Annotated in this window: 105 protein-coding genes and 1 riboswitch; of the genes, 11 read left to right on the top strand and 94 right to left on the bottom strand. The window is 50.7% G+C overall.

The window, feature by feature from the left end:
* Both DEALDRAFT_RS12085 and DEALDRAFT_RS12080 read right to left on the bottom strand, forming a co-directional pair.
* The coding region (locus DEALDRAFT_RS12085) for a Na/Pi cotransporter family protein (RefSeq protein WP_008517831.1) at positions 1-902 on the bottom strand (902 nt) is incomplete at its 3' end.
* 93 nt (positions 903-995) lie between these two features.
* Entirely contained in the window at positions 996-1,928 is a 933-nt protein-coding gene (locus tag DEALDRAFT_RS12080; protein ID WP_008517829.1) for a hypothetical protein, read from the bottom strand.
* Positions 1,929-2,140: 212 nt separating this feature from the next.
* Here DEALDRAFT_RS12080 and queF point away from each other — a divergent pair, with 212 nt between their 5' ends.
* A complete protein-coding gene (gene queF / locus DEALDRAFT_RS12075; RefSeq protein ID WP_008517827.1) occupies positions 2,141-2,533 on the top strand; it encodes a preQ(1) synthase in 393 nt (130 codons plus the stop codon).
* Entirely contained in the window at positions 2,526-3,215 is a 690-nt protein-coding gene (locus DEALDRAFT_RS12070; protein ID WP_008517826.1) for a queuosine precursor transporter, read from the top strand. Before queF ends, DEALDRAFT_RS12070 begins: the two co-directional genes overlap by 8 nt.
* Positions 3,216-3,249: 34 nt before the next feature.
* Here the strand turns inward: DEALDRAFT_RS12070 and DEALDRAFT_RS12065 are convergent, their stop codons facing one another.
* The 18 genes from DEALDRAFT_RS12065 to DEALDRAFT_RS11985 form a co-directional block, all read right to left on the bottom strand.
* The gene (locus DEALDRAFT_RS12065) at positions 3,250-3,468 is read right to left on the bottom strand and encodes a YlzJ-like family protein (RefSeq protein WP_008517824.1); all 219 of its coding nucleotides are present in this window, start codon (positions 3,466-3,468) and stop codon (positions 3,250-3,252) included.
* Positions 3,469-4,236, bottom strand: a complete 768-nt coding sequence (locus DEALDRAFT_RS12060; protein WP_008517822.1) for a ClpP family protease — start codon at positions 4,234-4,236, stop codon at positions 3,469-3,471.
* Positions 4,237-4,303: 67 nt separating this feature from the next.
* On the bottom strand, positions 4,304-6,013 hold the full coding sequence (locus DEALDRAFT_RS12055) for a ribonuclease J (RefSeq protein ID WP_008517820.1): 1,710 nt from the start codon (positions 6,011-6,013) through the stop codon (positions 4,304-4,306).
* Between the two features lie 131 nt (positions 6,014-6,144).
* Positions 6,145-7,041 (bottom strand): 4-hydroxy-tetrahydrodipicolinate synthase, encoded by an 897-nt coding sequence (dapA, locus tag DEALDRAFT_RS12050; protein ID WP_276324453.1) that lies wholly within the window; start codon positions 7,039-7,041, stop codon positions 6,145-6,147.
* A 58-nt stretch (positions 7,042-7,099) separates the two neighbouring features.
* Positions 7,100-8,317 carry an aspartate kinase gene (dapG, locus tag DEALDRAFT_RS12045; RefSeq protein ID WP_008517817.1) on the bottom strand — a complete coding sequence of 406 codons (1,218 nt, stop codon included), beginning with the start codon at positions 8,315-8,317 and terminating at the stop codon, positions 7,100-7,102.
* Positions 8,318-8,328: 11 nt separating this feature from the next.
* Positions 8,329-8,940, bottom strand: a complete 612-nt coding sequence (locus DEALDRAFT_RS12040) for a dipicolinate synthase subunit B (RefSeq protein WP_008517814.1) — start codon at positions 8,938-8,940, stop codon at positions 8,329-8,331.
* Positions 8,930-9,829, bottom strand: a complete 900-nt coding sequence (gene dpsA, locus DEALDRAFT_RS12035) for a dipicolinate synthase subunit DpsA (RefSeq protein ID WP_008517812.1) — start codon at positions 9,827-9,829, stop codon at positions 8,930-8,932. The genes DEALDRAFT_RS12040 and dpsA overlap by 11 nt, the downstream gene beginning before the upstream one ends.
* 215 nt (positions 9,830-10,044) lie before the next feature.
* On the bottom strand, positions 10,045-10,533 hold the full coding sequence (locus DEALDRAFT_RS12030; RefSeq protein WP_008517810.1) for a general stress protein: 489 nt from the start codon (positions 10,531-10,533) through the stop codon (positions 10,045-10,047).
* Between the two features lie 72 nt (positions 10,534-10,605).
* Positions 10,606-10,860, bottom strand: a complete 255-nt coding sequence (locus DEALDRAFT_RS12025; protein WP_008517808.1) for a YlmC/YmxH family sporulation protein — start codon at positions 10,858-10,860, stop codon at positions 10,606-10,608.
* A 1-nt stretch (position 10,861) separates the two neighbouring features.
* A complete protein-coding gene (locus DEALDRAFT_RS12020; RefSeq protein WP_040378991.1) occupies positions 10,862-11,191 on the bottom strand; it encodes a hypothetical protein in 330 nt (109 codons plus the stop codon).
* Positions 11,184-11,342 (bottom strand): Spo0E family sporulation regulatory protein-aspartic acid phosphatase, encoded by a 159-nt coding sequence (locus DEALDRAFT_RS16550; protein ID WP_008517804.1) that lies wholly within the window; start codon positions 11,340-11,342, stop codon positions 11,184-11,186. The genes DEALDRAFT_RS12020 and DEALDRAFT_RS16550 overlap by 8 nt, the downstream gene beginning before the upstream one ends.
* Before the next feature lie 11 nt (positions 11,343-11,353).
* Complete coding sequence (gene dut / locus DEALDRAFT_RS12015; protein WP_008517802.1) at positions 11,354-11,803, bottom strand: dUTP diphosphatase; 450 nt, start codon at positions 11,801-11,803, stop codon at positions 11,354-11,356.
* Between the two features lie 61 nt (positions 11,804-11,864).
* A complete protein-coding gene (locus tag DEALDRAFT_RS12010; protein ID WP_008517801.1) occupies positions 11,865-12,698 on the bottom strand; it encodes a VanW family protein in 834 nt (277 codons plus the stop codon).
* Entirely contained in the window at positions 12,695-13,711 is a 1,017-nt protein-coding gene (locus DEALDRAFT_RS12005) for a polysaccharide deacetylase family protein (RefSeq protein ID WP_008517799.1), read from the bottom strand. Before DEALDRAFT_RS12005 ends, DEALDRAFT_RS12010 begins: the two co-directional genes overlap by 4 nt.
* A gap of 10 nt (positions 13,712-13,721) precedes the next feature.
* A complete protein-coding gene (locus DEALDRAFT_RS12000; protein ID WP_008517798.1) occupies positions 13,722-14,474 on the bottom strand; it encodes a polysaccharide deacetylase family protein in 753 nt (250 codons plus the stop codon).
* 103 nt (positions 14,475-14,577) lie between these two features.
* Positions 14,578-15,393: an ABC transporter permease gene (locus tag DEALDRAFT_RS11995; RefSeq protein WP_008517796.1), complete on the bottom strand. Its 816-nt coding sequence runs from the start codon at positions 15,391-15,393 to the stop codon at positions 14,578-14,580.
* Positions 15,386-16,159, bottom strand: coding sequence for an ABC transporter ATP-binding protein (locus DEALDRAFT_RS11990; protein WP_008517795.1), 774 nt, complete (start codon positions 16,157-16,159; stop codon positions 15,386-15,388). The genes DEALDRAFT_RS11995 and DEALDRAFT_RS11990 overlap by 8 nt, the downstream gene beginning before the upstream one ends.
* Before the next feature lie 17 nt (positions 16,160-16,176).
* A complete protein-coding gene (locus tag DEALDRAFT_RS11985) occupies positions 16,177-17,172 on the bottom strand; it encodes an ABC transporter substrate-binding protein (protein WP_008517792.1) in 996 nt (331 codons plus the stop codon).
* Positions 17,173-17,321: 149 nt separating this feature from the next.
* On the opposite strand from DEALDRAFT_RS11985, the gene DEALDRAFT_RS11980 reads away from it, so the two are divergent.
* The gene (locus tag DEALDRAFT_RS11980) at positions 17,322-17,621 is read left to right on the top strand and encodes an MG2 domain-containing protein (protein ID WP_008517790.1); all 300 of its coding nucleotides are present in this window, start codon (positions 17,322-17,324) and stop codon (positions 17,619-17,621) included.
* A 194-nt stretch (positions 17,622-17,815) separates the two neighbouring features.
* On the opposite strand, the gene DEALDRAFT_RS11975 is transcribed toward DEALDRAFT_RS11980, so the two are convergent.
* From DEALDRAFT_RS11975 to eam, 33 genes are all read right to left on the bottom strand, one after another.
* Positions 17,816-19,981 carry a polyribonucleotide nucleotidyltransferase gene (locus DEALDRAFT_RS11975; protein WP_008517788.1) on the bottom strand — a complete coding sequence of 722 codons (2,166 nt, stop codon included), beginning with the start codon at positions 19,979-19,981 and terminating at the stop codon, positions 17,816-17,818.
* Between the two features lie 109 nt (positions 19,982-20,090).
* Entirely contained in the window at positions 20,091-20,354 is a 264-nt protein-coding gene (gene rpsO / locus DEALDRAFT_RS11970) for a 30S ribosomal protein S15 (RefSeq protein WP_040379001.1), read from the bottom strand.
* 146 nt (positions 20,355-20,500) lie between these two features.
* The gene (locus tag DEALDRAFT_RS11965) at positions 20,501-21,433 is read right to left on the bottom strand and encodes a bifunctional riboflavin kinase/FAD synthetase (RefSeq protein ID WP_008517785.1); all 933 of its coding nucleotides are present in this window, start codon (positions 21,431-21,433) and stop codon (positions 20,501-20,503) included.
* A gap of 11 nt (positions 21,434-21,444) precedes the next feature.
* Positions 21,445-22,329 (bottom strand): tRNA pseudouridine(55) synthase TruB, encoded by an 885-nt coding sequence (truB, locus tag DEALDRAFT_RS11960; RefSeq protein WP_008517783.1) that lies wholly within the window; start codon positions 22,327-22,329, stop codon positions 21,445-21,447.
* Positions 22,326-23,285 carry a DHH family phosphoesterase gene (locus DEALDRAFT_RS11955; RefSeq protein WP_008517780.1) on the bottom strand — a complete coding sequence of 320 codons (960 nt, stop codon included), beginning with the start codon at positions 23,283-23,285 and terminating at the stop codon, positions 22,326-22,328. Before DEALDRAFT_RS11955 ends, truB begins: the two co-directional genes overlap by 4 nt.
* Positions 23,278-23,646, bottom strand: a complete 369-nt coding sequence (rbfA, locus tag DEALDRAFT_RS11950) for a 30S ribosome-binding factor RbfA (protein WP_008517779.1) — start codon at positions 23,644-23,646, stop codon at positions 23,278-23,280. Before rbfA ends, DEALDRAFT_RS11955 begins: the two co-directional genes overlap by 8 nt.
* Positions 23,647-23,673: 27 nt before the next feature.
* Entirely contained in the window at positions 23,674-23,955 is a 282-nt protein-coding gene (locus DEALDRAFT_RS11945) for a DUF503 domain-containing protein (RefSeq protein WP_008517777.1), read from the bottom strand.
* Positions 23,956-23,957: 2 nt separating this feature from the next.
* The gene (infB, locus tag DEALDRAFT_RS11940) at positions 23,958-26,210 is read right to left on the bottom strand and encodes a translation initiation factor IF-2 (RefSeq protein WP_008517775.1); all 2,253 of its coding nucleotides are present in this window, start codon (positions 26,208-26,210) and stop codon (positions 23,958-23,960) included.
* A gap of 49 nt (positions 26,211-26,259) precedes the next feature.
* Positions 26,260-26,562 (bottom strand): L7Ae/L30e/S12e/Gadd45 family ribosomal protein, encoded by a 303-nt coding sequence (locus DEALDRAFT_RS11935; RefSeq protein WP_008517773.1) that lies wholly within the window; start codon positions 26,560-26,562, stop codon positions 26,260-26,262.
* Positions 26,555-26,836 carry an RNase P modulator RnpM gene (gene rnpM / locus DEALDRAFT_RS11930; protein ID WP_040378989.1) on the bottom strand — a complete coding sequence of 94 codons (282 nt, stop codon included), beginning with the start codon at positions 26,834-26,836 and terminating at the stop codon, positions 26,555-26,557. The genes DEALDRAFT_RS11935 and rnpM overlap by 8 nt, the downstream gene beginning before the upstream one ends.
* Positions 26,820-28,010, bottom strand: a complete 1,191-nt coding sequence (nusA, locus tag DEALDRAFT_RS11925) for a transcription termination factor NusA (protein WP_008517769.1) — start codon at positions 28,008-28,010, stop codon at positions 26,820-26,822. The genes rnpM and nusA overlap by 17 nt, the downstream gene beginning before the upstream one ends.
* Positions 28,011-28,034: 24 nt before the next feature.
* Positions 28,035-28,490, bottom strand: coding sequence for a ribosome maturation factor RimP (gene rimP / locus DEALDRAFT_RS11920; RefSeq protein ID WP_008517767.1), 456 nt, complete (start codon positions 28,488-28,490; stop codon positions 28,035-28,037).
* Between the two features lie 171 nt (positions 28,491-28,661).
* The gene (locus tag DEALDRAFT_RS11915; protein WP_008517765.1) at positions 28,662-29,306 is read right to left on the bottom strand and encodes a glycosyltransferase family 2 protein; all 645 of its coding nucleotides are present in this window, start codon (positions 29,304-29,306) and stop codon (positions 28,662-28,664) included.
* A 5-nt stretch (positions 29,307-29,311) separates the two neighbouring features.
* On the bottom strand, positions 29,312-30,385 hold the full coding sequence (gene ispG / locus DEALDRAFT_RS11910) for a flavodoxin-dependent (E)-4-hydroxy-3-methylbut-2-enyl-diphosphate synthase (RefSeq protein ID WP_174258573.1): 1,074 nt from the start codon (positions 30,383-30,385) through the stop codon (positions 29,312-29,314).
* 23 nt (positions 30,386-30,408) lie between these two features.
* Positions 30,409-31,422 (bottom strand): RIP metalloprotease RseP, encoded by a 1,014-nt coding sequence (gene rseP / locus DEALDRAFT_RS11905; RefSeq protein ID WP_008517762.1) that lies wholly within the window; start codon positions 31,420-31,422, stop codon positions 30,409-30,411.
* A gap of 4 nt (positions 31,423-31,426) precedes the next feature.
* Positions 31,427-32,584, bottom strand: a complete 1,158-nt coding sequence (locus tag DEALDRAFT_RS11900) for a 1-deoxy-D-xylulose-5-phosphate reductoisomerase (RefSeq protein ID WP_008517759.1) — start codon at positions 32,582-32,584, stop codon at positions 31,427-31,429.
* Positions 32,585-32,608: 24 nt separating this feature from the next.
* On the bottom strand, positions 32,609-33,373 hold the full coding sequence (locus DEALDRAFT_RS11895) for a phosphatidate cytidylyltransferase (RefSeq protein ID WP_008517757.1): 765 nt from the start codon (positions 33,371-33,373) through the stop codon (positions 32,609-32,611).
* Positions 33,374-33,383: 10 nt separating this feature from the next.
* Complete coding sequence (locus DEALDRAFT_RS11890; RefSeq protein WP_008517755.1) at positions 33,384-34,148, bottom strand: isoprenyl transferase; 765 nt, start codon at positions 34,146-34,148, stop codon at positions 33,384-33,386.
* 69 nt (positions 34,149-34,217) lie between these two features.
* Positions 34,218-34,382 carry an indolepyruvate ferredoxin oxidoreductase subunit alpha gene (locus DEALDRAFT_RS11885; protein ID WP_008517753.1) on the bottom strand — a complete coding sequence of 55 codons (165 nt, stop codon included), beginning with the start codon at positions 34,380-34,382 and terminating at the stop codon, positions 34,218-34,220.
* A 5-nt stretch (positions 34,383-34,387) separates the two neighbouring features.
* Positions 34,388-34,606, bottom strand: coding sequence for a hypothetical protein (locus DEALDRAFT_RS11880; RefSeq protein ID WP_008517751.1), 219 nt, complete (start codon positions 34,604-34,606; stop codon positions 34,388-34,390).
* 1 nt (position 34,607) lies between these two features.
* On the bottom strand, positions 34,608-35,165 hold the full coding sequence (gene frr, locus DEALDRAFT_RS11875) for a ribosome recycling factor (protein WP_008517748.1): 558 nt from the start codon (positions 35,163-35,165) through the stop codon (positions 34,608-34,610).
* 14 nt (positions 35,166-35,179) lie between these two features.
* The gene (pyrH, locus tag DEALDRAFT_RS11870) at positions 35,180-35,899 is read right to left on the bottom strand and encodes a UMP kinase (protein WP_008517747.1); all 720 of its coding nucleotides are present in this window, start codon (positions 35,897-35,899) and stop codon (positions 35,180-35,182) included.
* A gap of 103 nt (positions 35,900-36,002) precedes the next feature.
* Complete coding sequence (gene tsf, locus DEALDRAFT_RS11865) at positions 36,003-36,653, bottom strand: translation elongation factor Ts (RefSeq protein ID WP_008517745.1); 651 nt, start codon at positions 36,651-36,653, stop codon at positions 36,003-36,005.
* Positions 36,654-36,788: 135 nt separating this feature from the next.
* On the bottom strand, positions 36,789-37,544 hold the full coding sequence (rpsB, locus tag DEALDRAFT_RS11860; protein WP_008517743.1) for a 30S ribosomal protein S2: 756 nt from the start codon (positions 37,542-37,544) through the stop codon (positions 36,789-36,791).
* 159 nt (positions 37,545-37,703) lie between these two features.
* A complete protein-coding gene (locus DEALDRAFT_RS11855) occupies positions 37,704-38,237 on the bottom strand; it encodes a hypothetical protein (protein WP_008517741.1) in 534 nt (177 codons plus the stop codon).
* A gap of 186 nt (positions 38,238-38,423) precedes the next feature.
* Entirely contained in the window at positions 38,424-39,215 is a 792-nt protein-coding gene (gene codY / locus DEALDRAFT_RS11850) for a GTP-sensing pleiotropic transcriptional regulator CodY (protein WP_040378999.1), read from the bottom strand.
* 46 nt (positions 39,216-39,261) lie between these two features.
* A complete protein-coding gene (gene hslU, locus DEALDRAFT_RS11845) occupies positions 39,262-40,668 on the bottom strand; it encodes an ATP-dependent protease ATPase subunit HslU (protein WP_008517736.1) in 1,407 nt (468 codons plus the stop codon).
* Positions 40,669-40,685: 17 nt separating this feature from the next.
* The gene (gene hslV, locus DEALDRAFT_RS11840) at positions 40,686-41,216 is read right to left on the bottom strand and encodes an ATP-dependent protease subunit HslV (protein ID WP_008517735.1); all 531 of its coding nucleotides are present in this window, start codon (positions 41,214-41,216) and stop codon (positions 40,686-40,688) included.
* A 12-nt stretch (positions 41,217-41,228) separates the two neighbouring features.
* Positions 41,229-42,128: a tyrosine recombinase XerC gene (locus DEALDRAFT_RS11835; RefSeq protein ID WP_008517733.1), complete on the bottom strand. Its 900-nt coding sequence runs from the start codon at positions 42,126-42,128 to the stop codon at positions 41,229-41,231.
* A gap of 56 nt (positions 42,129-42,184) precedes the next feature.
* Entirely contained in the window at positions 42,185-43,501 is a 1,317-nt protein-coding gene (gene trmFO, locus DEALDRAFT_RS11830; RefSeq protein ID WP_008517731.1) for a methylenetetrahydrofolate--tRNA-(uracil(54)-C(5))-methyltransferase (FADH(2)-oxidizing) TrmFO, read from the bottom strand.
* Positions 43,494-45,638: a type I DNA topoisomerase gene (gene topA / locus DEALDRAFT_RS11825; protein WP_008517729.1), complete on the bottom strand. Its 2,145-nt coding sequence runs from the start codon at positions 45,636-45,638 to the stop codon at positions 43,494-43,496. The genes trmFO and topA overlap by 8 nt, the downstream gene beginning before the upstream one ends.
* 71 nt (positions 45,639-45,709) lie before the next feature.
* Complete coding sequence (gene dprA / locus DEALDRAFT_RS11820) at positions 45,710-46,783, bottom strand: DNA-processing protein DprA (RefSeq protein ID WP_008517727.1); 1,074 nt, start codon at positions 46,781-46,783, stop codon at positions 45,710-45,712.
* 213 nt (positions 46,784-46,996) lie between these two features.
* Positions 46,997-48,247, bottom strand: coding sequence for a glutamate 2,3-aminomutase (eam, locus tag DEALDRAFT_RS11815; RefSeq protein WP_008517726.1), 1,251 nt, complete (start codon positions 48,245-48,247; stop codon positions 46,997-46,999).
* Between the two features lie 169 nt (positions 48,248-48,416).
* Between eam and DEALDRAFT_RS11810 the strand changes: the two genes are divergently transcribed.
* Complete coding sequence (locus DEALDRAFT_RS11810; RefSeq protein ID WP_008517724.1) at positions 48,417-49,472, top strand: polysaccharide deacetylase family protein; 1,056 nt, start codon at positions 48,417-48,419, stop codon at positions 49,470-49,472.
* Between the two features lie 36 nt (positions 49,473-49,508).
* Here DEALDRAFT_RS11810 and DEALDRAFT_RS11805 read toward each other — a convergent pair whose 3' ends face one another.
* Both DEALDRAFT_RS11805 and DEALDRAFT_RS11800 read right to left on the bottom strand, forming a co-directional pair.
* The gene (locus DEALDRAFT_RS11805) at positions 49,509-49,808 is read right to left on the bottom strand and encodes a hypothetical protein (protein ID WP_008517722.1); all 300 of its coding nucleotides are present in this window, start codon (positions 49,806-49,808) and stop codon (positions 49,509-49,511) included.
* A gap of 172 nt (positions 49,809-49,980) precedes the next feature.
* Entirely contained in the window at positions 49,981-50,307 is a 327-nt protein-coding gene (locus DEALDRAFT_RS11800; protein ID WP_008517720.1) for a hypothetical protein, read from the bottom strand.
* A gap of 140 nt (positions 50,308-50,447) precedes the next feature.
* On the opposite strand from DEALDRAFT_RS11800, the gene DEALDRAFT_RS11795 reads away from it, so the two are divergent.
* Positions 50,448-50,762 carry an alpha/beta-type small acid-soluble spore protein gene (locus DEALDRAFT_RS11795; RefSeq protein ID WP_008517719.1) on the top strand — a complete coding sequence of 105 codons (315 nt, stop codon included), beginning with the start codon at positions 50,448-50,450 and terminating at the stop codon, positions 50,760-50,762.
* Between the two features lies 1 nt (position 50,763).
* Here the strand turns inward: DEALDRAFT_RS11795 and DEALDRAFT_RS11790 are convergent, their stop codons facing one another.
* From DEALDRAFT_RS11790 to DEALDRAFT_RS11760, 7 genes are all read right to left on the bottom strand, one after another.
* On the bottom strand, positions 50,764-51,762 hold the full coding sequence (locus tag DEALDRAFT_RS11790) for an isocitrate/isopropylmalate dehydrogenase family protein (RefSeq protein WP_008517717.1): 999 nt from the start codon (positions 51,760-51,762) through the stop codon (positions 50,764-50,766).
* 88 nt (positions 51,763-51,850) lie between these two features.
* Positions 51,851-52,774, bottom strand: coding sequence for an oligopeptide/dipeptide ABC transporter ATP-binding protein (locus tag DEALDRAFT_RS11785; protein WP_008517715.1), 924 nt, complete (start codon positions 52,772-52,774; stop codon positions 51,851-51,853).
* Positions 52,767-53,723: an ABC transporter ATP-binding protein gene (locus DEALDRAFT_RS11780; protein ID WP_008517714.1), complete on the bottom strand. Its 957-nt coding sequence runs from the start codon at positions 53,721-53,723 to the stop codon at positions 52,767-52,769. The genes DEALDRAFT_RS11785 and DEALDRAFT_RS11780 overlap by 8 nt, the downstream gene beginning before the upstream one ends.
* The gene (locus tag DEALDRAFT_RS11775) at positions 53,716-54,558 is read right to left on the bottom strand and encodes an ABC transporter permease (protein ID WP_008517712.1); all 843 of its coding nucleotides are present in this window, start codon (positions 54,556-54,558) and stop codon (positions 53,716-53,718) included. Before DEALDRAFT_RS11775 ends, DEALDRAFT_RS11780 begins: the two co-directional genes overlap by 8 nt.
* Positions 54,559-54,575: 17 nt before the next feature.
* Positions 54,576-55,526 (bottom strand): ABC transporter permease, encoded by a 951-nt coding sequence (locus tag DEALDRAFT_RS11770; protein WP_008517710.1) that lies wholly within the window; start codon positions 55,524-55,526, stop codon positions 54,576-54,578.
* A complete protein-coding gene (locus DEALDRAFT_RS11765; RefSeq protein ID WP_008517709.1) occupies positions 55,526-57,130 on the bottom strand; it encodes a peptide-binding protein in 1,605 nt (534 codons plus the stop codon). The genes DEALDRAFT_RS11770 and DEALDRAFT_RS11765 overlap by 1 nt, the downstream gene beginning before the upstream one ends.
* Before the next feature lie 134 nt (positions 57,131-57,264).
* Complete coding sequence (locus tag DEALDRAFT_RS11760) at positions 57,265-59,217, bottom strand: acetoacetate--CoA ligase (RefSeq protein ID WP_008517707.1); 1,953 nt, start codon at positions 59,215-59,217, stop codon at positions 57,265-57,267.
* Positions 59,218-59,752: 535 nt separating this feature from the next.
* Here DEALDRAFT_RS11760 and DEALDRAFT_RS11755 point away from each other — a divergent pair.
* The 3 genes from DEALDRAFT_RS11755 to DEALDRAFT_RS11745 are packed head-to-tail and all read left to right on the top strand — an operon-like array spanning position 59,753 to position 62,642.
* Positions 59,753-60,952, top strand: coding sequence for a quaternary amine ABC transporter ATP-binding protein (locus tag DEALDRAFT_RS11755; RefSeq protein ID WP_008517705.1), 1,200 nt, complete (start codon positions 59,753-59,755; stop codon positions 60,950-60,952).
* Positions 60,942-61,784 (top strand): ABC transporter permease, encoded by an 843-nt coding sequence (locus DEALDRAFT_RS11750; protein ID WP_008517703.1) that lies wholly within the window; start codon positions 60,942-60,944, stop codon positions 61,782-61,784. Before DEALDRAFT_RS11755 ends, DEALDRAFT_RS11750 begins: the two co-directional genes overlap by 11 nt.
* A gap of 6 nt (positions 61,785-61,790) precedes the next feature.
* Positions 61,791-62,642 carry a glycine betaine ABC transporter substrate-binding protein gene (locus DEALDRAFT_RS11745; RefSeq protein ID WP_008517702.1) on the top strand — a complete coding sequence of 284 codons (852 nt, stop codon included), beginning with the start codon at positions 61,791-61,793 and terminating at the stop codon, positions 62,640-62,642.
* Positions 62,643-62,675: 33 nt separating this feature from the next.
* Here the strand turns inward: DEALDRAFT_RS11745 and ytaF are convergent, their stop codons facing one another.
* The 20 genes from ytaF to priA form a co-directional block, all read right to left on the bottom strand.
* The gene (gene ytaF / locus DEALDRAFT_RS11740; protein WP_008517700.1) at positions 62,676-63,305 is read right to left on the bottom strand and encodes a sporulation membrane protein YtaF; all 630 of its coding nucleotides are present in this window, start codon (positions 63,303-63,305) and stop codon (positions 62,676-62,678) included.
* Positions 63,306-63,411: 106 nt separating this feature from the next.
* On the bottom strand, positions 63,412-64,236 hold the full coding sequence (gene mutM, locus DEALDRAFT_RS11735) for a bifunctional DNA-formamidopyrimidine glycosylase/DNA-(apurinic or apyrimidinic site) lyase (RefSeq protein ID WP_008517697.1): 825 nt from the start codon (positions 64,234-64,236) through the stop codon (positions 63,412-63,414).
* Between the two features lie 14 nt (positions 64,237-64,250).
* Positions 64,251-66,887: a DNA polymerase I gene (gene polA / locus DEALDRAFT_RS11730; RefSeq protein ID WP_008517695.1), complete on the bottom strand. Its 2,637-nt coding sequence runs from the start codon at positions 66,885-66,887 to the stop codon at positions 64,251-64,253.
* Positions 66,884-67,492 carry an anti-sigma factor family protein gene (locus tag DEALDRAFT_RS11725; RefSeq protein ID WP_008517693.1) on the bottom strand — a complete coding sequence of 203 codons (609 nt, stop codon included), beginning with the start codon at positions 67,490-67,492 and terminating at the stop codon, positions 66,884-66,886. Before DEALDRAFT_RS11725 ends, polA begins: the two co-directional genes overlap by 4 nt.
* Entirely contained in the window at positions 67,482-68,111 is a 630-nt protein-coding gene (locus DEALDRAFT_RS11720; RefSeq protein WP_008517691.1) for an RNA polymerase sigma factor, read from the bottom strand. Before DEALDRAFT_RS11720 ends, DEALDRAFT_RS11725 begins: the two co-directional genes overlap by 11 nt.
* A gap of 29 nt (positions 68,112-68,140) precedes the next feature.
* Entirely contained in the window at positions 68,141-68,608 is a 468-nt protein-coding gene (ribH, locus tag DEALDRAFT_RS11715; protein WP_008517689.1) for a 6,7-dimethyl-8-ribityllumazine synthase, read from the bottom strand.
* A 31-nt stretch (positions 68,609-68,639) separates the two neighbouring features.
* Positions 68,640-69,845, bottom strand: coding sequence for a bifunctional 3,4-dihydroxy-2-butanone-4-phosphate synthase/GTP cyclohydrolase II (locus DEALDRAFT_RS11710; RefSeq protein ID WP_008517688.1), 1,206 nt, complete (start codon positions 69,843-69,845; stop codon positions 68,640-68,642).
* 16 nt (positions 69,846-69,861) lie between these two features.
* Positions 69,862-70,515, bottom strand: a complete 654-nt coding sequence (locus DEALDRAFT_RS11705) for a riboflavin synthase (protein WP_008517686.1) — start codon at positions 70,513-70,515, stop codon at positions 69,862-69,864.
* 18 nt (positions 70,516-70,533) lie between these two features.
* Positions 70,534-71,637, bottom strand: coding sequence for a bifunctional diaminohydroxyphosphoribosylaminopyrimidine deaminase/5-amino-6-(5-phosphoribosylamino)uracil reductase RibD (gene ribD / locus DEALDRAFT_RS11700; RefSeq protein ID WP_008517685.1), 1,104 nt, complete (start codon positions 71,635-71,637; stop codon positions 70,534-70,536).
* A gap of 122 nt (positions 71,638-71,759) precedes the next feature.
* Positions 71,760-71,888, bottom strand: a riboswitch (FMN riboswitch).
* 29 nt (positions 71,889-71,917) lie between these two features.
* On the bottom strand, positions 71,918-72,571 hold the full coding sequence (gene rpe / locus DEALDRAFT_RS11695; RefSeq protein WP_008517683.1) for a ribulose-phosphate 3-epimerase: 654 nt from the start codon (positions 72,569-72,571) through the stop codon (positions 71,918-71,920).
* A gap of 1 nt (position 72,572) precedes the next feature.
* Positions 72,573-73,430, bottom strand: coding sequence for a ribosome small subunit-dependent GTPase A (rsgA, locus tag DEALDRAFT_RS11690; RefSeq protein WP_318026062.1), 858 nt, complete (start codon positions 73,428-73,430; stop codon positions 72,573-72,575).
* Positions 73,431-73,470: 40 nt separating this feature from the next.
* A complete protein-coding gene (pknB, locus tag DEALDRAFT_RS11685; RefSeq protein WP_008517680.1) occupies positions 73,471-75,288 on the bottom strand; it encodes a Stk1 family PASTA domain-containing Ser/Thr kinase in 1,818 nt (605 codons plus the stop codon).
* A 31-nt stretch (positions 75,289-75,319) separates the two neighbouring features.
* On the bottom strand, positions 75,320-76,060 hold the full coding sequence (locus DEALDRAFT_RS11680; RefSeq protein WP_008517679.1) for a Stp1/IreP family PP2C-type Ser/Thr phosphatase: 741 nt from the start codon (positions 76,058-76,060) through the stop codon (positions 75,320-75,322).
* A gap of 20 nt (positions 76,061-76,080) precedes the next feature.
* Entirely contained in the window at positions 76,081-77,124 is a 1,044-nt protein-coding gene (rlmN, locus tag DEALDRAFT_RS11675) for a 23S rRNA (adenine(2503)-C(2))-methyltransferase RlmN (protein ID WP_008517677.1), read from the bottom strand.
* A 111-nt stretch (positions 77,125-77,235) separates the two neighbouring features.
* Positions 77,236-78,591 carry a 16S rRNA (cytosine(967)-C(5))-methyltransferase RsmB gene (gene rsmB / locus DEALDRAFT_RS11670; RefSeq protein WP_008517675.1) on the bottom strand — a complete coding sequence of 452 codons (1,356 nt, stop codon included), beginning with the start codon at positions 78,589-78,591 and terminating at the stop codon, positions 77,236-77,238.
* 1 nt (position 78,592) lies between these two features.
* Complete coding sequence (locus DEALDRAFT_RS11665; RefSeq protein ID WP_008517674.1) at positions 78,593-79,303, bottom strand: zinc metallopeptidase; 711 nt, start codon at positions 79,301-79,303, stop codon at positions 78,593-78,595.
* Positions 79,278-80,057 carry a DUF116 domain-containing protein gene (locus tag DEALDRAFT_RS11660; RefSeq protein ID WP_243441161.1) on the bottom strand — a complete coding sequence of 260 codons (780 nt, stop codon included), beginning with the start codon at positions 80,055-80,057 and terminating at the stop codon, positions 79,278-79,280. Before DEALDRAFT_RS11660 ends, DEALDRAFT_RS11665 begins: the two co-directional genes overlap by 26 nt.
* Before the next feature lie 40 nt (positions 80,058-80,097).
* Complete coding sequence (gene fmt, locus DEALDRAFT_RS11655; RefSeq protein ID WP_008517671.1) at positions 80,098-81,033, bottom strand: methionyl-tRNA formyltransferase; 936 nt, start codon at positions 81,031-81,033, stop codon at positions 80,098-80,100.
* A 12-nt stretch (positions 81,034-81,045) separates the two neighbouring features.
* A complete protein-coding gene (def, locus tag DEALDRAFT_RS11650) occupies positions 81,046-81,510 on the bottom strand; it encodes a peptide deformylase (protein ID WP_008517669.1) in 465 nt (154 codons plus the stop codon).
* A 36-nt stretch (positions 81,511-81,546) separates the two neighbouring features.
* Positions 81,547-83,925: a primosomal protein N' gene (gene priA / locus DEALDRAFT_RS11645; RefSeq protein ID WP_008517666.1), complete on the bottom strand. Its 2,379-nt coding sequence runs from the start codon at positions 83,923-83,925 to the stop codon at positions 81,547-81,549.
* Positions 83,926-84,031: 106 nt separating this feature from the next.
* On the opposite strand from priA, the gene DEALDRAFT_RS11640 reads away from it, so the two are divergent.
* On the top strand, positions 84,032-84,640 hold the full coding sequence (locus DEALDRAFT_RS11640; protein ID WP_008517665.1) for a stage II sporulation protein M: 609 nt from the start codon (positions 84,032-84,034) through the stop codon (positions 84,638-84,640).
* Between the two features lie 214 nt (positions 84,641-84,854).
* On the opposite strand, the gene DEALDRAFT_RS11635 is transcribed toward DEALDRAFT_RS11640, so the two are convergent.
* From DEALDRAFT_RS11635 to DEALDRAFT_RS11605, 7 genes are all read right to left on the bottom strand, one after another.
* Positions 84,855-85,103 carry a hypothetical protein gene (locus DEALDRAFT_RS11635; protein ID WP_008517663.1) on the bottom strand — a complete coding sequence of 83 codons (249 nt, stop codon included), beginning with the start codon at positions 85,101-85,103 and terminating at the stop codon, positions 84,855-84,857.
* 257 nt (positions 85,104-85,360) lie between these two features.
* The gene (gene coaBC / locus DEALDRAFT_RS11630; protein WP_008517661.1) at positions 85,361-86,557 is read right to left on the bottom strand and encodes a bifunctional phosphopantothenoylcysteine decarboxylase/phosphopantothenate--cysteine ligase CoaBC; all 1,197 of its coding nucleotides are present in this window, start codon (positions 86,555-86,557) and stop codon (positions 85,361-85,363) included.
* A 1-nt stretch (position 86,558) separates the two neighbouring features.
* Positions 86,559-86,765, bottom strand: coding sequence for a DNA-directed RNA polymerase subunit omega (gene rpoZ / locus DEALDRAFT_RS11625; protein ID WP_008517660.1), 207 nt, complete (start codon positions 86,763-86,765; stop codon positions 86,559-86,561).
* On the bottom strand, positions 86,762-87,379 hold the full coding sequence (gene gmk, locus DEALDRAFT_RS11620; RefSeq protein WP_008517658.1) for a guanylate kinase: 618 nt from the start codon (positions 87,377-87,379) through the stop codon (positions 86,762-86,764). Before gmk ends, rpoZ begins: the two co-directional genes overlap by 4 nt.
* Before the next feature lie 17 nt (positions 87,380-87,396).
* Positions 87,397-87,666, bottom strand: coding sequence for an extracellular matrix/biofilm regulator RemA (gene remA / locus DEALDRAFT_RS11615; RefSeq protein WP_008517657.1), 270 nt, complete (start codon positions 87,664-87,666; stop codon positions 87,397-87,399).
* Between the two features lie 121 nt (positions 87,667-87,787).
* A complete protein-coding gene (locus DEALDRAFT_RS11610; protein WP_008517655.1) occupies positions 87,788-88,669 on the bottom strand; it encodes a YicC/YloC family endoribonuclease in 882 nt (293 codons plus the stop codon).
* Positions 88,670-88,750: 81 nt separating this feature from the next.
* Positions 88,751-91,495, bottom strand: a complete 2,745-nt coding sequence (locus DEALDRAFT_RS11605) for a calcium-translocating P-type ATPase, SERCA-type (RefSeq protein ID WP_008517653.1) — start codon at positions 91,493-91,495, stop codon at positions 88,751-88,753.
* Positions 91,496-91,644: 149 nt separating this feature from the next.
* Between DEALDRAFT_RS11605 and DEALDRAFT_RS11600 the strand changes: the two genes are divergently transcribed.
* On the top strand, positions 91,645-93,360 hold the full coding sequence (locus DEALDRAFT_RS11600; RefSeq protein ID WP_008517650.1) for an Rqc2 family fibronectin-binding protein: 1,716 nt from the start codon (positions 91,645-91,647) through the stop codon (positions 93,358-93,360).
* Positions 93,361-93,559: 199 nt separating this feature from the next.
* Entirely contained in the window at positions 93,560-94,015 is a 456-nt protein-coding gene (locus DEALDRAFT_RS11595) for a helix-turn-helix domain-containing protein (protein ID WP_008517648.1), read from the top strand.
* Positions 94,016-94,060: 45 nt separating this feature from the next.
* Here DEALDRAFT_RS11595 and DEALDRAFT_RS11590 read toward each other — a convergent pair whose 3' ends face one another.
* The 5 genes from DEALDRAFT_RS11590 to DEALDRAFT_RS11575 form a co-directional block, all read right to left on the bottom strand.
* Positions 94,061-94,369, bottom strand: coding sequence for a hypothetical protein (locus DEALDRAFT_RS11590; RefSeq protein WP_008517647.1), 309 nt, complete (start codon positions 94,367-94,369; stop codon positions 94,061-94,063).
* A gap of 54 nt (positions 94,370-94,423) precedes the next feature.
* Complete coding sequence (locus DEALDRAFT_RS11585; protein ID WP_008517645.1) at positions 94,424-94,636, bottom strand: hypothetical protein; 213 nt, start codon at positions 94,634-94,636, stop codon at positions 94,424-94,426.
* A complete protein-coding gene (locus tag DEALDRAFT_RS11580) occupies positions 94,612-95,634 on the bottom strand; it encodes an MFS transporter (RefSeq protein WP_243441160.1) in 1,023 nt (340 codons plus the stop codon). The genes DEALDRAFT_RS11585 and DEALDRAFT_RS11580 overlap by 25 nt, the downstream gene beginning before the upstream one ends.
* Positions 95,568-95,876 (bottom strand): hypothetical protein, encoded by a 309-nt coding sequence (locus DEALDRAFT_RS16755; protein WP_008517643.1) that lies wholly within the window; start codon positions 95,874-95,876, stop codon positions 95,568-95,570. Before DEALDRAFT_RS16755 ends, DEALDRAFT_RS11580 begins: the two co-directional genes overlap by 67 nt.
* Before the next feature lie 110 nt (positions 95,877-95,986).
* Positions 95,987-96,502 (bottom strand): DUF3179 domain-containing (seleno)protein (locus tag DEALDRAFT_RS11575; protein WP_008517641.1); only part of this gene is annotated, 516 nt, incomplete at its 5' end.

Here is a 96,502-nt window from a genome sequence, read left to right as displayed (position 1 = left end):
CTCTCCACCAATGCCTGAAACGGACCCAAAAAAAGCAATAGTAAAATGGCTCCTCCCAGATTATACAGGGTATGGGCGTTGGCCAGCTGACGGGGCAGCGCATCGGAGCTGGCTGCCGCCAGGCGGATAAACAATGAAAAGAACGGCAAGACCAATAAAACACTGCACAGGTTAAAAAACAAGTGGGCAAAAGCAGTCCGCCGGGCTGCAATGCCGGTACCCAAACCGGCCAGCAGCGTGGTAACACAAGTCCCCACATCCGCACCCACAATAACCGCGGCACCGGCAGCCAGGGATAATACCCCTTCCTTGGCCAGCGAAATGGCCATGGCCACAACGGCACTGGAGCTTTGAATCAAAGCGGTGAGGGCAGCTCCGGCAAAAATGCCGGTAAGGGGGTACACAGCAGCGGAACTTAGCAAATTCTGTGCAAACTTGCTTTCCGCCAGGGGTGCAAGGGCCCCGCCCATATTTTCCAAGCCAAACAACAGCACGCCAAGCCCCAATAGAGCCCGGCCCACCTGCCGGTGCCGCTGCCGGCCGGCCACAATTAATATCGCCCCTGCCACAGCAAAGTACAGAGCATATTCATACAGGTCAAATGATATCATCTGACCGGTCACCGTGGTCCCCACGTTGGCTCCAATCATCACGGCAATGGCCGGGCGCAGGCCGATTATTCCCGCATTAACCACTCCTACCAGTACAACGGTGACCAGGGAACTGCTTTGTGTCAGGCCAGAAAATATCAGACCGCACAGAAAAGCACTGAAGCGATTGCCGGTGAAGTGTTGTACACCGGCAGCAAAGGAAGATCCGCACAGATTTTCCAGGCCGGAAGACATAAGCCGCAGACCACCCAGGAACAAAAACAGACCCACTGCCAATAGCAGAATTAACATGATATCACCTACGTGAAATCCTATGCTCCTGTAAAGAAATTAATTGCTGGAAAAAAGAGGCGGAAAACAAAAAGACGAACAACATTGTCCGTCTTAATCCCCTGACTGTAAATCAGCTATAATTTCCGCCAGTTTCTCAGAATCCAGAGCGAAAGCGTTTATCTGCTCCTTATCCCGATATATGACGGTGACCGTTTCATCCTCTGCTACCTGCAGAATCACTTCGCTTTTATCACTTAAGTATACGGTAACGGCCTGTGCAGATACGGTCACAGCTTCCTTCTTTTCCAATTGGCTAAAATGTTCATTAAAGGTTTCTGCCAAATCCTTAAAATCGGCGGTGTCATCCAGGATCAAAACCTCGGCCATGCCAGGGGATTCTACCTGTACTTCCTTAATATTTGCAATCTCCAGGGGGACGGGTTTGGGAATATCCTCCACAGCAGTAAACTCTGTATTGTAAATCATGTTTTCGGCCATACCGTCCAGACCCACAAGTATTGTCCCTTCAGCGTCAAGCAGGCTGAATTTTTGAGCACTGGCTCTGTTTCTTAAAACAATAATAAAACCCTGTTCATTAACCACATCTATCTCTTCTTCGATAATTTTCCAGTTCTTCAGGGTCATGACCACCTGCACCGGCAGAGCCGGGTCCTCATCTCCCTGCAGAACAGAATCTATCTGGCCAAAGACAATGGTGTCATTTTCATGCCGCACCTGGCTGACGGCTATATTATCCGGCTCAGCTGCCTTTCCACCGGCAATCAGCAAAACTCCCTCTTTATCCACCAGAAAAAGGTGGAGATTTCTGCTGTCGGCCGCCGTTTCGTGCTGAGCCAATACCAGCATTCCGCCGCGGTAAGCTTCAGTATAGAGTACCCTTACCTTCCCTTCTCCGGGAAAAAGGCTGTTATAGGCGGCAGAGACCTGCTCTATGGCGCCTATGGTGTTGAAGGAAAACAGATCATTGCAACCTGTCAGAAAAAGCAGTACTAACAATATGGTTATCATTTGTTTTAACTTCATGTCTTCCCCCATCTCAGTCTCTTTCTAGCAGAATATTATTGCACATCACTACTATGATTTCCTTTTTTTTCTTGTATTATCTGCCGCCGCAAATTAATACAGATTTTGCACCGGCGCTATTGCGTCTGTGGGCGTTCCCTGATAAACTGATACATTAGAGGAAGATGGCGGTCGCGGCTACCCGCCTTACCAAAACAAAGGAGGTTAATGCTTTGCATAATGAATTTGAGGTTCTCGGCAAGAATGTGCCCGAACCGCGCCGTAAGCTGGAGGTCTTTGAAAAACCGGCCGGCGTGGACCGGGTGGTGCTGGAAAGTGATGAGGTTACCAGTCTGTGCCCTGTCACAGGCCAACCAGACTGGGAGACGGTTATCATCGAGTATGAACCGGACCGATACTGTATTGAAAGCAAAAGCCTGAAACTATATTTTTGGAGTTTCCGGCAGGAAGGGGTTTTCTGTGAAGGGCTGGCGGCGCAAATTGCCAATGATGTCCATGCAGCCTGTAAACCTTTCTTCTGTAAAGTGACGGTAATCCAAAAACCCCGTGGCGGCATTACCATTACCGCCAGTGCCACCGCAGGCGGTGAGAAAAACAATGAATAGCACACCGCAAATGCAGGGCAACCATAGCGGGTTTTCATCTGATGACAAACTTTTCCTCTTGATTAGTTGCTGCTTTGTAACCCTGCTGGTTATCAGCAACATAATCGCCGCAAAAATTATTATGGTGGGCAATATCGTAGCCCCCGCCGCAGTGCTTGGCTATTCCCTTACATTCTTGGCCACCGACACCATGTCTGAAGTTTGGGGAAAAGAGCGGACCCGTTTTGTGGTCAATGTGGGTTTTTTCGTTTCCGTGTTGGCGGCACTTTTAGTCCGGGGCGCCATCGCCATGCCCGCCGCTCCCTTCTGGGAAGGTCAGGCGGAGTTCGTGACGGTCCTGGGAGGGAACCTGCGCATCACCGTGGCCAGCCTGGCCGCCTACCTGATCAGCCAGCACCATGACGTGTGGGCCTTTCAGTTCTGGAAAAGAAAAACAGGCGGGCGACACCTCTGGCTGCGCAATAATCTTTCCACCGGTGTTTCTCAGCTGTTGGACACTGCCCTGTTTATTACCCTGGCTTTTGCCGGCACCGCCACTCCGTTGTTGCCCATGATTTTAGGCCAATACATTCTAAAAGTGGCCATCGCTCTCTTAGACACACCCCTTGTCTACCTGGCGGTTCATTTGATCCGCAAAAAAAATACACCGACTGCTACCGGGGCCAATATGACAACAAGATGATACTGCAAAGAACCAGGCAATTTGCCTGGTTCTTTTATATTGGTTTGTATTCAATTATACAGCCTGGTTGGACAGCAGGATCCAGGTAGTCGGCAGGGTTTGAGGATATCAGGCGCACAACTTTAGCCTGATTTTGACCTGTTTCCTCCACCATCAGGGTTCCCCCGTTTTTCCAGGGGATTTCTGAGTACTTGGGCTGATATGAATCGCTGCCCTCCATTACCACTTCCAGGGGCATTATGGTGTAGAGCATTTAGTGCACCACCCCGCCTCCGCGCGCATCAATAAGCTCCTGGAGCTTCTGCACCGCCTGAGCCAAACCACCCACTTCATCTATAAGGCCGTCTTTTACTGCATCGGGGCCTACCATGACCGTACCGATGTCGCGGGCCAGCTGGTCGGTGCAAAACATCAGATGCCGGAACTTATCTTCCGTCACGCGGGAATGCTTTGTGACAAACTTTATTACTCTGTCCTGCATCTTGTCCAGATATTCGTAGGTTTGGGGCACACCGATGACCAGGCCGCTTAACCGGATGGGGTGCACAGTCATGGTGGCGGTTTCGGTGATAAACGAATAATCCGCACTGACTGCAATGGGCACACCGATACTATGGCCGCCTCCCAATACCAGTGATACAGTGGGCTTGGAAAGTGTATCCACCATCTCGGCAATGGCCAAACCCGCCTCCACATCACCGCCCACAGTATTGAGGATGATGAGCAACCCTTCAATTTTGGGGTTCTGCTCGATGGCCACCAGTTGGGGTATTACATGCTCGTACTTGGTGGTTTTGTTTTGGGGAGCCAGGGTAATATGGCCTTCTATCTGACCGATGATGGGGATGCTGTGAATACTGCTTTCCTGCTGCTGGGGAACATTTGTCTGGCCCAATTGCTGAATATTTTGCAATGTGCCTTGCTGCTGTTCTTTTTCTTTGACCGGTTCCTGCGTTTCCGGGGCCGGTCGCGACCGTTTGGTCTGAGGTGTACGTTGTCTGCGATGGGAATACTCCGTCAAGATATCACTTCCTCAAAAGTCATTTCTCTGTATCTAGTATCCCATCCAGACCGCAGGTTATACTTCGTTATATTTCCATGACAACCGGTAAAATCATGGGGCGGCGATGCATTTTTTCCCAGACAAACCGGGACAGGGAATCTTTGACCTGATTTTTCACCACCGACCAGTCGGTCTTTTTGCCGTTAACGGCCTTGTTCAGGGTTTTTGTCACGTGTTCCCGTGCTTCTTCCATCAAAGTCTCCGATTCACGCACATAAACAAATCCGCGGGAATATATTTCCGGTCCGGAAACGACCTGGGATGTTTCTTTGTTTACTGTAAGCGCCACAATAAGAATACCGTCTTCGGAAAGCAGTTTCCTGTCTCTGAGGACGATACTGCCCACATCACCCACGCCAAGTCCGTCTACCAGTATCCGGCCCGATGTAACCGAACCTGCCACTCTGCCGGACTTTTGGGTAAACTCCAGAATCTGGCCGTTTTCGGCGATAAATACATTGTCCGGTTTGATACCGACTTTTTCAGCAACTTTGGCATGATGAATAAGGTGGCGGTGTTCACCGTGAACAGGAATCAGGTATTTAGGACGCAGCATATTCAGCATCAGCTTCAACTCTTCCTGTGAAGCATGACCGGATACATGAACACCTGAAACTCGCTCATAAATTACATTGGCACCACGTGCAAACAGATTGTCGATGGTGCGGGAAACCAATTTTTCATTACCGGGAATGGGCGTGGCCGCAATCACCACTGTATCGCCAGGAATAATTTCCACTTTACGGTGCTCAGCCTTGGCTATTCTGGTCAGAGCAGACATGGGCTCACCCTGGCTGCCGGTGGTGATAATCACCGCTTTATTTGGCGGCATAGAACGCAGCTCGTCCACCTCCACCAAGGTTCCGTTACAAACCTTCAGATAACCCAACTCCTGAGCTACCTGGACAACATTGACCATTGATCTTCCCACCACCGCTACTTTACGGTTATAGTGGCATGCCGCATCAATTACCTGTTGAATGCGATGAATATTTGATGCGAAAGTGGCCAGAATAATCCGCTGCTTGGCGGTGCGGAAAATTTCCATTATGGAAGCGCCAACCTCTTTTTCCGACAAGGTATAGCCGGGTCTTTCCGCATTGGTGCTGTCGGACATGGCCAGCACACCCTTTTCCCCCAGCTTGGACAGGCGGTGGTAATCGGTGGGTTTATCATTAACCGGTGTCTGGTCAAACTTAAAGTCACCGGTATGAACAATGGTGCCCACCGGGGTTTTTACCGCAATGCCCACCGAGTCGGGGATACTGTGATTGGTGCGGAAAAATTCCACCTTAAAGACACCCAGCTGCAGCTTATCCTCGGGACGAACCACATTCAGGGTACAGTCACCAAGAATATGATGCTCGCGCAGCTTTCGCTCCACCAGACCCAGGGTCAGCTTGGTCCCGTATACGGGCACATCCAGCTGCGGCAGGGTGTAGGGCAGTCCGCCGATATGATCCTCATGACCATGGGTCAGCACAATACCCTTAATTTTATCTTTGTTCTCCACCAGATAGGTAATATCCGGTATTACCACATCGATGCCCAGCATTTCATCCCCGGGGAAAGCGAGTCCGGAGTCTATAACCAGGATTTCATTTTCGTAGCGGATGGCATACATGTTTTTGCCAATCTCGCCGATGCCGCCAATGGGAATAATCTGCACTTTTCCCGTGCTTGGAGCCTGTTTTACTCTGGCTCTTCTTTTAGCGTAAGTATTAGTATTTGCCACTAAGCTCACCTCCTTTTTCTGTGTATGCGTCCAAATATCACTAAAAGTCATTATACTAAAAATATGGGTTCAGTTGCAAGTTTGCGCATTATTAGCAATAAAAAACCGTGCAGCGCACGGTTTTAGATAAATTAAAGATATCCAAGTCCCGTCAGGACGTTATCAATTTCCTTACGCTCACTGTCGGTCAGCTCCACCAAAGGCAAACGCACCGGGCCAAGGTTATGACCAAGCAGGTTAAGGGCGCCTTTCACCGGGCAGGGATTTGGACTGATAAACATCACATTAAAAAGCGGCAATAAACGTAAATGTAATTGCAGCGCAGTGGCAGTGTCTCCTGCATGATAGGCTGAAATCATTTTCTTCATGTCTTTGCCGGCCACATGGGCTGCCACCGAGACAACACCAGAGCCGCCCACCGCCAAAACCGGCAGCGTCATACAGTCGTCACCGGAATAAACGGCAAAATCCTGCGGGGCTTTTTTGCGGATGAGAGCCATTTGTTCCAAGTCTCCGCTGGCTTCCTTGATGGCTACCACATTGGGTAATTCAGCCAGTCGTAAAGTAGTTTCTGCCGACATATTAACTACCGTTCTGCCCGGAACATTATAGAGCATTACCGGCAGTTCGGTCTCTGCTATAATGGTGGCAAAATGCTGATAAATACCTTCCTGGGAAGGTTTATTATAATAAGGGACCACCAACATGACGCCATCCACACCGCATTCAGCAGCCAACCGTGTCAGCTTTACCGCCTGTGCGGTATTGTTGGAACCGGTCCCGGCCACAACTTTTGCTTTACCTTTAACAGCCGATACCACAGTACGGTAGAGCTCCAGTTTTTCCTCCTGTGTAAGGGTGGGGGATTCACCGGTTGTTCCTGCCACTACCAGGGCATCAGAGCCGTTTTCAACCAGATGTCTTGCCAATTCTGCTGCTTTTTCATAATTTACTTCTCCGTTTTCCTTAAACGGAGTAACCATAGCTGTAACCAGTTCTCCAAAGGGCGCGGTTAAAATAAGGTTCACCTCCCGTAAAATGCCATAAAGATATTATAGCAAACGGAGTCTATTTTTTCAATCAAAGTTATTCGTTTAAATTAAATTCCAAATGGAGCGCCTTAACGGCGGCAGCCACCCGGTTCTCCGGAATCAGGCAGGAAATATTAAGGTGCGAGTCGGCAGTCTGCAAAATATCGGTCTGTGCCTTGTTCATAGCGCTTACTACCCGGGCCATAACCCCGGGAATCCCCCTCATGCCGGCGCCCACCACAGATACTTTAGCGTATCCGGCATTAACGATGGCTTCATACCCCAAAGAAGCTATAATACTTTTGGTTTGCTCCGCAGCGGCGGCGGGCACGGTAAACGCCTTCTCCTGCGGAGAAAGGTTAATCAGATCAATACTGATTCCCGCATCTGACAGCTCTTGCAGCATGGTTTCTATTTCTTCACCGGAGGCTTGGGGGGCCAGAACTCTTGCCTGGGCCAGACCGGTGACATGGGTAATACCATTTACCACCTTTTCACGGGAAATAAAAGACTTATCCAACTGAGGCTTTTTGTGGGTCACCAGTGTTCCGCTGTCATATGAACCGGTTTTTTTCAGCCTAAGAGGCAGGTTATACTGCAAGGCAATATCTACCGCCCGGGGATGGATAACCTTAGCGCCTTCCCGGGCCATCTGCAGCACTTCCTGATAGCCGATGTTACCAATGGGTTTTGCCTCGGGAACTATCCGGGGATCGGCGGTCATGATGCAGTCCACATCTGAGTAGATTTCCACCACTTCTGCTTCCATGGCGGCTCCCAGGGCAACCGCTGTGGTGTCAGAGCCCCCGCGTCCCAGGGTGTTAATTTCCCCTTCTTCACTACTTCCCTGGAAACCGGCCACGATAGGAACATGACCGTCTTGTGCCAGGCGCAGGATTTTTTCTTTTTTAATGCGGATAATTTCCGCCTGGCCAAAAACTCCGTCGGTGACGATTCCCGCCTGAGCACCGCTTAGGGCCAACGCCTTTACTCCGTGGGCCCCCACCTGTGCTGCCAGCACCGCCGCCGAGATCAACTCCCCGCAGGAGAGAACAAGATCCGTCTCGCGGAGAGGAAAAGAGGGTGCAATCTCCCTGATAAATTCCAGTAAAGTATCGGTGGCATAGGGGTCCCCTTTTCGGCCCATGGCGGAGACCACCACCACCGGAGTGTACCCCTCTGCTTTGGCAGCTAAAATATGTTCAATGGCTTTTTCCCGTAATTCCTTGCTACTCAGTGAGGAGCCGCCGAATTTTTGTATTATTAAGCGCATATATCCACCTACTATCGTTTTAACTCAAATTCTTCCTCTGCCAGGTTAATCAGCATGGGTTGCAGCTGCCTGCCTTCCAATGCTGCCAAAATAGTGGGCAGCAACAGATCCATTTTTGCCACCAGCGAATTGGGTTTGCTAAACGGACTGTCCTGGCCAAACGGAACCATGTAAACATTCTTGAAGCCCAGGAGGATGCCAATATTTTTGGCATTTAAACCCAGTCCGTCATTGGTGGAAATGGCCACAATCACCGGTTTCTGGTTACGCAGCTGGGCTTTGGCACCCATCAGTACCGCAGTATCGGTTATACCGTTGGCCAGTTTGGCCATAGAATTACCGGTACACGGCGCAATAACATAAGCATCCAATTCACTCTTGGGGCCCAATGGCTCCGCTCCGGAAATGGTGTTGATAATTTTATGTCCCGTTGTTTTTACCAGCCTTGTTTTCCATTCGGTGGCATCTCCAAACCGGGTATCGGTTTGATCTACAGAGGGCGAAATAATGGGGTAAATTTCGGCACCCTCTGCCAATAACTTTTCCAGTTGTGGAAACATCTTCTCCAGGGTACAGTGAGAACCGGTCATGGCAAAACCAATTTTCTTGTTCTTAAGCCTCATTATGCTCTCCTCCTTTCCCCATTTCAGTAATAATGTGCGGGTAAACCCTGGCCAAAATATTACCGGCACTTTTGGGAGCCACTTTGCCGGGCAGGCCCAGGGCTAAAAAGGTCTTCAGCCCCAAACGTTTGGCTGCGGCAAAATCTGTCCCTCCGGGCTTTGATGCGATGTCGATAACCAGAGCTTCTTTGTTTACACCGCCTAAAACTTTATCTGTTAATACCATGGCCGGCACAGTATTAAAGATAAAGTCAAAATCACCTATCCGCTCTGAGATTTTAGCCAAATCCAGCTGTGCAAATCCTAAGGTTTCGGCCTGTGCCAGCACTTCCCGCCGGCGGGCTCCCACCGTCACCCGGGCCCCTAAAGCAGCTAAAGTTTTGGCCAGCGGCATACCGCAGCGACCAAAGCCGATTACAAGCGCCTTGCTGCCGTGGATGGTAACATCGCTTTCCCGCATAGCCAGCTCAATTGTTCCTTCAGCGGTGGGCACCGCATTATAAACGGCTAATTCATCCATTTCAGCGGTAAGGACAACACGAATTTTTCTTTCTTCCAAAAAAGCCAGTGTTTCCGTGGGCATTCTGCCGCAGATAAGTAACAATCCTGGTCTGAATAACGGGCTTAAATTATCCAGAAACAGTTTTTCTTCAGCGTAGGTAGCATAGATGGTGCCGTCGCTGTTTACCCCGGGCAGAGGCAAAATCACCACATCGGCAAATTCCGGTTTCCCTTTTTGTAAAGTTGCATCCTTTGGTAATGCACACTTTTCAAAACCACACAACCATACATCGGCCCCGGCTTTTTTCAGTTGTTCTGCCAGGATGACATCCCGGGCGTCACCACCGGCAATCACTATCCGCCAGCCGGCCAGGCTGATGTTCTGCACGCACTTCCCTCCTTTGACACTAGTAATTTAATATATGAATAAAGACACAAAAAGCGTGACAAACTTGGCAGCGTAAAAAAGCACGCTTAAGTTCCTTTAACGCGTGCTTTTAATACTGGTTACCTTAGCAGCTTCGCTAACTGCGAAGCGTTATAGTTTCCTGCCGGCAAAAAAAAAAATCCGGCTTAAATAGCCGGATTTTTTGGGAATTTTTTTTAGTCATGTGAATTGACTTCAAAGGCACCGTTTTCGCGGAAGATTGAGCTTACCTCTTCGGACATCTCTTCATCTTCCGATTCGGCTGCCACCAGGATACTACCTTTGTGAACTTCCTTCTCATAGCGCTCCCCTTCTTCCTCAGGGATGCCATAATCAATCAGCCCGCCTGCGATACCGCCGGTAACAATTCCGGTCAGCGCGCCGGCCAGAGGACCGGCGGCAATGATGGGGCCGATTCCCGGTATCAGCAGAGCGCCTGCCCCGGCCAAAAGCCCGGTAAGGCCTCCAATGGCGCCGCCGGTGGCGGTGCCGTCGGCCAGGTTCTGATTTTCATAGCTGACGCCCTCTTCGCCGCCACCTTCTGCTTCCTCATTTTTGGCTACCAATGATATATCCTGATCATCAAAATCACGTGCTCGCAGCTCACGTATAGCTTCTTCCGCCTGTTCCTTGGAGCGGAATAAACCAACAACGGTTTGCGACATGTTGTAACCTCCTTTTTTATCGATACTGTTTTTCTTCCTTAGTATCGGCTGTAAAAAAGGTCATTATTCATGTCACGTATGTTTACGGCTGCTTCGTTCCGGCGAAATATCCACTATCATCACTTCATCGCCGATTTTTTTTATAGATGTCCAGGGAATTACCAGTTCCCGGCCCGAACGGGGCTTCATTCCTTTGGGGGAAATAATTATGGATTTAATACTGCCGGTCTCATCGTCAATAATTAAATCAGAATCGCCCACAAAGCCAAGCCGGGCACCATCATGCAAATTTATAATTTCCTTCCGGGATAAACGGGATAATTCCAAATCAAGAGCCCCCTTTTATTTTGTCCATAACCTGCAGCAAAAGCGGCTGTACCACAGAGAATAAAAGTGCCAAAAAAGCCAGGGGTTCCATTTTTATACCATAAATATTCCATTTATCGGCAACGTCCATCTGCAAAAAAGATACTAACAAAACAAGGGAAAGATAAATACCGCCCGCTGTGGCAATTAAGTCCTGCAGCGCCTGGGAGAACGGTGACGGCTTGGCATGCTCCGGGACCTCCTGCGTTAAGCGCTTCTTATTCTGAACCCGCAACAGCAGGGACAACGCCAGCAAAAACAGAATGAACATCAGCGCTGTCAAGTTATACATGCCTCCTACGCATAATTTTTAAAACCAACTCATCCAGTTCTTCACTTTTGCAAAGCACTTCCGGATTACAAAGCTCCCCCTGGTTTTTGTAGAAAGTATGTAACAACTCCTGTTGCAGTTTTTCCAGCAAGGCCTGTTCACAGATGTCCATCAGCAGACCTCCTATACGCCGGTATGGCCAAAACCTCCTTTGCCACGGGCCGTATCCGGCAGTTTTTCGCATTCGGCCAAATCCGCCCGGGTGAGTTTTGCCAAAACCATCTGGGCGATTCGGTCTCCCCGGGTAATAACAAACGGTTCGCGGCCCAGATTGGCTATAATCACTTTCACCTCTCCACGGTAGTCGGCATCCACGGTGCCCGGGCTGTTTAAAACAGCAATGCCCTGTTTCAGGGCCAGGCCGCTGCGGGGGCGTATCTGCACTTCACAGCCGCGGGGAACCGCCATCTGCAACCCGGTGGGAATCAGTGTGCGGTTGCCCGGCAAGAGCACTACAGGCTCATCAAGGGCGGCCAGGATATCCATACCTGCCGCATCGTCGGACATATACCGGGGCAGCGGCAGGTCTGCTGCATGGGGAAGTTTGTGAACAAAGAGCTTTGCCGTATCCATAAGTTTATTGCTCCTTTACCGTTTTTCCCCAAGGTTACCCTCTTTAAGAAAAGTTGTCAAGCTACTGACTCCAAAGCTGCACCCATACATGGCCGCCGCCGGCACCGGAGTGAATTTGGATAAACTTATCCGTGGAGTTGCGAAATTTAAAATCAAGGTAATCGGTCACCGTGGCATCCCGCCCCGGCCTCACATACCCCACTTGAATACTGTGTGGATACCTCTCTATTATTTCCAAATCGGCAGCCAGAGCAGCATTGTACACTGTGGTAGCCACCTGACAGACTCCACCGCCGATTCCCGTTCCTCCCACAATTGGTGCCATGCTGTAGCCGCGCTCAAAGGTACGGGGGCCGGTTACCTTGTTAAAGGAAAATACATCTCCCGGTGCCAGAATTGTGCGGTTCATATATTTGGCAGCCACATACAGGTTATCTGAGCGCCCCGCACTGCCGCCGCCGCTGGTGCTAAAAGAAGCAATTTTCTGGTCTATGGACTTAAATATCTCGGAAGTGATTTCCGGCTCCAGGTTTATTACCGCCAGCTCTACCCTTTCTCCTTTTTCTGCCTCCATTACCCGCCGCACAGTGGTGTACACATCCACCTGACGTCCCCTGACTTCAGGGATAATGCGGTCATTATTCGGGTCGTAGCGGGCGTTTTGAGGAGCCCGGTCCATGGCATCGGCCATCTTCTGCACCCGCTTTAGCACTTCTTTTTCCAGCATCCCCTCCATGGGAATGGCCTCCAGCATTACGCCGGAATTTACGCCGGCCTGGTAGCGCTCCACAGCCAGCTTAACGGTAAACACCACCGTAACCACAATAAGTAATATAAGAACACTAACGGTGATATTGGCTATGCTAAACTTACCGGTATGATTTCTGTTTATCAAGGCTCAGCCACATCCTTTTCCGGCCTGGAAGGGCTTAACAGCTCTGCCAGCGTTACCGGCTCCAGACCCCTGCTGCGCAGCTGGGGAATAACCTCCCGCAAAAAGTCCGCCGTTTGTTCTGTGGGGTGCATCAGAATCAGACTGCCGTTTTGTGATTTGCTGAGTATTTTATCTACCATAACATCCACGCCGGGAAGCATCCAGTCCACCGTATCCACCGTCCACAGAATGAGCCGGCAATTTTCCTCTGCCGCAGCTTTGAGGACATTGGCGTTTAATTCTCCTTTATGCGGGCTAAAATAGGCCGGCCGTTTACCGGTGAGCTCTTCGATGGCGTCATTTGCCGCTTTGATATCTTCTTTGGCCTGGTCATACGTAGCATTGGCCATGCTGATGGCATCTGAATAGCCATGATTGGCCACAGCAAAACCTGCGTCCACAATACTTTTAGCCTCCTCCTCATTGGCCCGGGCCCAGCGCCCCACCAAGAAGAAAGTGGCCTGTGCTTTTTCCTGTTCCAACACATCCAGCATTTCCTGCAAATATTCATTACCCCAGGCCACATTTACCAGGAAGGCCACCTGAGGTTTTGCGGGATTTCCCTGATACAGCGGCCTTTCCGGAAAGTCAGCCAAAGTAACCGCTGCGGGAATCTCCCTGTACACCGGCTGCACTTTTGAATTCTCTTCTGCTTCCACAATCTGCTGCAAAGTAGCAGCCACATCCACTTCCAGGCCGCTTAACTCCGGGATGACGCCGTTTGTTTCCGGATCAAGCACCGCCTCAACGGGAGGGATGGCCTTTTCTTCAGCCAACCGGTTAATCACCGTTTCTGCTTCCTGTGGTGTAAGCCCCCCCAGGTTACTGCCGGCAAAAAATACGTTCTGCCGAATGTTTTTTGGGTAATGGTTTATCCGGCGGTATCCCTGGAAAACCAAAAGCAGCATCCCCAACAAAATTATAATGACTATTAACTGCCTGCCGTTTAGGACGTTAAAATAACGGTAGCGCATCTTTTTCACCTCATTTTTCCTTCTCCAACAGTTGGGTAACCGGGAGAATCTCATATTCCTGCATCTTCAGGCTCTGGATTATTACCGGAAGTGCATCTACCGCCTGGGTGGCATTGGTGTGAAAAAGAATTATGGCACCGTTATGAACCCGTTTAATAACCCGGGTAATAATCTTATCCACGCCGGGGTCAAGCCAGTCATGGGGGTCCACGCTCCAGAGCACCGTAGTGTATCCCCGGTCGGAAATGTAGTCGTAGACCTCCTGATTAATCTCGCCGTACGGAGGACGGAACAGCTGTGTCTGGACATTTAATTCTTCCTGCAGCGCCTCTTCCATCAGAGCAAATTCCTTGCTTAGTTCCTCTTCATTTAACTCCGTCAGACGCTTGTGCGCATAACCGTGGTGTCCGATTTCATGTCCCCGCAACAGTATTTCCCGGGCCAAATCCGCATTATTACGCAGCCAGGTACCTGGTAAAAAGAATGTGGCCTGAACTTCATAGCGGTCCAGAATATCAAGGATTCTTGGCAGCTCACCGGGCTGCCAGACAGCATCAAAGGTTAATGAAACCGCCTTTTCGTCGGTGGCGACATGATAGTAGGCTCCCGAAATGGTGGGGGAAAATACGCCCTGTGTTATTTGTCTGTGCAGCACAAAGGAAAGCACGATCAATACTGCCACCACCGCCAATAAAACCCGCTGTTTACGTTTTTTAATTCTCTTGTCTCTTATCATCTCACACCTTCTTCCGGTGGCTTTCATTGAATAAACCTGCTGCTCATCTTTATAATTGTTATGCCCTGCTGTGCGTAAAGATGCACAGCAAAAAGCCCGGCTATGCCGGGCCACAAGTATTTATTAAATATTAACGCCATTTCATAGCAAACTTTTCCAATAACACCACTCCCTGATACATAACGGCAGCAGCTACCGAAAGAATGATAACTCCTGTCATGACCAAATCCAGCCTGAAAACCTGGCCGCCATAGACTATCAGATAGCCCAAACCGGCTCGTGACACCAGAAACTCGCCCACAATGACGCCCACCCAGGACAGGCCCACATTAATTTTCAGAGCGGAAATAATGGTGGGAACGCTGGCCGGCAGAATCACTTTCTTCAAGATCTGCCAGCGGCTGGCACCAAAGGATTGCAGCAGTTTGATCTTATTGGCATCTACCTGGGAAAAACCGCTGTATACTCCTAAAATTGTTACCACCACCGAGATGAGCAGGGCCATGGCAATAATAGCCGTCATTCCCTGTCCTGCCCAGACGATAATTATTGGTCCCAGAGCAATTTTAGGCAGGCTGTTTAAGACCACCAGGTAGGGGTCCAGCACCGCTGAAATGAATTTAGACCACCATAGGATGACAGCGATTACAGTGCCTATCACCGTTCCCAGGGTAAATCCCACCACTGTTTCAAAAACAGTTATCCCGGTATGCATATACAGGTTTCCTTCATTATGAAGAGATACCAGGGTACGCATTACCCGGCTGGGCTGACTGGTGATAAACGGGTCGATCCAGCGCTGGGTTGCCGCCACCTCCCAGAGGGCGATAAATCCCAACAGCAGCAGAATTTGCACCGCGAAGATCTGCAGGCGGTAAATCCTTTGGCGGCGTAAATACTCTTTATGCTCGGGGGACACGAAGGAGTCAGAGCTGCGCTCAGACATGAATATCCAACTCCTTCCAGATGGTATTGAAGTAATCTTTAAATTCCACCGCATCACGGCATTTAATAGGTGTATTCACTTCACAGGTGAGAACAACATCATGAATGTTCTTGATGGTTCCCGGCCGCTTGGTGAACACAACCACACGGTTAGCCATGCTGATGGCCTCGGCGATATCATGGGTTACCAAAACCGTCGTTTTCTTTTCCTGCACAATAATTTCTTTAACCTCATCGGCCACCACAAGGCGGGTCTGATAATCCAGTGCAGAAAAAGCTTCATCCAAGAGAAGAATTTTGGGATTAATGGCCAGCGTACGTATTAAGGCAGCACGCTGGCGCATTCCCCCCGAAAGTTGACTGGGGTAAGCATTGCGAAACTCATAGAGTCCATAGCGCTGCAAAAGCCTTGTGACAAACTCCAGAGTTTCAGGGTTGATTTTGTTTTGCACTTCCAGTCCCAAAAGTACATTTTTCCAAATGGTTCGCCACTCAAACAACTGATCACTTTGCGGCATATATCCCACCATAGGTGTGGGCCCCAAAACTTTTTTGCCGTTTACCACCACTTCTCCTTCTGTGGGTCGAATGAGGCCCGCCACAATATTTAACAGAGTGGATTTCCCACAGCCGCTGGGGCCTACAATGCTGATAAACTCTCCGGGATAGATGTCCAGAGAGAAATCCTTAAGGGCAGCGGTCTCCCCCTCAGGGCTGTGGAATCTCATGCCGATATTTTTGATTTTCACCAGTGGTTCTGCCCCCATGGCTCTCTCCTTCCAAATTATTTAATGGCCTCCAGAGCAAAATCATTTGTCACCAGATCTTCATAGGGAGCTCTCTTTTCCAACTCTCCTGCCATCTCCATCACATCCTGCATACGGTTATAGGCTTCTTCGCTAAATACCGGGGTATCTGCCCAGGCGTCAATTTCTTTATAACGTCGGGCAACGTTGGTCAGCACCTCTTCATCGGCGTCAGGAAACGATGAACGAATAACCCGGGCTATTTCCTCCGGCTCGTTCTCCATTACCCAAACCTGGCCGCGATAAATGGCATCGGTAAACTGCTGCACCAACTCGCTGTTGTTCTCCAGAAAGCTTTTGCGGGCAGAGAAAACAGTATACGGTATCTCACCGCTGTCTTTACCCACCGAAGCCACCACAAAGCCCACGCCTTCCAGCTCCAGATTGGTGGCCACCGGCTCAAACAAGGTGACAAAATCACCTTCACCGCCGGTAAAGGCGCCACCCATCAGGGCAAACTGTATGTTGGTAATTAACTCCACGTCTTCACCCGGTGTAATCCCCTGATTTTTCAGCACATACTCCAGCGTCATCAGCGGCATCCCCCCGGGACGGCCACCGATAATGCTTTTGCCCCGGACGTTATCCCAGACAAAATCCGGGTCCGGTTCCCGGGCCATCAGAAATGAGCCATCCCGCTTGGTTAGCTGCGCAAAATTTACAGCGTAATCATCCTGCCCCTGATTGTAAACGTAGATTGTGGCCTCCGGCCCCATAAAGCCGATGTCGGCCTGCCCCGATAACAGAGCGGTCATAACATTATCTGCGCCCTGTCCGGTGGTTAATTCCAGTTCAATGCCTGCTTCCTCGAAAAAACCCAGGTTAATTGCAGCATACATGGGCGCATAGAAAACCGAGCGAGTCACTTCATTTAACCGCACTTTGGTCAGATCGTCCTGCCCGCCGCAACCGGTAAACACCACCGCCACCATCACCAAAATCATAAAAACAACCAAAAACCTACCGCTTTTCATGTAACAGCTCCCCTCCAAATGATTAAACTTCATATTATAATATTACAGGTGCAAAAAACTGTGAGCTGCTTAATTTAGACACCATTTTTGCAATAAATTCATATATATAACTGTAAACTTTCTTTTCATTACGTAAGGGAGGAGCACGTATGCAACAGCCTATTAAATTATCAGCCAATACTAACCAATCCAGCTATGCAGCCATGGAAGCGGTAACAGTCACCATTTATGCCCGCCGAAACGGAGACCCTGCTCCCAGTGAACAAATCAGCCTGGCGGTTTTTCGCCCCACAGGAACCAGGACTTACCGGACTAAAGTCCATACCGACAAAAACGGTATTTGCCACACTGTATTTCATCTGGACGCCCGGGACATCACCGGCAGTTACTCCGTGGAAGCACGGGCGTCCGACGGTTCACTGGCCCTCACATCTTTTCTGGTCATTTAAAAAAGGCGCTCGCTTATCAGTACCGGTTTTTGCTGCAGATTTGCTAACTGAAATGTTCAATTTTCCGACCGATAGAACACAAAAACAGCCATAAAAAGTACACCTCCAAATGTCAGATATGTGTCTAACATTTGGGGTGCACTTCAAAGAGATGGCTGTTTTTCTACTCCCAAAAAAAAGAACATAAACATAGTTTATGTTCTTCTTGGACGCCTGTCTCTGTCGTTGGAGCGTCTTCTGTCGTCACGGCGCTGCGGCGGTTCTTCTTCCACCATTTCACCCTGTGCGTTGGGTATAGCGGCACGACGGGAAAGGTCAATCCGTCCCCGATCATCGATACCGATAACCTTAACAGGGATTTCATCGCCAATGTTGACCACGTCTTCTGTCTTTTCCACCCGCTCATGAGCCAGGCGGGAGATATGGACAAGCCCGTCTTTGCCGGGGAGAATTTCCACAAAAGCGCCGTATTTCTCAACGCGGGTAACCTTACCGGTGTACACTTCGCCGGGCTGCACTTCTTTGGTGAGAGACTCAATCATCTCCAGTGCTTTTTTACCACTTTCGGGGCTGACCGCGGCAATGTAGATGGTGCCGTCCGGTTCAATATCGATATCCGCATCGGTTTCAGCTACGATCTTATTGATCATTTTACCGCCGGGCCCGATAACATCGCGAATTTTATCCGGATTAATATTAATGGTCATAATCCTTGGAGCATGAGGTGACAGCTCTTTGCGGGGCTCAGGAATCACCTCTGTCATTTTATTCATGATGTGCATATAGCCGTCCTTGGCCTGTTGTAAAGCCTTGGTGAGAATTTCACGGGAGAGGCCTTTAATTTTGATATCCATCTGCAGCGCAGTAATTCCTTCAGGTGTACCGGCCACTTTAAAGTCCATATCTCCCAGGAAATCTTCCATCCCCTGAATATCGGAGAGAATAGCCACATCGTCGCCTTCCACAATCAGGCCCATGGCCACACCGGAAACGGGCTTTTTCAGCGGCACACCGGCGTCCATCATGGACAGGGTGGAACCGCAAACACTACCCATGGAAGAAGAACCGTTGGACTCCACAACCTCTGATACCAGACGTATAGTATAAGGGAAATCTTCTTCAGAGGGCAGCACCGGGACCAAGGCCTTCTCAGCCAGAGCACCGTGCCCGATGTCGCGACGGCTGGCGCCGCGCATAAAGCCTGCCTCACCCACACTGTAGGGCGGGAAATTATAATGGTGCATGTAGCGCTTTGATTCTTCCAGTCCCAGACCGTCCAGGCGCTGCACTTCACCGGGAGCACCTAAGGTACAGACATTGAGCACCTGGGTTTGTCCGCGGGTAAAGAGGCCGGAACCATGAGTGCGGGGCAGAATACCCACCTCACTGGTAACGGGACGAATTTCATCGGACTTGCGGCCGTCGGGCCGCAGGTTTTCCTTTAGGATCATGGTGCGCATGGTTTCCTTGACCAAATTCTCGAAAGCCACCTTGACGTCCTTTTCATTTTCAGGGAAAATTTCGGCAAAATGCTCTATGGTTTCTTTCTTTGCTTCTGAGATAGCAGTCTCACGGGCGTGCTTCTCAATGGTGCGTACAGCCTGAGCCACTTTATCGCTGCAGAACTGCCGCACCTGCTCTGCTACCTCTGCATCGGGCTGAAATACATTAACTTGCATTTTTTCCTGGCCAACTTCAGCCACCATTTGCTCCTGCAGAGCCACAATCTCCTTGTTGGCATCGTCACCGGCCATAATTGCCTCCAGAACCTCATCTTCTGTCAGTTCATGGGCTCCCGCTTCCACCATCATAATACCGTCTTTAGTGCTGGCTACCACCAGATGCAGCTTCGATTGCTCAGCCTGTTCCTGGTTCGGGTTAATCACCGGCTTACCGTCTATCCAACCCACCACCACCGCACTGAGCGGTCCGGCAAAGGGAATATTGGAAATAGACAGGGCCGCCGAGGCACCCACAATGGAAAGCACTTCAGGAGGGTTGTCCTGGTCCACCGATAAAACCGTGGTAACAATATGTACGGCGTTACGGAAACCCTTGGGGAATAACGGACGGCACGGACGGTCTGTAAGGCGGGCGGACAGAATGGCCTTTTCCGTGGGACGGCCTTCACGTTTAATGAAACCGCCGGGTATCTTGCCCACTGCATATAATCGTTCTTCATAGTCCACCGTCATGGGGAAAAAGTCCACCCCTTCACGGGGCTCGGCCGAAGCAGTGGCGGTGGACAAAACAACGGTGTCACCGTAACGGAGCACCACGGAGCCGCTGGCCTGCTTGGCAATGCGGCCGGTTTCAATGCTTAATTCTCTGCCGGCCAACTGCATTTTGTAAACCTTCATACCATACATCCTCTCTCATTTTCGCCACAGTTGTGTGGCATCATAATTTTCTGTGTAAAAAAAGCGGGGTTTCCCCCGCTTTTTTATCACAGATATACGCACCGGGAAACTATTTACGCAATTTAAGCTTGGCCAAAATAGTGCGGTAACGCTCGGCATCAATTTTCTTCAGATAATTGAGCAAACCACGACGCTGACCAACCATTTTCAACAGGCCGCGACGGGAATGATGGTCTTTCTTATGCTCTTTTAAATGCTCTGTCAGATAGTTGATCCTTTCTGTCAGCAGAGCAATCTGGACTTCCGGAGAACCGGTGTCGTTGTCATGAAGACGATGTGTATTAATCACATCCTGTTTGCGGGTTGTATCCATGCTCATGCTTTCACCTCCTTTATTTTTCTACCCCCTTAAGCCAAGACAAACGTCGGAGAAACTCGATTACCCGAGCTTAAGGTTAACAAGACAAATTGTATCATAATAATACTGCCGGCGCAAGAAAATACAGTAATTGTAGCATTTCAGGCCTTGGCAATAATGGTTCGCGCCAAATCGATATCATTTCTGATTTGTGCCCTGAGAGCTTCAGGTCCGGAAAAGGCCTTCTCTTCTCTGATTTTTTGTATAAATTCCACCATTAATTCGTGGCCGTAAAGATTTTTTTGCGTGTCCAGCAAATGTACTTCCACCGAAGGCTCTGTCTTGCAGAATGTGGGACGTTTCCCCACATTGGTCACTGCCCAGAATCGTTCTTCACCCAGCAGGGCTTTGGTAAGATAAACGCCGTGTGCAGGCCTGATGATTTCACAGGGCACCTGCAGATTTGCGGTGGGGAAACCAAGAGTACGTCCACGGCCGTCACCGTGGACCACTTCTCCCCGTAAATAAAAGGGGTAGCCCAACATATCGGCGGCGGCCTCTACCCTGCCTTCCAATAAGAGCTTTCTCACTGCGGTACTGCCCACAGGTTCACCATGGACCGATACCGGATTCACCACTTCCACAGTAAACCCCAGTCTCTCTCCCAGAAGCTTTAATTCCGCGGGGTTACCCAAACCACGCCGGCCAAAGGAATAATCAAACCCCACCACTACACCGGAGACACCCAGCTTGCCGTGCAGGACTTCTGTGGCAAAAGATTCCGGCGGCATACCGGCAAATTCGCGGTTAAAGGGATGTACAATGACATAGTCAACACCCACCTGGCCCAGCATATGAATTCTGTCCTCCATGGTCATTAACAGCGCAGGAGCTTTATCCGGTGCCAAAACTGAAAGAGGATGGGGCGAGAAAATAAGCACTGCGCTTTTGGCACCATGCTTTTTTGCTGTCTTCACCGTGGTGTTTATAATCTCACGGTGGCCAAGGTGGACTCCGTCAAAATTTCCCAGCGCCACCACTGCACATCCGTCACATTTTTTTCTAAATGATTGAATCCCCTGAATAATTTCCATAACTTCACCGTTTAATCCTTATTAAAAACTTTTTCCGGTTTCAGCCGGCCCTCTTTGATGCGACCTACGGCAAGAAACTGTTGCTTCTCAGCGTAAATCCGCACCAGGCTTCCCTCAGACAAATCAACTGTATCCAAAGAAATGGTATTGCCGTTTGCCACACGCCCGGCCTGTTGGTGCGATAAACTTATGGCGGGCAAATGGCCCAAAGCTGTATCGGCACTTAAAAGCACAGCGGACAATGATTCTTTCTGGCCCAGCGCAGACAACTCTTCCAAAGTAAAGCTGTCCTGAAGCAGAAACGGCCCTACCCCGGTACGCAACAGAAAAGACATGTGCCCCACTGTGCCTAGTTTTTCAGCAATTTCCCGGCATAGTGTCCGCACATAGGTGCCCCGTGAGCAGGCCACATCAAAAGTGATTTTTTGCTTGTCCACCTGCAACAGTTTCATACTGTAGACGTGAATTTCCCTGGCTTTGCGGTCCACTTCCCCACCCTGTCGGGCCAGTTCATATAATTTTTTTCCTCCCACTTTAACTGCTGAATACATGGGAGGTATCTGGGTTTGCTGCCCCACAAAGCTGCTTAAAACCTTGGTAATTTCCTGCTTATTTAAAACAGGGACGGCCTGCTCTGCCACCATCGTGCCCGAAGCATCTTCGGTATCTGTTGACTTTCCCAGAGTAAGTTCGGCACGATATACCTTATCCATGTGCAGCACATATTCGGAAACCCGGGTAGCCTGTCCCAGACAAACAGGCAAAACTCCGGCAGCGCCGGGATCCAGGGTTCCGGTGTGGCCGATACGGCGCATACTGCTCAAACGCCGCAAGAAGCTGACTACATTGTGGGAGGTCATTCCCGGTGGTTTGAGAATGTTAATAATTCCGTTCATTGATACACTTCCTGCTCCACTGCCGCCAATACGGTTTTGCGTGCATCGGCAAGCTTCATGTCCAAAGAGCACCCGGCTGCCCGGGCATGTCCACCGCCGCCCAGTGCCTGGGCCACTTTACCCACGTCGGCATTGTGAGAGCGAAGGCCCACCTTCACGGTTTTATCTGCCTTTTCCCGGAAAAAAAGGCCGACGTCCACACCTTGAATATTTTTTGCGTAATTTACAATACCGTCCAAATCCTCATCCCCGGCGCCGCAGAGCTTTATTTCCTTTTCGGTTAAAGCCATCCAGGCCACTTTGCCGTCGGCGTTAAACTCCAGTGAATTTAGCGCTTCCCGCAGAACACACACCGCAGTGCGTGAGCGGAGATCAAAGACACGGGGTGTAATCTCCCTGGGGGAGGCCCCGGCCTCCAGCAAATGAGCGATGACACGGTGTGTCCGGGCCGTGGTATTTTCATATTTGAAAGAGCCGGTATCGGTGCTGATGGCCACATAAAGGGCGGCTGCCACCGCCGGATCCAGCGGTGCTTCCAGGACTGAAAGCAGCTCATAAACAATTTCACCGGTGGCAGAAGCTTTTTCATCAACATAATTTATCCGGCCAAAAAGATTGTTGGTGGGATGATGGTCAATGTTAATGATTATCCGCTCTTTTATCTGTTCCCAGACCGGTGCGACCCGGTCCTGATCACTGCAATCAAGGGTTACCACGCAATCAAAGTCGGCCCCGGGCAGTTCCCCGGAGACAATCAGCTCTGCTCCTGTCAAAAAACAGAATCGCTTTGGCACAGGATCAGCTGAAAATAAAGTGACATTCCGGCCCAACTGCCGCAAAGCATATCCAAGGCCCAACAGAGAGCCGATGGCATCTCCGTCGGGTTGAATATGTGTGGTCAAAAGAATATTGTTTGCAGACTTTAACCGGGCGGCAATCTCCTGCAGGCTACTCACCGGATTGACCTTCCCCGCCGGGATTTAAATCCGCCAGAATTTTGTTGATATGGGCACCGTATGCTATTGATTTATCCAGGTGAAAAGAGATTTCCGGAGTATGGCGCAGGCGGATGCGTTTGCCGATTTCACTGCGAATAAAGCCCACAGCACGGGAAAGCGCAGACAATGTTTCCTGCTGCTCTTCTTCGCTGCCCAGCATACTGATAAAAAGTTTTGCGTGTCGAAGGTCCCGGGTTACCGCCACATCTGTCACACTGATTAGGCCTGTCACCCGCGGATCTTTGATTTCAGTTCGCAGGATACTGCTAACTTCCCGCTTTATCTCTTCGCCCACCCGGTGGGCACGTTGATCCGTCATCTAAATCCCTCCAATGTTTCCGGCTTTTTAGAGGATTTCCATATCTGTTTTGGTTACCAGAACGTCCGGATTTTGCTCAATATAGTTTAGCACCTGTTCCAACGAACGATGCATCAGCGCGCTGCTGCCGGAAATTCCGGCAATCCCCAGCACCGCAGACTGCCACTTATCCTGATCTCCCACCTCGGCAACAGAAATATTAAACTTCTGCCGCAGACGGGCTATCAGTGATTTCAATACCGCTCGTTTCTCTTTGAGAGAATGAATGCCGGGAAGGCGCAAAGTTACCGTAAGAATACCTATGGCCATGACTACGCCGGCTGAACCTGCTCCATGGTATAGGCTTCGACAATGTCGCCTTCTTTATAATCATTGAACTTTTCCAAAAGAATTCCGCAGTCATAACCTGTCTGCACTTCCCGTACGTCATCCTTAAAGCGTTTCAAGGTATCCATTTTACCTTCATGAATAACAATGCCGTCGCGGATTACGCGGACATCGGCATTTCTGGTTATCTTGCCTTCCAGCACATGGCAGCCGGCAATGGTACCCAACCGGGAAACCTTAAACAGATGGCGAACCTCCGCCTGGCCAAGAACCACTTCCTTAAACTCAGGTGCCAGCATGCCGGTCATGGCCGCCTTTACGTCCTCCAGCGCTTCATAAATTACCCGATACAGACGCAGTTCCACGTCTTCGCGCTCCGCCATCTTGCGGGCGCTGGGTTCGGGACGCACATTAAAGCCGATAATAATGGCATCAGAAGCAGAAGCCAACATCACATCTGATTCGGTTACAGCACCCACTCCACCGTGAATCACCTGCACCCGTACTTCATCATTGGACAGTTTGAGAAGCGATTCTCGCAGCGCTTCCACCGAACCCTGCACATCGGCTTTGGCAATAATATTTAAGTCTTTGCGTTCCCCTTCCTGAATCTGACTGAATAAATCATCCAGGGAAACCTTGGCAGACTTTTTCAACTCCACTTCGCGACGCTTGTCGGAGCGTTTTTCGGAAATCTGTCGAGCCATTTTATCGTCGGTGACCACCTGCAGCATATCGCCGGCTTCCGCCACGTCGTTTAAACCTAAGATTTCCACCGGTGTGGCCGGACCCGCCTTTTCAATGCGATTGCCGCGGTCATCCACCATGGCCCGCACCTTGCCGTAGATGGTTCCGCAGATGATGGAATCTCCCACTTCAATGGTGCCGTCCTGAATCAATACGGTGGCCACCGGGCCCCGTCCTTTATCCAGCTTGGCTTCCACCACTGTACCCAGAGCCGGTTTATCGGGGTTGGCTTTCAACTCCGCCATTTCGGAAACCAGAAGAATCATCTCCATTAGAGTATCCAGGCCTGTGTGCTTTAAGGCAGATACGTCCACAAAGACGGTGTCGCCGCCCCAATCTTCGGGAATCAGCTCATATTCGGCGAGCTGCTGCTTAACCCGGTCCGGATTGGCGTTAGGTTTATCAATCTTATTCACCGCGATAATAATGGGTACATCGGCGGCTTTAACGTGGTTAATGGCTTCCACCGTCTGCGGCATGACGCCATCATCGGCGGCCACCACCACAATGGCAATATCTGTTACCTGAGCTCCGCGGGCACGCATGGCTGTAAATGCTTCGTGTCCGGGGGTATCAAGAAAAACTATCTTCTTGTCGTTATACTCAGCCTGGTAAGCGCCGATATGCTGAGTAATACCGCCGGCTTCCTGTGAAGTCACATTAGCCTCACGGATGGCATCAAGCAGCGAGGTTTTACCATGGTCAACGTGGCCCAGAATGGTAACCACCGGCGGGCGGGGACGAAGATCTTCTTCTTTGTCCTCCTCTGTTTCCACCAGCTTCTCCTCCAGGGTATCCACCTTAACTTCAACCTCAAAACCCTGTTCTTCCGCCAGCATTTTGGCAATATCGGTATCCACAGCCTGGTTAATGGTTGCCATTACTCCCAGGCCAATCAGTTTACTGATAACGTCCGAAGCACTAACTCCCATTTTATCAGCCAGCTCACCTACGGTGATGCGGCCTTCTAAAACCACAGTCCGTTCCTGTCTTTCCTGTTCGGACAGAAGACGGGCTTCACGCCTTGCCTTGCGCTCCCTTTTATCAACCCGTTTTTTCCCCCGGCGTTGCTGTTTCTGTTTCTTATCGCGGGGGCCTTGGCCGGGCGCTGCGCTTTTGGGTCCGCGTTGTTGCTGCGGCTTGGCCTGCGGCTTGGCCTGTGGTTTGTTTTCCGTTTTTTTTCTGGGTTGATCCTTTTGCGCCCCAGCGCCCTGGGCCTTTTTTGCTTCGGCAGCCTTAGGGGCTTTACCGCCGTCTTTTTTGGGCGGCTGAGGTTTGTTTTCCTTTTGTTTCTGTGCCTGAGCAGGCGGTTGTGTGGCGGGAGCCTCACCTTTACCGGTAAGCTGATAGGTAATCCGCTTCACAGCCTCTTCATCCACCACACTCATGTGGTTTTTAACTTCAAAGCCAATATCGGCTAATAAGTCAATAATTCTTTTACTTGGAACATCCAACCTTTTTGCCAGTTCATACACTCGGGTTTTTCCCATATACTACACCTCCATTAGTTTTGCCTCCTTAAAACAGTTGGTCAATGAATTACGATAGAAAAAGTTCTTTTAACCTGTTCGCAAAGCCATCATCCAGTACTGCTACAGCGGAACGGGGCGATGTACCTAAAGCCATGCCCAGCTCCGTCTTGTCCTCTACACGGACATAAGGCACACGGTAATACGTGCATTTATCAATATATTTTTTTGCAGTGGCTGCACCGGCATCTTCTGCCAGAATCAAAAGCTTGGCACGGCCACTGCGAATGGCAGAGAGATTTGCTTCTTCCTGCATGGATAATTTGCCGGCACGGCGGGCCATGCCCAGAAGTGAAAGTGCTTTCTCAGACATCACCATCATCCTCCGGTAGTTTAGCAGCTATCTCCTGCACCACGGCGGGAGAAACAGGGTGTTTCAGACTGCGCTCAATCCGCTTTCCTTTGGCCGCCGCCTCCAGACAGCTTCGTTTTTGGCAGATGTAGGTGCCGCGGCCCGCTTTTTTGCCGGAAGGGTCCATCTCCACTTTCCCCTCCGGAGTACGAACAATCCGCACCAGTTCCCGCTTATTTTTTTGTTCCTGACAACCAATACAGGTCCGCAGTGGTACTTTACGGGGTTTCATCATCCTCATCTCCCTTTTCGGGACGGTATACCGCTTCAACAAGTTCATCCGGTACTCCGGGAACGGTGTTTTCCGGATCAATAACATCTTCATCATTGCCGAAAAGCTCGCTTCGTTCCTCCACCGGCAGCCCTTGCCGCTCAGCAGCCTGGCTCTCACTGGTGATATCGATTTTCCAACCTGTAAGCTTTGCCGCCAGCCTGGCGTTTTGCCCCTCTTTGCCAATGGCCAGAGAAAGCTGATAATCGGGAACTACCACGCTGGCCACTTTTTGTTCCTGATGCAGAGATACCGACATCACTTTAGCCGGTGAAAGGGAGTTGGCCACAAAAATCACCGGATCCTCATCCCACTTTACAATATCTATTTTTTCACCGCGCAATTCGGTAACAATTGCCTGTACCCTTGCTCCTTTGGGGCCCACGCAGGCGCCCACCGGGTCCACATCCTTATTTTTGGAGTAAACAGCCAGTTTAGAGCGGTACCCGGCTTCACGAGCCACAGACTTAATCTCCACGGTACCGTCAAAAATTTCCGGAACTTCCAGCTCAAACAGTCTCTTTAACAGGCCCGGGTGTGTCCTGGAAACAAAAATCTGCGGTCCCTTGGAGGTTTTCTTCACTTCTGTGATATAGGCTTTTACCCGTTCACTCTGCCTGTAATCATCGCCGGGCATCTGCTCGGTGGGCAACAGTACCGCTTCAGTCTTGCCCAAATCCATAATCACATTTTTCTGCTCCATGCGCTGAACAATACCGGTGATGATATCCTCTTCACGATCGATATATTCGTCGAAAACAATTTCCCGTTCAGCTTCGCGAATCCGCTGAATCACAACCTGCTTTGCAGTCTGGGCGGCGATCCGGCCGAAATTTTTCGGAGTAACCTCTTTTTCCACAATCTCTCCGGGCTCATAGCGGGAATCTATCTTCTGGGCATCCTGCAAAGATATTTCCAGTTGTGGATCGTTTGACTCCTCTTCCACCACTTCCAGCCGGGTATAAACTTTTATCTCCCCGGATTCCCGGTTCAGCTGCACACGAACATTGGCGGCAGCATTAAAGTTGCGCTTATAAGCAGATACCAGTGCCGCCTCAATTGCTTCAAACAGCACCTCTTTTTTTACACCTTTTTCTTTCTCAATGGCATCCATGGCCGCCAAGAATTCTTCATTCATAATCGTACCTCCCTCCATTGCCCCTTATATGAAAGCCAGGTTTGCTTTGGCAACCTGGGTTCGGGGAATTCTCACTAAGTTATTGTTCTCAACTTCCAGAAGAATTTCTCCTTCTTCCAATCCACGCAGTATGCCGCCATACTTTTTTTTGCCCTCCAGCGGCGCAAAAAGCTTAATGGACACCGGCTTCCCGGCAAACCGCACAAAATCCTCATCCTTTTTTAGCGGACGTTCTATGCCCGGTGAGGAAACCTCTAAATGATAACTCTGTTCGATGGGGTCCACCCGGTCCAGTTCATCACTTAAGGCATGGCTCATCTCCTGGCAGTGGTCCAGGGTGATGCCCCCTTCCCTGTCGATAAACACTCGCAGAATCATTTGGCTGCCTTCCTTGACGTATTCCACATCCACCAGTTCAAAACCCAGCTTCTCCGCCAAAGGATCGGCAATAGCCGTGACCCTCTCTGCAATATTTGACACCACAGTCCCTCCATCATTAAAAGATATGTACTTCTTTTAGTTTGTGTAATTTGTGCAGAAATTAGCAATGGTGCGTAACAAAACGGAAGAGTGGGCGGGCCCACTCTTCACGAAGTGATTAGTTATATTTCACAAGTATTTTACCACAACTGGAAACAAACCGCAAGTAACTCACTTAGGACTGTCGATCCGGGCATAATAACGGACAATTTCCCAATACATCTTCATTCTGGCCGCAAAGCCCTTAAAAACTCCCAGCTTCTCTTCTTTGGTCACATGGGTAAGATCGTCCAGAAAGACCTCCCGTACCGGCAGGTTCCGGGCCTCAACCAATCTGGTTATGGCCACCTCCACACCAAAGCGGGAAATGTCTAAATCATCAACGGCTTCCAGCACATCACGGCGCACCGCCCGCTGCCCTGAAAGATAAGGTGCTACCTTCTGTGCCAAATCGGTGGCCACCCGGCCGTTTTCAAATAGCCCGATACTCATCACCGTATCATTGTTGGTTACCGGGTCCAAAAGCTGCTCCACATGATCTGTGCGCAAACCAATAAGATCCGCATCCAAAAAAAGCACCACATCGGCACGGCTGCGGTCCAGGCCGGCCTGAATGGCGCCACCTTTACCGCGGTTTTCATCCAGGTTCACCAATGTAACCGCCGAGTACTGTGCCACCACCTGGGCAGTTTGATCCGTGGATCCGTCGTTTACCACAATCACTTCTTCTATGCGCGGGACCTGTCCCAGAACTTCCAAAACGCCGCCTATGGTTTTTTCCTCGTTATAAGCGGGAATGATGGCGATTATTCTCATTGAAACTACCCACTTCCCTTTTGCCTGCCCGCCAGAAAATCGTGCAGATATGTCATAAATTCATCAAGCAGCTGCTCCTGCGGGACTTTGCGGATAATTTTTCCTTCACGAAAGATTAAGCCCTGATTTTTTCCGCCGGCGATGCCCAAATCCGCTTCCCGGGCTTCGCCGGGGCCGTTAACCGCACATCCCATCACCGCCAGGGTAAGGGGTTCTTTGATATGGGCGATGCGCTCCTCCACTTCTTTGGCCAGCTCCATTAAACCAATCTGGCAGCGCCCGCAGGTGGGACATGACACAATCCGGGGGCCAAAACGGCGCAGTTCGCAAGCCGTAAGGATTTCTTTGGCTACCGGAATTTCTTTTGCCGGGGGAGCTGTGAGGGAAACACGCAGAGTATCGCCAAGCCCGTCCAAAAGCAGGGCACCGATACCCACCGCAGAAAACACGGTTCCGCCAAACTGGGAACCGGCTTCGGTAACACCTATATGCAGCGGGTAATTTACTTCTTTTGCCAATAATCTGTAGGCCGCCACCGTCAGTGGAACCGACGAAGCTTTAAGGGATACCACCACATCGGTAAAACCCAGTTTCTCCACCAACCCGATATGATCCAGCGCAGACTCCACCATGGCTTCCGGTGTAGCTTTGCCGTATTTGGCTAAAAGCCGCTTCTCCAGAGAACCGGCGTTTACACCGATGCGGATGGGTACCCGCTTTTCCCCGGCCAAATCAACCACCTGGGCCAGCCGCTTCTCTCCGCCGATATTGCCCGGGTTTATCCGCAGCTTTGCCACCCCGGCGTGCAGTGCCGCCAGAGCCAGGCGATGATTAAAATGGATATCGGCCACCACCGGCAAAGGGGATTGAGCCACTATTTCCGGCAATGCGTCCGCTGCTGTTTCATCGGGCACAGCAACGCGGACCAACTCACACCCGGCTGCAGCCAGTTCATTAATTTGCTCTAAAGTTGCTGAAACATCAGCTGTGGCTGTGTTTGTCATGGACTGAATCACAACAGGCGCACCGCCACCAATGGTTAGCGGCCCCACCTGCACCGCTTTGGTATCCTTCCGCAAAAACATCGGTGCGCTCCTTTTTGTTAGAAAATATTTAATCTGACCAAGTCATTAAATGTAACGACCAACATTAACAGAATCAGCATGGTAAAGCCGATAAAATGCACAAATGATTCTTTCTGCGGATCGATGGGTTTGCCCCGGACTCCCTCCAGCAGCAAAAACATCAGCCTGCTACCATCCAGTGCAGGAATGGGCAGCAAATTGATAACGCCCAGATTCAGGCTGATAAGTGCCGCCAGGGAGAGCACTTCGGTCATACCGGTTCGGGCCACCTCACCTACCATGCCAATAATACCAACCGGACCCATAACATCGGGGGCGATGGCACCGGTGATCATTTGCGCTATACTGGTTACAAAAAACACCAAGACACTGAAGGTGTACGTCACACCTTGGCTAAGAGAGGCAAAAAGAGCATACTTGCGATATTCAGGCCCGATGCCAATTAACCCCACTCCGGCATCCGGATCTTCTTTGGGGGTAACGCGGACCGACTGACTTTCCCCTTCACGGATGAACTCGATGGTGATCTCCTGCTCCGGGTGGGCATGAATTCGGGAAGTTATCTCGAACCAATCATCCACCGGTTCACCGGCAACGGAAACTATCCGGTCTCCTTCCTGCAGTCCCACCTGCTCTGCGGGAGCTCCTGGTTCAACTGTCCTGATAACGTTGGTGGGTACCCCCCAAAACGCAAAAAATATCAATGAAAACAACAGTACGGCCAGAATCAGGTTCATAATGGGGCCGGCGGCAATAACGGCAAAACGACTCAGAACGGATTTCTGCTGAAAGCTGCCTTCTTCATTGCTTTCTTCCGGATCTTCTCCCACCAGTCGCACAAAACCTCCCAGCGGAAACGCCCGCAGGGAGTAGTCTGTCTCTTCTGAACGCCAGCTAAAAAGCTTAGGGCCAAAACCGATGGCAAATTCATACACGCCGATGCCCACTTTTTTAGCCACTGCGTAATGTCCCAGTTCATGAAAGAAAATCAGAACGCCAAAAATCAGAATCGAAGCAACAAATGTCAGCATTGTTTCACCCTTTCATTCCTGCACTCTCCCGGGCCAGGCGCCGCGCCTCCCGGTCGGTCTCTGCCAATGTGTCGAAATCAGGTGTGGTAATTACTTTATGTTTATTCATCACCGTTTCAATTATACGAGGGATGGTTAAAAAGCCGATTTCCCCCTTTAAAAACAGGGCCACCGCCTCCTCATTTGCCGCATTTAAGACACAGGGCATACTTCCGCCTTCTCTGCCGGCGGCGTAGGCCAGATCCAAACAGGGAAAAACCTCTCTGTCCGGCGCGGCAAAGTGCATACTGCCCAACTGCTCCCAGGAAATGCGGGGCGCATCGCCGGGCAGACGCTCCGGCCAGGTCAGGGCGTACTGAATCGGCACCCTCATATCAGGAGCACCAAGCTGTGCCAGTACTGCTCCGTCACAAAACTCAACCAAAGAATGAATGATACTTTCACGGTGGACCACCACATGGATTTGTTCATAGGCCGTGTCAAAAAGCCAGCGGGCCTCCATCACTTCCAAGCCTTTATTCATCAGGGTAGCTGAATCGATGGTGATTTTAGCACCCATATCCCAGTTGGGATGTTTAAGAGCATGGGCGGCAGTTATATGGGCCAGCTCATCCTGGGTTTTCCCAAAGAAGGGGCCGCCGGAAGCGGTCAGGACAATTCTTTCCACCGCACTGATTTTTTGCCCCTGCAAACACTGAAAGATGGCGGAATGTTCACTGTCCACCGGCAAAATATCTACCCCACCGGCGGCAGCCAGCTCCATGGCCAGGTGGCCCCCGGCCACCAGGGATTCCTTATTGGCCAGCGCCAGGGTGTTTCCCGCAGAGAGAGCCGCCAGTGTGGGGCCCAGGCCGGCAAAGCCAACTAATGAGTTTAAAACCATATCTGTATCGGCATCCGCCGCCAGCCGCGAAACTTCGTCGGCGCCGGCTAACACCTGGATATCTACGTCTGCCAGAGCAGACTTAAGCTCATTGTAACAGGAAACGTCGGAAATTGCTACCATGTCCGGCATAAAGCGGCGGGCCTGATGAGCCAGTTGCTCTACACTGGTGTTTGCCGCCAGGGAGCGAACGCGAAAGCGCTCCGGATAAGCGCCGATAACCTGCAGAGCCTGAGTACCAATGGACCCGGTTGAACCTAATAGTGTAATATTCTTCATCTAAACGACTCCCTCAGGTGAGAATTAAAAAAACAGGTATGCCAGAGGAGCGGCAAAAAGCAGACTGTCTATGCGGTCCAATACGCCGCCGTGTCCGGGAAGAAACGATCCTGAATCCTTGATATTTGCCCAGCGCTTCAGGGCTGATTCAGCCAAATCACCCAGCTGGCCCGCCACCGAAAGGGTAAGACCCAAAATAAGGGCAGGCAAGCGCACCAAGCCCAGTTGCGGGGCTAAAAGGGCCAGGATCAGGCCGGTGGCCAGCATTCCTCCCAGAGCTCCTTCCACCGACTTTTTGGGGCTGACAGCGGGAATCAGTTTATGGCGACCCACACTCATTCCCACCAGATAAGCGCCGGTGTCGGAGGCCCATACCGCCACAAACACGGTCAAAACCGCGGAAAAACCGGTGTTAAGCTCCCTCAGCAGCACAAAAAAGCCCATTAAGCCGGTAACATAGACAAAGCCCCAGAGCAGAAAGGATAAAATCCTGAAATCGCGGGGATATGTAAGCACCCAAAAAATATTTATAAATACAAAAATAGCAAAAAAGCCGGCGCTAAATGCTGTGAATCCCTGCAACCAAAGTAATGCGGTGAGCAAAACGTGACCGCCAAAACCCAGAATCATAGAGCCCTTGTCATCTATTGCCGTTAAGGTGTAATACTCCCGCAGAGCCAAAAGCCCAACTAAGGTAATCAGCGCCACATATAGCAGACCACCTAAATATGACACGGCAATAACAACAGGAATTCCCACCAGAGCACTGGCCAACCGCTGCCTGAACATGCGACCCCTCCTACAGTTTAATGCCGCCGAAACGGCGATCGCGATTTTGATACGCTTCTATGGCTTCCAATAAATGTCCGCGGTCAAAATCCGGCCAGTACACATCGGTAAACCACAGCTCGGCATACGCAAGCTGCCAGAGCAGGAAATTACTTAGGCGGATTTCCCCGCTGGGACGGATTAACAAATCCGGATCGGGCAAATCTGCCGTATATAAATGATTATCCACCGTTTCTTCATCAATATCCCCGGGGGATATGAGGCCCGAGGCGGACTTTTCGGCAATGTCGCGCACGGCATGAATAATCTCGGCCCGACTGCCGTAGTTTAGGGCAAAGTTTAGGATCATGCCTGTATTTTGTGCCGTGGCGGCCATGGCTTCATCCACCGCTTCCCTGGTATGCCGGGGAAGGCCATCGGCGGAACCAACCATCACCACTTTAACATTCTTCTCTATAAGCTCCGGCAGATCAGTGCGCAGAAACTCCTTTGGCAGACGCATCAAAAAGTCTACTTCCCGCTTGGGCCGGCTCCAGTTTTCTGTAGAAAAGGCATATACGGTGAGTACTTTAATGCCCAGTTCATCGGCGGACCTGATGGTGCGGCGCAGTGCCACCATACCTGCGTGATGTCCAGCCGTTCGCGGCAGGCCGCGATGGGATGCCCAGCGGCCGTTACCGTCCATAATAATGGCTACATGCTGAGGGATAGCACCGTCCACAGGCTCATTGCTGCTTTCTTTATTTTTAAAAAACCGGCGTAAAAACCAGACCAAATGGCTCACCTCAGATCTATCTGAAAAACGGCCCCCTCTGACTGAGGGGGCCACGAGTATTAAACTTCTTTATTCCTCGATAATTGCATCGCTTGGGCACTCATCAACACACAGACCGCACTCTGCACAGTCGTCATTGATTGTGTAGACGTCCCCCTCAACAATGGCATCGCTTGGACAAGAGTCCAGGCATGCACCACAGGCAACACATTCGTCCGTAATCTTATAAGTCATATCTTCTACACCTCCTTTCCCCAATCCTCTGCCGCCACCGTCAACTCCAGAACATCACGTTCTTTATCAAAACGCTGCCGGATAACCCGCAAAGGACCGGGATCCCGGTGTTTCGGCGGTGCCGTTGTGCTGATCTGCACCGTAAGCCCGTTTTGTTCTGCCACATCAACAGCATCGGCAATATGTTTTGTGAGGACATCAGGGATGTCTCTCCTCCGGTCCATACTAGACCTCCATAATCTCTTTTTCTTTAGCATCGAGAACACTGTCTGCTTCGGCAATAAATTTATCTGTGAGCTTTTGTATATCGTCTTGTGCCTTATGTAGCTCATCTTCAGTAATTTCGTTGTCCTTTTCCAGGCGCTTCAGATCTTCGTTGGCATCACGGCGGATGTTGCGGATGGACACCCGGCCATCTTCAGCCTTTTTCTTGCTTACTTTGACCAGTTCTTTGCGCCTCTCCTCGGTAAGCTGCGGAATTGCCAACCTGATTATACTGCCGTCACTAACAGGGGTGAGCCCCAAATCGGACTTCAAAATGGCACGCTCGACTTCAGCCACCGCATTTTTATCCCAGGGCTGAATTACCAAAAGCCGCGGTTCCGGTGTGGAAACGTTGGCCAACTGGTTGATGGGCATGCTGGAACCATAATAATCCACCACAATTTTGTCAAGCAAGGAAGGTGTGGCACGACCGGCGCGCAGTGTGGCCAGATCCCTTTTCAAAGCTGACACTGCTTTCTCCATTCTTTCCTGGGCGTCGCTGTAAACTGACTGTACCATTGTTTATTCCCCCTTTATTCAAGAACGTACGTACCTATTTTTTCGCCAAGCAAGACCCTCTTGATATTGCCAGACGTGTTGAGGCCAAATACTATTAACGGAATCTTATTGTCCATACAAAGGGATGCAGCGGTGGAGTCCATCACGCCGAGACCCCTGTTAATCAGGTCAATATAGGTTAGCTCGGTAAACTTTTTAGCGTCGGGGTTCACCAGCGGATCATCATCATAAACTGCATCCACTTTACCCTTGGCCAGCAAAATCACTTCTGCTTCAATCTCCGCCGCCCGCAGAGCTGCGGTGGTATCGGTGGAAAAATAAGGATTACCGGTTCCGCCGGCAAAAATCACGATACGCCCCTTTTCCAAATGCCGGATGGCACGACGGCGGATGTAGGGCTCCGCCACCTGCTGCATTTCAATGGCTGTCTGTACCCGGGTATCCACGCCCCGGGACTCCAAGGCATCCTGCAGCGCCATGGCGTTTAGTACCGTAGCCAACATTCCCATATAGTCAGCAGTGGCCCGGTCCATACCACGTTCACCGGCCGGAGCACCACGCCAGATGTTTCCCCCGCCAACAATGATGGCGATTTCCACACCCAAATTACGGACCTCTTCTACCTGTGCGGCAATATCGCGCAAAACATCGGGGTCAATGCCAAAACCTTTGTCCCCGGCCAGCGCCTCACCACTTAACTTCAGAATAATTCGTTTATAAACCGCTTTTTCCATTGGGGCGCAAAAACCTCCAGTCAATTTATTCTACATCTGCTGCCAATTTCCTGTAAAAAAAGAACACCGAAGTGCTCTTTTTTATAGTTGTCACATAACAAAGTTATTCCGGCTTAGTCATCTGTGCCACTTCTTCGGCCAGATTACAGCCTTTCTTTTCCAGCCCTTCGCCCATTTCATAGCGTGTGAAACGGCGGATGCTTATGTTTTCACCGATTTTTGCAATTTTATCCTTCAAAAGATCGGTAATGGACTTATCGGTGTCACGAATAAACGCCTGCTCAAGCAAGCAGTTTTCGGCATAGTACTTTTCAATGCGGCCGGCAATGATTTTTTCCACCACTTTTTCAGGCTTGCCTTCATTTAAAGCCTGGGCACGCAAAATCTCTCTTTCTTTTTCCAACATCTCTTCCGGGACTTCTTCCCGGGAAAGGTATTGGGGGTTTGTGGCCGCAATCTGCATTGCAACGTCCCGGACAAAGTCCTGGAAGTCATCGGTGCGAGCCACAAAATCTGTTTCACAGTTTACTTCTACCAAAACGCCTATTTTACCGCCCATATGTATATAGGCATGCACAATACCTTCAGCAGCAATGCGGCCGGCTTTTTTGGCAGCGGCTGCAAGGCCCTTTTCACGTAAGTACTCAACGGCTTTTTCCACATCACCATTGGTTTCATTCAAGGCCTTCTTGCAATCCATCATTCCTGCCCCGGTTTTATCACGGAGTTCTTTTACAACAGATGCGGGAATCATCGCTTACCCTCCAATACGTCTTGTTTGTAAGTTTCAGCACTGCTTGCCTTAGCAGCTTCGCTAACTGCGAAGCGTTATAATTCTCTAGCAGTTTAAAAAAGGCCGGGCATTGCCGCCCGGCCGCATCTTTTGGATCTACGATTCCACGACAGGTGCGACATCGGCCTGTTGTTGGTTGGCTTCATCTTCTACAACCACATGGTCTTGACGGCCTTCCAGGCCTTCCAGAACCGCGTCTGCCATGCGTCCGGAAATCAACTTGACTGCACGGATCGCGTCATCGTTACCTGGGATAATATAATCGATTTCATCGGGGTCACAGTTGGTATCAACAATGGCCACAATGGGGATTCCCAGCTTGCGTGCTTCAGCCACCGCGATTTTTTCCTTGCGGGGATCCACAATAAACAGGGCATCGGGAAGACTCTTCATGTTCCGTACCCCGGAAAGGAACTTGTTCAGCTTGTCATATTCATGACGAAGCTTAATCACTTCCTTTTTGGGCAGGACTTCAAACACGCCGTCTTCTTCCATCTTCTCCAGTTCAATCAGACGATTAACCCGGTTACGAATGGTTTTGAAGTTGGTGAGCATACCACCAAGCCAGCGCTGGTTCACATAGAACATGCCACAACGCTCCGCCTCTGTCTGGATGGACTCCTGAGCCTGCTTTTTGGTACCGACAAACATAATCTTTCCACCATCGGCGGCCAGATTCTTAACGAAGTTATAGCAATCGTCAATCATGCGAACGGTCTTTTGCAGGTCAATGATGTAAATCCCGTTTCTTTCAGTGAAGATATAAGTTTTCATTTTGGGATTCCAGCGGCGGGTCTGATGTCCGAAATGGACACCGGCTTCCAGCAACTGTTTCATAGATACTACCGGCATTCCTGCACCTCCTCTCTGTTTTTACCTCCGCCCCCGTCATCATTTTACGGCACCGCTTGTCCCGGCACACCCGCAAAAATCAGGGAACGTGTGTTATTTTGACACCATTTTGTAGTATAGCACAGATTGTCAGTTTTGGCAATGTAATTACACGATTTTTTATTCTATGAGAATTCTCACTCTCATTGGTATCAGATCAAAAAGCATCACCTGAAAACTCTGACCGCTGATTTCTTCCTCCATGGTGGACAGCACCATGGCGTAAGCATCTTCACCAAATTTGTGCGCCAACTCCTCGGTCTCTATACCGTCGAGAATTTTGCCGGTGGCTCGCTCAACATTTCTGCGCATGTTGCTTCTAAGTTGTTGCATCAGTTCCTCGGGCATCTGGAAAACAAAACCGGCGATTTCCATCCTGTCGGATTTAAACTCGTTTTCCATCTCCTGTTCCACAATAGCAGGAATCTCAGCCTTGGCACTGTTGATTATGGCAGGCATCTCTGCTTTGGCCTGAGCCACAATACGGTCACGCACCATTGCTGCCAGATCTTCACTGTCAAGACGGACGGTTACCCCACGAGCCGAAGCCATGGCAGTAAGCCCAGCCAGTATAACAATAAAAATAATTGCCGAACTTACAAATCCCAAAATGAATGACTTACGATCCATAAAAGGTTTTGCAGTTTTTCTCACATGTCACCTCAGGCAGGCTTAGTCTGGGCACTGGTGCCATACCTGCAACAATATAGTATAACCCATTCGCCGCCATTTTATGATAAGAAAAGCACACTTATTCAACTTCCTCTATTCAGTTTCCTCTGTTCAGTTTCCTCTATTCAGGGCCACAAAGGCGGCAGGTTTTCCTGCCGCCCGGTTGTTTTACATTCTTACGCCTTTGCGCTTAGCAAGCTGATCCAACAGGTATGGGTTCTTAACCTTAATGTAAGTCCCCTTCATACCCAAGGAACGGGATTCAATTACCCCGGCGCTTTCAAACTTCCGCAGGGCGTTAACAATGACGGAACGGGTAATGCCCAGTTGATCGGCAATTTTACTGGCCACCAGAAGACCTTCATCACCGTTTAGTTCTTCAAAGATATGCTCCACGGCCTCCATCTCTGAATAGGAAAGGGTGCCGATGGCCAGCTGGACCACAGCTTTGTTGCGGGCCTCTTCTTCAATTTTCTCCGCCTTGGAACGCAGAATTTCCATACCTACAACGGTGGCGCCGTACTCAGCCAAAATCAAATCTTCCGGGTCAAACTCCTTGGCAAAACGAGCTAAGAGCAGGGTGCCCAGCCTTTTACCTCCACCGATAATGGGTACGATGGTGGTAATTTTGTTGGTAAACAGGCATTCGGTATCATCAATAAAAACACAATCGTTTACTTTTTGGCGAAGGTTTACCCGCGATTCATCCACGCCTAAGAGCTGCTGATTGTAGTCGTCGGGGAAAACGCCGTCCTTTAGAACCTCCGTTACCATTAGTTCACATTCAAATTCATCCACCAGGGAATAACCTAAAATCTTGCCGCCACGGTCAGCAATATAGATATTGGCATGAATCACATTTTTCAACACATCCGCCACTTCTTTAAAATCAACGTGCTGCCCGGCGGTTTTTTGCAGAATCTTATTAATTCTGCGGGATTTCTCAAGTAAGTTTGTCATGGTCATGACGATCATCCTCTCTTTTCTAACTGGTCAACTGAGTAAATTACAAAATATAACGGCTTAAATCTTTATTTTGAACAATATCTTTTAATTTATCCTGAACATAACGCGAGGTGATCGGTATGACCTGCGTACCCAGTTCAGGGGCACTGAATGATAGTTCTTCCAATACTTTTTCCAAAATGGTATGCAGCCGTCGGGCACCGATGTTTTCCATTTCATCGTTTAATTTTCGAGCCATTTTGGCAATTTCAGCTATGGCTTCCGGAGCAAATTCCACCTGTATTCCTTCTGTCTCCAACAGCGCGGTATACTGCTTAATCAGGGCGTTGGCAGGTTCGGTGAGAATCTGCTGGAAATCTGCCTCGCTGAGATTATCCAACTCCACCCTGATTGGAAAGCGGCCCTGCAGTTCAGGAATCAAGTCCGACGGTTTGGCCACATGGAAGGCTCCGGCGGCAATAAAAAGAATGAAATCGGTTTTTACCGCCCCGTACTTAGTCATAATGGTTGACCCTTCCACAATGGGCAGGATGTCACGCTGCACTCCCTCCCGGGAAACATCTGGACCTGAGCCGTAATCTTTGCCGGCAATCTTATCTATTTCATCAAGGAAGATAATTCCGGACTGTTCTGCCCGGGTTACCGCTTCCCCCACAACCTCATCCATATCGATAAGTTTCTGCGCTTCCTCCTGCTGCAGGATTTTGCGCGCCTGACTCACCGGCATTTTACGCATCTTTTTCTTTTTGGGAAAAAACTGCCCCATCAGATCCTGGAAGTTAATGCCCATATCCTCCATACCGGAGCCGGAGAAGACCTCCACCATCGGGGGCCTTTCATCTACTTCCAATTCCACCGTTTCATCTTCCAGCAAGCCGGCGGCCAGTTTTTCCCGCAGCCGCTGCTTATTTTCCTGATGTTCCTGCCGGCGGTTGTTATAATCGTCTTCCTCATCTTTGCTATCCTCTTCGTCGGTGGCGGGAAACAACATGCTAAGGGGGTTGTTGGTCTGCTGCTGCCGTTTTGGCGCAGGAGCCAGAAGGTCAAGCAGGCTTTCTTCAGCCATCACCCGGGCCTTTTCCTTGACCCCTTCCATTTTTTCCGTTTGCACAATGCGGATAGCCGTTTCCACCAAATCGCGGACCATGGTTTCCACATCACGGCCCACATAACCCACTTCGGTAAATTTTGTTGCCTCGATTTTCACAAACGGGGCATTCACCAGTTTGGCTAACCGCCGGGCTATTTCTGTTTTGCCTACGCCGGTGGGGCCAATCATAATAATATTCTTAGGGAACACTTCATCACGGATCTCGTCGGGGAGCCTTTTGCGGCGATAGCGGTTGCGCAGAGCCACCGCTACACATTTTTTGGCATCCCTCTGACCCACAATATACTTGTCCAGTTCACCCACTATCTGCCTGGGTGTCCATTCCTCTCTGTTCATATGACCCTCCCAGCCGTTTATAGTGTCTCCAAAACAATGCTGTCATTGGTGTAAACACATATTTCGCCGGCAATCAACAGTGCCTGCCGGGCAACCTCTCCCGCATCCAGATCGGTATGCCGGTGCAGTGCACGGGCAGCAGCCAATGCATAGGGACCTCCGGAACCGATGGCGGTGACGCCGTCGTCGGGCTCAATCAGTTCTCCGTTGCCGGAAATAACCAACAGGCTTTCCGTGTCTGCCACCAAAAGCAGCGCTTCCAGCCTGCGCAGCACCCGGTCCATGCGCCATTCCTTTGCCAATTCCACCGCTGCTCTGCGCAAGTTTCCCTGGTATTTTTCCAATTGCTCTTCGTATTTCTCAAACAGTGTAACAGCATCGGCCACCGAACCGGCAAAACCGGCCAGCACTTTACCCTGATAGATAGGTCGGACTTTAATGGCCTGATGCTTCATAACGGTATTCCCGCCAAAAGTAACCTGGCCGTCTCCGGCCAATGCACAACGGCCGTTTTTTAGTACGGCCACAATAGTTGTTCCGTGAAACATATCATTTTCTCCTTATGCGCGGGGATGAGCCCCGTTATACACTTCTTTGAGCTGGTCCCGGGTAATATGTGTGTAAATTTGCGTTGTGGAGATATTCACATGGCCCAATAGTTCCTGAACAACGCGCAGGTCGGCACCGGCATTGAGCAGGTGGGTGGCAAAACTATGACGGATACTGTGCGGGCTGATGCCCTTGGCCAGGCTTACCTGGCGCACATATTTCTCCACAATGCGCCTCACTCCTCTGTCTGAAAGGCGGGTACCGTACTTATTGAGCCACAGTGCGCCTTCCCGGTCACCATCAGCGTTTTTACGCAGAATTTCAGGACGGCCCTGCTCCAGATAAGCCAACAGGGACCTGCGGGCAAACCGTCCCAGGTGGACCAACCGTTCACAGCCACCTTTGCCCATTACAATGGCCTGCCCCCGGTTCAAATCCAGTGACTGAAGTTCCAACGCCACAAGCTCACTGACCCGAACACCGGAAGAATACAAAAACTCCAAAATAGCAACATCCCGTAGTCCCGCCGGCGTCTGTGAGTCCGGCGCTGCCAAAAGACGAAACACTTCATCAACATAAAGAAACTTTGGAAGTTTTTTACCTATTCGTGGTGTGGATATGGTGGTCCATGAAGTATCTGCCAGATAACCTTCCCGGTTAAGATGGCGTAAAAAGGAACGAATGGCTGCTAACTTACGGGCAATGGTTCTACGCTCATACCCATGCGCTTGCATAAGCGCCAGAAAATGCCGGATTGCCAAATAATCCAGATCTTGGGGAAAGCTTGCACCTTCCTTCTCAAGAAACTGAAAAAACTGGCCTAAGTCTTCGGCATAATTTCGAATCGTATGGGGTGAGGCATTTTTTTCCACCTGCAGAAAAGTAAGGAAACTGCCCAGAAAGTCCACCATTCTTTAATTCTTCTCCTTTTTCAAAATCTTAACACATCAAATATCCTTTTTGCAAGTTAATTTTGCCAATTAAGACGCCATTGTTCGACTTTTGCCAATGCCCGTTCCGCCATGGCCTTTTTTCGCTCTTTTTTGGGCACACGGGTAGCCAAGGGCGGGAAAATGCCAAAATTTACATTCATGGGTTGAAAGTTCCCGGGATCCGCGGTGGTGATATAACGGGTCAGGGCACCATGAGCAGTCTCGTTTGGCCAGACCAACGGGTCTTGGCCATCTGCCACCCTGGCGGCATTAATGCCTGCCACCAGGCCCATGGCCGCCGATTCCACATACCCTTCCACTCCGGTAACCTGTCCGGCAAAAAACAGTTTATCATTTTCCTTGAACTGCAGGGTGGGCTGCAGAGTTTTTGGTGAGTTAATATAAGTGTTGCGGTGCATTACTCCGTAGCGGGCAAACTCTGCGTTTTCCAGACCGGGAATCATACGAAAAACCCGTTTTTGTTCGGGCCAACGCAGTCTGGTCTGAAACCCCACCATATTGTACAGGGTGGCTGCCGCATTATCCTGGCGCAGCTGCACCACCGCAAAGGCTTGCTGTCCCGTATTGGGATCGGTTAGCCCCACCGGTTTTAAAGGGCCAAACTTAAGAGTTTCATACCCGCGGGAAGCCATAACCTCCACCGGCATGCACCCTTCAAAATATTTTTTTTCATCGGTATCACAGTGGCCCTCATATACCTCAGCTGTGGTCAGAGCGGTATAGAACTGTTGGTATTCTTCCTCATTCATGGGGCAGTTGAGATAATCGGCTGTACCTTTTCCGTAACGGGAAGCGCAGAAAACTTTCTTCATGTCTATAGACTCGGCGGTGACAATGGGTGCGGCGGCGTCATAAAAATACAGGGAATCTTCACCGGTGAGGCGGCCAATCTCATCTGCCAAATCCTCAGCTGTGAGGGGCCCGGTGGCTAAAATCACCGGGCCTGCTGTGGTGGCGGGGATTTCCCGCACCTCCTCTTCCACTCGAACTACATTGGGTAAATTATCTATGGCCTCCGTTACTCCCCGGGCAAAACCTTCCCGGTCAACTGCCAGGGCGCCTCCTGCCGGCACGGCATGCTTGTCCGCCTGGGCGATAATCAGCGAGTCAAACTTGCGCATTTCTTCTTTTAAAAGGCCCACGGCGTTTTCCAGGGACGCAGCCCGCAGGGAATTACTGCAGACCAACTCCGCCAGATGCGGCCCGTGGTGGGCCGGAGTCATTTTGTGCGGACGCATTTCATAAAGGCGGACACTGAGGCCGGTTTTGGCTACCTGCCAGGCGGCTTCCGCGCCGGCCAGACCGCCCCCTATAATGGTGATCTCAGCCACGTTTTCCACTCCTGACTTTTTCTTTTTTAGTCGTTTTGGCTGTACCTTTTTTGCCTTGTTTCTTTTCTTTAGGCGGGGGGCCGCTTAAGATTTCGCCACATTCCTTATCGGCGCACTGCAGTGTTTTTCCTTTAAGCACCGTGAGGTAGCCACAGCGGGGACACTTATCTTTTTGCGGCACATCCCAGGTGGTAAACTCACATTCAGGATAGCCGCTGCAACCATAGAAGATGCGCCCCCGTTTGGTTTTACGCTCCACCAGCGGTTTGTTGCAGGTTGGACAGGGAACATCCAACTCTTTAATAATGGGTTTGGCAAAACGGCAATCGGGAAAACCTGGGCAGGCCAGAAACTTACCGTACCGTCCCATTTTATAAACCAGGGTACGGCCGCATTTCGGGCATTCTTCATCGCTTTCTTCCGGGGTGATAACCACCGTTTCCATATGTTCTTCCGCAACTTTCAGGCTTTTAGCAAAGTCTTGGTAGAAATCCCGAATCACATCAACCCAGTCCAGTTTACCCTCGGCAATAATATCCAGTTTTTCTTCCATCTGAGCTGTAAATTGTGCATCCAGGATGTCGGGGAAAAACTCCAGCAACTGCTCCAAAACCACGCGACCCAATTCGGTGGCATAAAAAACTTTCTTTTCCCGGGTCACATATCCACGGGTTTGCAGCGTGCCGATAATAGGCGCATACGTGCTGGGACGGCCAATACCCTTTTCCTCCAGCGTTTTAACCAACATGGCCTCGCTGAAACGGGGAGGCGGCTGGGTAAAGTGCTGCTCGGGCTCAAGCTCTAACAGGGTTAGCTCTTCTCCCTTGGCCAATTCCGGCAAAAGGCCACCTTCTTCTTTTTCTTCTTCATCTTTGCCTTCAATATATAGTTTCATAAAACCGTCGAATTTTATTTGTGAACCGTTGGCTCGAAAATTATAGGGGCCGGCAGCAATGTCCACCGCCACCGTATCATATACGGCGGGGCTCATCTGGCTGGCCACAAACCGATCCCAGATAAGGCGATAAAGGCGCAACTGGTCCCGGGACAGGGATTCCTTGATCTTTTCCGGGCTATGCTCCACAGCGGTGGGGCGAATTGCTTCATGGGCTTCCTGAGCACCTTTTTTTGAAGTATATACCGGGGGCTTGGACGGCAAATATGGCTTGCCATACTTCTCGGTAATATACTGACGCGCTTCATCCTGGGCAGACGGGGCTACCCGGGTGGCATCGGTCCGGATATAGGTAATAAGACCCACCACTTCTTTGCCCAGCTTAAGGCCTTCATAAAGCTGCTGAGCCAACATCATGGTCTTGCGGGTGGTAAAGCCCAGTTTTCTGGAAGCTTCCTGCTGCAGGCTGCTGGTGGTAAAAGGGGGTGAAGGACGGCGACGCCGTTCTTTTTTACGCACATCTTCCACGGTAAAAGCCCGGTCTTTTAAGCCGGAGAGCAATTCATCCACTTCTTCCTTAGTGGAAGGGACATGCTTCTTTCCCTCTTTGCCGGTATAACGAGCCTTAAAGGGAGACTTATCCTTATTCTGCAGATCGGCCTCCAAGGACCAGTACTCTTCCGGCACAAAGCGCTCTATCTCATCTTCCCTCTCCACAATCAGGCGGAGCGCCACCGACTGCACACGGCCGGCGGAAAGGCCTTTTTTAACCTTTTTCCACAACAGCGGGGAAATTTTATACCCCACCAAACGGTCCAAGACCCGGCGCGCCTGCTGGGCATCCACCCGGTATTTGTCAACGAGGCGCGGTTTTTTAAACGCCTCTTTAACTGCTTTTTCCGTAATCTCATTAAACTCCACACGACAGGGCGCATCTTCCTCAATCTTTAGAGCATGGGACAGATGCCAACAAATGGCCTCCCCTTCGCGGTCGGGGTCAGCGGCGAGAAAAACCTTTTTTGCCGACTTGGCAGCACTTTTTAATTCTTTAAGCACATCTCCCTTGCCACGAATAGTAATATATTTAGGTGTGAAGTCATTTTCAATGTCAATGGCAAACTGACTCTTGGGCAAATCAATGACATGGCCCATGGAAGCCACCACTTTATACCTCTTACCCAAGTATTTTTTAATGGTTTTAGCTTTGGTCGGTGACTCCACCACCACCAGGTAATCTGACATACGGCACCCCCAGTTTATCTCTGTACAACAATAGATTATTACTAATACTACTTACACCAAAAGTTGGCAGACTATACACGCAAAAAAAAGTTTCCCGGCAATTTCCGCAAAAGACCGGCCAGTTCCAGCTCAACCAATGTGGCGGCTAACTGCGGTGCAGGCAGGCCGCACCGGTCTGCTATTTCATCAAAATGCGCCGGTTCATACTGCAGCGTCTCCAATACGGAGGCCTGGGTATCAGACAGTTGCACCGCTTTTGTTGCGGCAGTTTCCTGCTCTGACATACCAAGTGCCGCCAGTATATCGGCAGCCTTTTCGGCCATGGCTGCTCCTTCTTTTAGCAAACGGTGGCACCCCCGGCTATAAGGGCTGTTTACGTTGCCGGGCACCGCAAAAACCTCCCGGCCGTGCTCCAGGGCACAATCGGCAGTAATTAACGCACCGCTTTTTTCCGCGGCCTCCACCACCACCGTGGCCCGGGACAGGCCGCTGATAATACGGTTTCGCAAAGGAAAATGGCCCGGTTTAGGCTGAGTTCCCGGCGGAAATTCGCTAAGTATTATACCACCGGAGACTATTTTCTCCCTTAGCTTAAGGTTTTCCGGTGGATAGCAGACATCGGGGCCGCATCCCAGAACTGCAATGGTGGGGCCGCCTGCACCCAGGGCACCGGCGTGTGCCCAGGTATCTATACCGCGGGCCATACCGCTGACCACCGTAATCCCGGCGGCGGCAAGCTGCCCCGCCAGCTTCAGCGCAGCATTCTTTCCGTACTCAGTGGCTTTTCTGGAACCCACCATGGCCACACAGGGGGTGGACAACACGTCAATGTCTCCCCGGTAATATAAAACGGCAGGCGGATCATAAATCTCCGCCAACAGCAGCGGGTATCCGGCACAGGCCAATGTCAAAACGCCAAACCCGGACCCATGCACCTCTTCTGCCACCCGGTGCGGATCCAGCCCTTCACGTTCATCACAAAGAGCCCGAGCCGCCTTCACCGGCAAGCCCGCAGCCAGTAAATCATCCATTGATGCCAAAAAAGCTTTCTCAGCAGTACCAAAATATGCGATGAGCCGCAGAATTCGTCTTGCCCCCAGTGTCGACACCTTGCTCAGCGCAACCCAGAAAGGTAAATCCCGCATAACCCTCACCTCCGGCACTTTCCATATCATTCTACGAATGGCGGATGATTCCTTCTTATGCAGATATTGCGACAACAAAAAATAGCATGCTTATTCAGTTCCCTCTACGCGTGTATATTAAAACGGGTTACCTAAGCAGCTTCGCAAACTGCGAAGCGTTATAATTTCCGGTAGTACAAAAAACTACCGGATTAGCTCCGGCAGTTTTTAATCTTATTCTCTGTTGTCATACTCAAATACACGGTTTTCCCAGGTACGGATAAAGATTTTGTCACGGCCGGAAGAAATAAGGTATTCCGGCAGCATCGGTGTTTTACCGTAACCTTCCGGAGCATTAACAATAAAGGTGGGAATGGCCATGCCGGAAGTCTGTCCGCGCAAATGTTCCATAATTTCAATACCCACTTCAACCCGGGTGCGGAAATGAGCGGTTCCGGTAACGGCTTTGGCATGGAAAATGTAGTAGGGGCGAATCATTACCTGCAGCAGCATATGATTCAGCTTTTTCATAACATGGGGGTCATCATTGACACCGGCCAGAAGTACTGCCTGATTGCCCAGGGAAACACCGGCCCTGGTCAGTTTGCGTGTGGCTTCTGCCACCGCAGGAGTCACTTCGGCAGGATTATTAAAATGGGTATTAATATACACCGGTGAATGTTTTTCCAAGACAGCACACAATTCATCGGTGACCCGCATGGGCATGGTCACCAGTGTACGGGAACCCAGTCTCTTGATTTCCACGTGGGGAATATTATCCAATTCGGTCAAAAGCCAGTCAATAATCTCTTCATTAAGCATTAAAGCGTCTCCGCCGGTAAGCAGCACATCCCGGATTTCAGGATGATTGCGCACATAATCCAGAGCAGCCTGCAAATCTTCCCGCGCCGTCATGCGGTCCACTTCACCAATATTGCGGCGGCGCTGACAATGACGGCAGTACATGCCGCACTGGTTGGTTACGTTAATAATCAGTCGGTCCGGATAGCGCCGGGTAATGGCAGGAGCCGGCGAAGTATACTGTTCACCCATGGGGTCGTCTTTGCCCACCGGATTTAATAATTCTTCGGTGGCAGGAATAGCCTGGCGGCGCACCGGACAGTTGGGATCATCGGGGTTCATCAGGCTGAGGTAATACGGGGTGGTGGCCCAACGGTTTTTTTCACCGACTTTTCTTACCTCCGCCGCTTCCTCTTCATTTAACTCCAACAGTTCAATCAGATCCTCCACCTTGTTAATACGGCTTCTGACCTGCCAGTGCCAGTCATTCCAGTCATCGTCGCTGGCGTTGAGGTGTGCTTTTATCTTTTTCTGACGCTTTTGGATTTCCTCCCACTGCGTCATACCATCAGAGATTTGAGGTCTGGCTTCCAAATAGGCATCAATGCGTCCTTTAAGCTCCGCAGCCCGCTCATTGGCCATGGCCCGTTTTTGTTCATCTTGCAGACAATCTTTATCAGACATATTCTCACTCCTCCATTTTAATCAAGGATACTTATGTAAAAGACTATCTTTTTCAGTATAACACAACGATATTAAATCTTCAAAATATACTGCTATATATTCCCACACATCAATTTCAGATTGACCTCTGCATGACTTATGCGGTACTGTTAAAGTGAGGTGAAAAACATTGAAGAAACTTATCCTGATTCTTGGCCTGATATTTCTTGTGGGCTGCCAGCAAACTACCGGCCTGCCGGAGCAGGGGGAAAACCAAGAATTGCCAGACGATCCCCAGGAGAATTATCAGCAAGATGCTAAACCGGAAGAGCCGGAAGAGCCGCAGGAAGAACTGGATTTTCAGGCCGTCCGCCCCAATGAGGCAGGCCAGGTAATGGTCTTAATGTACCATGAAATCGGCGGCACCGAATCAACCTGGCGCCGCACCACAGAAAACTTTCGTCAGGACCTAAAAACCCTGTATGACAAAGGATACCGCCCCGTAAACTTAAATGACTATCTGGCCGGCCATATCGACATCCCTGCGGGAACCACCCCGTTTATACTAACCTTTGACGACGGCACGGCGGGGCAGTTCAGGTTCCTGGAAGACGGAGACCAACCCACCCTGGATCCAGACAGTGCCGTGGCCATAATTCTGGAAATGGCTGAGAAATATGATGATTTTAACCCGGCGGGTACCTTTTACATTTATTATCCGGTGCCGTTTCGACAGCAGGCTCATATTCAAACTAAACTTGAGATGCTGGTGGAATGGGGGTTTGAAATAGGCAACCACACTTATGGGCATGAAAACCTGCGCAATATTTCCCCGCAGGAAGTGACCGAAGCGCTGGCCCGTCATGTCCGCGCCACCCAAAGCTATCTGCCCGGCTATGAAGTAAACACACTGGCCCTGCCCTACGGCGCACTGCCGGAAGATGACAGCCTGCTGACCGAAGGGACCTGGGAGGATATCACATATAAAAACGACGCCATTTTGCTGGTTGGTGCCAACCCCGCACCTTCCCCGTTCTCGGAAAAGTTTAATCCCCTGCGTCTGCCCCGGGTGCGGGCCGACGGTACCGAGCTGCCCCGCTGGCTTGAATACTTTGAGAACAACACTCAGGCCCGCTACATCAGCGACGGCAACCCGGACAAAGTCACCGTACCCCGCCATTTAGAAGAAAATATCAACGAGAAAAGCCTGGGTGACCGTGCCATACGCACTTATCAACCAGACTGATCCCTGGGAAGTAAAAAAAGGCTCTGTTGAGCCTTTTTATTTTTGTTTCAGCACTTCACCCTCAAACTCTTCAATAATCTTCTGTGCCTGGGACTGATCATGCTGCTTGTCCACACCAACAAGCAAATAGGCGCCGGGGCCGGGCCTGGTTTCAAACAGAGCGCTGGACAAGTCCGGCAGAAAACCCACCATCAATGAGGATACACTCAGATCCCGGTCCGGCAGGTCATTATCTACCTTTTGCACCGAAGCAACGTAACCTTTATCCCGTAGTTGGTGCATTGCCTTATCTGCCTTATCTTCCTTGTCAAAAAATGCAAATACAGCTTTGTCCACTATTTTCTCCTCTCCCTTCTGCAGTTTTTTTAAGTCTAACATATTCGCCGGCAAATAATATTAAGCCCATCTTAAAAATCAAAAAATGAGAACCTGAAACGGTTCTCATTTTCTCATTGCACCACAATATCTAGTTTGTTTTGAGACTTTGAGAACCGTCCCCGGAGTCTCATCATGGATTTTTAGGGGGTTCATTTTGCTCCAGGAGTTCGCCGTCAAATTGCTCAATTACATCATAAACTTCCACCTCGCCCTGGTGTTCATTTAGGCCCACAAACAGATATACTCCTTCCCTGTCTGTGTAGCGGGACTGAAACAGGGCACGGGTCATGTTAGGTAAAAAACCAACCATTAATGAAGAGACACTCATATCAGGATTGGGTGAGCCCTGATCCGCTTTTTGGATGGAGGAAATATACCCCCGGTTACGCAACTCGTGCATGGCTTGCCTGGCATCTTCATCGTCATTAAAAAACGCGTATATTGATTTGGCTACCACTTTAATCACTCCACATTTTTTATTAGTTTGCCAAGCACAGTTATAAATTATGTTGCAAGCATTTCTCAGCTCTAGCCAATTTTGTCTTGGATATACGTTGTTCTACGGTAAAAACTAGATTTAAAGGAGGTGTAAAAAAAATGCCAAGGAAGAAAAACAGAAAGCGCCTGGTTCCAGGTGCGGAACAGGCGCTTGAAAAGTTCAAAATGGAGATTGCCGGCGAGCTGGGCATCCTGGACGGAAGCCCGGGAATGACGCTGGAATCTGCCTTGGAAAAGTATAAACATGAGATTGCCGGCGAACTGGGCATCGACTCCTACATCAAGAATCAGGGCTGGCAGGATGTATCCTCCGGCAAATGTGGAGCCGTGGGCGGACGCATGGGCGGACGCATCGGCGGCAATATGGTGAAACGGATGATAGAAATGGCTGAAAAACAAATGTCAGGCCAATAGCCTAACCCATTTTTGCCACAACGGCCTCAGCCATCTCCATACCTTTGGCACTGCCGCCCAGGTCATAGGTGACGGTTTTCCCTTCCTTAATAACGGCGGCCAGAGCTTTTTCCACCCGGTCTGCAGCTTCCTCTTCGTTGATATAGCGAAGCATTAGAACCGCAGATAAAATGAGGGCGGTGGGATTTACTTTATCCTGTCCCGCATACTTAGGCGCACTGCCGTGTACCGGTTCAAACAGGGCATAATCTTTGCCGATGTTGGCACCGGGGGCCAGTCCCAGCCCGCCTACCAGCCCGGCACACAAATCGGAAACAATGTCGCCGTAGAGGTTGGGCATTACCATGACGTCGTAGAGCTCAGGCTTTTGCACAAGCTGCATGCACATATTGTCTACGATGCGGTCTTCAGGCTCAATGTCGGGATAGTCTTTGGCAACTTCGTTGAAAACGGACAAAAACAGCCCATCGGTACATTTCATGATATTTGCTTTATGGACCGCCGTAACTTTACGGCGGTTGTTTTTCTGGGCATACTCAAAGGCAAAATGGCAAATACGCTCGCAACCTTTGCGGGTAATAATCTTAATACTTTCCGCCGCATCTTCACCCACCATGTGTTCGACGCCGGCATACAAATCCTCGGTGTTTTCCCGGACCACTACCAGATCAATATCTTCATAGCGGGAGCGAATCCCCGGATATGTACGGGCCGGGCGCAGGTTGGCAAACAGGTCCAGCTCTTTGCGCAGCGCTACGTTAATACTGCGAAAACCAGAACCCACCGGAGTGGTGAGCGGGCCCTTAAGAGCGATTTTATTACGCCGGATAGATTCCAGGACAGTTTCCGGCAGCGGAGTACCAAACTCCGGGATAGCACTTTCACCGGCCAGGTGTTCTTCCCATTCAATGGCCACACCGGTGGCGGCAAGAATTTTTTTGGTGGCCGCCGTAATATCGGGACCAATCCCGTCTCCGGGGAGTAAAGTAATTTTGTGCATTGGTTTATCCTCCTTGTTTCATATATGCTTGTCCAAATATAACTTATATTATAACAAAAACCATTGTTACCTGTAAATGCTAGTTTTTTTATCCGGCCAGATGACAGGCTGCCAGATGTCCGGGAGAGATCTCCGCAAACCCCGGCGGAATACGTTTGCACTTTGCCACCGCAGCCCTGCAGCGCGGATGAAAGCGGCATCCCGAAGGAGGTTTAACAGAATCAGGCGGGTCACCGTAGCCGGTAAAATCTTTGCGCAGCCGGGGATCGGGCAGTGGATGTGCCTCTAAAAGCATTTCCGTATAGTAGTGCCCGGGTTTGGCAAAAACATCAGCTACCGGCCCCTTCTCCACAATTTTTCCCATATACATTACCATTACCCGCGAGCAGACATGACGAACAACCGCCAGATTATGGGAAATCATCACATAAGCCAGGCCGTATTTTTTCTGCAGGTCACCAATCATCTGCAATAATTGCGCTCCCGTGGTCACATCCAAAGCCGACACCGGCTCATCCAGCACCACCATTTTAGGTTGCATAATCAACGCCCGTGCCAAAGCAACCCGCTGTCGCTCTCCGCCGCTCATCTGATGGGGAAACCTGTTAACATATTCGGCAGTCAAACCAACCGCAGTTAACGCATCCATGACGGCTTGCAGTCTTTCTTTTTTGTTTCTCTCTCCGTGTATAACCAGGCCTTCCTCCACCAGCTTCCCCACCGTCAGACGGGGGTTTAGCGCCGCTGAACTGTCCTGGAAAACCATTTGTATTTCACCCACAGGACGCCCGGTGGCCGGTTTTTGGCCAATATATAACCGGCCCTGCCGGTGCGGGAGAAGCCCGGCCAGGACTTTACCTAGAGTGGTCTTGCCTGACCCGGATTCACCCACCAGGGCCACCGCCTCACCGCTTTGCACATTCAGGGAGACCCCTTCCACCGCCTTGACCCACTTATGGCCTGCAGGGTAACCGGCAAACAGGTTCTTTCCTTCAATTATATATTCACTCATTAGCGTCTCCTTCTGCTGCAAAATGACAGCAAACCGCCCGGGTAGGAGATATTTTTTTTCGTCCCGGCCATTCCTGCAGGCACTTGTGCTGCCGCCTCCCACACCGGGAGGCATAAGAACATCCCTGGCCCCACAACCCCTCCATCACAGGCTTCCGTTGAGTATAAAGGGGTCTATCCAGCCTGGGAACCGAGGCCAACAGTGTCTGTGTGTAGGGATGAAGGGGATGGTCGAACAACTCCCCCACTGCAGCTTCCTCCACAATTTCACCGGCGCACATCACCAATACCCGGTCTGCCAGTTGGGCTATAACGCCCAAATCATGGGAAATAATCAGCAGTGAAGCCTGCTGTTGATTGACTATACGGCGCAAAAGGCCCAGTATCTGGGCCTGTACCGTAACATCCAAAGCGGTGGTGGGTTCATCGGCAATTAAGAGAGAGGGATTACAACAGATTGCGGCAGCTAACATTACCCGCTGTTTCATCCCGCCGCTTAACTGGTGCGGGTATTGCCGCACCCGCAGCTTTGCCGGGCCAATCCCCAAAGACTTGAAAACCTCAATCACCTCAGCTTCCGCTTCCCTCTCGGTCAGCCCTATGTGGATCCGGAGAACTTCTCCCACCTGAGAACCAACCGGCAGCAAGGGATTAAGGCTTGAGGCCGGGTCCTGAAAAACAATGCCCATTTCCCTGCCGCGCACGTTCTGCCAGTCTTCTTCCCGGCCAGGCCGAAGTCTCCGCCGGCCAAAGAAAATCTCACCGCCCGCCAGAACATCCGGGGGCAGCAGGCCTGCTATGGCCATGGCCGTCAGGCTTTTTCCACTGCCGCTTTCTCCCACAATGCCCACCACTTCCTGCTTCTGCAGGGAAAAAGTTACGTTTTTTACAACCCGGCCATCTTCATTGCCCGAGGAAAAACCGATATTCAGGCCTTCTACCTTAAGCACGGGCATCCCTCCGTTTAGCGGCACGGGGATTATATCGTTTACGCAACCCTTCCCCCGTCAACTGAAAGGCAAAGACTGTGATAAAGATAAACAATCCTGGAAAAGTGGCATACCACCAGGCATGGCGCAGATAAAGCTGGGCATCCCGCATCATGTTTCCCCAGGTGGGAACAGGTGGTTGGATGCCCAACCCGAAATAACCCAGTCCGGCCTCGGTCATGATGGCGGCCGGCACACACAAAGTGGCAGCCACCAGTATGGGGCCAAAGGCATTGGGTAGCAGATGGACAAATAAAATACGCAGATGCGTTGCTCCCAGAAGCCTGGCTGAAGCGGTAAAATCTGCTTCCAGCAGTCGCATTATTTCACCCCTGACCAGGCGGGCCACACCGGGCCACCCGGTGCCGCCGATTACCAGAATCACCAGCCACAGCGCCGGTTCAAAGATGGCTACCAGGGTAAGAATCAGAAGCAGTGTGGGAAAAACCAGCACGATATCGGTAAAACGCATTATCAACCGATCCACAATCCCCCCCAGGTAACCGGCTGCTCCTCCCAGAATGGTACCCACAGTAACAGACAAAAAGGTTGCCAAAATCCCCACCGCCAAAGAAACGCGGGCCCCATATAGCACACGGCTGAATACATCCCTGCCCAGCCGGTCGGTACCAAAAATGTGCACCTCATCGGGAGAGCGCAGCCAGTTGTCCGCATCGGTAACATACGGGTCATGGGCGGTAATTACCGGAGCAAAGACAGCCAACAGGCAAAGAAGGGCCACAATGGTCAGTCCCATAACCAACTCCACTATTCCACTTTTTTTGTGTGGGCGCATAAAAGAACCCTCCTGCCTCAATGATTAAGTCTTAGCCGGGGATCAATTACCATGTACAGCACATCGGCCAGAAAATTGGCCAAGGCCACCAGCATGGCGGTATACATGTTCACCGTCATAATAACGGGGTAATCGCGGGCCAGGGTAGATGTAATGATCCAGCGGCCCAGACCGGGCCAGGAGAATACATTTTCCGCCACCAAAGCACCGGTAAACAACATGGGGATTGATAAGGCGGCCACGGTAACAATGGGCACAGCGGCGTTGGGCAGGATATGACGGAAAAGAATCTGTTTTTGCGTTAATCCTCTGGCCCGGGCGGCTCGGACAAAATCCTGCTCTAAAATTTCCAGCACAGCTCCCCGTACATAGCGGACATAATGCGCAAAGCCGGCCACAGCCAATACTGTCACCGGCATAATCATATGAGCAACCAAATCCAAAAACCCTTCACCTCCGGGAGTGCGCATTCCCACCCCCGGCAGCCAGGCCAGGCGATAAGAAAACACCATGATAAAAAGCATCCCCAGCCAAAAACCCGGCATGGAGATTCCCAAAAGTGAGACTGCCCCCACCAGCCGGTCCAAGAGCGACCCCTGGCGGATGGCGGCATAAATGCCGCACACCACAGCGGTCGCCAATGCCAAAAGGAACGAACTTACCGTCAGGAGCAAAGTGGCAGGCAGTCTTTCTGCTATCAACTCCACCACCGGTCTGTTATAGATCAGCGAGTTGCCAAAATCGCCCCGCAGCATGCGGCTGACCCAGGAGACATATTGTGCCGGCAGAGGCTGATCCAAATCCCGTAATTCCAACCAGCGTTCCACCGCCGTGGGATCCAGGCGAAGCTCAGGATTGGCCTGTAGGGGATGGCCGGGAGCGCTATGCATAATAAAAAATGTTGCCACCGTCACCCCCAAAAGCACAATAACGGTCTGGGCCAGTCTGCGTAACACCAAAAGGGTCATCAGTCATCCTCCCGCATTGGCCAGTGCCACTCATGCACATTGTAAAACAGCATTTCCGGATGCGGTGTAAAAGAGGTTAAATCCTTGCTGACGGCATGAACGGCCTGTCGCGAATACAGCCAGATGATGGGTGCATCCTCCACTATAATCTGCTGAGCACGACGGTAAATTTCACTGCGACTTTCTTTGTCAACGGCGGCTGCCCCTTCCTCCAGAAGCTGATCCACCTTTTCATTTTTATAACCCAGAGTGTTTCCCGCACTTTCGGAGTGCCAGTGGAAGGTAAGGTCCGGATCGGCATCGGCACCGCGGCCCAGAGCCACTAAATCATAATCACCTTCCCGGTATGCAGCCAGAAAAGCCTCCCATTCCAAAAGCTTAACTGTAACGTCCACGCCAATTTTTGCTGCCTGTTCCTTAAATATGAGGGCGGCATTTTCCCGCACCACATTCCCCGCATTGACAATCAGAGTTAAATCCAGGGAGCCGTTGCCCGACTCCACCAGGAGATTGCGCGCTGCCGGCAGATTCTCCTCAAAGACGGTAAACTCTTCGTCATAGGCAAAATGCAAAGGCAATAATGGCCCGTGCAGAGGCTCTCCGTAGCCCAGCAACAGATTTTCCACCAGGCCCTCTTTATCCAAAAGCATAGATAGGGCAGTACGCACTTTTTTATCGGAGAGCACCGAATCTTCATCACTGATATTCATGCCGATATAATCATAGACCAAACGGGGATTTTGCTGAATGCGAATCTCCTGATCGGTGGCCAGGGTGTGAATATCCTCCACTTTCACCGCGGTGGGAATCATGTCCAGTTTTCCTGCCAGCAGTTCAATGAGCTGTGCCTCCGGATTGGTAATCACCCGGTAATAAATGTTTTTGATTTGCGGCTCTCCCAGAAAATAATCCGGATTTGCCCGCACATGCAGGTATTCATCCTGACGCCACTTTTCCAGCAGATAAGGCCCCACCCCCGGCTCCGCCGTGCGCGAATAAGGATGCTCTTCCAGTTCACTTACCCTGGTCTTTGCCAACACATGGGAAGGCAGCGGCGCAAAGGTCAGATACGTTAAAAACGGGGCATGAGCCTGCTTCAGTTCTATCTTTAGGGTCAAATCATCCACAACGGTTATGCCCTCAATTTCCCCGTCGGCATACTCTCCCTCATGTTCCTGGCGATACTCTTCTGCTCCCGCGATGTACTGCATAAGCGGAAACATCCAACCGGTATAATCGGGATGGGAAATCGCCCGCAGGGTAAAGGCCACATCCTTTGCAGTAAGAGGAGTCCCGTCGGACCAGAAAACATCTTCATGCAAAGTAAACTCATAGACCAGGTTGTCCCCTTTTTTCTCCCAGGAAGCAAACAAACGGGGTTTGGGTTCCAATGTTTCCGGATCTGTGGTCACCAGAGGCGCGTGCAACAGCGTTGCCGCCTCAGCTGATACCGCATCTCTGAGAAACAAAGGGTTCAGGTTAATTGGGTTTGCCAGTGCCGCCACATGTAAATCTCTGGGCTCGGCCTCCGGCGTGCTATTGACACATCCTGCTGCTATCAACAAAAAAAGTACCGCCGTTATGTATAAAATTGTCCGGCGCATTGGACCACCCCCTCTTCAAAACCATACGCTGCAGATTATAAAAAAATGACAAAAAAAAACCAGACAAGAGACGGTTCCCTTGCCTGGGGGTGATGCATTTATGCATTTGGCGTTGATGTGTGATTACATCAGCATTAAGCCGATAGCTCGGGGATGTCTTTATAAAGATCCAACGCCTCCGGATTGGCCAGGGCATCCTTGTTGGGGACATCTTCTCCATGGATAACCCGCTTTACGGCAATCTCCACTTTCTTACCGTTAATGGTGTAGGGGATATCGGTAATCTGGATTATGCGCTCCGGCACATGGCGCGGGGTGGCGTTTTTGCGGATATTGGTCTTGATTTCTTTAATCAAATCCTCGCTAAGTTCGGTGCCATCCTCCAGTTTTACAAACAAAACAACACGAACGTCATTATCCCATTCCTGGCCCACAACCAGACTGTCGGCCACCTGGGGCATGGCCTCCACCTGACGGTAAATCTCCGCAGTACCAATCCTTACACCGCCGGGATTTAAAGTGGCATCTGAGCGGCCGTAGAAAATCATGCCGCCGTTTTCCGTTACTTCCACGTAATCGCCGTGATGCCAGATGCCGGGATACGTTTCAAAGTAGGCGCCCAGGTATTTTTTATCGTCTTCATCATTCCAGAAATAGATGGGCATGGAGGGAAAAGCTGCGGTGCAAACCAACTCACCCTTTTCCCCCACCACCGGCTTTCCTTCCAGATCATAGGCTTCCACCTTCATACCCAAACCCCTGCACTGCAGTTCACCGGAGTAAACCGGGCCATTGGGGTTACCCAGGGCAAAGCAGGAAATGATGTCTGTTCCGCCGGAGATGGACGAGAGGCACAGATCTTCCTTAATATCGCGGTAAACATAATGGAAACTGTCCACTGACAGAGGTGAGCCGGTGGACAAAATGGCTTTTAACGGCTCCAGGTCATAGTTTTCCCTGGGCTTTACGCCAAATTGCTCCGCTGCGGAGATGTACTTGGCACTGGTGCCAAAAACGGTAATCTCCTCATCCATGGCCAGCTTAAACAGGGCGCCAGGCTCGGGATAGAACGGCGAGCCGTCAAAGAGCACCACCGTAGCCCCCACCGCCAGCGAAGAGACCAACCAGTTCCACATCATCCAACCGCAGGTGGTGAAATAAAAGATGGTGTCTTCACGGGACAGATCGGTATGGAGAATCAGCTCTTTTAAATGCTGAATCAGCGTGCCGCCGGCACCGTGCACAATACACTTGGGAACTCCGGTGGTCCCCGATGAATACATGATATAGAGGGGATGCTCAAAGGGCAGCTGGGTAAATTCTATTTCCAGCCCCTGCTCTTTGGCAAGAAAATCATCCAGCATCACCGCTCCCCGAATTCCGCCTAAATCCGGATTAGATTCGGTATAAGGGACAATCACCACTTTTTCCACTTCCGGAATGGACTTGGTTATTTCGCTCACCTTTTCCAGGGAGTCAAATTTTTTGCCGTTGTACGAATAACCGTTGGCGGCAAACAGCACCTTGGGTTGAATTTGCCCGAAGCGGTCCATTACGCCCTGGAAGCCAAAATCCGGTGAACAGGATGACCAGATAGCCCCGATACTGCTGGCAGCCAGCATTGCCGCCACAGTTTCTATCATATTGGGCATAAAACCGGCCACCCGGTCTCCAATGCCTACCCCATGCTCCCGTAGCGATTTGGCAAGCCGCGCAACCATGTCATAAAGTTCACGGTACGATATACGCCGCTGTTCATCAGCTTCCCCTTTAAAAACCATGGCAGTACGGTCATCTCGAAAACGCAGCAGGTTCTCGGCAAAATTCAACCGGGCTCCGGGGAACCATTCACTGTTAAACATATCATCCAAATTATCAACCACACGGTCATACGGTTTGGAAGCCACAATCCCTCCGTACTCCCACATCAATGCCCAGAAGTCTTCAATATTTTCAACAGACCAGGCATACAGCTCATCATATTCGCTGAAATTTTTGCCAAACCGGTCATTAACCAACCTCATAAAGTCCGTCATGTTGGTTTGTTCTTTGCGCTCAGGACTGGGTTTCCATAGCGGTTGTTTCATAAGTATCCTCCTCCTTCTCTTTATTAACCCGGACGGGCCTCTCCTACAGTAATTTTGCAATAATCATGCCAAGCAAAAAAGGCCTAATTTACGGTGTTTATCCTTTATCTCAGTTAATATATATGTATAAATGCATCATCATTTCCATTCTCTTTTGAGAGCCATGCTTACGTCACTCTTTGACAAAAAGTTTGATGTTTGATAAAATTTATTATTGGAAATACTAAATAGTTTTAGCTTGTGGTGAAGTACCTTTAGGCAGTAGGCGCTTTGCGAGCCGGCAAATGCTTTCATGACTCAGGCAGACAAAGCAGTTGCAGGTAAGCAAAGATTACGGGCCAAAACCTAAACGGGAAAAACGACATGAGAACTGGGGTCTGCCAAAGTTCGTGAATCACGGGCTTGGATATGCTATGTCAGTGATGTGGCATAAGGCGAGTCAGCAATGGCGAAGTCTAGGCACTCTAACTCTCTTTAGAGAGTGGAGTACCGGGCTTTTTTTATTTCCGAAATCCACTGGAAAGGATTGATACTTTTGAGCCAAATTGTTATCAAGGATTTATATAAAGTCTTTGGCCGAAATACCAAAAAGGCTATAGAACTTTCCAAATCAGGAATGTCAAAAGATGAAATTATGAGAAAAACCGGCATGGCCATCGGCTTAAACAACATTAACCTGGAAATCAAACAGGGTGAGTGTTTTGTTATTGTGGGCCTCTCAGGAAGCGGAAAATCAACTCTTATTCGTTGTATTAATCGCCTGATAGCCCCTTCTGCCGGCGAAGTCCTCATTGACGGTACGGATTTAACCAAATTAAGTGATGCGGAACTTCGTGAATTCCGCAGAAAAAAATTCGGCATGGTTTTTCAGCGTTTTGCCCTTTTTCCCCATAAAACAATTGCTGAAAATGTTGAGTTCGGATTGGAAATTCAGGACATGGCAAAGGAAGAACGCCACCGTATTGCCTTAGAAACACTGGAAACGGTTGGCCTGAAAGGTTGGGAAGAAAAATACCCCAATCATCTCAGCGGCGGCATGCAGCAGCGCGTCGGCCTGGCACGGGCTCTGGCCCTTGATCCGGAAATCCTTTTGATGGATGAAGCTTTTAGTGCCCTGGACCCCCTGATTAAACGGGAGATGCAGGACGAATTGCTGGAACTGCAGGAACAAATGCAAAAAACCATATTATTTATCACCCATGATTTAGATGAAGCTCTCAAACTGGGAGACAGAATTGCTGTAATGAAAGACGGCTACATTGTACAAGTAGGAACGCCGGAGGAAATTCTGGAATCACCTGCCGATGATTACGTGCAGGAGTTTGTCCAGGGTGTGGATCGTACCAAGGTCCTCACTGCTGAAGGGGTAATGAAAAAGGTGGATGTCTTTGTTACCCCAAAAGACGGACCCAATACTGCCTTGAAGAAAATGCGCGACTACGGCATCTCCACTATTTTTGTTTTGAGTAAGGACAAAACCCTTAAAGGCCTGATTACCGCCGATGCCGCCGCAACCGCCATCAAAGAAAATCAACAGAACCTGGAATCTATTTTAATAACGGAACTGCCTGTGGTAAATCTAGAAACACCGTTGTCTGATATTGTCCCGATTTCTGCTACTGCCAGCTATCCCATCAGTGTGGTAAATGAAAAAGAGCAATTAAAAGGTATTATTGTTCGTGGAGCTTTGCTTTCCGGCATTGCAGGAAAGGAGGTATCAGACCATGTTTCCTAAAATTCCGTTAGGCGATGCTGTAGAATGGCTTATTGCTATGATTCGGACAAACTTCCGTCCAGTTTTGCGCGGCATGTCGGATATTTTATCATCCATTGTTTCCGGGCTTATCAACCTCTTAGGATCTGTACATCCATTAATATTAATTTTACTGCTTTCCTTGTTGGTATGGAAACTTACAAACCGGAAAACAGCTCTGTTAACTCTTTTTGGTTTTCTGCTCATTGAAAATCTCGGGCTCTGGCCTGACTTGCTCATAACATTTGTGCTGGTGCTGGTTGCTACTTTCATCTCACTGGTGATCGGTATACCTCTGGGCATTGCCTGCGCCCGAAGCAACAGAATTAACAGTTATGTAACTCCAGTCCTTGATTTAATGCAGACAATGCCGGCATTTGTTTATTTAATCCCTGCCGTGATGTTTTTCAGAGTAGGCTCGGTCCCCGCAATTGTGGCCACATTCATCTTTTCTGTGCCTCCCACCATTCGCCTAACTAATCTTGGCATCCGCCAGGTACCTACGGAACTGATTGAAGCTGCAGATTCCTTTGGTGCTACACCCAGGCAAAAGCTAATAAAAGTACAGCTGCCGTTGGCATTGCCCACCATTATGGCCGGTGTCAACCAGTGTATTATGTTAGCTCTTTCCATGGCTGTTATCGCTGCCATGGTGGGAGCCGGTGGACTTGGCCGGGTGGTTTGGAGCGGCATTCAGACACTGGATGTGGGCCTGGGCTTTGAAGGCGGCCTGGCGGTGGTTATCCTCGCCATTATTCTGGATCGCATCTCGCATGGATTAATTAATAGAAGTAAAAAAATACAGGAGGGATAACAAACGATGAGAAGTTCTTGGAAAGTATTGTTAGGGGTAGTTTTGGTGGCGGCAATGTTGTTTGCTGTTACCGGCTGCGGAACTGATGACCAAAGTGTGACCCTGGGTTACGTGGAGTGGGACTCCGAGATTGCCAGCACCAACGTGGTAGCAACTGTGTTGGAAGATTTAGGCTATGATGTAGAGTTGATGTCTCTTTCCCCGGCAGTGATGTATACATCACTGGGCGAGGGAGACTATGATGGTATGGTGGCCGCCTGGTTACCCACCACTCATGGCGACTATTTTGCCGAGATTGAAGACAGCGTTGTGGATTTGGGAGCTAACCTGGTGGGTACCCGTATTGGGCTTGTGGTTCCTGAATACGTTGATATCGACAGCATTGAAGAGCTAAACGAAAATGCAGACATGTTTGACGGTCAAATCGTTGGTATCGAGCCGGGTGCAGGACTGCAGCAGGCAACCGAAGTGGTAGTAGAAGAATATGGACTGGATAATATTGAACTGCTCCAGGGTTCCGGTGCCACCATGGCCGCCAGCCTGGCCGAAGCGGTAGAGCACAATGAGCCCATTGTTGTTACCGGCTGGACTCCCCACTGGAAGTTTGCCCGCTGGGACCTGAAGTACCTGGAAGATCCCCTGAACATCTATGGTGGTGACGAATATGTCCACACCCTTGTGCGCCAGAACCTGGAAGAAGATATGCCTGAAGTTTATTCCGTGTTAGATAACTTCAACTGGACTCCCGATGATATGTCGGAAGTAATGGTACTGATTGAAGACGGCATGAATCCAGCAGAAGCCGCAAGGCAGTGGGTTGATGAAAACCAGGATAAAGTAAGCGAGTGGACTCAGTAATCTGAAAAAGCCCCGTTATAACGGGGCTTTTTTCTATAGTCCAAGCAGAGCGGCAACTCCCAGTACCATAAGCGCCAGGCCGGCAAATACAGCAGCCCGCTCTCCGGAAACACTTTGGGAGTAGCGCCGCCCCAGACACAGGCCGGCGGATACCAGAACCAGTTTTGTTACTCCCACCACTACGGATGTGGCCAGCGGGGCAAAACCCATCATGGCTGCTCCGAAACCGGCGGCAAAGGCATCCATGGCCAGGGCTACACCAAGCACCACCGCTTCCTTACCGGTGATTACACCGGAGCAATCAAAGTCGGCCCGGGTTGGTTCACGCAGTACGCCGGAGAAATAATTATATCCTCTGCCTTCATTGCTTTTGACAGGCCGGCTCTTTTCTGCCTCGGACTCCGCCAGGGACTGCCTGATGATGATAAATCCCACTGCCATCAGCATTATTCCCCCAATTATTGAAGCTATCTGGGGACTAAATAATTTGGCAATCATGCTTCCGGCCTGCATGGAGACAAAAACCGACAGCGCAGAAGACAAACAGATAATTAACAGTGACCAGGGGGGGATATGTACCCGGCGCAGCCCGTAAGCAAAGCCGACGCCAAAGCCGTCGAAGGAGACGGCCATTCCCAGCATAATAACAGAGACAAACGGCACTCTTGCTACCTCCTTTACTACAAGTACTATATATTATGGAAGTAGCTAAAAAGAGTGCAAAAGCGCCGGGTTGACCGGCGCTTAAATTAATCTCTTTTAGATTCTGTTAATGTTGACAGCTTGTACAGTAATGAGTGCCACGGCCCGCCACTTTGCTGCGGCTGATTTTTTTTTGGCAGCGGGGACAATCCTGATCACGGCGTCCATAGACCTGCAGACGATTTTGAAACTCGCCCAAAGCGCCCGCCGAATCCCGGTAGTCACTCATGGAGGTCCCCCGGCATTCTATGGCTTCAGCCAATACCTCACGGATGGCTGAAAACAGATGCTGGCGTTCCTGACGGGAGAGGGATCTGGCCTTGCGCTGGGGAAGAATTTGGGCGCGGTGCAGGATTTCATCAGCATAAATATTACCCAGACCCGCCAGAAACTGCTGATTTAAAAGAAGGGCCTTGATAGTTACCGTCCTCTTCTCCACTTCCCGGTTCAGATAAGAAAAATGAAAGTCCGCCGACAATGGTTCGGGGCCCAGGGTGGCCAGGCCTTTAATGTGGTCCAGCCTGCTGATGGGCACCCACCAGATGGTACCGAATTTGCGGATATCGGAAAAGGCCAGGGTACTGCCGTCGGTAAAGGAAAATACCACGTGGGTGTGCTTGTCTGTTACCGCCGCTCCTTCATTAAACACCAGTTGACCGGTCATGCGCAGATGTATAACCAGTACGCTGTCATCATCCAGAAAGATCTGCAGGTATTTCCCCCGCCGGCCTGTGCCGGTAACGCGCTTTCCCGGCAGGCGGGTCATCACATCTGCGGCTGCCGGATCTTTTATGGAGCCGCCATAACCTATTTCCACCGCTGCAAACACTCGTCCGGGAAGGACCTGTTCCAGGCCGCAGCGAATCGTTTCCACTTCAGGCAATTCCGGCATAATGTCACTCCTGTTTACAAATTGACTTTATTCATTTCAGCCCAGTTTAAGCCGGCTTTTACATCCACGGTAAGAGGCACCGCTAACTCCAGGGCACTTTCCATCTGTTTTTTAACCAGCCGGGCCACATTTATTAAGGACTCTTCTTTTACTTCAAAGACCAAATCATCATGAACCTGCAAAACCATCTGCACATCATCCATCCCTGCCAGCGCCTCTTCAACCCGGAGCATGGCCAGCTTGATGATGTCGGCGGCAGTGCCCTGAATAGGAGTATTCATGGCGGTCCGTTCGGCAAAACTGCGCTGGTTAAAATTTTTGGCGTTAATATCAGGGAGGTAGCGTCGGCGGTTCAGCAGGGTTGTCACATATCCGTTCTTTTTGGCATCCTCCACCACGTTATGAATGAAATCCCGCACACCGGGCAGCCTCTCAAAATAACGGCTGATATATTCCTTGGCTTCCTGCCGCGGGATTTTCAGCTGCTGAGAAAGGCCGTAATCACTGATACCATAAACAATGCCAAAGTTTACCGCTTTAGCCCGGTCACGCAGCTCAGGGGTTACATCTTCGGGCAGGACTCCAAACACTTCCGCTGCTGTACGGCGATGAATATCTTCCTCTTTTCTAAAGGAATCGATAAGAACCGGGTCTTTGGATACATGAGCCAGGATGCGTAGCTCAATCTGTGAATAATCGGCGGATAGAAGTAAGTTGCCCTTTTTCCCGGGAACAAATGCCCGGCGCACCCGACGTCCTTCCTCCAGGCGGATGGGAATGTTTTGCAGATTGGGTTCGGTACTGCTTAGCCGGCCCGTTGCCGTCACAGTCTGATTAAAGTGAGTATGTATACGGCCGGTTTGTTCATTCACCAGTTTGGAGAGCCCCTCCAGGTATGTGGTCAGAATTTTAATCAGAGTCCGGTACTTTAGGATTTTTGCCACCACTTCATGATGAGGCGCCAGCTCTTCCAGCACTTTGGCATCGGTGGAATAACCGGTCTTTGTTTTTTTAAGCGCCGGCAACCCCAGCTTATCAAAAAGGATTTGCCCCAGCTGCTTGGGTGAATTGAGATTAAACTCTTCACCGGCCAAGCTGTATATTTCCTGCTCCAAGGCGCCGATTCGCTCCCGGAATTCTGTCTTCATGGCATCCAAAGCCTGTAAATCCACCGCCACTCCGGTCCTTTCCATCCTGGCCAGCGTGTATGCCAGGGGCAGTTCCAAATCTTCATAAAGATGGTCCAGTGAAGCCTCTTTTAATTTTTCATCCAGCAAGGGGTAAAGATCATACAGCGTGCGCACTGCAGCACAGGAAAAATCCCGGTTACAAACTGCTTCGCCCTTTTTCTTTTTGGGCTCCTCAGGCAAAATTCTGTCCAAGTACCTGGCAGCCAGTTTTTGGGGTGGATAACCGTTCTCCAGCGGATCCAACAGGTAGGCGGCAAGGGATACGTCAAAGACAGCAGTATCGGAGGCCACTGCGCTCAGATTATGCCAGGTTTTGGCGTCATAAACCACAGTGAGTGCCTGATGACCGGTCAAAAGCTCCATTATTTTACTCAGCTCATTTTCGCCGGTTATAGGTAAATAGTAAGTTTTGTCCGCCACCGCCACAGAAAAACCTTCCGGCTTCTCCTGCCAGGATACACCCACGGGCAGAACAAGGACAGCCACCTTGGTGGCCTTCTCCATGGCAGCGCGTAATTCGGCATAACCTTCTTCACCTTCCACCAGATAAGAGGGCTCGGCAGTTTCTTTTTGCTTTGTTTCCTCACTTTCCCCGTCTGCGGGAAGTTTCTCCAACAGGCTCTTAAATTCCAGCTGCTCAAAAAGCCGGCGCAGCTCATCGCTGTCCGGTTCCTGCCTGGCAAAATCCTTAATGCTCTCTTCCATGGGCACATCTTTGACGATGGTGGCCAGCCTTTTGCTTAAAAAAGCCTGCTCTTTATATTGTGTCAGGTTCTCACGCAGTTTGCCCTTTAGTTCATCCATATTTTCATAAATCTTCTCCAGTGTCCCAAACTGCTTCAGCAGCTTAATGGCCGTCTTCTCTCCCACACCGGGGACTCCGGGAATATTGTCGGAGGGATCCCCTTTTAAGCCTTTAAAATCAATATACTGCTCTGCCGTTAAGCCGTAGCGCTCCTGCAGTTTATCTTCATTGTAGCGCTCCACCTGGGTAATGCCGCGTTTAGTATAAATCACCTCGGCGGGGATATCCACCAGTTGAAAAATATCGGCGTCACCGCTGACAATAAGCGGCCGGATATCTATGTCCCGGGCGTTTTTAGCCATGGTACCGATAAGGTCATCGGCTTCATAACCTTCTGTTTCCACAATGGGGATATGCAAAGCGGCAAGAACTTCCCTGACATGTGAAATCTGCTCGTTTAACTCACCCGGTGTTTTATCCCGCTTTCCTTTATACTCGCTGTATTCTTTATGCCGGAAAGTAGGGGCCGCTTTGTCAAAAGCCACCACTGCATAATCCGGCTTCTCCTCATCCAGCACTTTTAAGAGCATGGAGGTAAAACCATACACGGCATTTGTATATAAACCCTGCCGCGTCTGTAATAGCGGCAGGGCAAAAAATGCGCGGTACAGCAGGCTGCTGCCGTCAATAATCAGGAATGTGCCCTTTTCTTTCAAGGCAAAGCCTCCCTTCTTTTCTTTACCGCCCACCAAACCAGTCCCACAAAAAGCGGTACCAGTAGAACATTTAAGATAAGCTGCCAATTAACTGTGGCGGTATCTGTATCATCCAACAAAGGCTGGCTGTTCATGTCACCGGCATCCCTGGCATCATCGTCCATGTTATTACCCTGTATCCCTAACTCCTGTGAGGAAACTTCCTCTTCAGCCATACCGAAGGACTCCAAGCGCCCTTCATCTTCAGCAACAATGAGGGGAGCCTCGTCTGCCGTCAGCATATCCGGCTGCAGCGGCAGTACGTTGGCGGCCACCAGCATAATAAAGACAGCGGCGGCAGCAACAAACTGAAACACCCCGGAGCTTTGGCGGGAACGTCTCTTTTGCTCTCCGGAGAGCTCAGCCAGTACATTTTGCCGCAGACCCGCAGGAGGTGTAACCTCTTCTGCCTGCTTCATCCAATCCATTGTTGTCCGCAGTTGTTCCGCTTCCTCCCGGCAATCACCGCATTGGTCCAAATGCGCTTTAAACGCCTGTTTTTCATCTTCGTCCAACAGGCCGTCGAGATATTCACACATGCTTTCACGTACGGCATCACAGGTCATGGCTCAACCCCCCTTTACCTTTTAGATGCACAACCGGTGTAAAATGTTCCTCTTTTTTCAGGTAAAGGTCGCGCAGACGGGCGCGGGCACGATTGAGGCGGGATTTTACCGTCCCGATGTTCACATCAAGTACGGCGGCAATCTCGTCATAGCTGTAACCTTCCAGGTCCCGCATCACCACAACAATGCGCTGCCCGGCAGGCAGCCTGGATAAAAGCTCTTGAATTTCTGCCTGCAATTCGCTGTTAAGCGCCTCGCTTAAAGGATCCGGACCTTTGTCCGGCAAAGTAACGGCAATCTGGCCGTCATCTGTATCCAAAGGCTTATCCATGGAGACTAAGCCAGGCCTTCTCGCCTGACGGCGGCGCTCGTCCAGGCAGGTGTTGGTAACAATGCGATACAGCCAGGTAGAGAACTGTGACTGCCCCTTAAAGGAAGGCAAGGCCCGGAAGGCTTTTAGAAACGCCTCCTGGGCCAAATCCTGCGCATCGGTGTGGTTTCCCGACATGCGGAAACAAAGCGCATATACTTTTTGTTCATAGCACTTCATCAATTCATCGTACGCGGACAAATCGCCCCGTTGACAGCGGGCCACCAGTTCTTTTTCCTTTATGTCCACGCCATCACCCACTTCCCGTTAATCTAGGGTTAACCGATTTTCTTGAGCAGGTCTGCCATCTCAATGGCGCTCATGGCGGCATCCCAGCCTTTGTTGCCGGCTTTTGTTCCGGCCCGTTCAATGGCCTGCTCCAGCGTATCGGTGGTTAAGACGCCGAAAATAACCGGAACTCCGCTGTCCAGGGAAACCTTGGCAATACCTTTGGCCACTTCACTGGAGACAAATTCAAAATGGGGAGTGGCACCACGGATTACCGCGCCCAGGCAGATAACCGCATCATAACGGCCGGTGTTGGCCATTTTCTGGGCTACCAGAGGAACTTCATACGCTCCGGGCACCCAGGCAACCTCAACATTGGCATCTTGGGCGTCATGCCTTTTCAGTGCGTCAAGACAGCCACCTAAGAGCTTGCTGGAAATAAACTCGTTAAAACGTCCGACCACAATCCCAAATTTAAAATCCTTTGCTACTAATTGACCTTCATATAGTTTTGACATTGTAAACACTCCTAACGGGAAATTTTTGTACCTACAGGCACCGTTTTGTTAACATATGGCCCAGCTTCTGCTTTTTGGTAGACAGGTAATCATGACTGTGTTCGCAGGCGGGAATCTCCAGGGGTTCACGTTGTTCGATGGTTAGCCCGTAGCCTTCCAGCCCCCTGATTTTACGCGGGTTATTGGTCATCAAACGGATTTTGCGCACGCCCAGATCCACCAAAATCTGTGCACCAAGGCCATAGTCACGCAAGTCAGGGGCAAAGCCCAGGTCTTCATTGGCCTCCACCGTATCCCTGCCCTGATCCTGCAGGGCATAGGCGCGAATCTTATTAACAAGACCGATGCCCCGTCCTTCCTGACGCATATAAACCAGCACGCCGCGGTCTTCTTCCTCAATCATCTGCAGTGCGGCGGCCAACTGTGAACCACAGTCGCAGCGCTGTGAGGCAAAGACGTCCCCGGTCATACACTCGGAGTGCACACGCACCAAAGTGGGCGCTTCCGGATTAATATCGCCTTTGACAATGGCCAGATGCTCCAGGTTGTCCACGGTGTTGGCATAAACGATAATCTTAAAATCACCGAATTCTGAGGGCAGGTGCGCCTCAGCAGCGCGCCACACCAGCTGGTCCTTGTGCATCCGGTACTTAATTAAATCGGCAATGGTAATAATTTTTAAGTCATGCTCTTTGGCAAAATCCATTAATTGCGGAACACGGGCCATGGTACCGTCTTCATCCATAATCTCGCAAATTACACCGGCAGGATAAAGGCCTGCCAAAGACGCCAAATCCACCGCAGCTTCGGTATGGCCGGCACGGCGCAGTACACCGCCGTCCATGGCCTTTAGCGGGAAAATATGGCCGGGGCGCCGCAGGTCCTGGGGCTTTGTGTTGTCATCCAAAAGCGCCTGGACGGTCTGTGACCTTTCCTTTGCCGAAATACCTGTGGTGGTATCCATGGCATCCACGGAAACGGTAAAGGCGGTACAGTGAGGATCAGTATTGTTTGTTACCATGGGAGGCAAATCCAGCTCATTAATCCTGGCTTCCTGCATGGGAACACAAATCAGACCACGGCCGAACTTAGCCATGAAATTGATGGCTTCCGGCGTGGCCATTTCAGCGGCCATCAACAGATCACCTTCATTTTCCCGGTCCTCATCATCCACTACAATAAGCATCTTTCCCTGTTTCAAATCTTCAATTGCTTCTTCGATGGTATTGAATTTCATCTTTTTCACTCCTCAGTTATTGAAGAAAACCATTGGCTTTAAGTAGTTCCATGGAGATATCTGTTTTCTGCCCGTCTTCCCGGTGTGCAGACAGTAAACGCTCCACATATTTTCCAATCATGTCGTTTTCCAGATTCACCGCATCCCCTTCTTTTTTATACCCCAGCGTGGTAACTGAGGCGGTATGCGGGATGACGGAGACAGAAAATGCCTCGGAAGAGACATCGGCCACGGTAAGAGAAATACCGTCAATGGCCACACTGCCCTTGGCGATAATATAACGCAGTACTTCCGGCGGAGCACTGATGCGATAAATCACCGCATTTCCCTCCGGCCGCTTTTCCACAATGGCGCCCACACCGTCAACATGGCCGCTGACCAGATGTCCGCCCAGCCGGCCTCCCAAAGCCAATGCCCGTTCCAGGTTTACAGGGTCACCGCCCTGCAGTTGCAACAGATTTGTCTTGCGGAGGGTTTCAGGCATTACGTCCGCCACAAATTCCTGAGCGGAAAACGATGTTACGGTGAGACAAACGCCGTTAACGGCTATGCTGTCACCCAGACGCACATCGGTTAGCACCTGTTTTGCTTTAACACTTAACTTCCCCGCATCACCCCGGACCGACAACGTCTTAACAGTTCCCAGCTCTTCTACGATACCGGTAAACATGGCTACCCCCCTTAGTTTTTATTTTTTGTATGCAATGTATCCGGTAATTAATAAATCTGTATCATAATGGCTGATTTCAATATCCTTTACATGCCATGCTTCTTCCACAGTTGCCACACCTGTTCCTCCCACCGGTGTGGGAGCGGTATCGCCACCGAAAATCAACGGCGCCATAAAAAAGTAAACTTTATCAACAAGCCCGCTGGCTAAAAGCGAATAATTGAGCACACTGCCGCCTTCCACCAGTACCGAACTAATCTCATGTTTGCCCAGGTTATCCATTAACAGGTCCAGAGGCACCCTTCCCTCCGGGTCGGCTGGTAGCACTTCCACTCCCACACCTTTGGCCTGCAGTGCAGATATCCGCTCTTGGTCTGCCAGATCCGTAACGAAAATCAGCGTTTTTTCCGGATTTTCCGCCACTACCTTACTGTCCAGCGGGGTGTTGGCCTTACTGTCCACCACAATCCGCAGCGGATTTTTGCCTCCTTCCGGCAACCGGGTGGTGAGGCTGGGGTTATCCGCCAAAAGTGTCCCGATACCCACCATAATGGCATCAGTATGGTGCCGGAGTCGATGACCGAATTCTCGGGAGCGTTCCCCGGATATCCAGCGGGAAGCTTTGGTACGGGTGGCAATCTTACCGTCCATGGTCATGGCAGCTTTCATGGTCACAAAGGGTCGTCTGCTGGTAATATATTTGACAAAAACTTCATTCAGGCGGAGAGCTTTTTCTTCCAGCACACCGCTTTTAACCTTTATTCCTGCTTCCTGAAGTTTCTTTAAACCCAGGCCGTTTACCAACTCATTGGGATCCTGCATGGCCACCACCACTTTCCTGACACCGGCGGCGATAATCCGGTCCACACATGGCGGTGTTTTTCCGGTATGGGAGCAGGGTTCCAGTGTTACATACAGCGTGGCTCCCCGGGCAGCTTCTCCTGCTTCTTCCAGGGCAATGATTTCGGCATGTGGTCCGCCGGCTTTCTGGTGATAACCTGTACCTACCGTTTCACCATCCTTGACCAAAACTGCTCCCACCATGGGATTAGGGCTGGTAGTACCCTGCCCCTGTGCTGCCAGATCAAGTGCCAGCCACATATACCGTTCGTCTGCATCCATTGTTTACTCTACACCTCACCATCATTTTTTTTAAGAAGTCACGCTTATTCAGTTCCCCCAGGCGCGTGGTAGTAAAATAAAAACCCCGGGAATCCCCAGGGTTTTTGATGACATAGGAAACATAACTCCTTCTCCCATCCAGACTATACTGTCGGCTCCGGAATTTCACCGGATCAGCTTAGTGCTCGCGGGCTATACCGCCGGTTCGGAATTGAAGGACTTTGCCTTCTCACCTGACCCTGAAGGAATATCTGAAATTTATTATAGCATAAAGTACGGTTTATACCAACTTTTTTTCTGTCTGCAGCATTTTTATGGCCTGAATCACATCAGGTTCACCAAACACGGCGGTTCCGGCCACCAAAACCGAAGCTCCCGCATCCCGTACCACAGGCGCGGTTTCAGCATTGATGCCGCCGTCCACCTGAATGTCCACGGGGCGCTCTCCCAGCATTTCTCTTAAAGCACGGATCTTGGGAACAGCGGCGGGGATAAATTTCTGTCCGCCGAAACCGGGATTTACACTCATAATCAAGACCAGGTCCACATCATCCAAAACATATTCAATCACCGACAGCGGTGTGGCCGGATTAAGTGCTACACCCGCCTTTACACCTAAACCACGGGTCATCTGCAAAATGCGGTGCAGATGGGTACAGGCTTCTGCCGAAACGGTAATGGAGTCGGCGCCGGCTTTGGCAAACGCTTCCAGATAATTTTCCGGATTCTCAATCATTAAATGTACGTCAAAATAAAGGTCGGTCTTATTGCGCAGGGATTTCACCACCTGGGGGCCCATGGTCAGATTGGGGACAAAATGGCCGTCCATCACATCAAAATGAAGCCAGTGAGCCCCGCCTTCTTCAACTTTTTTAACGTCATCCGCCAGGCGGGAAAAATCGGCGGATAATAAAGACGGTGCAATCTTAACCATATTAATAGCTCCTCTCCTGTGCCATAACTTCTTCCAGAAAGACAAGATAATTATTATAACGGGACGACGCAATCTCTCCTCTTTCCAGCGCGTCCTTTACTGCGCAGTCCGGTTCATTATAATGTTTACAGCTTTTGAAACGACACTGCGGTGAGAAGTCCTGAAATTCAGGGAAAAAGAAAGGAAGTTCCTCACTGGCCACTCCGGAAAGATCCAGTTGACTAAAGCCCGGTGAATCGGCCACCAACCCGCCGCAGTCCAAAGTCAAAAGCTCAACGTGACGGGTAGTATGCCGTCCCCGTTTGGACTTCTCAGATATTTCCGCAGTTTTTAGCTGCAGCCCCGGTTGAATCCGGTTTAAAAGGGAGGATTTTCCCACGCCGGAAGGTCCGGCTAAAACGGTAATTCGCTTACAAAGCTGTTGTTTTGCATCTTCTATACCTTGCCCGTAAAGGGCACTGGTAAACAAAACAGTATAACCGGCACCGCCGTAGAGATCCCGCAAGGCGCTTTCCTTATCATGGGGAAGGTCGTCTTTATTCATGCAGATTACAGACCGTAAGCGCTGGCTCTCAGCCAATACCAGCAAACGGTCCAATAGCTGCAGTGACAGCGGCGGATCCTGAGGTGCACAGACAATCATCACCTGATCCACGTTGGCTACAGGCGGGCGCACCAAAAAAGACTCCCGGGGTTTTACCTCTTCCAAAACTCCCTCCGTCTCGGAAAGGAAGGTGAAGCGGACACGATCCCCGGCATGAATGGTGGTTCCTTCTTTTTTAAAGCGACCGCGGGCACGGCAGCGTACAACGGCACCCTCATCGCTTTGCACATCATAAAAACCGCCTACTGCCCTGATGATTATTCCTTGCAGTGTTCATCACCTCTTGGCCTGCTTTTTAGGGAAATGACTGTGTTTCCACATTATCCTGCCAACGCACTTCCACTTCACCGCTGCCCCAGCCAAATGTCTCAATGGGCTCACCGTCATTGATATATTCTTCGGTGCGTTCACCGTACGCATCGCGGATAATTACCGTCACTTCTTCTTCTAAGGGAATGTCGTCGGTATTTATCCGTATTTCGTGCTGCTCCAACTCAACCTGATCCGGTCCTTTGCTGACGGTTAAATCCACCCGGTCTCCCGACTGTACCTCTTCACCCGGGTCAGGGTGCTGTCCGATTACCACGCCGGCAGCATAATCATCGTTGTGCTCTTCTCTGACATGGCCGATTTCCAGGTCATATAGATTCAGCCAGTTTCTGGCATCATCCAATGTAAGTCCGCGCAGATCACGCAGCTCAAAAGGCCTGCCGCCGATACTTACCTCAATGGTGACAGTTGAGCCACGGGTTATCCGATGACCGCCGCTGGGATCCTGGGAAATAACTCTGCCCGGCGGTTCATCACTGTAACGCTCTTCCACTTCCACTTCAAAGCCGCTGGCTTCCAACTGCAACGTAGCTTCCCGCCGCATGCGGCCCACCACATTGTCCACTTCCACCAAATCCGGACCGGCGCTCAGTGTGAGAATAATTTCTCTGTCCTGCTTAACGGTCCGGTTCGGCTCCGGATCCTGGCGCAGAACATGCCCGGCGGGGACGGTTAAACTGGGCTCCCCTTCCTCGGTTACGCGGTAGTTAAGCCCCGCTTCTCTGAGCATTTGTTGAGCGCGGGTTAAAGGCTCTCCCTCCACATCCGGGACCGTTACATCAGGGACAATCAGGTAGTTGCGCAGAAAAGCAATGCCGAAAATAAGGCCGGCCAGCAACAAAACTCCGGCAATAATGGCCACCCAGTGAATGGGTTTTAGTTTCTTTTTAGTTTTGGGGCGGGACTCCCGCCTGGTTTGGTCAACCTCATTATCGTTTACCGGCATAATGGCCTGGGATTCTTCCCGGCCGGCAAGCCAGTTGGAGAGCTCTGCAGAAATCTCCTTGGCACTGCGGAAACGGTTCTCCGGATCCTTTTCCACCGCTTTGCGGATAATCCGCTCCACCTTTTCCGGTATTTCAGGATTTACTTCCCGTGGACGGGGAAAAGGCTCCTGCAGATGTTTCACCGCAATGGAAACAGGGGATTCACCGCTGAAGGGGACTTGTCCCGTCAGCATTTCATAAAGGACTACCCCCAAAGAATAAATATCTGACTTTTCTCCGGTTTGGCCTCCACTGGCCTGCTCCGGAGAAAAATAATGTACAGAACCCAAAATGGCGCCGTTATAGGTCATGGTGGATGCGGTGACAGCCTGGGCAATGCCAAAATCGGTGACCTTAACCCGCCCGTCTTCGCTGATTAAAATATTATGGGGCTTTACATCGCGATGGACAATTCCGTGCTTATGGGCTTTCTCCAGCGCATGGCCAATCTGAGCGGCATACTCCACAGCCATGCGAACCGGAAGTTCACCCATATCATTTATCAGCTCTTTTAAGGACTGACCCTCGATATACTCCATCACAATATAGTGAATACCTTCTTCAAAGCCAACATCATAGATACTCACAATATTTGGATGAGACAAACCGGCCGCAGCCTGAGCCTCCCTGCGGAAACGACGCACAAAATCCTGGTCGCTCACATACTCAGGACGTAAAACCTTTACTGTCACATGACGGTTTAGCAAATTGTCCATCCCTTTATAGACAAAGGCCGTGCCACCGTCTCCTATTTTTTCAACCACCTGATAGCGGTTCCCCAGAATCTTCCCTATCATTTCCTCACCTCAAGTCCTTCCAGGCAGCTCTTCATGCTTGAACCACAACGGCGGTTATGTTGTCGGTGCCGCCGCGTTCATTGGCCAGAGCCACTAACTTACGCAAAATATCTTCCAGTGGTTCAGCTGCGTGGACAGCAGAGAACAACTCACTCTCGTTAACCAAACCGTACAGACCATCGCTGCAAAGTAATAGAATTTCACCAGGCATAAGTTCAACCTGCTTAATATCAAACTGGGGATTTTCATCGGTCCCCAGAGCCTGGGTAAGAATATTTCGCTGCGGATGATTCTCTCCGTCTTCTTCGCTGATCTGACCGGAACGGATTAGCTGGGATACCAGGGTATGATCAACACTTACCCGGCGAATTTCCTGCTTATTGATACAATAAGCCCGGCTGTCGCCGATGTGGCCCAGCCAAAACTGTCCGGATACACAAAGAACCAACGTTACAGTGGTTCCCATACCGTTATACTGAGAGTTTCCGTTGCCGGCCTCAAGGACGTCTTGGTTGGCCCGGGTCAATACTTCGGTGAGTATAGGCTGCAAGGTCTTTCCCTGCTTGGCAGCGCGGACAACCTCTTCCTCTCTGTCGGCAAGATAGCGGCGAACCATATCCAGTGCCAGCGAACTGGCTACTTCACCGGCGGCGTGGCCACCCATGCCGTCTGCCACGGCAAACAGGCTCAAAGGCCCTTCCTGATGAATAAGATAAGAATCTTCGTTGTTATCCCGCACTATTCCCCGATCACTGATTCCTGCGGCTTTCAATATTTTCACCCCTTGCCTTGTCAGCACTCCCCAAGATATTCGTTGCGCAGCTGCCCGCAGGCAGCAGCTATATCGGCACCCAATTTACGGCGGACGGTAACATTAACACCCTTTTGCCGCAGCGTATCCCTAAACTGCTTCACCGTATTCTGCGGACTGGGCTTTAAGCCCAACTCATCCACAGCGTTTAGAGGAATCAGGTTCACATGGCACAGCCTTCCCTTAAGGAGGGAGGCCAGCTCTTTGGCATGCTCGGTCTTATCGTTTAAACGGTCAATCAGGATGTATTCATACGTTACCCGGCGGCCGGTGGCCCGGCTATAGGTATCACAGGCGCTCAGCAACGGCTCCAGCGGGTACGTTTTATTGACGGGCATAATCTTATCACGTACACGGTTGTTGGAAGCATGCAATGAAACTGCCAGATTCAGCGGCCAGCCCAGCTTGGCTAACTCCTCAATCTTTGGCACCAGTCCTGATGTGGACAAAGTCACATGCCGCAGGCTCATGGCCAGCTTTTGCGGATCACGCACCGCCTCCAGAAAAGCGATGGTTTCCCTGAAATTGTCAAGGGGCTCGCCGGAGCCCATCAGCACCAGGCTTTTTAATTCTTTGCCCCGTTTGCGCAGTGCATTTTTCACCTGCAGGACCTGGGCCATGATTTCAGCCGCCGTTAAATTGCGCACAAACCCGGGTAAGCCGGAAGCACAAAATAAACAGCCCATTTTACAGCCAACCTGGGTGGAAATGCAGGCGCTAAAGCCGATATCATAGGGCAGCACCACCGTCTCCACCGTCTGGCCGTCGGGCAGGGCGAATAAATATTTCTCCGTGCCGTCCTCAGATACCTGCTCAGTCACCACACTCAAAAACCCAGGCACAGCTTTCTGGGCCAGTTGTTCTCGCAAACCCTTGGGCAGGTTGGTCATCTCGTTAAATGTCTGAGCTCCCTGTTGATAAAGCCAGTCCATAACCTGTTTGGCCCGGAAGGCCGGTTGGCCCAGACTTTGGAAGAATTCCTGCAGCTCGCTGGTGGAAAGTTCCAGCAGATTCACTTTGTCCATTTATCTGACACACGTCCTTAAAAGTCTGCAAAATCCTGCACCAAGTATATCAAAATAGCCTTGAAAAAGCAACGCGGCCCCCAAAGGACCGCTGCAGTAGTTAACAAGCTTTTATATTTTTTTAAGCCTGCTGATAAAAAAACCGTCCACCCCATGGATATGGGGCAGCAAATGGATTCCGGTTTTTCCTGCATCCTGCTGCCAGTCTTGTGGCAGGTACGGCCGCAGGTCATCGGGCACCATATCATCCTGATTCTTCAACAGTTCTTCCACCACTTCATCGGTTTCTTCCGGTTCGTTGGTGCAGGTGCTGTAGACCAGGGTCCCTCCCGGTTTAAGAACGGCAGCAGCAGCTTTTAGCATATCGCACTGCACATGGGCCAACTTACGGATATCATCTTCGCTGCGGCGCCATTTTAAGTCCGGTTTGCGCCGGATGACACCGAAGCCGGAACAGGGAACATCCAGCAGGATGCAATCAAAGCTATCCGGATTTTCTTTGGCAATTTCCCGCGCATCAAGGCACTGGGTGCGCACAATATCCACGCCCATTCGCCGGCAGTTGGCCTTAACCAGCTCCAGCCGGTGGGGATGGATATCCAGAGCCAGAATATCACCACTGTTGTTCATCAATTGGGCAAGATGGGTGGTCTTGCCGCCCGGGGCACTGCAACCGTCAAGAACCGCATCCCCTGCCTGAGGATCCAGAACTCGGGAGGTGAGCATGGCGCTCTCTCCCTGGACCTGAAAACGGCCTTCTCTGTACGGGGCCAGTTCGGTGAGCCGTCCGCTGCGGGTTAACAGTGCACCTTCGGGCACAACAGTACTGGGCACAGCTTCAACGCCGGCCGCAGTTAATTCACTTAGTAAGGTATCCCGGTCGGTCCGCAACGTGTTAACACGAATGCTAAGCGGTGCCGCCTGGTTATTGGCCGCCACCAGCTTTTCTGCCTCTTCGGGGCCATAACGGTTAAGCCAGCGACGCACCAACCACAGGGGATGAGAATATCTCACCGACAGATAATTGGCACTGTCCTTCTTTTTGTCGGGCCAGGGCAGATGGTCTTTTTTGCGCAGGGCACCGCGCATCACACCGTTAACAAAAGGAGCCAGGCCCCGTTTCTTCCCTTTTTTCACCAACTCCACCGTGGCATGAACCGCCGCGGCAGGGGGAACCCGGTCCAGATAGAACAATTGATAAAAACCAATTCGCAGAATCTGGTGAATCGGTTTATCCAGCTTCTTTATAGGGCGTCCGCTTACCTTTTCAATTAACCAGTCCAGCGTCAGTTTATAGGTGATGACGCCATAGGTGATTTCTGCGGCCAGCCGCTTATCACGGGGATCCAAAGAATGACTTGATAATACCTCGTCCAGCGCCAGATTAACGTAAGCATCATCTGCCTCCACCCGCTGCAGCGCCAGCAAACTGGCTTCCCTGGCGTCAATTTTACGTTTTCTGGTCATATTAATCTCTGCTGTTGCGCAGAATCAGGAGACGGATTAACTGGGCAAGTGCCACCGCCGCTGCTGCAATATAGGTAAGAGCCGCAGCGTTTAAAACTTTGCGGGTGGGTCCCACTTCCTCGCGGCCAATAAAACCGCCGCCTTCCAACAGCTCCACGGCCCGGCTGGAGGCGTTAAATTCCACCGGTAAAGTGACCAACTGAAAAATAAAAGCAAAGGCGAAAAAGAGAATCCCCACGTCCATTAACCAGTTGAGGCCACCACCCTGGGCGCCGCCTGAAAATATAAAACCGATGAAAAATAACGGCAGAGCCATCCGTGAGCCGAAATTTGCTACCGGGAAGATATTATTGCGAAACTCAAGGGGCACATATCCGTCGGCGTGCTGCATAGCATGGCCCGTTTCATGGGCGGCAATGCCCAAAGCTGCCAAAGAGGAGCTTTGATAAACACCTGGAGACAGCCGTATCACACCGGACTTAGGGTCATAATGATCCGTCAGGTGGCCCTGTCCCTGTTCCACCGGGATATTCTGCAGTCCGGCGGAATCCAGTAGACGGCGGGCTGCCTGGGCTCCTGTAATACCGGAACGGGAGCGTACCTTTGAATATTTGGCGTATGCCGACTTAACCTGTCCCTGGGCCCACATGGCAAAAATCAGCGCCGGAATCAGGGGAATTAACGCCTCAATTGGCAGAAACATGAAATACATTGCCTTCTCCTCCTTGAATAAAAAATAAAATAGCTTTTTCCACCGCATCCGGGTCCACATAAGTGTTAAAGCACGGTCCATGGGGTCGATCGTTGGTTACGCCCAGCACCGGCAGCGGGATACAGTCCAGAATACCGCTGGTTAAATCACGCTCACAGGCCACCGCCACAATAGCGCGGGGGCGCAGCTTCTTTACCGCTTCCCTGGCCAGTGTGCCGCCGGTGGCAATGCGCAGGTGCACGCCGTAACGCTCGCTAAGCGGCAGTAAATCCCCCACCGGGCAGCGGCCGCAGCGGGTACAGTTTTCGGTGTTGGTGGTAATCCGGTTTGGGCATTCCCGCTCCTGCAGGCAGTGGGGAAGTAATATAAGCAGCCGGTCCGGGGTAAGCTTACCCTGCTTTGCTTTAACCAGCTGATTGTTAACCTCCACAAACGAGCGCTGAATTTTGTCCTGGGTTATTTTAAACACCTTACCCAGCCACATCACCACAGGATAAAGCAGGGAAAAGGTAAAATTCATGGGTTTGTTTAAAAAAGTAATGTTCTTCTCCGACACCAGAGACAGTACTATTCCGGCAAAGCCCAGTCCGATTACAATCAAACAGGCCAAAACCGCCACCACCGCCACAATGGTGATGTAGCGCAGCCAGCCTCCGTCCTGTTGGAAAAATGTAAGCCAGATATAACCGAGGGCACCGGCAAATAAAAGCATTGTGGCCGCCAGAAGCCCCAGATAAATTCGTTTTTTAATCACCGGTATCACCTCTTCCTTCTTATTCTACTACAACTTAGCTTTATTTTCCAAGCAATGTTCCCACTGCCAGCTCATTGCCGCGTAAAAAATCACCGGCTGTCATGGGCTTTTTTCCCGGCGGCTGCAGCCTGGTAATCAGATATGCACCGTCTTTTGTGGCCACCAAAATACCTTCACCATCAGCCCGCAATACTTCTCCGCAGCGCTTACCTTTGCCCCCGGCAGGTTTGCCGGACCAGATTTTCAGGCGCTGCCCGTCTATAAAAGTGTACGTCCCCGGCCAGGGATTCATACCCCGGACCCGGTTATGCACTTCTTTTGTGTCCCGGCACCAGTCAATTTGCTCCTCCTCCCGGGTAAGGGGAGGAGCCGCCGTGGCTTTGCTCTGGTCCTGGGACACCCGGGGAGCATCGCCCTGCAGGATTTTTTCAATGGCCTCCACAATCAGGTCACCACCCACAGCGGCCAGCTGATCATGGAGCTCTCCTGTGGTAAGTTCATTGGAAATGGGGACAGCCTGCTGCAGAATCATATCGCCGGTATCCATGCCCTCATCCATATGCATAATGGTTATACCGCTTTTTTCATCTCCGGCCAGAACTGCCCGGTGAATGGGCGCCGCTCCGCGCCAGCGGGGCAATAGCGACGCATGGACATTAAGTGCAGCAATTTTAGGTACCGCAAGGACGGTTCCCGGCAGAATACGCCCGTACGCTGCGGTCACCAGAAAATCCGGCTCCAGGCTTTTCAACCACTGCAGAAACTGCTCATTTTTAATTTTTTGCGGCTGCTCCACCGGCAGGCCCAATTCCTGAGCCACTTGTTTTACAGGTGGTGCCATCATCTTTTTGCCCCGACCGGAAGGCCGGTCCGGCTGGGTTACCACCGCCACCACGGTAAAGGCGTCATGAAGCTTACGCAGCGTGGCCACGGCAAAATCCGGTGTGCCCAGAAAAATAATTTTCTTATTCTTCATTGAATCCTCCTGCTATTCCTTCTGTTCAAGCAATCGGGTGACTTTGTCCACAAACAGTATGCCGTCCAGGTGATCAATTTCGTGCTGAAATGCCCGGGCCAACAAGCCGGAGGCACATATCTCCACCGTATTGCCGTCGGGATCCTGTGCCCTGACGGTCACCGACTCATCCCTTTCCACTTCCCCGGCCACGCCGGGAAAACTAAGGCATCCTTCCACCGACGTTTCTTTGCCTTCCCCGCTGATAATCTCCGGGTTAATAAGTTTTAAAACCCCGGTTTCATCCTGCACATCAATTACAATTATACGCTTGCTGATTCCCACCTGCGGTGCCGCCAGGCCGATGCCTTCTGCATCATACATGGTTTCCACCATGTCCTCCAAAAGCTTTTTTACCTGAGGTGTAATCTCAGGCACTTCTTTAGCCTTCTCCCGTAAAACCGGATCTCCCGTTGTTCTAATGATTCTGATTGCCATATACAGATCTTCCTCTCTATTTTACAGTCTGCCTGTTTATAATAAGCTTTGCGGATCCACATCCACCGACAGTCGCACTGCTGTGGCGGGCGGGCTGCAGCGAAACTTTTCGGCGGCATCTTCCACCGCCGCTAAAAGGGGCTCCAGTTCACAGTGCCTCACAACCACCTGCCAGCGAAACTGTCCACGTACCTTTTCTATCGGGCAGGGCGAGGGGCCCAAAATATCTGCATCGCCCTCAAACAGTGAAACCATAAATGAAGCCGCATCAATAACCCGTGCTTCGTCTTCTCCGGATAACAATAGCCGTACCATGCGGGTAAAGGGCGGATAACCCAATTCCCGGCGGGCTACGCTCTCCTCTGCATAAAATGCCTCATAATCATGAGTTTTAGCCGCTAAAATTGCGTAATGTTCCGGGGTATAGGTCTGTACCACCACATTACCGCCGGCAGAACCACGGCCTGCCCGTCCCGCCACCTGGGTAAGCAGCTGAAAAGTCCGCTCGCCTGCCCGGAAATCGGGTAAATTAATGGCAGTATCGGCAGTAATAACACCAACCAGCGTCACATCCGGAAAATCCAGCCCTTTGGCTACCATCTGTGTTCCAATTAGGACATGGGCTTCTTTATTTTTAAAAGTATTAAGTATCTTCTGATGTGCGCCTTTGCGGGTAGTGGTATCCGCATCAAGCCTGGCCACCCTGACATGGGGAAAATGCTTGCGCAGCTCTTCCTCCACCTTCTGGGTGCCGGTACCAAAGTGCTTGATATATCGTCCGCTGCACTTTGGACAGGTCAGCGGATATGGCTCCTGATGTTCACAATAGTGACAGCGCAGCATTTCCTCAGCCATATGAAACTTTAACGCCACGTTGCATCCGGTGCAGCGCATCACATGACCGCACTCACGACACAACACAAAAGTGGCGTAACCGCGTCGGTTCAGAAGCAAAATAGCCTGCTTTTCTTCAGCAAATACCTTTTCCAGCGCAGCCAGAAGCGGACGACTGAAAATACTGCGATGGCCGTCTTTTAATTCCTGCCGCATGTCCACAATCTCCACCGGCGGCATAGGCCTGTTGGCAATACGCTCCTGCAGTGGACACAACCGGTAATTACCCAGCCTGGCCTGCAAAGAGGACTCCAAGGCCGGGGTGGCACTTCCCAGCACAACGGCGGCATCATGATTCCCTGCACGCCAAAGTGCTATATCCCGGGCATGATAACGCGGCGCCTCATCCTGCTTGTAGGTAGACTCATGCTCTTCGTCAAGAATAATAAGCCCCAGATTGCGAAACGGCGCAAAGATGGCCGAACGGGCACCGATTGCCACCCATGCTTCTCCGGCGGCGATACGGCACCATTCATCGTACCTCTCACCCGCCGAAAGTTTACTGTGTAAAACAGCTACCCGTTCACCGAAGCGGGCGGCAAAACGTTCTATCATCTGCGGAGTCAGAGCAATTTCCGGCACCAGCACAATACTGCCCCTGCCGGCTGCAGCGGTATCGGCAATGGCCTGCAAATAAACTTCGGTCTTGCCGCTGCCCGTTACTCCGTGTAAAAGAACGGTCCTGGGCTTGTTGCCGGCCAAAGCATCGCCAATTTGCTGCAGCGCTTCCCCCTGAGCCACAGTGGCACTAAGAGACTGCTGGGGAATAAACTGCTCCCCGGCCAACGGGTCCCGGCGCAGGGAAGTTTCTTCGGTTTTAATAATACCCCGCTTTTCCAGGGAACGGACGGTGGCGCGGCTGACTCCCTGCTTCTCCAACTCCGTTAAAGCACAGGGTCCTTTTTTCAAAATACCAACCGCCAAAGCCTGTTTGTTACCTAACTTTGACTGGTCGGCCTCATTGATAAGGTATGCGGTTAAAATCTTTTTCTTGCCAATTCCCCGTGTTTCACGGCGGCTCAGCTTAATTATACCGTCCTGCTGCAGGCGCCGCAACTCACCGGGCCGGTCCATTTCCGGAAAGCTTTTCAGCCAGGCAGCCATCTTAACCGGGCCATTATCACGCAAGTAGCACAAAGACGGGCTCTCCGGCTCAACTTCCCCGGTAAACTCCACCCATTTCCTCTGTGTCCAGCGCACCCCGCCGGGAACCATGGCTTGCAGGAAATCTACCCGGTTGCACAACCAACGGGCAGCGCCCCAGGCCGACAAATCCACAAGCTCTTCGGTAAGAAGCGGTGCTTCATCTAACACTTCCTCTATCTCTTTTATTCCATCGGTTTCCGACAGTGAAGAATCGGTGTTCAGGCCTATACAAAACCCTTCCAGCCTCTGGGGGCCAAAGGGAACCACTACCCGACTGCCCACCCGCACATCCATCGTAGACGGTACGCGGTAGGTAAAAGGGCGATCCAGCCTGTTGTGACGTATACTGACAATTATTTCTGCAAAGGTATCCACAGCTGCCTCCAAGTCTTGTTTCCAGAAATATTCAACACCATGATCATTTTCCCCTTGTCGGATAAAGAATTTATCACGTATAATGTTGTGTGGGAGGACAAATAACATGATAAATGCATTTATCTCTACCTTGAAAAACAATCGTTCCTGGCTCATCCTGGCTGTAATTTTTTTCATTGGCGGCACTTTCTTAACTTACGCTGCCCTGCATCAGGACCCCCAGGCTCTGGCCATGCTGGAAGAAGCCATCTTTCCCGTTTTAGAGGAACTGGGCGAAGAAGTCTTTACCGGCCACCCTCTGTACGGCGCATTAATCTTGTTTTTCCACAACCTTACCGCATCTTTGCAGGTAATCCTGCTGGGTCTGATATTAGGCATTCCGCCGCTCTTTTCCGCCATCGCCAACGGTTCGGTCCTGGGTATCCTGGCTTTCCAGCTGGGTCAGGAAGGTGTGGCGGTTGTACCGTTTCTTTTAGCCGGTATTTTGCCCCACGGCATTTTTGAGCTTCCTGCTTTTTTACTAAGCGCAGCCTTTGGCTTAAAACTGGGTTACCACCTGGTCTTTCCTCTCCCCGGGCTAAAACGCCTGGAATCTGTGAAGAACATCTTCCGGGAAATCGGCGGCGCCTTACCCATGATTGTCATCCTGCTGGCAATAGCCGCCTTAATCGAAGTATTCATCACCCCCGCCGTCCTCCTCTACTTCTTCAACTAAAAGCCAACCCCAAACCCAAACCCAAAACAAAAACACCCACCACGGGTGTTTTTTTATGGACAGAGGGACAGGTTTATCTGTCCACAATTTTGGGACAAGGGGACAGGTCAACTGTCCCAAATATTATAAAGCTGATAAAACTTTACCTGCTGTTAATGTCTTGAGACAAGGGGGACAGGTTTCTTTGTCCCAGAATTGACCTGATATTCTTACATTATGTTCTGTGAATGGCTTGCATGGCCTTTTCCTCGTCTTCTTCCCTTACATAAAAATCATATTGAGAAGTATCCACATGACCGAAATTTCCCCTGGCATGATGAGCGCGCAGATCTCTTTTTACATCGGTCTGGTATGAAACCCCATGTCCCTTTAATTTATCCACTACTCTAAAATAATCATCATTTCCGAAAGCAGTATATACGTGGCATTTATATTTGGAAAACAGGAGTCTGAACAGTCCCAACTAATTTCAACTCCTCTCAACTCAGATTAAAAAGCTAATCTTTTCAATTGCGTGTGCAATACAGTTTTAAAAAAAACAAAAGTGTTGTTACTGCCTGGATTACAAAAAGTGGGAAAGTGAGACAGAATGACCTGCCTGTCCTCGCAGAGGGATCCCTTTGTCCCACTTTTTCTTTAGTTGTGGACAAATCCCTCTGTCCAGAAAAAAGTGGGAAAGTGGGACAGTTGACCTGTCCCCTTGTCCCACTTTTGTTTTAGTTATTGTTTGGTTAGGAGTTGGGTTGCTTCGTGGAGTATTTGGCGGGCTACTTCGTCTTTGGTCATGAGGGGAAGTTCTTTTTCTGTGCCGTCGCGGAAGTACAGGCGGACAATGTTGGTGTCGGCTTTAAAGCCGGCGCCGGCCATGGTCAGGTCATTGGCCACAATCATATCCAGGTTTTTACGGTCCAGTTTGCCTGTGGCGTTTTCCTGCAGATTTTCCGTTTCGGCGGCAAAACCCACCAGAATCTGGTTTTCTTTTTTCTTGCCCAACTCGGCCAGAATATCTGGGTTGCGGACCAGGGGGATGGCCATTTCGCCCCCTTTTTTCATCTTTTGTCCATGGACTGTGGCCGGCCGGTAATCGGCCACCGCCGCTGCTTTTATCACCAGATCTGCCTTTGGATACGCATCCATAACAGCACGGTACATCTCTTCTGCGGTGGTTACCCGAATTAACTCCACTCCAGGCGGAGGAGTCAGGTTGACAGGGCCGGACACCAAAGTAACATCGGCTCCCTGCTCTGCCGCTGCCCTGGCAATGGCAAAGCCCATTTTGCCGCTGGAATGATTGGTGAAATAACGCACCGGATCCAGCGGTTCCTGGGTAGGACCGGCTGTAACCACCATATGAAGTCCCTGGTACTTATTTTTGGGGCCCAGCAGTGCGCAGGCCTGATTAAAAATTGCCGCAGGTGAGGCCATGCGTCCGCGTCCGCTGTCGCCGCAGGCCAATTCGCCTGCCTCGGGCTCGGCAAAATGATATCCGGCCTCAATTAGTTTGGCAATGTTTTGTTGGGTAATGGTATTCTCATACATCTGTGTGTTCATGGCGGGAGCAAAAATCACCGGACAAGTTGCCGCCAGCACAGTGGTGGTAAGCAAATCGTCGGCAATTCCGGCGGCGGCTTTACCGATACAGTTGGCTGTGGCCGGGGCAATGACAAACAGGTCGGCATTTTGTGCCAGACCGACATGTTCTACGGAATATAGTTGGGAAGCGGTAAACAAATCATCGTAAACCCGATTGCCGCTAACTGTCTGAAAGGTAAGCGGTGTAACAAATTGCTTGGCAGAGTCGGTCATTACCACGCGAACATTGGCACCGGCTTTTACAAAAAGCCGGCAAAGCTCGGCCGCTTTATATGCGGCGATCCCGCCGGTTACACCTAAAATTATAGTTTTGTCGGAAAGCATATTAGCCCCCCTGTTTCTTAATCCGGTCGTAGCCGATTTTATCCGCAGCAATCTCTTCCAGCGCGATGGATACATCCTTAATGGATTTAGTATCAATCAGGCGGGGAGCATCCTCGTTTAACATCCTGGCACGTTTGGCTGCTGCAATAACCAACGTATATTTACTGTCTACTTTTTTAATTAATGTATCAATGGACGGATAAATCATGATTTAACCTCCTCGGCAATGGCCTCAATCAGGTCGCTGTTCCGTGATACCTGCAGTTTCTCTGCCTGAATAATGGCCGCAATCTTATCCCGGGCACTTTCCACCCGATCATTAACCACAATGTAATCGTATTTGGGTGCCAGTGAAACTTCATTGGCCGCGGCAGACAGGCGGCGGTTAAGACTTTCTTCCGACTCTGTACCGCGGTTTATAATGCGAGAACGCAATTCTTCTCCCGAAGGCGGCATCAGGAATATGAAGATGCCGGCAGAAAAGGCCTCCATTACTTTCATTGCCCCCTGGGTATCAATTTCCAAAATCACATCGCGGCCGTCATTTAACAGATTTTCCACCGTACTGCGCGGTGTTCCGTAATACTGGCCGTACACGTATGCATATTCCAGAAAATCCCCGTTGGCAATGGAATCTTCAAAATCCTCACGGCTGACAAAAAAATAGTTGACCCCGTCCTCTTCACCGGCACGGGGTTGTCGTGTTGTCTTGGACACGGATAGGACCAATTCCGGACATTTTTCCAGCAGAGCCCTGCAAACCGTACCTTTCCCCGCGCCTGAAGGGCCGGAGATGACAATCAGTAATCCCTGTCTGGTCAATTGGTCCCCCTCCGGTGTTATTCTTCTTCTTCTACAGCGCTGGCTTCTTTAGTGTGTAATCTGTGTTTAACTGTTTCCGGCTGTACCGCAGAGAGCACCACATGTCCACTGTCGGCAATAATCACAGCACGGGTTCTGCGTCCGTATGTAGCGTCAATGAGCATACCCCGGTCTCGCGCCTCGGTAATCACCCGTTTGATAGGGGCGGATTCCGGGCTTACAATAGCAATAATACGGTTAGCGGAGACAATATTGCCAAACCCAATATTAATCAGCTTGATTTGCAAGTAGAGAACCTCCTTATGATCTGGTATCTATATCCTGCTGTCAATTAGGTTAACTATGGTAATAGTATAACGGAAATGCGGGAAAAAATGCAAGAGGCAAATCTAATTAACGATATTGAGCTTATTCGATATTTTGTACCTGCTCACGGATTTTTTCCAACTCCGTTTTCATATTCACCACCAAGCTGGCAATTTCATAGTCATTTGCTTTGGAGCCAATGGTGTTAATTTCCCGAAACAGCTCCTGGGTCAGAAAATCCAGTTTACGCCCCACCGGCTCTTCTGTCTGCAGTGTTTCACGAAAAGCGGTTAGATGACTGGCAAGGCGCACCAGTTCCTCGGTGACATTGCTGCGGTCTGCAAATACTGCAGCTTCTGTCAGCACACGGGCCGGGTCCATTTCAGCCTGACCCAGATACTCGTTAAGCCTGTCCTGCAGTTTGTTACGGTATTCCTCCACCACAGAAGGTGCCCGTTTTTCCACCTGCTTAGAAGTCTCTTCCACCGCATCCAGCCTTTTGCGAAAATCTGCCGCCAGCCGCTCTCCTTCCTCCCTGCGCTGTGACAGCAGGCCGTCGATGGCCCGCAATAGCACCGGTTCCAACTGCTGCCAGATTTCATCGGCATCGGTCTGTTCTTTTTCCACGCGCAAAACATCGGGAAACCGGGACAATAAATCAAGCCCCGGCTTCTCGTCCAGAGAACAAACCTCCGACATTTCCGTTAATGCTTGCTGATAAGCCAACACCAGTCCACGGTCCACCGTAACACTGACCGCATCTGCCGAATCCAGTTTCCAGTTAATAAACACATCCACCCTGCCGCGGCTGACTCGCTTTTGCACACTGCGGCGCACACGGTCTTCCAGGGACTGAATTTCCCGGGGCATGCGGATGGAAACGTCCAGGTAACGATGATTTACAGAACGCATTTCCACTTTAAACCTGATGCTTTCATCAGGGGCGCTGTCGGCCTGGCCATAGCCGGTCATGCTTCGTATCATACAGAATCCCTCTCTTTAGCTTGCTATTATCATTTTCAGGTTACATTTTACCAGATATAGATATATATTGGCAAATAAAGCTTATTTTTTCGCGGCGGCCGCCCGCGGAAATATCAATGCTTTGCCGATACTGAGAGCATAATTTAAGATGGTGGGAAAAACGGAAGCGCCAAAGATAATGGCCCACTGCTCCATCTGCAGGGGTACGGTGGTAAACACCTCTGCCAGCATAGGATGGTACATAACCACCAGGAGCAATCCAAAGGATGACAGGACTGCGGCAATAAGCCAGGGATTAGAAAACAACCCCACCTGCCAAAAGTAGCTACGTTCACTGCGGCAATCAAAAACATAGATTAGCTGTGCCACAATCAGAGTGGCAAAAGCCATGGTTCTTGCCGCCTCCAGCTCCATGCCCTGCTCCAGGGACCAGGCAAATACCGCCACCGTGGTCAGTCCAATCAGTGTGCCGCGCCCCACAATCTTTTGCCAAAGCCCCTGAGAAAAGATTCCTTCCCGGGGAGAACGGGGCTGGCGCTCCATAACGCCTTTTTCCACCGGATCCACACCAAGGGCCATGGCCGGCAAGCCGTCGGTCACCAGGTTAATCCATAAAATCTGAATGGCACGCAGCGGCAGAGGCAGCCCCATCAACATGGCCACCAACATGGTGAGTATTTCCCCGGTGTTACAGGCCAGGAGAAAACGGATAAATTTCCGAATATTATCATAAATACTGCGGCCTTCTTCCACCGCACCCACAATGGTGGTGAAATTATCGTCGGCCAACACCAATGCCGCCGCTTCCCGGGTTACATCGGTGCCGGTATTACCCATGGCTATACCGATATCCGCTTCTTTCACCGCCGGCGCGTCATTGACCCCGTCTCCGGTCATACCCACAATATGGCCGCAACGTTTCAGGGCCCGGACAATCCGCAGTTTATGCTCCGGAGTCACCCGGGCATAGACATAAGTACTCTCCACCATTTGTTCCAGCTTGTTATCACTTATCTTATCCAGCTCCGCCCCGGTCAGAACGTTACCTTTATCCGGCAGCATGCGCAGCATCCGGGCGATGGCCATGGCGGTGGTTTTATGATCTCCTGTAATCATAACCGTTTTGATTCCCGCTGTATGGCATTTCTTAATGGCGGGAAGCACTTCCGGCCGGGGAGGATCCATCATCCCAAAAAGGCCCACAAAAATCAGGTCTTCCTCCATGGATTCGGAAATTTCTGCTCTGGTATGGGGAAGAGGCTTATAAGCCATGGCCAAATTTCGCAGGGCCATGCCTGCCATGGTTTCATTTTGTACCATTACCTTCTGGCGCAACGACTGGGTCAGTTTAACCACTTTGCCGTCAAGATAAATCTGGCTGCACCGTGCCAGCACCGTTTCCGGAGCCCCTTTCATATACAGTACCGGCCCTTTAGCACCTGAATACAGAACCGACATTCTTTTCCGGGTCCCATCAAAAGGTATTTCACCCTGCCTGGTAATCTGGCGCTCCAAATCCTGCCTCCACAATCCGGCCCGGGCAGCGGCCACCAGTAGCGCCCCTTCGGTGGGATCTCCGTCAACGGACCATTGTGCCCTACTGCGGCTGCGCCACATGGGCTTTATTTCAACGGGGCCTTTGCGCAATTCAGCATTGTTACATAATGCGGCCACGGTGAGGGCCAAAAGCAGCGCCGGATCCTGCTCTGGTTTAATACTTTGTTTGCCGGCCAGAAACTCTCCCTGAGGTGAATAACCATCGCCCTCAACCTGATAACTCTGTCCCGCAGTCCACAGTTCCCGGACATTCATCTTGTTCTGCGTTAATGTCCCCGTCTTATCGGAGCAGATAACGGTGGCGCAGCCCAGTGTCTCCACCGCAGGCAGTCGCCGGACAATGGCGTTTTTTCTCACCATGCGCTGCACACCTATGGCCAGCGCTATGGTTACCACAGCGGGTAATCCTTCGGGAATAGCCGCCACCGCCAGGGAAATCCCGGCCATAAACATTTTGTATGGCGGCAGGCCCTGAGACAGGCCCAAAAGTACAACCAGTGCACAGACAAGCACACAAATACCAACCAGATAGTGTCCCATCTGCTCCAAGCGCTTCTGCAGCGGTGTGGCCATCTCTTCAGCGCCCTGTATCAGGTCCGCCACACGCCCCATTTCCGTCTTCATCCCCGTTGCCACCACAATACCGCTGGCCCTGCCGCTGACAGCCAGTGTCCCCATGAAGGCCATGTTAAACCTGTCTCCCAAAGATGCACCGGAGTCCTCCAGCGCTTCAACCTGCTTAACCACCGGCTCCGATTCCCCGGTCAGCGGTGCTTCATTCACCGCCAGTTGGCGAACTTCTCCCAGACGAATATCCGCAGGAATTCTGTCACCGGCCTCCAGAATCACCAAGTCTCCGGGTACCAACTCTTCTGCGGGTATCTCCCGCCGCACGCCGTCACGCACCGTCCGGGCCGTGGGCGCCGTCATGCCGCGCAGGGCTTCCAGCGATTGTTCCGCCCGATATTCCTGAACAAATCCCAGGATGGCATTAACAATGACAATGCCTATAATCACAATGGCATCGGTATATTCCCCCAGGGCAGCAGACAGCAGTGTGGCGGCCAAAAGCACCAGCACCATAAAATCACGGAACTGGTACAAAAATAAAATTACAGGTGAGACTTTTTTGGCCTGCGCCAACACATTATGGCCGTTTTTCTCCAGCCTGCCGGCTGCCTCCTTTGATGAAAGGCCGCTTTCGGGCCTGGTCTGGAAATGCCGGGTGGTATCATTAAAAGACATACTGGACCAAGGGAGTTGACTCATTTGTATCACCTCATCTAGGACAATTTTCCCTTAGCCATGTATATTGCATCAGGCATAAAAAAAGACTCACAAAAGAGAAATCGCGGCAACAGTTGCCATTCTGCCGACAGTGCTGATATACTGAAAAAGCAATGTACGGAGGTGTAGCAATGTCTTACGACGGTATTACCATGGCCGCTGTCTGCAGTGAACTAAGCAAGAAACTGGACGGCGCCCGTATCGATAAAATATCTCAGCCACAGGCGCTGGAGATTACCCTGCATATGCGCACCAGGGAAAATAGTTATTTATTAACCTGTAGTGCCGATTCCTCTTTTCCCCGTGTCCACCTTGCCACCCACAAACCGGACAACCCGCCGGTGGCCCCGCCTTTTTGCATGCTGCTGCGCAAGCATTTAAGCGGTGCGCGGCTCTTGAGTGTAGAACAGGTGGGACTGGAGCGTATTCTGGTCCTCACCTTCCGTTCCTATGATGATTTTGGTAATCAGGCCAAAAAGTCATTAATCTGCGAAATTATGGGTAAGCATTCCAACCTGATTCTTACCATGCCCCATGAAGGGGGCCCGCAGATTCTGGGAGCAGCAAAAATTGTTACCGAGGCCATGAGCAGGCACCGGGCAGTTATGCCGGGAGAGCCTTATATCGAACCGCCTCAACAGGATAAACTGGATCTTTTTTCCCTTACTGAAGAGGCTTTGGCGGAAAAACTTATTAATCTGGATGAGCTACCCCCGGAACGTGCAGTGGTTTCCTCTGTAATGGGAGTGGGCATGGAAACGGCCCGGGAAATTGCCTATCGGGCTGCCGGCGGCGAAGCAGCCCACCCGGTGGAAATGGCCCGGGCTCTAACTGTGGAATTACGTAATCTGGCCCAAGACCTGCAAAATAATAAAACACAGTGCTGCATAGCCAGACCGCCCGGCAAGAAACCGTTTTTTGCTCCCCTTATGTTAAAGCGAATTCCGGCCGATTATCTGACCTGCTATCCTTCCGTCAATGAAGGACTGGATGTTTTCTTTCAGGAGCGCCGCCACAGCCGGCGGGAGCAGGAACTAAAAAGCCGCCTGCTGCAGGTGGCCAAGTCTGCAGTCTCCCGGGCAGAAAAAAAGAAACGGCTACAGGAAGCCGAGCTTTTGGAAATGGCAGGCGCTGACCGTTACCGTATCTTTGGCGAGTTGCTTACTGCCAGTATCCATCTGATTCCAAGCGGCAGCAAAGTGGCAGAAGTACCAAACTATTATGCTGAAAACCAGGAGCCCATGAGTATCCCTCTGAATCCGGCCCTCTCAGCTCAGGCCAACGCCCAGCGCTATTTCAAAAAGTACAGAAAACTAAAAGACGGTGAAAAAATACTTAAAGGCCGGTTAGAGGAAACAACCAATGAACTTGCTTATTTGGAGTCACTTCTGATATCCATTGAACATGCCGACCTGGAAGCACTACTGGAAATCCGGGAAGAAATGGAAGCGACAGGTCTGATCCAAATACAGCGGGAGAAAAAGAAACGAGCCGACACTCAGGCCAGCCCGCTGCATTTTGTTTCGGTGGATGGGATAGATATTTACGTGGGCAGAAACAACAAACAAAATGACCGCCTTACTTTAAAAGATGCCTCTGGCGGCCACATCTGGCTGCATACCAAAGACATTCCCGGAGCCCATGTGGTAATAAAACACGTGGACCCGCCGGAAACAACCCTGGTGGAAGCAGCCCGACTGGCCGCTCGCTTCAGCCGTGCCTCAGCCTCAGCCAATGTACCGGTAGATTATACTCAGGTTAAACACGTGCGCAAACCCAAAGGAGCAAAACCGGGGATGGTCATCTATGACCACCACCAAACGCTGTTTGTTACCCCCAAAACCTGATAAACTTCACCAAAAAAGACCCGCTACAGGGTCTTTTTTGGTTTTTGCACCATAATTCAACATTTATTCCAAAAAAGCAGGAAAAATTATGGTACATGTAGAAAGATGTAGCATCAAATTTCTTTAGCTATTAGGGAGTTTGTTGACTGTAGCAAGAATGTTGTCAGAATCTCTCTGTGTTTTCAAAGGGGGACTGCATGTGCAGGAATACTTTACGGTAACCGAAGTTGCTGAAATGAAGAATGTGAACCCGGAAACGGTACGCCGCTGGCTGCGCAACGGTAAAATTAAAGGTGAACGACTGGGAGGAACCAAGTCGGGATGGCGCATCCACCGCTCAGAACTGTATCCGGAAGAAACCCACATGGAGCAGCGTATAGTGGAGCTGATTAAAAACATGCTGGAAGACAGAGCCATGTTTAATCAGTTTGCCCGTGATGTACTTTACTTGTTAAAAAAAACCACCAGGCAGTTAATGCCCGAGGAAACGTCGGAGATGTTTCTGGCACGCACCAATGCCAAAGACGCAGACCTCACCGCCGAACTATGGCAAAGTCGCGTCCTTGAGCAAAAGGAAATGCTGGAAGAAGTCTGTGGTACTCTGGAACGTAATTATGAAACATTCAAAAAGCAATGGCAAACCAATGCCAAATGAGCAGATAAAAGCCCGGAGCATATCAGTTGCTCCGGGCTTACTGTTTTATTCCCGCTGACAGGAAGGTCTGTCCAATGGATTAATGCGATAGCGAATTGCCGCATCCAGCACAACCGTATCATCCCTGGTATCGATTCTCACCATACCAATCAAACCCCCGGTATCATTGCACCAAGCCAGGTATTGCTCCACAAATTCCTGTGCCGCCATTTCACTGAAAGGTGCTTCATGCTCTTTTAACACCTGCAGATAAACTTCCTGAGGAATCTGCAGAATCCGGTGCGTAACCTGAAAAACTTCTCCCTGAACTTCCCGCTCTTCAACCCGGGAAAAAACTGAGTTTTCTTTAGACATTATGATTCACCTCTCTTTTATAATTCCGCAAGCAGCCCGTCACTATCCTCAGCTTTAAACAAAGATACCAAAAAAAACCTGTAAAACTGCCAAAACCACATGAATTGCGGCAAAAAAAGCTCCTGCCAGCGCCAAACGGTGATGCCAGCGACCTTTTAAGAGCCATTTGTGCCTTCTTCCCAGATAAACTGCTGCCACTGCTGCAAAGATAAACAGTGCAGCCAACAACCCAATCCAGACCATCAGTCTGTATCCAAAGATGAACATGGTATCGCTCCCTTCCCTTTTGCCATTTCCCTTTTTACAAAACTCATGGCCAGCGGCCCGGCCAGGGCACCAACTCCCAAGACGGCAAAGGCAGGCCCCCAATTAGGTATATACCCCATTCTCTCCACAGTTTGAGCAGAATTTGTCATATCCAGCACCAATCCGAACACCGCCGGCGAAATTCCGGCAGCTGCCCAGCCGAGAAATGATTGAATAGCCATGGCACTGCCCAGGCAGCGAAAGGGCACAAATTCTGTAACCGCTGTGGAGAGGACCGATGATTCTGCAGTTACCAGAAACCCGTATCCCAGACTAAACAACAATAACAACAATACCGGCCAGGGTCGCAGCCAGCCAAAAATCAGCGAACAGGCCGCGCTGCCCAGCATTATCACCTGCACCGTCCTGGCCCGGCCAAACCGGTCGGAAAGGGCTCCGGCCCAGGCAGTGGAAAAAGCGCCGGCCAAAATTATCAAAGAAGACAAAACAGCTCCAAAACTCGTGGCTTGAGACAAAGCTGTCTCCCTTGCCATCAGTGCGGCGGTAAAGAAGGCCACAATCCAGCCCCGCATACCAAACATCTCCCACATATGGGCCATATAGCCAACTATCATAAGCAAAGCAGGCCTGTTGTCCAGAACGTCGCTGCGCACCTGGGCAAATCCTGCCGGCCCGTCTGCTGCAGGAATTACCGGCTCCAATATGCGCCAGGCCAGCAGTGCGCCGAACAAGGGCCCCAAGGAGGTGATAAACATTGCTGCGCGCCAGTGAAAGGCTCCGGTCAGTGCTCCGGTTAAAAACATGGACAAGGCGGTGCCAAAGGAAAATGCTCCCACATACAACCCCACCGCCCTGCCTCTCTCTGCTTCAGAAAATTTGGCCGTCACCATTTTTAGCCCCGGCATATATGTGCCTGCCAGGCCAAAGCCGGTCAGGCAGCGCAATATAAGAGCAGAATAAAAACCGTTGGCAAACAACGCAAATATAATGCCTGCCACTCCGGCCCACAAAGCGGAGTACACATATATTTTTTGGCGTCCATGTAATCAGTCAGCGTGGAAAGAACCACTACCAAAAGAATATAGCCAATCTGGTAGGCGCTGTAAATCAATCCGGCCTGGGTATTGGAAAGGCCCCACTCCGCCTGAATGACAGGCAGCACCGCAGAATAATTCAACAATACCAGCATGGTACCCACTTCTGCCAGACATAAAAGTTTCAACCATCTATGTTTTGTCATAAGCTCCCCTTCGCATTAGGAGTTTGCTAGAACTTTCTTTCCGCTACCTGAGTTTTCCTGCAAAATTAAAAAAGCGTCAGAAAAATGTAAGAGCCGGGCAAACCCGGCTCTTAATTAATTGCAGGTAACGAGTATACTTTTGTCTCAGGAAAATGGTCGGCCCAGGCAAACCAAAACGAAGTAGCCACAGAAATCGGTTGCAGTTGTTTACCCACAAGCGGTCCATGCAACACACCACCGGTCAGCGGTGACCAACAGCTGCCGGTCTGATAATCGTAGAACATGCCGCTGCGCTCATAAAAGGTCAGCGTGTACTCAGCCACCGTGGCGCTAAAGAAGGTAGCGGTGTGGGATTTCTCAGCATAGAAAGCAACACACGCCTCACCGTTTACATCATCGTGGAGGACTTTGGTCTGCCGGAGCAAACTGAGAGGATAGGCCACCGCATTATTGTCACCGCCAACTCCAAGGATGACTTCTTTGGCCGCAAGCCGGTCATCTTTGTGTGCCGGATCCCGGATTCCCGTGGCTGCAGAACAGTAGTAGTCGTGCATGTGGTCTTCCTCGTAATGCTCATAGGGACTGTTCTCCTTGGAGAGTACCTGTGATGCCGGAAGGCACGCAGC

The sequence above is a fragment of the Dethiobacter alkaliphilus AHT 1 genome (assembly GCF_000174415.1).
Classification (GTDB): domain Bacteria; phylum Bacillota; class Dethiobacteria; order Dethiobacterales; family Dethiobacteraceae; genus Dethiobacter; species Dethiobacter alkaliphilus.
Note: the sequence above shows the minus strand (reverse complement) of the source record. Positions and strands in the feature narration are given on the sequence as shown.

Coding starts and splice junctions, on each gene's coding strand:
- DEALDRAFT_RS12080 (WP_008517829.1), bottom strand. CDS start 1,928: ATGAAGTTAAAACAAATGATAACCATATTGTTAGTACTGCTTTTTCTG.
- DEALDRAFT_RS12070 (WP_008517826.1), top strand. CDS start 2,526: ATGAATAGCACACCGCAAATGCAGGGCAACCATAGCGGGTTTTCATCT.
- DEALDRAFT_RS12065 (WP_008517824.1), bottom strand. CDS start 3,468: ATGCTCTACACCATAATGCCCCTGGAAGTGGTAATGGAGGGCAGCGAT.
- dapG (WP_008517817.1), bottom strand. CDS start 8,317: ATGCGCTTAATAATACAAAAATTCGGCGGCTCCTCACTGAGTAGCAAG.
- DEALDRAFT_RS12040 (WP_008517814.1), bottom strand. CDS start 8,940: ATGAGGCTTAAGAACAAGAAAATTGGTTTTGCCATGACCGGTTCTCAC.
- DEALDRAFT_RS12030 (WP_008517810.1), bottom strand. CDS start 10,533: ATGTCGCAAACCGTTGTTGGTTTATTCCGCTCCAAGGAACAGGCGGAA.
- DEALDRAFT_RS12020 (WP_040378991.1), bottom strand. CDS start 11,191: ATGTATAACTTGACAGCGCTGATGTTCATTCTGTTTTTGCTGGCGTTG.
- DEALDRAFT_RS16550 (WP_008517804.1), bottom strand. CDS start 11,342: ATGGACATCTGTGAACAGGCCTTGCTGGAAAAACTGCAACAGGAGTTG.
- dut (WP_008517802.1), bottom strand. CDS start 11,803: ATGGATACGGCAAAGCTCTTTGTTCACAAACTTCCCCATGCAGCAGAC.
- DEALDRAFT_RS12005 (WP_008517799.1), bottom strand. CDS start 13,711: ATGCGCTACCGTTATTTTAACGTCCTAAACGGCAGGCAGTTAATAGTC.
- DEALDRAFT_RS12000 (WP_008517798.1), bottom strand. CDS start 14,474: ATGAAAGCCACCGGAAGAAGGTGTGAGATGATAAGAGACAAGAGAATT.
- DEALDRAFT_RS11995 (WP_008517796.1), bottom strand. CDS start 15,393: ATGTCTGAGCGCAGCTCTGACTCCTTCGTGTCCCCCGAGCATAAAGAG.
- DEALDRAFT_RS11990 (WP_008517795.1), bottom strand. CDS start 16,159: ATGGGGGCAGAACCACTGGTGAAAATCAAAAATATCGGCATGAGATTC.
- DEALDRAFT_RS11985 (WP_008517792.1), bottom strand. CDS start 17,172: ATGAAAAGCGGTAGGTTTTTGGTTGTTTTTATGATTTTGGTGATGGTG.
- DEALDRAFT_RS11980 (WP_008517790.1), top strand. CDS start 17,322: ATGCAACAGCCTATTAAATTATCAGCCAATACTAACCAATCCAGCTAT.
- DEALDRAFT_RS11975 (WP_008517788.1), bottom strand. CDS start 19,981: ATGAAGGTTTACAAAATGCAGTTGGCCGGCAGAGAATTAAGCATTGAA.
- rpsO (WP_040379001.1), bottom strand. CDS start 20,354: ATGGATACAACCCGCAAACAGGATGTGATTAATACACATCGTCTTCAT.
- DEALDRAFT_RS11965 (WP_008517785.1), bottom strand. CDS start 21,433: ATGGAAATTATTCAGGGGATTCAATCATTTAGAAAAAAATGTGACGGA.
- truB (WP_008517783.1), bottom strand. CDS start 22,329: ATGAACGGAATTATTAACATTCTCAAACCACCGGGAATGACCTCCCAC.
- rbfA (WP_008517779.1), bottom strand. CDS start 23,646: ATGACGGATCAACGTGCCCACCGGGTGGGCGAAGAGATAAAGCGGGAA.
- DEALDRAFT_RS11945 (WP_008517777.1), bottom strand. CDS start 23,955: ATGGCCATAGGTATTCTTACGGTAACTTTGCGCCTTCCCGGCATTCAT.
- infB (WP_008517775.1), bottom strand. CDS start 26,210: ATGGGAAAAACCCGAGTGTATGAACTGGCAAAAAGGTTGGATGTTCCA.
- DEALDRAFT_RS11935 (WP_008517773.1), bottom strand. CDS start 26,562: ATGTCTGAGAAAGCACTTTCACTTCTGGGCATGGCCCGCCGTGCCGGC.
- rnpM (WP_040378989.1), bottom strand. CDS start 26,836: ATGATGAAACCCCGTAAAGTACCACTGCGGACCTGTATTGGTTGTCAG.
- nusA (WP_008517769.1), bottom strand. CDS start 28,010: ATGAATGAAGAATTCTTGGCGGCCATGGATGCCATTGAGAAAGAAAAA.
- DEALDRAFT_RS11915 (WP_008517765.1), bottom strand. CDS start 29,306: ATGAGAATAATCGCCATCATTCCCGCTTATAACGAGGAAAAAACCATA.
- rseP (WP_008517762.1), bottom strand. CDS start 31,422: ATGCTGACATTTGTTGCTTCGATTCTGATTTTTGGCGTTCTGATTTTC.
- DEALDRAFT_RS11900 (WP_008517759.1), bottom strand. CDS start 32,584: ATGAAGAATATTACACTATTAGGTTCAACCGGGTCCATTGGTACTCAG.
- DEALDRAFT_RS11895 (WP_008517757.1), bottom strand. CDS start 33,373: ATGTTCAGGCAGCGGTTGGCCAGTGCTCTGGTGGGAATTCCTGTTGTT.
- DEALDRAFT_RS11885 (WP_008517753.1), bottom strand. CDS start 34,382: ATGACTTATAAGATTACGGACGAATGTGTTGCCTGTGGTGCATGCCTG.
- DEALDRAFT_RS11880 (WP_008517751.1), bottom strand. CDS start 34,606: ATGGACCGGAGGAGAGACATCCCTGATGTCCTCACAAAACATATTGCC.
- frr (WP_008517748.1), bottom strand. CDS start 35,165: ATGGTACAGTCAGTTTACAGCGACGCCCAGGAAAGAATGGAGAAAGCA.
- pyrH (WP_008517747.1), bottom strand. CDS start 35,899: ATGGAAAAAGCGGTTTATAAACGAATTATTCTGAAGTTAAGTGGTGAG.
- tsf (WP_008517745.1), bottom strand. CDS start 36,653: ATGATTCCCGCATCTGTTGTAAAAGAACTCCGTGATAAAACCGGGGCA.
- rpsB (WP_008517743.1), bottom strand. CDS start 37,544: ATGCCGGTAGTATCTATGAAACAGTTGCTGGAAGCCGGTGTCCATTTC.
- codY (WP_040378999.1), bottom strand. CDS start 39,215: ATGACAAACTTACTTGAGAAATCCCGCAGAATTAATAAGATTCTGCAA.
- hslU (WP_008517736.1), bottom strand. CDS start 40,668: ATGAACAGAGAGGAATGGACACCCAGGCAGATAGTGGGTGAACTGGAC.
- hslV (WP_008517735.1), bottom strand. CDS start 41,216: ATGTTTCACGGAACAACTATTGTGGCCGTACTAAAAAACGGCCGTTGT.
- DEALDRAFT_RS11835 (WP_008517733.1), bottom strand. CDS start 42,128: ATGGTGGACTTTCTGGGCAGTTTCCTTACTTTTCTGCAGGTGGAAAAA.
- topA (WP_008517729.1), bottom strand. CDS start 45,638: ATGTCAGATTACCTGGTGGTGGTGGAGTCACCGACCAAAGCTAAAACC.
- dprA (WP_008517727.1), bottom strand. CDS start 46,783: ATGCGGGATTTACCTTTCTGGGTTGCGCTGAGCAAGGTGTCGACACTG.
- eam (WP_008517726.1), bottom strand. CDS start 48,247: ATGTCTGATAAAGATTGTCTGCAAGATGAACAAAAACGGGCCATGGCC.
- DEALDRAFT_RS11795 (WP_008517719.1), top strand. CDS start 50,448: ATGCCAAGGAAGAAAAACAGAAAGCGCCTGGTTCCAGGTGCGGAACAG.
- DEALDRAFT_RS11790 (WP_008517717.1), bottom strand. CDS start 51,762: ATGCACAAAATTACTTTACTCCCCGGAGACGGGATTGGTCCCGATATT.
- DEALDRAFT_RS11785 (WP_008517715.1), bottom strand. CDS start 52,774: ATGAGTGAATATATAATTGAAGGAAAGAACCTGTTTGCCGGTTACCCT.
- DEALDRAFT_RS11775 (WP_008517712.1), bottom strand. CDS start 54,558: ATGCGCCCACACAAAAAAAGTGGAATAGTGGAGTTGGTTATGGGACTG.
- DEALDRAFT_RS11770 (WP_008517710.1), bottom strand. CDS start 55,526: ATGACCCTTTTGGTGTTACGCAGACTGGCCCAGACCGTTATTGTGCTT.
- DEALDRAFT_RS11765 (WP_008517709.1), bottom strand. CDS start 57,130: ATGCGCCGGACAATTTTATACATAACGGCGGTACTTTTTTTGTTGATA.
- DEALDRAFT_RS11760 (WP_008517707.1), bottom strand. CDS start 59,217: ATGAAACAACCGCTATGGAAACCCAGTCCTGAGCGCAAAGAACAAACC.
- DEALDRAFT_RS11750 (WP_008517703.1), top strand. CDS start 60,942: ATGTTTCCTAAAATTCCGTTAGGCGATGCTGTAGAATGGCTTATTGCT.
- DEALDRAFT_RS11745 (WP_008517702.1), top strand. CDS start 61,791: ATGAGAAGTTCTTGGAAAGTATTGTTAGGGGTAGTTTTGGTGGCGGCA.
- mutM (WP_008517697.1), bottom strand. CDS start 64,236: ATGCCGGAATTGCCTGAAGTGGAAACGATTCGCTGCGGCCTGGAACAG.
- DEALDRAFT_RS11725 (WP_008517693.1), bottom strand. CDS start 67,492: ATGACCTGTGATGCCGTACGTGAAAGCATGTGTGAATATCTCGACGGC.
- ribH (WP_008517689.1), bottom strand. CDS start 68,608: ATGTCAAAACTATATGAAGGTCAATTAGTAGCAAAGGATTTTAAATTT.
- DEALDRAFT_RS11710 (WP_008517688.1), bottom strand. CDS start 69,845: ATGAAATTCAATACCATCGAAGAAGCAATTGAAGATTTGAAACAGGGA.
- DEALDRAFT_RS11705 (WP_008517686.1), bottom strand. CDS start 70,515: ATGTTTACCGGTATCGTAGAAGAGCTGGGAACTGTTAAGACGTTGTCG.
- ribD (WP_008517685.1), bottom strand. CDS start 71,637: ATGGATGCAGACGAACGGTATATGTGGCTGGCACTTGATCTGGCAGCA.
- rpe (WP_008517683.1), bottom strand. CDS start 72,571: ATGGTTAAGATTGCACCGTCTTTATTATCCGCCGATTTTTCCCGCCTG.
- pknB (WP_008517680.1), bottom strand. CDS start 75,288: ATGATAGGGAAGATTCTGGGGAACCGCTATCAGGTGGTTGAAAAAATA.
- rlmN (WP_008517677.1), bottom strand. CDS start 77,124: ATGGACAAAGTGAATCTGCTGGAACTTTCCACCAGCGAGCTGCAGGAA.
- rsmB (WP_008517675.1), bottom strand. CDS start 78,591: ATGACCAGAAAACGTAAAATTGACGCCAGGGAAGCCAGTTTGCTGGCG.
- DEALDRAFT_RS11665 (WP_008517674.1), bottom strand. CDS start 79,303: ATGTATTTCATGTTTCTGCCAATTGAGGCGTTAATTCCCCTGATTCCG.
- fmt (WP_008517671.1), bottom strand. CDS start 81,033: ATGAAGAATAAGAAAATTATTTTTCTGGGCACACCGGATTTTGCCGTG.
- def (WP_008517669.1), bottom strand. CDS start 81,510: ATGGCAATCAGAATCATTAGAACAACGGGAGATCCGGTTTTACGGGAG.
- DEALDRAFT_RS11640 (WP_008517665.1), top strand. CDS start 84,032: ATGATAAATGCATTTATCTCTACCTTGAAAAACAATCGTTCCTGGCTC.
- coaBC (WP_008517661.1), bottom strand. CDS start 86,557: ATGCTTTCCGACAAAACTATAATTTTAGGTGTAACCGGCGGGATCGCC.
- rpoZ (WP_008517660.1), bottom strand. CDS start 86,765: ATGATTTATCCGTCCATTGATACATTAATTAAAAAAGTAGACAGTAAA.
- DEALDRAFT_RS11610 (WP_008517655.1), bottom strand. CDS start 88,669: ATGATACGAAGCATGACCGGCTATGGCCAGGCCGACAGCGCCCCTGAT.
- DEALDRAFT_RS11605 (WP_008517653.1), bottom strand. CDS start 91,495: ATGAGTCAACTCCCTTGGTCCAGTATGTCTTTTAATGATACCACCCGG.
- DEALDRAFT_RS11600 (WP_008517650.1), top strand. CDS start 91,645: ATGTCTTACGACGGTATTACCATGGCCGCTGTCTGCAGTGAACTAAGC.
- DEALDRAFT_RS11590 (WP_008517647.1), bottom strand. CDS start 94,369: ATGTCTAAAGAAAACTCAGTTTTTTCCCGGGTTGAAGAGCGGGAAGTT.
- DEALDRAFT_RS11585 (WP_008517645.1), bottom strand. CDS start 94,636: ATGTTCATCTTTGGATACAGACTGATGGTCTGGATTGGGTTGTTGGCT.
- DEALDRAFT_RS16755 (WP_008517643.1), bottom strand. CDS start 95,876: ATGACAAAACATAGATGGTTGAAACTTTTATGTCTGGCAGAAGTGGGT.